100 protein-coding genes, 2 tRNA genes, 6 pseudogenes and 1 riboswitch (1 of these 109 running past the window's edge) are annotated in these 115,343 nt (G+C 40.7%); of the genes and pseudogenes, 70 read left to right on the top strand and 38 right to left on the bottom strand.

Annotated elements, in window-relative coordinates:
* Positions 1-130 precede the first annotated feature (130 nt).
* Together O0550_RS08585 and O0550_RS08590 are read right to left on the bottom strand one after the other, a co-directional pair.
* Positions 131-1,954 carry a sensor histidine kinase gene (locus O0550_RS08585; protein ID WP_258426043.1) on the bottom strand — a complete coding sequence of 608 codons (1,824 nt, stop codon included), beginning with the start codon at positions 1,952-1,954 and terminating at the stop codon, positions 131-133.
* Positions 1,951-2,676: a response regulator transcription factor gene (locus tag O0550_RS08590; RefSeq protein ID WP_003340083.1), complete on the bottom strand. Its 726-nt coding sequence runs from the start codon at positions 2,674-2,676 to the stop codon at positions 1,951-1,953. Before O0550_RS08590 ends, O0550_RS08585 begins: the two co-directional genes overlap by 4 nt.
* Before the next feature lie 227 nt (positions 2,677-2,903).
* Here O0550_RS08590 and O0550_RS08595 point away from each other — a divergent pair, with 227 nt between their 5' ends.
* Positions 2,904-3,905, top strand: a complete 1,002-nt coding sequence (locus tag O0550_RS08595; protein WP_258426044.1) for a M23 family metallopeptidase — start codon at positions 2,904-2,906, stop codon at positions 3,903-3,905.
* 105 nt (positions 3,906-4,010) lie between these two features.
* Here the strand turns inward: O0550_RS08595 and O0550_RS08600 are convergent, their stop codons facing one another.
* Positions 4,011-5,393: a peptidase gene (locus tag O0550_RS08600; protein ID WP_258426045.1), complete on the bottom strand. Its 1,383-nt coding sequence runs from the start codon at positions 5,391-5,393 to the stop codon at positions 4,011-4,013.
* Between the two features lie 237 nt (positions 5,394-5,630).
* Between O0550_RS08600 and O0550_RS08605 the strand changes: the two genes are divergently transcribed.
* From O0550_RS08605 to O0550_RS08675, 15 genes are all read left to right on the top strand, one after another.
* On the top strand, positions 5,631-6,482 hold the full coding sequence (locus tag O0550_RS08605) for a MurR/RpiR family transcriptional regulator (protein ID WP_003340077.1): 852 nt from the start codon (positions 5,631-5,633) through the stop codon (positions 6,480-6,482).
* 173 nt (positions 6,483-6,655) lie between these two features.
* Complete coding sequence (gene murQ, locus O0550_RS08610; RefSeq protein ID WP_258420087.1) at positions 6,656-7,555, top strand: N-acetylmuramic acid 6-phosphate etherase; 900 nt, start codon at positions 6,656-6,658, stop codon at positions 7,553-7,555.
* 229 nt (positions 7,556-7,784) lie between these two features.
* Positions 7,785-8,090, top strand: a complete 306-nt coding sequence (locus tag O0550_RS08615; RefSeq protein ID WP_003338738.1) for a PTS sugar transporter subunit IIB — start codon at positions 7,785-7,787, stop codon at positions 8,088-8,090.
* A 63-nt stretch (positions 8,091-8,153) separates the two neighbouring features.
* Positions 8,154-9,431: a PTS sugar transporter subunit IIC gene (locus O0550_RS08620; protein ID WP_003340071.1), complete on the top strand. Its 1,278-nt coding sequence runs from the start codon at positions 8,154-8,156 to the stop codon at positions 9,429-9,431.
* A gap of 170 nt (positions 9,432-9,601) precedes the next feature.
* Positions 9,602-9,889: a hypothetical protein gene (locus O0550_RS08625; RefSeq protein WP_050816477.1), complete on the top strand. Its 288-nt coding sequence runs from the start codon at positions 9,602-9,604 to the stop codon at positions 9,887-9,889.
* Positions 9,890-9,966: 77 nt separating this feature from the next.
* On the top strand, positions 9,967-11,298 hold the full coding sequence (locus O0550_RS08630; RefSeq protein ID WP_003338741.1) for a 6-phospho-beta-glucosidase: 1,332 nt from the start codon (positions 9,967-9,969) through the stop codon (positions 11,296-11,298).
* Positions 11,299-11,300: 2 nt separating this feature from the next.
* A complete protein-coding gene (gene anmK, locus O0550_RS08635; protein WP_258426046.1) occupies positions 11,301-12,455 on the top strand; it encodes an anhydro-N-acetylmuramic acid kinase AnmK in 1,155 nt (384 codons plus the stop codon).
* A gap of 37 nt (positions 12,456-12,492) precedes the next feature.
* Positions 12,493-12,840 (top strand): PTS lactose/cellobiose transporter subunit IIA, encoded by a 348-nt coding sequence (locus tag O0550_RS08640; protein ID WP_003340064.1) that lies wholly within the window; start codon positions 12,493-12,495, stop codon positions 12,838-12,840.
* A 17-nt stretch (positions 12,841-12,857) separates the two neighbouring features.
* Positions 12,858-13,946 carry a DUF871 domain-containing protein gene (locus tag O0550_RS08645; protein WP_258426047.1) on the top strand — a complete coding sequence of 363 codons (1,089 nt, stop codon included), beginning with the start codon at positions 12,858-12,860 and terminating at the stop codon, positions 13,944-13,946.
* Positions 13,947-13,965: 19 nt separating this feature from the next.
* Positions 13,966-14,877: a BadF/BadG/BcrA/BcrD ATPase family protein gene (locus O0550_RS08650; RefSeq protein ID WP_258426048.1), complete on the top strand. Its 912-nt coding sequence runs from the start codon at positions 13,966-13,968 to the stop codon at positions 14,875-14,877.
* Positions 14,878-15,554: 677 nt separating this feature from the next.
* The gene (locus O0550_RS08655; protein ID WP_258426049.1) at positions 15,555-17,066 is read left to right on the top strand and encodes a hypothetical protein; all 1,512 of its coding nucleotides are present in this window, start codon (positions 15,555-15,557) and stop codon (positions 17,064-17,066) included.
* Between the two features lie 121 nt (positions 17,067-17,187).
* Positions 17,188-17,856 carry an MgtC/SapB family protein gene (locus tag O0550_RS08660; RefSeq protein WP_176489488.1) on the top strand — a complete coding sequence of 223 codons (669 nt, stop codon included), beginning with the start codon at positions 17,188-17,190 and terminating at the stop codon, positions 17,854-17,856.
* 627 nt (positions 17,857-18,483) lie between these two features.
* Positions 18,484-18,780 (top strand): hypothetical protein, encoded by a 297-nt coding sequence (locus O0550_RS08665; RefSeq protein ID WP_003340054.1) that lies wholly within the window; start codon positions 18,484-18,486, stop codon positions 18,778-18,780.
* A gap of 254 nt (positions 18,781-19,034) precedes the next feature.
* Entirely contained in the window at positions 19,035-19,883 is an 849-nt protein-coding gene (locus O0550_RS08670) for a YtnP family quorum-quenching lactonase (RefSeq protein WP_003340052.1), read from the top strand.
* Between the two features lie 62 nt (positions 19,884-19,945).
* Positions 19,946-20,641, top strand: coding sequence for an SdpI family protein (locus O0550_RS08675; RefSeq protein ID WP_003338751.1), 696 nt, complete (start codon positions 19,946-19,948; stop codon positions 20,639-20,641).
* A 42-nt stretch (positions 20,642-20,683) separates the two neighbouring features.
* Here the strand turns inward: O0550_RS08675 and O0550_RS08680 are convergent, their stop codons facing one another.
* Positions 20,684-21,739, bottom strand: coding sequence for a ketoacyl-ACP synthase III (locus tag O0550_RS08680; RefSeq protein ID WP_003340049.1), 1,056 nt, complete (start codon positions 21,737-21,739; stop codon positions 20,684-20,686).
* Positions 21,740-21,958: 219 nt separating this feature from the next.
* Here O0550_RS08680 and O0550_RS08685 point away from each other — a divergent pair, with 219 nt between their 5' ends.
* Positions 21,959-23,182, top strand: coding sequence for an MDR family MFS transporter (locus O0550_RS08685; protein ID WP_022586434.1), 1,224 nt, complete (start codon positions 21,959-21,961; stop codon positions 23,180-23,182).
* An 84-nt stretch (positions 23,183-23,266) separates the two neighbouring features.
* On the opposite strand, the gene O0550_RS08690 is transcribed toward O0550_RS08685, so the two are convergent.
* Positions 23,267-24,079 (bottom strand): GDSL-type esterase/lipase family protein, encoded by an 813-nt coding sequence (locus O0550_RS08690; RefSeq protein ID WP_003338754.1) that lies wholly within the window; start codon positions 24,077-24,079, stop codon positions 23,267-23,269.
* 174 nt (positions 24,080-24,253) lie between these two features.
* On the opposite strand from O0550_RS08690, the gene O0550_RS08695 reads away from it, so the two are divergent.
* Positions 24,254-25,201, top strand: coding sequence for an ABC transporter ATP-binding protein (locus O0550_RS08695; RefSeq protein ID WP_003338755.1), 948 nt, complete (start codon positions 24,254-24,256; stop codon positions 25,199-25,201).
* A complete protein-coding gene (locus tag O0550_RS08700) occupies positions 25,194-26,174 on the top strand; it encodes an ABC transporter permease (protein WP_003338756.1) in 981 nt (326 codons plus the stop codon). The genes O0550_RS08695 and O0550_RS08700 overlap by 8 nt, the downstream gene beginning before the upstream one ends.
* An 84-nt stretch (positions 26,175-26,258) precedes the next feature.
* On the opposite strand, the gene O0550_RS08705 is transcribed toward O0550_RS08700, so the two are convergent.
* The 3 genes from O0550_RS08705 to O0550_RS08715 all read right to left on the bottom strand — a co-directional run bounded on the left by O0550_RS08705 (position 26,259) and on the right by O0550_RS08715 (position 30,270).
* Positions 26,259-27,800, bottom strand: coding sequence for a hypothetical protein (locus tag O0550_RS08705; RefSeq protein WP_258426050.1), 1,542 nt, complete (start codon positions 27,798-27,800; stop codon positions 26,259-26,261).
* Positions 27,781-28,350: an RNA polymerase sigma factor gene (locus tag O0550_RS08710; protein ID WP_003338758.1), complete on the bottom strand. Its 570-nt coding sequence runs from the start codon at positions 28,348-28,350 to the stop codon at positions 27,781-27,783. Before O0550_RS08710 ends, O0550_RS08705 begins: the two co-directional genes overlap by 20 nt.
* 228 nt (positions 28,351-28,578) lie before the next feature.
* On the bottom strand, positions 28,579-30,270 hold the full coding sequence (locus tag O0550_RS08715) for a DNA repair helicase XPB (RefSeq protein ID WP_003340044.1): 1,692 nt from the start codon (positions 30,268-30,270) through the stop codon (positions 28,579-28,581).
* Between the two features lie 147 nt (positions 30,271-30,417).
* On the opposite strand from O0550_RS08715, the gene O0550_RS08720 reads away from it, so the two are divergent.
* The 8 genes from O0550_RS08720 (at position 30,418) to O0550_RS08755 (ending at position 38,019) form a co-directional block, all read left to right on the top strand.
* Positions 30,418-31,758 carry a hemolysin family protein gene (locus tag O0550_RS08720; RefSeq protein WP_101669015.1) on the top strand — a complete coding sequence of 447 codons (1,341 nt, stop codon included), beginning with the start codon at positions 30,418-30,420 and terminating at the stop codon, positions 31,756-31,758.
* Positions 31,759-31,819: 61 nt separating this feature from the next.
* Positions 31,820-33,139 carry a S8 family peptidase gene (locus O0550_RS08725; protein WP_258426051.1) on the top strand — a complete coding sequence of 440 codons (1,320 nt, stop codon included), beginning with the start codon at positions 31,820-31,822 and terminating at the stop codon, positions 33,137-33,139.
* A gap of 27 nt (positions 33,140-33,166) precedes the next feature.
* The gene (locus tag O0550_RS08730) at positions 33,167-33,952 is read left to right on the top strand and encodes a class I SAM-dependent methyltransferase (RefSeq protein WP_003340039.1); all 786 of its coding nucleotides are present in this window, start codon (positions 33,167-33,169) and stop codon (positions 33,950-33,952) included.
* Positions 33,953-34,138: 186 nt separating this feature from the next.
* Positions 34,139-34,921: a 5'/3'-nucleotidase SurE gene (gene surE / locus O0550_RS08735; RefSeq protein WP_022586506.1), complete on the top strand. Its 783-nt coding sequence runs from the start codon at positions 34,139-34,141 to the stop codon at positions 34,919-34,921.
* Between the two features lie 19 nt (positions 34,922-34,940).
* On the top strand, positions 34,941-35,969 hold the full coding sequence (locus O0550_RS08740; RefSeq protein WP_258426052.1) for a hypothetical protein: 1,029 nt from the start codon (positions 34,941-34,943) through the stop codon (positions 35,967-35,969).
* Between the two features lie 91 nt (positions 35,970-36,060).
* Positions 36,061-36,549, top strand: coding sequence for a hypothetical protein (locus O0550_RS08745; protein ID WP_003340034.1), 489 nt, complete (start codon positions 36,061-36,063; stop codon positions 36,547-36,549).
* 76 nt (positions 36,550-36,625) lie between these two features.
* A complete protein-coding gene (gene thpR / locus O0550_RS08750) occupies positions 36,626-37,213 on the top strand; it encodes an RNA 2',3'-cyclic phosphodiesterase (RefSeq protein ID WP_258426053.1) in 588 nt (195 codons plus the stop codon).
* Between the two features lie 125 nt (positions 37,214-37,338).
* Positions 37,339-38,019, top strand: a complete 681-nt coding sequence (locus O0550_RS08755) for a hypothetical protein (RefSeq protein ID WP_258426054.1) — start codon at positions 37,339-37,341, stop codon at positions 38,017-38,019.
* A gap of 157 nt (positions 38,020-38,176) precedes the next feature.
* Here the strand turns inward: O0550_RS08755 and O0550_RS08760 are convergent, their stop codons facing one another.
* Positions 38,177-38,674 (bottom strand): chemotaxis protein CheW, encoded by a 498-nt coding sequence (locus tag O0550_RS08760; protein ID WP_003340028.1) that lies wholly within the window; start codon positions 38,672-38,674, stop codon positions 38,177-38,179.
* Between the two features lie 655 nt (positions 38,675-39,329).
* On the opposite strand from O0550_RS08760, the gene O0550_RS08765 reads away from it, so the two are divergent.
* Positions 39,330-46,964: a non-ribosomal peptide synthetase gene (locus O0550_RS08765; RefSeq protein ID WP_258426055.1), complete on the top strand. Its 7,635-nt coding sequence runs from the start codon at positions 39,330-39,332 to the stop codon at positions 46,962-46,964.
* A gap of 183 nt (positions 46,965-47,147) precedes the next feature.
* On the opposite strand, the gene O0550_RS08770 is transcribed toward O0550_RS08765, so the two are convergent.
* On the bottom strand, positions 47,148-47,651 hold the full coding sequence (locus O0550_RS08770) for a hypothetical protein (protein ID WP_003338771.1): 504 nt from the start codon (positions 47,649-47,651) through the stop codon (positions 47,148-47,150).
* A 101-nt stretch (positions 47,652-47,752) separates the two neighbouring features.
* Positions 47,753-47,896: riboswitch (yybP-ykoY riboswitch) on the top strand.
* 94 nt (positions 47,897-47,990) lie between these two features.
* Here O0550_RS08770 and O0550_RS08775 point away from each other — a divergent pair.
* Entirely contained in the window at positions 47,991-48,719 is a 729-nt protein-coding gene (locus tag O0550_RS08775; protein ID WP_003338772.1) for a TerC family protein, read from the top strand.
* Positions 48,720-48,782: 63 nt separating this feature from the next.
* Here the strand turns inward: O0550_RS08775 and O0550_RS08780 are convergent, their stop codons facing one another.
* Together O0550_RS08780 and O0550_RS08785 are read right to left on the bottom strand one after the other, a co-directional pair.
* Positions 48,783-49,358, bottom strand: a complete 576-nt coding sequence (locus tag O0550_RS08780; protein ID WP_003338773.1) for a GNAT family N-acetyltransferase — start codon at positions 49,356-49,358, stop codon at positions 48,783-48,785.
* 137 nt (positions 49,359-49,495) lie between these two features.
* A complete protein-coding gene (locus O0550_RS08785; RefSeq protein ID WP_003338775.1) occupies positions 49,496-50,131 on the bottom strand; it encodes a hypothetical protein in 636 nt (211 codons plus the stop codon).
* Positions 50,132-50,452: 321 nt separating this feature from the next.
* On the opposite strand from O0550_RS08785, the gene O0550_RS08790 reads away from it, so the two are divergent.
* Both O0550_RS08790 and fabI read left to right on the top strand, forming a co-directional pair.
* Positions 50,453-51,175 carry a ZIP family metal transporter gene (locus O0550_RS08790; RefSeq protein WP_121472812.1) on the top strand — a complete coding sequence of 241 codons (723 nt, stop codon included), beginning with the start codon at positions 50,453-50,455 and terminating at the stop codon, positions 51,173-51,175.
* Positions 51,176-51,268: 93 nt separating this feature from the next.
* Positions 51,269-52,042: an enoyl-ACP reductase FabI gene (gene fabI, locus O0550_RS08795; RefSeq protein ID WP_003338777.1), complete on the top strand. Its 774-nt coding sequence runs from the start codon at positions 51,269-51,271 to the stop codon at positions 52,040-52,042.
* A gap of 115 nt (positions 52,043-52,157) precedes the next feature.
* Here fabI and O0550_RS08800 read toward each other — a convergent pair whose 3' ends face one another.
* The 3 genes from O0550_RS08800 to O0550_RS08810 all read right to left on the bottom strand — a co-directional run bounded on the left by O0550_RS08800 (position 52,158) and on the right by O0550_RS08810 (position 57,269).
* The gene (locus O0550_RS08800) at positions 52,158-54,557 is read right to left on the bottom strand and encodes a UvrD-helicase domain-containing protein (protein WP_258426057.1); all 2,400 of its coding nucleotides are present in this window, start codon (positions 54,555-54,557) and stop codon (positions 52,158-52,160) included.
* A 60-nt stretch (positions 54,558-54,617) separates the two neighbouring features.
* Positions 54,618-55,994 carry a hemolysin family protein gene (locus O0550_RS08805; RefSeq protein WP_003338779.1) on the bottom strand — a complete coding sequence of 459 codons (1,377 nt, stop codon included), beginning with the start codon at positions 55,992-55,994 and terminating at the stop codon, positions 54,618-54,620.
* A 909-nt stretch (positions 55,995-56,903) separates the two neighbouring features.
* Positions 56,904-57,269: a hypothetical protein gene (locus O0550_RS08810; RefSeq protein ID WP_258426058.1), complete on the bottom strand. Its 366-nt coding sequence runs from the start codon at positions 57,267-57,269 to the stop codon at positions 56,904-56,906.
* Positions 57,270-57,426: 157 nt separating this feature from the next.
* On the opposite strand from O0550_RS08810, the gene O0550_RS08815 reads away from it, so the two are divergent.
* Positions 57,427-58,278, top strand: a complete 852-nt coding sequence (locus O0550_RS08815) for a PHP domain-containing protein (protein ID WP_258426059.1) — start codon at positions 57,427-57,429, stop codon at positions 58,276-58,278.
* A gap of 76 nt (positions 58,279-58,354) precedes the next feature.
* Here the strand turns inward: O0550_RS08815 and O0550_RS08820 are convergent, their stop codons facing one another.
* Both O0550_RS08820 and O0550_RS08825 read right to left on the bottom strand, forming a co-directional pair.
* Positions 58,355-58,798 carry a GNAT family N-acetyltransferase gene (locus tag O0550_RS08820; protein ID WP_258426060.1) on the bottom strand — a complete coding sequence of 148 codons (444 nt, stop codon included), beginning with the start codon at positions 58,796-58,798 and terminating at the stop codon, positions 58,355-58,357.
* A gap of 145 nt (positions 58,799-58,943) precedes the next feature.
* Positions 58,944-59,450 (bottom strand): 2'-5' RNA ligase family protein, encoded by a 507-nt coding sequence (locus O0550_RS08825; RefSeq protein WP_258426061.1) that lies wholly within the window; start codon positions 59,448-59,450, stop codon positions 58,944-58,946.
* A 143-nt stretch (positions 59,451-59,593) separates the two neighbouring features.
* Here O0550_RS08825 and O0550_RS08830 point away from each other — a divergent pair, with 143 nt between their 5' ends.
* Positions 59,594-59,761, top strand: a complete 168-nt coding sequence (locus O0550_RS08830; RefSeq protein WP_003340005.1) for a hypothetical protein — start codon at positions 59,594-59,596, stop codon at positions 59,759-59,761.
* Between the two features lie 31 nt (positions 59,762-59,792).
* Here O0550_RS08830 and O0550_RS08835 read toward each other — a convergent pair whose 3' ends face one another.
* On the bottom strand, positions 59,793-60,521 hold the full coding sequence (locus O0550_RS08835) for an alpha/beta hydrolase (RefSeq protein ID WP_258426062.1): 729 nt from the start codon (positions 60,519-60,521) through the stop codon (positions 59,793-59,795).
* Positions 60,522-60,775: 254 nt separating this feature from the next.
* Between O0550_RS08835 and O0550_RS08840 the strand changes: the two genes are divergently transcribed.
* The 6 genes from O0550_RS08840 (at position 60,776) to O0550_RS08865 (ending at position 67,832) form a co-directional block, all read left to right on the top strand.
* Positions 60,776-61,375, top strand: coding sequence for a phosphatidylglycerophosphatase A family protein (locus O0550_RS08840; protein WP_003338788.1), 600 nt, complete (start codon positions 60,776-60,778; stop codon positions 61,373-61,375).
* A gap of 386 nt (positions 61,376-61,761) precedes the next feature.
* On the top strand, positions 61,762-63,408 hold the full coding sequence (locus O0550_RS08845; RefSeq protein WP_258426063.1) for an esterase/lipase family protein: 1,647 nt from the start codon (positions 61,762-61,764) through the stop codon (positions 63,406-63,408).
* Positions 63,409-63,733: 325 nt separating this feature from the next.
* Positions 63,734-64,843, top strand: a complete 1,110-nt coding sequence (locus O0550_RS08850) for a YdcF family protein (protein ID WP_258426064.1) — start codon at positions 63,734-63,736, stop codon at positions 64,841-64,843.
* Positions 64,844-65,250: 407 nt separating this feature from the next.
* A complete protein-coding gene (locus O0550_RS08855; RefSeq protein ID WP_003338792.1) occupies positions 65,251-67,251 on the top strand; it encodes a methyl-accepting chemotaxis protein in 2,001 nt (666 codons plus the stop codon).
* Positions 67,252-67,651: 400 nt separating this feature from the next.
* Positions 67,652-67,728 (top strand) — tRNA-Ile (locus tag O0550_RS08860).
* A gap of 28 nt (positions 67,729-67,756) precedes the next feature.
* A tRNA-Val gene (locus tag O0550_RS08865) sits at positions 67,757-67,832 on the top strand.
* 141 nt (positions 67,833-67,973) lie between these two features.
* Here the strand turns inward: O0550_RS08865 and O0550_RS24855 are convergent.
* Positions 67,974-69,097: pseudogene (locus O0550_RS24855) on the bottom strand (site-specific integrase).
* Position 69,098: 1 nt separating this feature from the next.
* Positions 69,099-69,356 (bottom strand): helix-turn-helix domain-containing protein, encoded by a 258-nt coding sequence (locus tag O0550_RS08875; protein ID WP_003339988.1) that lies wholly within the window; start codon positions 69,354-69,356, stop codon positions 69,099-69,101.
* A gap of 917 nt (positions 69,357-70,273) precedes the next feature.
* On the opposite strand from O0550_RS08875, the gene O0550_RS08880 reads away from it, so the two are divergent.
* From O0550_RS08880 to O0550_RS08930, 11 genes and pseudogenes are all read left to right on the top strand, one after another.
* Positions 70,274-70,603, top strand: a complete 330-nt coding sequence (locus O0550_RS08880; protein WP_003339983.1) for a hypothetical protein — start codon at positions 70,274-70,276, stop codon at positions 70,601-70,603.
* A 476-nt stretch (positions 70,604-71,079) separates the two neighbouring features.
* A complete protein-coding gene (locus tag O0550_RS08885; RefSeq protein ID WP_258426065.1) occupies positions 71,080-71,439 on the top strand; it encodes an HNH endonuclease signature motif containing protein in 360 nt (119 codons plus the stop codon).
* 175 nt (positions 71,440-71,614) lie between these two features.
* Positions 71,615-72,133 (top strand): DUF3231 family protein, encoded by a 519-nt coding sequence (locus tag O0550_RS08890; RefSeq protein WP_258426066.1) that lies wholly within the window; start codon positions 71,615-71,617, stop codon positions 72,131-72,133.
* Between the two features lie 358 nt (positions 72,134-72,491).
* Positions 72,492-72,968 (top strand): GNAT family N-acetyltransferase, encoded by a 477-nt coding sequence (locus O0550_RS08895; protein WP_096888397.1) that lies wholly within the window; start codon positions 72,492-72,494, stop codon positions 72,966-72,968.
* 93 nt (positions 72,969-73,061) lie between these two features.
* A pseudogene (locus O0550_RS08900) lies at positions 73,062-73,590 on the top strand (phage terminase small subunit P27 family).
* Positions 73,587-75,218: pseudogene (locus tag O0550_RS08905) on the top strand (terminase large subunit). The pseudogenes O0550_RS08900 and O0550_RS08905 overlap by 4 nt, the downstream one beginning before the upstream one ends.
* Positions 75,219-75,342: 124 nt before the next feature.
* Entirely contained in the window at positions 75,343-75,801 is a 459-nt protein-coding gene (locus tag O0550_RS08910; protein WP_181749667.1) for an SAM-dependent methyltransferase, read from the top strand.
* Positions 75,802-75,873: 72 nt separating this feature from the next.
* Complete coding sequence (locus O0550_RS08915; RefSeq protein ID WP_041751946.1) at positions 75,874-76,062, top strand: hypothetical protein; 189 nt, start codon at positions 75,874-75,876, stop codon at positions 76,060-76,062.
* Positions 76,063-76,067: 5 nt separating this feature from the next.
* The gene (locus tag O0550_RS08920) at positions 76,068-76,391 is read left to right on the top strand and encodes a phage portal protein (RefSeq protein WP_258426067.1); all 324 of its coding nucleotides are present in this window, start codon (positions 76,068-76,070) and stop codon (positions 76,389-76,391) included.
* A 108-nt stretch (positions 76,392-76,499) separates the two neighbouring features.
* Positions 76,500-76,652 (top strand): hypothetical protein, encoded by a 153-nt coding sequence (locus tag O0550_RS08925; protein WP_258426068.1) that lies wholly within the window; start codon positions 76,500-76,502, stop codon positions 76,650-76,652.
* Positions 76,652-77,425 (top strand): annotated as a pseudogene (locus O0550_RS08930) (glycoside hydrolase family 25 protein). Before O0550_RS08925 ends, O0550_RS08930 begins: the two are co-directional and overlap by 1 nt.
* A gap of 92 nt (positions 77,426-77,517) precedes the next feature.
* On the opposite strand, the gene O0550_RS08935 reads toward O0550_RS08930, so the two are convergent.
* From O0550_RS08935 to O0550_RS08955, 5 genes are all read right to left on the bottom strand, one after another.
* Positions 77,518-77,889: a hypothetical protein gene (locus O0550_RS08935; RefSeq protein WP_258426069.1), complete on the bottom strand. Its 372-nt coding sequence runs from the start codon at positions 77,887-77,889 to the stop codon at positions 77,518-77,520.
* Positions 77,890-77,967: 78 nt separating this feature from the next.
* The gene (locus tag O0550_RS08940) at positions 77,968-78,636 is read right to left on the bottom strand and encodes a lipoprotein BA_5634 family protein (RefSeq protein ID WP_258426070.1); all 669 of its coding nucleotides are present in this window, start codon (positions 78,634-78,636) and stop codon (positions 77,968-77,970) included.
* A gap of 348 nt (positions 78,637-78,984) precedes the next feature.
* Positions 78,985-79,170 (bottom strand): hypothetical protein, encoded by a 186-nt coding sequence (locus O0550_RS08945; protein ID WP_081476689.1) that lies wholly within the window; start codon positions 79,168-79,170, stop codon positions 78,985-78,987.
* A gap of 61 nt (positions 79,171-79,231) precedes the next feature.
* Positions 79,232-79,492 (bottom strand): hypothetical protein, encoded by a 261-nt coding sequence (locus O0550_RS08950; protein WP_003339961.1) that lies wholly within the window; start codon positions 79,490-79,492, stop codon positions 79,232-79,234.
* Between the two features lie 111 nt (positions 79,493-79,603).
* Positions 79,604-80,332 carry a geobacillin-26 family protein gene (locus O0550_RS08955; RefSeq protein ID WP_003339960.1) on the bottom strand — a complete coding sequence of 243 codons (729 nt, stop codon included), beginning with the start codon at positions 80,330-80,332 and terminating at the stop codon, positions 79,604-79,606.
* Positions 80,333-80,501: 169 nt separating this feature from the next.
* Here O0550_RS08955 and O0550_RS08960 point away from each other — a divergent pair, with 169 nt between their 5' ends.
* Together O0550_RS08960 and O0550_RS08965 are read left to right on the top strand one after the other, a co-directional pair.
* Positions 80,502-80,756: a helix-turn-helix transcriptional regulator gene (locus O0550_RS08960; RefSeq protein ID WP_035318190.1), complete on the top strand. Its 255-nt coding sequence runs from the start codon at positions 80,502-80,504 to the stop codon at positions 80,754-80,756.
* Between the two features lie 42 nt (positions 80,757-80,798).
* Positions 80,799-81,020 carry a DUF7667 family protein gene (locus O0550_RS08965; protein WP_003339956.1) on the top strand — a complete coding sequence of 74 codons (222 nt, stop codon included), beginning with the start codon at positions 80,799-80,801 and terminating at the stop codon, positions 81,018-81,020.
* A gap of 1,613 nt (positions 81,021-82,633) precedes the next feature.
* On the opposite strand, the gene O0550_RS08970 is transcribed toward O0550_RS08965, so the two are convergent.
* Positions 82,634-83,527, bottom strand: coding sequence for an IS3 family transposase (locus O0550_RS08970; protein ID WP_309304375.1), 894 nt, complete (start codon positions 83,525-83,527; stop codon positions 82,634-82,636).
* Positions 83,497-83,793 carry a helix-turn-helix domain-containing protein gene (locus O0550_RS08975; protein WP_003339952.1) on the bottom strand — a complete coding sequence of 99 codons (297 nt, stop codon included), beginning with the start codon at positions 83,791-83,793 and terminating at the stop codon, positions 83,497-83,499. The genes O0550_RS08970 and O0550_RS08975 overlap by 31 nt, the downstream gene beginning before the upstream one ends.
* A gap of 154 nt (positions 83,794-83,947) precedes the next feature.
* Between O0550_RS08975 and O0550_RS08980 the strand changes: the two genes are divergently transcribed.
* Positions 83,948-84,241, top strand: a complete 294-nt coding sequence (locus tag O0550_RS08980) for a hypothetical protein (protein WP_258426072.1) — start codon at positions 83,948-83,950, stop codon at positions 84,239-84,241.
* A gap of 310 nt (positions 84,242-84,551) precedes the next feature.
* Here the strand turns inward: O0550_RS08980 and O0550_RS08985 are convergent.
* Positions 84,552-84,940: pseudogene (locus O0550_RS08985) on the bottom strand (helix-turn-helix transcriptional regulator).
* A gap of 103 nt (positions 84,941-85,043) precedes the next feature.
* On the opposite strand from O0550_RS08985, the gene O0550_RS08990 reads away from it, so the two are divergent.
* Both O0550_RS08990 and O0550_RS08995 read left to right on the top strand, forming a co-directional pair.
* The gene (locus O0550_RS08990) at positions 85,044-85,577 is read left to right on the top strand and encodes a dihydrofolate reductase family protein (RefSeq protein WP_258426073.1); all 534 of its coding nucleotides are present in this window, start codon (positions 85,044-85,046) and stop codon (positions 85,575-85,577) included.
* A gap of 667 nt (positions 85,578-86,244) precedes the next feature.
* Positions 86,245-86,670 (top strand): ASCH domain-containing protein, encoded by a 426-nt coding sequence (locus O0550_RS08995; RefSeq protein ID WP_258426074.1) that lies wholly within the window; start codon positions 86,245-86,247, stop codon positions 86,668-86,670.
* Between the two features lie 297 nt (positions 86,671-86,967).
* Here O0550_RS08995 and O0550_RS09000 read toward each other — a convergent pair whose 3' ends face one another.
* Positions 86,968-87,879 (bottom strand): PIG-L family deacetylase, encoded by a 912-nt coding sequence (locus O0550_RS09000; protein WP_258426075.1) that lies wholly within the window; start codon positions 87,877-87,879, stop codon positions 86,968-86,970.
* A gap of 281 nt (positions 87,880-88,160) precedes the next feature.
* On the opposite strand from O0550_RS09000, the gene O0550_RS09005 reads away from it, so the two are divergent.
* The 7 genes and pseudogenes from O0550_RS09005 to O0550_RS09035 all read left to right on the top strand — a co-directional run bounded on the left by O0550_RS09005 (position 88,161) and on the right by O0550_RS09035 (position 94,936).
* Positions 88,161-88,733, top strand: a complete 573-nt coding sequence (locus tag O0550_RS09005) for an RNA polymerase sigma factor (protein ID WP_258426076.1) — start codon at positions 88,161-88,163, stop codon at positions 88,731-88,733.
* The gene (locus O0550_RS09010; protein WP_258426077.1) at positions 88,711-89,688 is read left to right on the top strand and encodes a DUF4367 domain-containing protein; all 978 of its coding nucleotides are present in this window, start codon (positions 88,711-88,713) and stop codon (positions 89,686-89,688) included. Before O0550_RS09005 ends, O0550_RS09010 begins: the two co-directional genes overlap by 23 nt.
* 235 nt (positions 89,689-89,923) lie before the next feature.
* Positions 89,924-91,705, top strand: a complete 1,782-nt coding sequence (gene spoIIP / locus O0550_RS09015; protein ID WP_258426078.1) for a stage II sporulation protein P — start codon at positions 89,924-89,926, stop codon at positions 91,703-91,705.
* A 267-nt stretch (positions 91,706-91,972) separates the two neighbouring features.
* On the top strand, positions 91,973-92,524 hold the full coding sequence (locus O0550_RS09020; RefSeq protein WP_121472750.1) for a sigma-70 family RNA polymerase sigma factor: 552 nt from the start codon (positions 91,973-91,975) through the stop codon (positions 92,522-92,524).
* Positions 92,503-93,882, top strand: a complete 1,380-nt coding sequence (locus tag O0550_RS09025) for a DUF4179 domain-containing protein (RefSeq protein ID WP_258426079.1) — start codon at positions 92,503-92,505, stop codon at positions 93,880-93,882. The genes O0550_RS09020 and O0550_RS09025 overlap by 22 nt, the downstream gene beginning before the upstream one ends.
* 120 nt (positions 93,883-94,002) lie before the next feature.
* Positions 94,003-94,208: pseudogene (locus tag O0550_RS09030) on the top strand (hypothetical protein).
* 284 nt (positions 94,209-94,492) lie between these two features.
* Positions 94,493-94,936: a hypothetical protein gene (locus tag O0550_RS09035; protein WP_096887505.1), complete on the top strand. Its 444-nt coding sequence runs from the start codon at positions 94,493-94,495 to the stop codon at positions 94,934-94,936.
* Positions 94,937-95,075: 139 nt separating this feature from the next.
* On the opposite strand, the gene O0550_RS09040 is transcribed toward O0550_RS09035, so the two are convergent.
* Together O0550_RS09040 and O0550_RS09045 are read right to left on the bottom strand one after the other, a co-directional pair.
* Positions 95,076-96,128: a DUF418 domain-containing protein gene (locus O0550_RS09040; RefSeq protein ID WP_258426080.1), complete on the bottom strand. Its 1,053-nt coding sequence runs from the start codon at positions 96,126-96,128 to the stop codon at positions 95,076-95,078.
* A 426-nt stretch (positions 96,129-96,554) separates the two neighbouring features.
* Positions 96,555-97,703, bottom strand: a complete 1,149-nt coding sequence (locus tag O0550_RS09045) for an MBL fold metallo-hydrolase (protein ID WP_258426081.1) — start codon at positions 97,701-97,703, stop codon at positions 96,555-96,557.
* Between the two features lie 497 nt (positions 97,704-98,200).
* On the opposite strand from O0550_RS09045, the gene O0550_RS09050 reads away from it, so the two are divergent.
* From O0550_RS09050 to O0550_RS09065, 4 genes are all read left to right on the top strand, one after another.
* A complete protein-coding gene (locus O0550_RS09050) occupies positions 98,201-99,016 on the top strand; it encodes a copper amine oxidase N-terminal domain-containing protein (RefSeq protein WP_258426082.1) in 816 nt (271 codons plus the stop codon).
* Between the two features lie 292 nt (positions 99,017-99,308).
* Positions 99,309-100,349, top strand: coding sequence for an MBL fold metallo-hydrolase (locus tag O0550_RS09055; RefSeq protein WP_258426083.1), 1,041 nt, complete (start codon positions 99,309-99,311; stop codon positions 100,347-100,349).
* 21 nt (positions 100,350-100,370) lie between these two features.
* Positions 100,371-100,520, top strand: a complete 150-nt coding sequence (locus O0550_RS09060; RefSeq protein ID WP_258426084.1) for a hypothetical protein — start codon at positions 100,371-100,373, stop codon at positions 100,518-100,520.
* Between the two features lie 67 nt (positions 100,521-100,587).
* Positions 100,588-100,797 (top strand): DUF3006 domain-containing protein, encoded by a 210-nt coding sequence (locus O0550_RS09065; protein WP_003336438.1) that lies wholly within the window; start codon positions 100,588-100,590, stop codon positions 100,795-100,797.
* 233 nt (positions 100,798-101,030) lie between these two features.
* On the opposite strand, the gene O0550_RS09070 is transcribed toward O0550_RS09065, so the two are convergent.
* Positions 101,031-102,455, bottom strand: a complete 1,425-nt coding sequence (locus O0550_RS09070) for an aromatic amino acid hydroxylase (RefSeq protein WP_096887500.1) — start codon at positions 102,453-102,455, stop codon at positions 101,031-101,033.
* Between the two features lie 403 nt (positions 102,456-102,858).
* Between O0550_RS09070 and O0550_RS09075 the strand changes: the two genes are divergently transcribed.
* The 3 genes from O0550_RS09075 (at position 102,859) to O0550_RS09085 (ending at position 105,964) form a co-directional block, all read left to right on the top strand.
* Complete coding sequence (locus tag O0550_RS09075; protein WP_003339912.1) at positions 102,859-104,058, top strand: oxalate decarboxylase family bicupin; 1,200 nt, start codon at positions 102,859-102,861, stop codon at positions 104,056-104,058.
* A 292-nt stretch (positions 104,059-104,350) separates the two neighbouring features.
* Positions 104,351-105,271, top strand: a complete 921-nt coding sequence (rarD, locus tag O0550_RS09080) for an EamA family transporter RarD (protein ID WP_258426085.1) — start codon at positions 104,351-104,353, stop codon at positions 105,269-105,271.
* Between the two features lie 87 nt (positions 105,272-105,358).
* Positions 105,359-105,964 carry a hypothetical protein gene (locus tag O0550_RS09085; protein WP_096887497.1) on the top strand — a complete coding sequence of 202 codons (606 nt, stop codon included), beginning with the start codon at positions 105,359-105,361 and terminating at the stop codon, positions 105,962-105,964.
* 721 nt (positions 105,965-106,685) lie between these two features.
* Here O0550_RS09085 and O0550_RS09090 read toward each other — a convergent pair.
* Positions 106,686-107,159 carry a hypothetical protein gene (locus O0550_RS09090; RefSeq protein ID WP_003336446.1) on the bottom strand — a complete coding sequence of 158 codons (474 nt, stop codon included), beginning with the start codon at positions 107,157-107,159 and terminating at the stop codon, positions 106,686-106,688.
* Between the two features lie 294 nt (positions 107,160-107,453).
* Here O0550_RS09090 and O0550_RS09095 point away from each other — a divergent pair, with 294 nt between their 5' ends.
* The gene (locus O0550_RS09095; RefSeq protein WP_258426086.1) at positions 107,454-109,196 is read left to right on the top strand and encodes a methyl-accepting chemotaxis protein; all 1,743 of its coding nucleotides are present in this window, start codon (positions 107,454-107,456) and stop codon (positions 109,194-109,196) included.
* A 211-nt stretch (positions 109,197-109,407) separates the two neighbouring features.
* On the opposite strand, the gene O0550_RS09100 is transcribed toward O0550_RS09095, so the two are convergent.
* The 5 genes in view from O0550_RS09100 to O0550_RS09120 are tightly spaced (each overlapping or abutting the next) and all read right to left on the bottom strand, a layout consistent with a single transcriptional unit that may run on beyond the window.
* Entirely contained in the window at positions 109,408-111,147 is a 1,740-nt protein-coding gene (locus O0550_RS09100; protein ID WP_258426173.1) for an ABC transporter ATP-binding protein, read from the bottom strand.
* The gene (locus tag O0550_RS09105; protein ID WP_258426087.1) at positions 111,147-112,958 is read right to left on the bottom strand and encodes an ABC transporter ATP-binding protein; all 1,812 of its coding nucleotides are present in this window, start codon (positions 112,956-112,958) and stop codon (positions 111,147-111,149) included. Before O0550_RS09105 ends, O0550_RS09100 begins: the two co-directional genes overlap by 1 nt.
* Positions 112,948-114,393, bottom strand: coding sequence for an ABC transporter ATP-binding protein (locus tag O0550_RS09110; RefSeq protein WP_258426088.1), 1,446 nt, complete (start codon positions 114,391-114,393; stop codon positions 112,948-112,950). Before O0550_RS09110 ends, O0550_RS09105 begins: the two co-directional genes overlap by 11 nt.
* Positions 114,390-115,070: an energy-coupling factor transporter transmembrane component T family protein gene (locus O0550_RS09115; RefSeq protein WP_258426174.1), complete on the bottom strand. Its 681-nt coding sequence runs from the start codon at positions 115,068-115,070 to the stop codon at positions 114,390-114,392. The genes O0550_RS09110 and O0550_RS09115 overlap by 4 nt, the downstream gene beginning before the upstream one ends.
* Positions 115,067-115,343 carry the 3' end of an MptD family putative ECF transporter S component gene (locus O0550_RS09120; protein WP_003339904.1) on the bottom strand. The gene runs 326 nt beyond the window's last position, so only the last 277 of its 603 coding nucleotides appear in the window; the start codon falls outside the window, past its right edge; its stop codon occupies positions 115,067-115,069. Before O0550_RS09120 ends, O0550_RS09115 begins: the two co-directional genes overlap by 4 nt.

Genomic DNA, 115,343 nt, shown 5'->3' on the forward strand with positions numbered 1-115,343 from the left:
ATTTCCATAGGGTAACTCACTCTCGTTGCCAAAGAAAAAACACCTCCAGGTTACTTCCATATCTTACGACATGGTTGCATTCTCTTGAAGGTGTTTTGATTTGTCTCACGTTATGGGGTCAGTCCCCGTATTAATTACTGTGAGTGAAGAGGTTTTTTAGATGATAAGAAGGCAATAAATCCTTCTCTTTTTGAAATGTAAACGCAATAGATGTTCCCTTCCCAAGCTCACTTGCCACTTGAATTTCTCCTCCATGTGCCAATGCTAATTCTTTGGCAATAGCCATACCTAATCCAGTTCCTTGAGTCAGACGGTCTGTATTGGTTCCCCGATAGTAGCGTTCGAATAATTGGTGGGCAACCTCGGGATTCATTCCTGTACCACCATCGCGAATTGTTAACGTGAAGCCCTCTACCTCTACATTTGGATCATCCGTTTCACAAGCTAGTAAGCAAATCTCTATAGGTGTACCGACAGGATTATGCAGGATGGCATTTGCAATCACATTATCAACCATACGCTGAAAGGCGTACGAGTCTACAGGATAATGAATCGTTGGTAAAGCCGGACGAAAGGTAAGGGCGGCCTCCTGAAATTGAGGATGATTCAAAAAGGAAATAATAGAACGCCGAACAAGCTCATTAATATCCTGAGAGGTAAAAGTAAGCGAATAAGCTCCGTTTTTTAAACGGTAGGTCATGCTCAAATCATTTATCAGGGCATCCATGTAAGCAGATTTTTCGCTCATAGTTGAGCCGAAGTCACGAATTTCCTCCGGTGTCCATTCATAGTTTTTATTCTCCAGCATTTTGGAATAACCCAGTATGGAGGAAAGAGGAGTCTTTAAATCATGCGAGACTCCGGCTATCCATTCCTCGCGAGTTTTTTCTAATTGATTTCGGATTTCGTTGTTACGTTGTAAGCATGCCACGAGATGATGCATGGAGAACATAACTTCCTGATAAATGCGATAGTTGCGTTTATAGTGACCGGACTTAGTGAGACTTTTAGGTAGACCATTTCTGTCTTGGGGCTCCTTATAGGTTCCTTTTGCAATCTGATTCAGCCATTCTAATAAGTGTAGCATTGGCGTGCCAAACCGATGTCCGTACCAAAGAGATAATAATAAAAATACCGTAATAATAGCAATCAGTAGGACAATGATGGTGACCCCAGCAATCTGACCTTCGGAGGAAAGAGAAAACAAGCTTGTAGTAGTACCCGAAGCAGTGGCAGGTGCATGGAGAATCCAGGTTTGTTTTGTTTGATCATCATAGGAGGTAAAAAGACGCTCTTGATAGCGTGCTGGATACTGTATCCTCAGCGTTAATTCTTGTACAGAATAGTGGTTCAGGGCATTAGGTGGTTTCAATAAGGAAGCTATTTCTGTTCCGTTTGCATCAAGGAGTTGAAGCCACATATTGCTTTGAAGCAGTTTCTGCTCCAAGGAGGCGGGAATAGCTACACTTTCTGATTGCAGGGTTGCAGCTTTGCTAATTTGTTTCAGCAGCTCTGCCTCCTTATATGTAACCCCATATAACAGTGTGTAGGTTACGCCATCTTTCGGCTCGATCCAGATGTACAGAGAGTATGGAAACTGCTTTTCCCCGTTCCAAATGGCATGAATTTCCCCAGGCCTATAGTGATTCGGCACATCAGGAGGGGTCAAATAGCTAGAGGTCACCATTCCATTTTCGTCAATGGTTTGCAGCCAGCCTCCCGACTTTTTCACCTGAGCAAGCATGTCGGGATCAAAAATAATATTTCCGTTCTCTAAGCGTAGGGTGGTTACTAAATTGGATAAACCTGCACGAGTAAAATCCCGGCTCATCTCTAGCTCATTGATTTTAGCGTTCATAAATGAAAAAGCCACCGTGACGAAGACAATCGAGATGAGGGAGGCGACCAATAATAAGGAAATAAATTGAAGAATGAGACGATTTTTCATATTCATACTGGTTTAGCTCCACGCTGGAGTAGCTTGTAACCAAGTCCTCTAATTGTAACTAGATAGATTGGATTACTTGGTATTGGTTCAATTCGCTCACGAATCCGATGAATATGCACCATTACTGTATTGTCATCAGAAAAGGAATTGTGCCCCCAGACATGCTCGTAAAGCTGTTGCTTACTAAAAATCCGATTCGGATTCTGGCATAAAAATAGCAAGAGCTGATAAACCTGAGCGGGGAAATCGACAACCTTATTAGCGACCCTCACTTCCCCAGCTTGTTCATCTAGTAGAAAGTGGCCAAAATCATAGACGGTGGTCGGATTTACTGCTAGGGGTTCGCGTTCCGTTGATTGTAGGTAACGACGTAGATGGGCTTTTATACGGGCTACCACCTCTAAGGGATGAAAGGGCTTGGTAATGTAATCGTCTGCACCCACCGCAAAGCCGGATAATTTGTCTAAATCGGTATTTTTCGCCGTTACAAACAGAATGGGAGCATTGGTATACACTCGCAGTAATGGACATATCTCTACGCCGCTTTTTCCAGGCAGCATGACGTCCAATAGGATAAGATCATAGGTTTTATTCTGACAGGCATTCAAGGCATCTTCGGCTGAGATTGCCACATCCACATGCTCAAATCCTTCTTTAGAAAGAACGGTTCTTAGCATTTTACCGATGGCTAGCTCATCGTCCACCACCAAAAGTTGTGCATGAAGCATGCACCATTCCTCCTTTATGTATAGATCCTCTTCGGACTGCTTCTAGGGTTTATCATACCATGGTTTTCTCGGGATTTTAGACACCCGATCTTAACTCAGTCTTAACGAATAAAGAAGAACAGGAAGAGGACAAGCGTACAAAGTAAGCTACTCGTAAGGAAGAGTTTCGAGAGGGGTAATGTTCTTCTGATAAGGTTAAAAAAGAAAATTTCGAGAGGGGTCTATTTATGAAACGATCTATTTACCCACCTATCCTTTTAGTAGCTGCGCTGGGAGTCAGTCTCACTGCTTGCGGGAAGCCGGTGGTTTATCAGCCTGAGAAAACAGAAGTAGTGCAAAAAAAGGAGACGGGAAGCATCATGCAGCCGATCGAGCCGAAGCAATTCGGTGAAGTATTTTTACACGAGGAGTATGAACGAATCCATGCACAAATGACCAAGGAATTTCAGCAGCAAGTAAGCTCAGAGGAATTGAAGCAACTCGCCCATCCTTTTCAGGAGGGAATAACAGGCTATACGTTACAGGCTGATGTACCAATAGGAAATGGTTATCAGCAATATCTATGGCTGGATCAAAGTGGCACAAAGGGATTAAGTGCTATATTTAACCAGCAACAAAAAATTAATGGACTAAAAATTATGCCACTAAAGGCTTTTCCACAAACGGATCAGGCCTTTACAAAAAATGTCTTCACTCCTCCTGTCAAACAGGATTGGTTTGTCTTTTGGGGAGGGACAAACGAATTATTTAACTACCATTATGAGCAAGAAAATCAGCGTTATGCTTACGATTTGGTTATCATGAAGGATAAAAAGACCTATCAGGGTGACCCGTCTAAGAATGAAAGCTACTATGCTTACGGGCAGGAGGTGAGTGCTGCGGCGGATGGCAAGGTAGTGAAGGTGGAAAATAAAATCCCTGATAACGTACCCGTTGGCACAACGAATAAAACAGAACTGCTTGGTAACCATGTGATTATAGACCATGGAAATGGCGAGTATAGTGTCACTGCACATTTAAAAACAGGCTCTCTTAAAGTAAAAGTAGGAGATAAGGTGAAACGAGGCGAGATCATTGGATTGTGCGGAAATTCAGGTAATTCTAGTGAAGCACATATTCATTTTCAAGTTTCTAACTCACCTGAGGTTATGAATAATAAGTCCATTCGAATTAAGTGGGAAGGGAATGCGAATCCGATTCGCGGCGAATACATGAAAAAAGGCTCGTAGATGTTAACGAAGTAGTAACGTTGATTGTAAGACAGAAGGAAAACGTAGCAAGAAGCATAAGTATATAGCTTCTTGCTACGTTTTTTATCTACATAGCTAGGAGAATTAGCTTCTATTATAAATCGAGTAAGCGAAGTGATAGACACTGTCTACATTAGAAGTTAGCTTGGTTGATCCACTAGCCACTACAAGCGGAATCACATCATAATAGTGTATAAACGAGTAGAGGTAGTGGGTGTTCTGACCGATAGCCGGGCCAATTCCGTTTACGGCGATACTAAAGTTTCCATTGGCATCGGCTGTTCCTGTGCCTGAATAGACCGTATTATTAAGACGTGTCACGACATACACCGTAATGGGAACATTATAAGCCGGGTAGCCATTGGCATCGTATGCTTTTCCATGAACGGTAATATTATTTTTAATTCTCCATTTTTTCCCCTGAGAATAATCGACTAAGCCTTCCACACCTCCATCTGAGTTAATGTTGTTGATTACTACAGAGCTCGCTACTGATTGGTCTTTAACACTTAACGTATAGGTCTGAGAATCACTATAGCCTGATGAAGAGAGAACGCGAATAAAGTAGTCACCTTTAGGGAAATTGACGAGATACTGCTTGTTTTGATCGAGGCTCAGGAGTACATTTGCTGCTGCATCTAATATATCTGCGCGATAAACGGTACCTGAGATCTGGTTGTCTAGGGTGACAGAGATTGATTTTGGTTCTAGTACGTGGAAATAACTCCAATCTTCATCGAATGGATTATCAATCGTTTGGGTATTGGTAAAGGTGGTGGAATCCTTTTCCTGAGCGAGCCATGCATTGTCATCGGGTTCAGATTTGTCGTAGGTAGTGGAGTGCTTGACTACGAGAGCAAAGGTATTAGCCGTATCAAAGCCTTTAACGGAATTTACGGCTATGTAGTAATAACCTTCAGGGGCGATGCGGGCAACCTGTTCGTTTTTTCCCGCTTGATAGGAGGAGATTAATTCTTCTTCAAGCTTCATCGTTTCCTCATTTAATTTAAAGAGATGCAGATCATAATTCACGTCAGTGGAGCGAACTGTTTGAAGGAAGACGGTTAATTTTCCAGGCTTAGTATTATAGAAGGCATACCATCTGATCTCGCCTTCCTTATTGATGGTGCCAGAGTGAATAGAGTCGATGGTCATTGGCTTAGCATTATTTGCGTCCGTATTTTCTGCCTCAGCTTCGGCAGTAGCGGATTTTTTCTTTTTGGGGGCAGAGAGAGAATCATCAATGTCCACTGTTTTTTCTTCAGGATCAAGTAGCTTTTCTGCCCCCTCCTCAACAACTAGCTTTTCTCCTAAAGGTTTTCCTAGCTTTTCTGAGCCTAACTCTACTTCTTTAATCTGGGGCTTGTCCGGCTTTTTCTCTTCAATGACTTCCTTGGCAAAGCCTACACTACTACTAAAAGCGGTTGTAAAGAGGAGAGCAACAGATAATAACACTTTTTTCACCATTTGAATAATAAGCCTCCCTTTGTGATGAAATTAATAACTTGAATACTATATTATCAATAAATGTAATATTATTCCATATATTATTTCTTACAATTTTTTGAATGTAAGATAAAAATTTAATGGTGATTTCTTCGAAGAGATTTTATGTGATGTGCGAAAAACGAAAATCTTACGGGTTTCTACTATTACAAACTAGGTAAGATGTGGTAAAACTAGAGAAGAACGGAGGCGAATGAGATGCATTCCATGATTATAAGCAAGATTGAAAGCCAATTAAATAGCTTTACGCAGGCAGAGAGAAAAGTAGCAAGCTATATTGTGAATCATGCCGAATTAATTCCAACCATGACAACAAAACAAATTTCCAAGCAATCAGGCGCAAGCGAAGCTAGTGTCGTTCGGTTTTGTAAATCAATTGGGATGAGTAGTTTTCAGGCGTTTAAGCTGGCGCTAGTTCGAGATTTAACTCGCTCAGATATGAATATGAGCGACTTCTCCATCATTAAAAAGCAGGACGAGCCCTATGAATTATTTCAAAAAGTCCAGTATCACAATAAGACTGCTATTGAGGAAATATCCACTTCTCTTGACAGACGGGAATTAGAAAAAGCGGTAGAGGCTATTTTACAGACGAAGAGTGTCATCTTTTACGGTGTAGGTGGCTCCTCGGTAGTGTCCTTGGATGGTTGTCATAAATTTAGAAAAATTGGCTATTACTCCGAGATGACCACCGATTTTCATATGATGCTTCCTGTGGTGTCCAATATGAAAAAAGGAGGGGTACTGATCGCTATTTCTGTAAGCGGGAATACCAAAGAGGTGCTGGAAATCGTACGTTTCGCTAAAAAGAAGCAGGTGACGGTTATCGCTATTACCAATTTAACGAAATCTCCTTTGTATAAAGAAGCTGACATTAAGCTGTGTACGCCAAATATTGAGCAGGATTTTCGTGTAGGTAGTTTTGCTTCCAGAATTATGCACTTAACGATTGTGGATGCCTTATATGTAAGTGTGTTTAATCGAATAGGGGAAACGGTTATTGAGAACTTTAATGAAATTCGTGAAGAGGTATTAAGGTCTAGCAGGTAGGAAAGGAGATAGGTGCGCGGATGCTTGCCTTTATGCTGCATCCTTGCTCTCTTACTACCTATTTTTTTATTGTGCATTGAAATGTTGATTCATAAAATAAATAAAATAATTGACGTTTTATTTCAAAGTGGTAAAATGAAAGCGGAAACAAAATAGGAGCAGAAGGTGAGCGCATGCTGGAGAAATTGGTAACAGAGACACGTAATGATAGAACGATGAATTTGGACCAGATGACGATCCTAAACGTGTTGCAAATCATGAATGAGGAAGATCAAAAGGTACCACGTGCCATTGCTGCTGAGCTGGAGCAGATTGAAAGAGCCATTCAGCTAGTGATTCGCTCTTTTAAACAAGGCGGAAGACTTATTTATATAGGGGCCGGTACCAGCGGACGATTAGGAATCCTGGATGCAGTGGAATGCCCTCCTACTTTTGGTACTGATTTTGAGATGGTACAAGGATTGATTGCTGGGGGAAAAGAGGCTTTTGTCGTTGCGGTGGAAGGTGCCGAGGATAATGCTGAGCTTGCTAAAAGTGACCTGCAAGCCATTGGACTAACAGACAAAGACACCGTTATCGGGATTGCAGCCAGCGGACGTACACCTTATGTTATCGGCGCTCTCCAGTATGCGAGCAGTGTAGGAGCCAGCACAGCCAGCCTTGCTTGTAATAAGGGTGCGGAGATTAGTCGATTTGCTCATGTAGCTATCGAGGTAGTTCCAGGTCCTGAAATTTTGACGGGCTCCACTCGATTAAAGGCGGGAACAGCACAGAAGCTAGTATTAAATATGATCTCCACCTGCTCGATGATTGGCGTTGGCAAAGTGTATAAAAACCTGATGGTAGATGTTCAGCCAACTAATCTAAAGCTAGTGGAGCGTTCCAAGCGAATTATTATGCAAGCAACAGAGGTTAGCTACGAGCAAGCTACTGAATTCTATGAAAAGGCTAACAAGAATGTAAAAGCAGCAATCGTGATGATATTAGCTGCATGTGAATATGAAGAGGCGCTGGAGCGTTTGCAAAAGTATGAAGGATTTGTTCAGCACGCCCTCCAACAATCATCAGAATAGTGTCGCAAGTAAAAATACAACCATTATAAACAAATAGATTCGACAACATGCATAGTGGGGTGTAACACTAAAGGCAGGTACAAAGCAGGTATCGAAAAGCATTTCGTTCATCATGCTTGTATAAAACCTACCTGCTGATGTCCAAGGGCTTCCCCCGCTCTTGAAAGCTAGTGCTTTATTTTAGTAAAGGTTACAAAAAACTTTCATACATGCAAAAGGAGGAATCGTAATGAAGGTATTATTCGTATGTTCCGCAGGGATGTCCAGTGCTATTGTGGTAAACGCTCTAAAAAAAGAAGCAGATAAGCATGGGGTCGAAATGGAAGTGAAGGCTGTCAGTACACAAGAATTTGCTGAGGAAGTGAAAAATGGCTGGAATGTAGCCATGGTAGCTCCTCAGGTACGTCATCGTTTTGAACAGTTAAAACAAGAAGCGGATGCAGCAGGAGTGCCGTGCGAACTGATTCCACCTCAGGGCTACACACCACTTGGTGGAGCAACCTTATTTAAAAAAGTACAGGAAGTAGCAAAGTAATCAGACACCTAGAACATTTCTTGTAAAGAGGATGTCCGCAGGGCGTAAAGGGGGAAGTAAGACATGGACGCTTTTGTACAATTTCTAGATAAACACTTGTCAGGTCCTATTGCTCGTATCGCTGAACAACGACATTTACGTGCAATCCGCGACGGGGTTATCTCCGCTTTACCGTTTATTATCGTAGGAAGTTTCTTCTTAATTATTGCTTTCCCACCGTTGCCCCAAGATTGGGCAATCACAATGTGGGCAAAGGAAAATGCGGGTCAAATTCTTATTCCATACCGAATGACGATGTTTATCATGTCACTCTACATTTCCTTTGGGATAGGCCATAATCTGGCGAAGAGCTACAATCTTGATCCTTTGGCAGGTTCACAATTAGCAATCATGGCATTTCTCATGACGATTGCACCTAAAGTGATGGATGGAGCAGGCTTTGTTCTTCCAATGACCAATCTAGGTGGACACGGCTTGTTCGTAGCGATGCTTGCTTCTATTTTTGCTGTAGAGGTATTGCGCTTTTGTAAACAGCGCAATTTGATGATCAAGCTTCCAGATCAGGTGCCGCCTTCCCTGCTGCGTTCCTTTGAAGCATTGATCCCGGTAGCAATCGTGCTTCTGATCATGACAATCATTACGGTTGTCTTTAAAATTGATTTACATGGACTTGTTGATAAAATTATTGCACCGTTAGTAAAAGCAGGAGATAGCCTGCCTGGTATACTAATTCCGGTTATTTTAATTACGTTCTTCTGGGCATTTGGTATCCATGGGGTTTCCATTGTAGGTACGATTGCCCGTCCACTATGGGAAGTGTATTTGGCTAAAAATGCGGAGGCAGTAGCCGCTGGTCAAGCGATTCCACATGTGGCACCTGAAACATTCTTCCAATGGTTTGTTTGGGTTGGAGGATCAGGTGCGACTCTTGGTCTTGTCCTATGCATGCTGTTATTTGCCAAATCAAACTATCACAAGACATTGGGAAAAACTGTCATTGTACCGGGGATCTTCAATATTAATGAACCCGTGATTTTCGGGATGCCGATTGTGTTAAATCCGGTGCTGATTATACCTTTCGTTATCGTTCCTGTCATTACGGCTTCCTTGTCGTATTATGCCACTGTGCTTGGCTTGGTGAATCCGACTTACATTATGGTACCGTGGACACTGCCAGCACCGATTGGAGCGTATCTGGCTACGGGCGGGGATTGGAGAGCCATTATTCTGGTCGTAATCAATATCCTGATTTCCTTCCTGATCTACATTCCATTCTTTAAAATGTATGACAAAAAAGTAGTGGACCAAGAAAGAGAAGCTGAGGAAACAGCGACAATGTAAACATGATGTAAGATAAAGAAAGGGGGGACGTGGAACAAAGGGAGCTTATGGCATTCTTTGTCCACGTCTCTTTTGTTAAAGAAGCATACATGGTAGATGAGTAGCATTCTACTCACATTACGTTCTTGTTATCTGATAGTGTCGTTTTGCATAGAGGGGAGGAATGGACAATGGAGGAGAGCAACAAGCTTATTCGATTTCGTTGGAAAAGCGCTTTTTTCTTTTTTACGTTTTTGGTGGGCTTAAATTTGCTGCTTACCCCGTTTCTGATGTGGTTGGGACTATCCCAGCAAGCGAGTCTATTTCTAGTAAATAGCTTGGCTGGAGGCACAGGCGTCAGTATCGTTATGCTTTACTTTGAAGGCAAATATAAAAATCATATGCAGGCTATCACATTTATTATCGGTTCATTAGTGGTTTGTACGGCGGCTAGTTATTATCTCGTGTACTTGTACTAAGCTTGCCATTATTTCCTCAAAAGACTAGAAATCTGCGGACAAGTATAGGAGAAATGGGACAGAGAGGAGAAAGCAAGATGAGTAAAAAAGGGATTAAGATTGTAACGATCGGAGGAGGCTCTAGCTATACTCCGGAGCTGGTGGAAGGATTTCTTAAGAGATACAATGAGATGCCAATCCGTGAATTATGGCTGGTAGATATCGAGGAAGGGCGAGAGAAGCTACACATTGTTGGTGAATTAGCTAAACGTATGGTCAAAAAAGCGGGTGTACCGATGGAGATTCATCTAACATTGGATCGCAGGGAGGCTTTACGGGACGCCGATTTTGTTACGACACAAATGCGGGTTGGATTATTGGAAGCGCGGATTAAGGATGAACGGATTCCATTAATGCATGGAATGATTGGTCAGGAAACCAATGGAGCAGGTGGATTATTTAAGGGACTGCGTACGATACCTGTCCTGCTGCAAATTGCCGAGGATATGCAAGAGCTATGCCCGAATGCATGGCTGATTAACTTTACCAATCCGGCTGGCATGGTAACTGAAGCGCTATTGCGTTATGGTAAGCATTCTAAGGTCATTGGCATTTGTAACGTACCGATTACCACAAAGATGACGATAGCAAAGATGCTTGATATTGATGTAGGACGACTTCACATTGATTTTGCCGGACTTAACCATCTTGTATATGGACTTCGCGCTACAGTTGATGGGGAGGATGTAACCAAGCAGGTCCTGCACATGCTGGCTGACCCAGAGAAACAATTATCTATGCGCAATATCGCTCCAATGCCTTGGGAGCCAACTTTCCTGCAAGCATTAGGCGTAATCCCATGCCCATATCATCGGTACTACTATAAGACACAGGATATTTTAGCTGAGGAATTAAAAGCATTCGAATCAGGAACCACGCGAGCAGAGGTGGTAAAACGATTGGAAGACGATCTCTTTGAACTATACCGGGATGAACAGCTACAAATCAAACCTCCACAGTTGGAAAAACGCGGCGGTGCGTATTATAGTGATGCCGCATGTAGTCTTATCTCCTCTCTGTATAATGGAACAAATGATATTCAGACTTTAAATGTTAGAAACAATGGAACCATTCAGGGGATTCCTCATGATTCAGCAATCGAAGTAAATTGCATGGTTACGAAGGAAGGGCCAAAACCAATCACAGTAGGCGAGTTACCTACAGCTATTAATGGACTTGTTCAACAGATCAAATCGTTTGAGCGGGTAGGTGCAGAGGCGGCGGTGACTGGTTCTTATGAGAAAGCCTTGCTGGCATTGACGATTAATCCTTTAGTGCCAAGTGATGAAAAAGCTAAGGCTGTGTTGGATGATTTGTTAGAGGCACATCGTGATTATCTGCCTCAATTTTTTAAAGAGGAGCAAGCTTAATTATGGCTTATGCAATCGGACTTATGTCAGGTACCTCTTTGGATGGCATTGATGTAGCACTGGTCGATATTCAGGGAATGGGCTATGATTCACAGGTTAAGCTACTTGATTTTATGACGCTTCCATTTCCTCAGTCTGTGCGCGACGAAATTATGGACAGCTTGTCACTTGAACGCTCGAACGTACAGGTCATTTGTAGCCTGAACTTTAAACTCGGAGAATTATTTGCTGACGCTGTAGAAGCCATTTGTAAACAAAATCAGCTTGATTTTGCCAATATTTCTGTCATTGGTTCTCATGGTCAAACGATTTATCATCAGCCTCAGTCAGAGGGAGCGTATGTCGCATCCACTTTGCAGATCGGGGAGCCAGCAGTAATTGCCTATCGTACCAACACAACGGTCATTTCCAATTTTCGCACCATGGACATGGCTGCAGGAGGACAGGGAGCTCCTCTGGTTCCCTACACCGAGCTGATCATGTACCGAGAACAGGAAAAGTCACGGCTGTTGCAAAACATTGGTGGGATCGGCAATGTAACCGTCATTCCTAAAGCCGCTCAGTTACAGGATGTGTATGCCTTTGATACAGGTCCTGGTAACATGATAATCGACGAGCTGTGCAGAGTTCTATTCGATACAGCTTATGATCAGGATGGAAAATGGGCGGCTCAAGGAGTAGTAGATGAGGCTTTGCTTACACAATGCATGAGCATCGAATATATGCAGCTACAACCGCCTAAATCCACGGGTAGGGAGCTATTTGGTAAGCAGTTTGTTGAGAAAATCATACGTGAAAATACTCATCTATCCCCATACGATTTACTTGCTACCATGACGATGTTTACAGCTTGCTCGATTGCTTATCATTACAAAAATTATATTTTTCCCACATTGCAGGTGGATGAGGTGATCATTGGGGGTGGCGGTAGCTATAACAAGACGCTACTCTCTATGCTACAACAACAGTTGGGGAATACATGCAGGGTTATCACACAGGAAGATGTCGGATTGTCGTCCGAAGCTAAGGAAGCAGTTGCATTTGCTTTATTGGCCCATGAAACGTTGCACCGTCTGCCAAGTAATGTGCCAACTGCTACAGGAGCTCGGGAGCCTGTTATTTTGGGGAATGTAACGTATCCTCCTAGAGGTGTGTAAAGAAGAGGAATCATGATATGAATGGGAGTGGATCAGCATGCAAAACGAAACGAACAACGAAGTCAATAACAATGAAACGGTCATTTTTGAAATTATTGTCCATAGTGGAAATGCTCGTGGTCTTGCTTTTGAAGCCTTGTCAGCAGCCGAAGAGTATAACTTTGAAAAAGCTGCTGAGCTGATGAAGCAGGCGCAGGAAGAATTGACACTTGCTCACCACACACAAACGGATTTAATTCAAGCTGAACTAAACGGCACCCCTGCGGAGAAAACACTGCTAATGATTCATGCACAAGACCATCTTATGACCTCAATGAGTGAGCAAAAGCTGATTGAGCATATGATTCGTATTTTACAAAAAATAAAAGCAGAAACCTCAAAATAGACAAAGGAGGGTTTGATATGCATCAGCTAGGTATCTCTATTTACCCAGAGCATAGTACAGTCGAGAAGGACAAAGCGTATATTGCATTAGCGCATCAATATGGCTTTACACGGATTTTTACTTGCCTATTGTCTGTTGAAGGGGATGCTGAGACAATTGTGCAGGAATTTAAAGAAACCATTGATTTTGCCAATAGCCTAGGTATGCAAGTCATCGTGGATATAGCACCGCGTGTTTTTGGTAAACTGGGCATTTCCTATGATGATCTATCCTTTTTCCATCGTCTAGGGGCTTATGGCATTCGTCTTGATATGGGATTTACCGGTCATGAGGAAGCGATGATGACCTATAATCCGTATGGGTTAAAAATTGAATTAAATATGAGCAGCGGAACAAAGTATATTGACAATATTATGACGTACCAGCCTCAAGTAGATCATATACTTGGCTCACATAATTTTTATCCGCATCGCTATTCAGGCTTGTCATTGAAGCATTTTGAAGCTTGTAGCCGCCAATTTAAAGAAAAAGGAATTCGAACAGCAGCGTTTGTTACCTCGATGGCAGCTACATTTGGTCCATGGCCAGTCACTGAGGGGCTTTGCTCACTGGAAATGCACCGTACGCTTCCTATCGCTACACAGGTAAAGCACCTGTATTCAATGGGGCTGATTGACGATATCATTATCGCAAATGCTTATGCGTCAGAATTAGAGCTACGTGAAGTAAGCGAAGTGAATCCTCATAAATTAACATTTAGGGTCCAGTTGCATGACAGCATTACGCCTCTTGAGAAAAAGATTGTAGTAGAAGAGCCACATTTCTATCGCGGAGACGTGTCCGATTACCTAATTCGTTCCACACAATCTCGCGTGAAATACAAGCAGGAGGATTTTCCGCCATCCAATACACCGCATATCCGCCGTGGAGATATTTTAATTGAAAACAATCTATATGGGCAGTACAAAGGAGAATTGCAACTAGCTTTGCAGGATATGGAGAATTCAGGGAAGACCAATGTGGTTGGTCGTATTGCGGAAGAAGAAATTTTCTTATTGGATCAATTACAGCCATGGGGAAAATTTGCGTTTGTTGAAAAAGCGTAAGTAAGGTGAGTGAAGAAAAGTGGCCTATATCATTGGAGTTGATGGCGGAGGAACGAAAACAATAGCGGTAGCCTACAATTTTCAAGGAGCAGAGCTTGCTAGGGCAGAAAGCGAATATGGTAATGTTCTAGTGCATAGAGAGACAGCTATCGCACATATCATAAAAGCCATTGAACAATGTCAGAGTGCAATCGTAGACGATTGTGAATGTGCCTATTTATTTTTGGGGCTAGCCGGTATTCAGAGCGGAACACATCGAGAAGTAGTGGAAACGAGTCTACAAGAGCGTTTTGGAATACCTCTCATGATCACAAATGACGCCCGAATTGCTCATGCGGCTTGCTTGCAAGGGCAAGATGGCATTTTGACCATCGCAGGTACGGGAGCGGTAGCGCTTGGAGTACATCAAGGTCAAAGCTTAATGACGGGAGGATGGGGGCATCTACTAGGTGACGAAGGTAGTGGATATTGGATTGGAATCGAAGCTCTGCGTCAATTAATCCTAGAGGAAGAGTGTGGACTTGAATCCAGCTCATTGGGCCAGAGGCTAGTCGAATATTTGAAAATCCAAAAGACAGCACAGATCAAAGACTTTGTCTATTCTTCTTCAAAGGATAAAATAGCAGCCCTAACCCCCTTAGTTGTGAAAGAAGCGGAAGCTGGTGAACCAAATGCTCAACGAATTCTACAAAGGGCGGGAGAGCATCTGGCTCAAATAACGATCCGTTTGTACCATAAATTCAGGTTTGAACCACCTGTTTCCATTGCTTTAAAGGGCAGTGTCTTGACCAAAATTGCGCTTGTGCAAGAGGCGTTTTACGAAGAGGTAAAAAACGCGATATCAGACCCCGTATTTGTTATAGACGAGACTTGTTCTTCAAAAGGGGCTTATTATTTGGCCCTGCAAGCGATGAATGAACAAAAACGGTAGAGCATGAGGAGCAAAACTGCCGGGTAAGGCATCCTATAGACAAAAACGCAAGTAAAAAGCATGATAAGCCGGAGTAGTAGACAGGAATTTGTCCTTCTATCGCTCCGTTTTTATTTTCATTGGCCTATTTCCATGCTTATTTATATGTAATAGCTGTTCTCGAAACATTTCCATACCTTCGTCTCTATATGTTACTCGATGTAATTCGTCTGCCAAAGCTAGTATAATATAAAAAAAATGTAATATTATTGAAATGTTCAGAATTATCCATCATAATATCTATATTGATAGTTATCACTCCTATCATATAAATCTGGTTATAAGGAGGATGAAATAATGAAAAAAGTAGTAAAAGTAGAACTCTCGGATAACAAGAATGTAAAGCAAATGAAAGAGTTAATGTGGCGTGTAGTTGTTGATGTTTGCTTGTAAAGTAGTACTTTTTTTAAAGTAAAATGAACTTTCAACGTAAAGGAGGGTTTTGCTGTGAAAAAAGTTGTTAAAATTACGGTCAACAATGAAAAGGTAGCTGAACTTAAAGGGATGGCACATCCAATTATTACCGGAGTTTGTAAGCTTTAATGTGTAAGGCAAGAGCACGTATGGTTTTGACGCGTGCTCTTGTTTTGTTATCGGACGAAAGCATTTCTATCAAATTGAAGAAGGGATAGGATAAAATGAATTCCCCTCACATGCTACAGCGTTATGAGGAATTACGTAAGCTAGCACATCAGACGGATGAATGGTTGGAGTCGAAAATAGGATCAGACTTCTGGGTAGATGGAATTAATGTATTTTTGACGATTGAACACGAGGATTTTGTAGAGGGCCTTGAACAGTTTCAACAACAATATACATATGAAGCAGAAGGTGTCACGAATTGCCTTAGACAGTTACAGCTTTATGCGAGACATTCGGTTGCGCAGGGTGAATTTGCGTTGTACCAGGCTTTGGCAGTAGGGATGACGTGGTTATCCTTACAGGAAGAGACGAATGGTCTTCACTTTAATCTACCTGTACAAATTACCAACCATTCTATAGCCCTCCTGCTAAGTCCAACTTACCTTGCTATATGGGCTAATAGCTATAATGCGGGTATTGAACTCTTTTTAGATGTAGATTCCACCTTACCTACACTGTTTCGTCCTGAGCACGGGAAAATCTATCAGAATGCAGGCTCCTATCTCCGGGGGGAAAATCTCAAGTTTCCGTTTCAAAATTATTTTCATGAAATTGCTCATATCCTCTTATTTCATGATGTCTATCAAAGGGTATTGGGTTCAGAGGCGGAATGTAGAAGCTATTGGACTCACATCGAGGGATGTATCTACGCATTAGAAGAGCAGGTACTAAGTGAGCTAATGGAAGTTCAGGCAGATTTGCATGTTATTGATGATGGATACGGGAATCTACAGGGCTTTGAAGAATTTGCCGCCTTCCGTATCCAGCTTTATCAAGGAAATGAGGATTCCTCTTTGACAGGTGATACATTGCGGACTTATGTGAAGAGGGGAATGCAATTGGGGGAAGGACATTCTCAGATACCAGATAACACCGTCAAACAAACAATTTTGTCTACTCATGAGGTAAGCGAGCGAGAACTGGAATTAGTAGATCCACATTGTTTTTCTTTTGTGAAAGCCCTGCAAGCTCATAGCGATTGGGGAGTGAAAAGCTATGCGCGAAATACCCTACCTGCCTTCAGAGAAACGGTAGAACTGCTTCCTGCTGATGCGTATTGCATGAAAAAGCTGGAGGAATCACTTCAGAAAAAGCCGTGGCCAGACTTGCAAGCCCTACTATCCAGCGATCCGTTCCCACTTTTAGATTCAAAGCAACGAAAGCAGCATAAGCAACTATGGAAATTAAGAGAATTACTGTCTCGCTTGGCGGAGATTCGTGGATATTTGGAACAGCGCTCTGAACAGCTTTTCGAACAAAATCAGCACCAATTATCAATGAGCTATACGAAAATTCAGAAGGCCCTTTTCCCTGTAGCAAAGCAAGTAGCAGGTTGGATAATGGAGTATGAAACGAATGCGGAATCAGAGCAGCAACATGAACTTCGGTATGAGTCTGTCCAAAAGGAGATCAGCGAAATTCTTCAAATGGTTCAGGAGGAAGAGGGGCAAAATCGTTTACTTTCCTTTTTACATGTGCCGTATTCCTATGTTTTAGAACCGAATTAGAGGAAGGGTAGCTGCATATCGTCTGATTCTCTACACGAGAGTCAGATTTTTTGCTGTTTTTCGATGACACTGATCTGGTTTTAACGGACTACATATAAGGGTATAGAGAAGAGAGGAGGGGATGGCGATGGAATGGGAGTTACTCTTGCGTTTATTTGTTGGGGGCTTATGTGGGGCACTTATCGGATTTGAGCGTAAAAGTAGACAGAAAGCAGCGGGATTGCGTACGCATTTCCTTGTAGCAGTAGGCAGTTCATTGATCATGATCGTTTCTAAATATGCTTTTTTTGATGTTTTGGGGGATTCTGTCAAGTTAGACCCAAGTCGGATTGCAGCCAATGTGGTGAGCGGAATCGGCTTTCTGGGAGCGGGGACTATTTTAGTGCAAAAACAATCGATTCGTGGTTTAACAACAGCAGCAGGCTTGTGGGCAACAGCAGGTATTGGACTTGCTATTGGTTCAGGTATGTATGGCATCGGATTTTGTGCTACTATCCTCGTATTGATTGGATTGGAAATTCTAGATCGCAGCTTGCAATTGCTATTTCCAAAAACAATGCGTCTCGTGGTTCATTTGCAAGGACAAAATCACGTACGGGATGTGATTGATAAATTAGCAAATAATGGTGTGAAAATAACGTCCTATCAGGTGGAAATGCCTGATGAAGAAGAGAACTCAAAAACAATGCTTGATTTGCAGATTCAAGCACAACTCTCTACAGAAATCAATCACATGCTACTAGAAATTCAAGATATGAACGGGGTTACATTTGTACGTATGGATAAATAAACCTAGGAATAAAAAAATGCCCGCCGATCTGCATATTTTGGGCGGGCAAATACTTGCGGATATCAGACTATCCATGATTTAGTTTACTTGGTTATTCGTATTTTCTCAAACGTAATAATTGGATTTTTTGAGAAAGTTATCAATAATCCTATGGTAGATATGTCACGGAAGGAAGTAAGAAGAAGTGACGCCGGAAAAATATAATAGCAAAAAATTGATAATGAAAAAATGCTCGAAATGAGAGGAAAATGTCGAACGATAAAGAAAAAAATTGGTTAGAAAAAAGAAATACAAAAATGAATTTTCAGTAAATAAAAACAAGCTTTCCTATAATTCCCCCTTCCAGATGATTATGTATAGGAGATCATAAAAAAAACTCTTGCATAAATTTTGGAAGTAGATACATAAGATAGGTTTTACACTCCTACAAGTAACAGATTCGAGGAGCCTAGTAAGGAGTGATTGTTCATTTATTTCGTAAATTTAGCTGTAAATGTAAAGGATTTACAGTGTTTTACTTATGCTGTCGCTTTATTGGAGTTTTTGTCGAAGCACTTCCTTTTCTAACGATTTCATTGCACAATAAAAATAACTTTAATAGCCCTTTAGGGTGAAGGTGGCGTGGAAATGGGCGAGCACATGATATTATTAGGGAAGCGTCATTTTCTTCATGCACAACAGCAGAATATTCAAGTAAAAGGTTGGAGATTCTGTTTGCCTGCAGGTTGTCGATTCATAGCAACGAGGGATGGCTATCCAGAAAATGACCATGCTATCAGTTTGTTTAAGAAGTCAGAAAAAATAGCACAAATGATCTTGCGCAGATCAAATGGAGAATTTCAATTTATTATGGAAGCAGTATCTAGTGATTATGCAGTAGAAATAATTGGGTTATCAAAAACAGTTGTTTTTCAAGAAAAGTAGGTACAATAGTCTATATGTAACATAGGCACCCCCTCATCGGGTGCCTTTCTTTTCGTGGATGTATAACAGCTAGGAATAATTTGTTGGTTGTGTCATAGATTTTAATTTATCAGGCTTTCCTTACCTACAAAATTTTTCAGGTTTATCCACAAATCCATCAATCTAATCAAGGAAGTTTTCTTTACCAGAAAGCTGTCTTGGTGTAACGTAGAGATAAGAGTTTCGCGTGAGAAATGGGTTAGAGGAGGAGTAGCATGAATACACTGCAAATTGGTGATTGTAGGCTAACGTGGATGAGAGGTGGAATGACCCAGTTAGACGGTGGAGCGATGTTTGGAGTTGTCCCAAAGGCTTTGTGGAGTAAACGCTACCCTTCTAATGAACAGAATCAAATTCCACTCCGTTCTGATCCAATTCTTGTACAAGTTCACGGAAAAAATATACTGATCGAATCGGGAATGGGGACAAATCGCTTAAATGAGAAACAAAAACGTAACTTTGGACTAGTTGAAGAATCGGAATTGTCGGAATCTCTTCAAGAAGTCGGGTTACAATGTAAAGACATTGATTTGGTCCTAATGACCCACATGCACTATGATCATGCGAACGGATTAGTAAGTGTGGCAGAGGATGGCAGTCTCTATTCCACATTTTTGAATGCTACTATTTATATCAACGAAATTGAATGGAATGAAATGCGATCTCCGAATATCAGGTCTAAAAACACGTATTGGGAGGACAATTGGCGCCCCATCGAGAAGCAGGTTTGCACGTATGCCGACCAGAAAGAGGTTGTTCCAGGCATCAAAATGGTGCATACGGGTGGTCACAGTGATGGACATGCTATTATTTTGTTCGAAAGTAAAGGTGAGAAGGCTTGCCATATGGCAGATATTATGCCTACGCACGCTCATCAGAACCCGCTATGGGTCATGGCCTATGATGATTATCCAATGACCTCTATCTATGCGAAGGAAAAGTGGTTGAAGGAAATGATAGCTCAACAAGCGTGGTTTACCTTTTACCATGATGCCAAGTATCGAGCAGTGAAATGGAATGACCAAGGTGAGATGCTTCAATCCATACCCATCCATAATCACTAGTTTTTCCCCCCTCTAAAAGAATAGAGGCAGGTTTTTAATAGGAAGAATGGCGGTGAAACAACATGCAATTGCATCGTACGCAAAGAGTGTGGTATTGGCTTGACTTTATGCTAGTGCTGATCACTTTGTCTCCAATTATTGCGGCGATCGGTTTTTACACCCAAATGCCCGATAAGCTGTTAGTAGCGATGAGGATAGGGGATGAGACCGGATACTATCAGGATAAGCTGCTGTTTCTCCTTGTTTTTAGTCTTGTCAATATCGTTGCCCCCATTTTGTTACGAGCATTTATTACGATTTCTCGCCAACGTGAGCGACAGACGAGACAGATGGAGATTTGCTTTGATTTATTACGAATAGCTCAAGCAGTACTATTTAGTACAATGTATTGCTTATTGATATTGCAAAATTTATTTATTCCGATAGGCCTCGAAATGTATAGCATGATTATAGTAGGTATTATTTTGTTAGTTTATGGCTATTTGTTGCCGTGGATATCGTATTTGCATCCATTGGGTATGCGTACGTCATGGACTAAAACGGAGCAGGAGGTTTGGGTTCATACTCATCGTAAACTGTCCGTATTCTGGATGCTGACAGGTGTAGTCTATCTGTTATGTCCGTATTTGCCAGGATGGTTGGGCTTATTGTTAATCGTTTCTTCCGTATGCCTAACAATTCTATCTACCTATATATACTCCTACTTATATTTCCGACGTGGAAAAGGAAAACAGAATAAGCCATCCCTAGAAGCTTAGGCTTCGATGGGGATGGCTTTTTTACATCTCGTTACAAGTGGCCTAGGCCTGACGTTTATCTAAAGACAGACGCACAAGCGAAGCCGCTTGAACTAAACCGCCGCCAAAACCGTAAAGAATAGCTGTGTCGTTTTGTTTTATTTGCTCGTTTGATAAAGCCATATCTAAAGCAAGCGGGATGGTAGCACAGGAGGTATTTCCGAAATATTCCAAACTGTGCAGCGTTCGCTCTAACGGAAATCCGCTTTTTTCGCATATCGACTCAATCATGCGTAAATTAGCGCTGTGTGGCACGAACCAATCTACATCCAATAATGAGAAATTACTTGCCGCAACCAGTTGGTGCATTCCCTGAGGCAATTGAGAGACTACCCACTTATATAATTCCCGACCATTTTGATAGATATTTCCCTTTCCAAGCAGTTCTACATCTCCCATTTGATTAGAGAGACCTGAACGGTATAAATGAATCCCGCCATTACCATGACTGCTCATAAAGGAATGCAGGAAGCTAGGATTCTGTTCATCACGTTCAACAAGTACTGCACCAGCGCCATCCCCAAACAAAACACAGGTATTACGGTCGGAGTAATCAGTCACTTTTGATAATGTCTCTCCGGCTACCACAAGAATTTTTTTATGCAGACCACTGCTTATCAGAGAATTAGCTAGATGTAGTCCATAGACAAAACCAGCACATGTGGCATTTACATCAAGCGCTCCAGCAAAACGAATTGATAGCTTAGCCTGTAGTTGGCTAGCTACACTGGGAAAAGGATAGTCTGGGGTGGTCGTACATACAAGAATGAAATCAACATCCTCTATTTCTTTATCATATGCTTGCTGCAAATGCTGAACAGCTCGTAGGCAAAGATCGCTTGTAAATTGATCGGGTTCAGCTATGCGTCGCTCTCGCATGCCAGTTCTTCTCACAATCCATTCATCGCTAGTCTCTACTAATTTTTCTAAATCAAAATTAGTGAGCCGCTTGTCTGGAACGTAAGAGCCTATAGCTGTGATACGGGCTTTAGACGACAAAGCAGGCGACCCAAAATCAGGTGAAGGAGAATTGGAAAAAGGATTCGAGTAAGCCGACATCAATATGACCCCATTTCTTACTTAAATTATTTCAGTATCTGATAATAGTATCAGGTACTAAAACGGGAAAGTCAATAGTTTATCCCCATTACATATTTAGATAATCCTAATCAAATTTTTCATATAGAAGAATAGGGAGCAGTCATTGACTTTTCATTTGAATATTCCTACAATTTGGTTTATCACAAAGAGATAAAGATAGATAAAGGGGAGTAAAAAATGAACAGACTACGAGCATACTGGCAAGAATTTCACCCTATAATACACTCCTTACTTATCGGTACGATTTTTGTGCGAGCTGCTAGTTCTATGAGTATGCCATTTTTGGCTATTCATTTATCCAAGACAACTGATCTGAGTCCGGTCATGATTGGAATTACTATTGGGGCTGGTCCTCTGGCATCTACAGTGGGAGGATTTATTGCAGGAACGTTATCTGATTTATTTGGGCGAAGGAGAATTATGCTGTGGGCATTGTATACCTGGGTACTTGTTTTTTTAGGATTTGCGATTGGAAAAAGCGCAATCTTTTTTATTTTGCTTAACATTTTGGCGGGATTTTGCCGTTCCTTTTACGAGCCTGTATCGCAAGCACTCATGGCAGATTTAACAGAACCAGAGCGACGCTTTCGAGTTTTTTCCATGCGTTATCTGGCTATTAACATTGGTGTTTCCGTGGGTCCTTTGCTTGGGGCATATTTAGCATTACTAGGCGGGGCTCTCCCGTTTATTGTTACGGCCATGATCTATTTGCTCTATGTCATCAGCCTGCAATATTTGTTACATAAATTTGGCATAAAACAAATTGAGGGCCAAAAGAAAGAAAAAATTACATTTGCTTCGGCTTGGAATGTGGTACGTCAGGATGTCGCGTTACGCTACTTTATTGTCGGTGGCATTCTGGTATCAGTGGGCTATTCTCAAATGACTGTAACCCTATCCCAATTCGTTCAGGGAATGTTCGTTGACGGAGCCATCCTATTTTCATATCTGATGAGCTTAAATGCCATAGTGGTGGTTGCTTTGCAGCTTCCCTTATCCAGATGGGCCGAAAAAAGGACCCCGTTATTTAGTCTTGTAACGGGAACCATCATGTATGCGATGGGGTTGTTAGGCTTCGGGATTTCATCGAGTTGGCTAACTTTTATGATTTCCATGTGCATCTTTACCATTGGGGAGATTTTAACCTTCCCTGCTTCCACCGTTTTTATTGACTATTTAGCACCTGAGGGGATGCGAGGAACTTATTTTGGCACCCAAAGCTTTCATAATTTAGGACAATTTTTAGGGCCGGTGCTAGGAGGATATATACTGGGGGTATACAATGGAACAATTATGTTTACGGTTATCTCCTGTATCACGCTTTTCAGTATTTTGTTCTATACTCTGGGACGCAACTGCTATACTGCTCGTACAGGTCAAGCTATGACGATGACTCGGTAGGAAAATGAATACAAATAAAAAAACTGTCGGGGGAGCAAGAGGCCTCGACAGTTTTGTATATAAGTAGAATCGTCATCAATCGATTTATTTAATCGCCTGCATAATTCGATCGGCTATCCGTTCATATCCAGCATGATTCGGATGGAAATGGTCCGTGTATAGATAGGCCTTCTCCTTGTTCCAAAATAAGTCGTAGGAAGGGATCACCAGCACGTTAGGATAACGGGCTGAGATAGTGGTTGCTTCATTATTCCACTCCTGAACATGCGTACTTGATTCTTGTTTGAACTCTGTATCGCCAAAGGGATTATAGAGAGAGGTATAAAAAATGGGTGCTTCTGGATTTATAGATCGAATTTGTTTTACAATGGCTTCATAGTTGATAGTAAGCTGGGTTGAAGCGTCCAATAGTTTTTCAAGATCAAATTCAAATATACCGCCGCTTTGGCGAAACAAATCATTCCCCCCAATCGTAAACAATATGAGGTTAGCTTCAGAAATCAGGCGCTTAACATTCGTTTGTTTCAGTTGGTTCACTACATCTCCTGATTCACTGCCACTGATAGCTAGATTGCTTAGCTGAATGCTTTGATTGCGCGCTTTTTCAGCCTTTTGCTTCAAAATTCCAATATAGCCTAATCCGCTTGAATCTCCTAACCCGCGTGTCAAGGAGTCACCCAGCGCTACCACTTTTAATGTGCCTGTAGTGGGCAAGATAGCAGGGGAAGGAGCTTCTGGTGTTTGGTCTTCATTGGGGGTCTGAAGCTCAGATGTGCTTTTATCAGCTAAATGCACTGGCGTAAACGCAAAGCAGAAGCCGACTAATAGAGCAAAAAAAGATAAGCAAGCCAGTAGCAGAAGCCATTTCGTTAACGGATGTTTTTTAGAGCTAAGCACAGAGAACCTCCTTATTGAGCAGGTATTCTTGTTATACTGTACTTCTATTGTACCATTCTAATTGGCGATCAAACCAGAGAGGCTCATGTGGGAGAAAAAGCATGAGGAAGCTTTCCTTGTGAAAGAATAAGAAATCCTCTGCTTATAAATATAAGAGAGAAAGGTGGGAGACATGTGGCAGACGCAGTTCTTTCTGTTGCTCGTTTACAAAAATCAATAAAGAAAAAACGACTGATCCATGATATTACCTTTGATGTGCGAGCGGGGGAGGTATTTGGTTTTCTTGGACCTAATGGAGCTGGAAAAACAACCACGATTCGTATGTTGGTCGGGCTTACCAAACCTGATGGAGGAGAGATAAAAATCGGTGGGTATTCTTTACAAAACCATTTTTTGAAGGCAATTGATCAGGTCGGATGTATTGTGGAGAACCCTGAATTATACCCCTTTCTAACAGGACAAGAGAACTTAGAAATGCTTGCCCGAATGAGTAAAAAGGTAAGCTCTGATAGAATTCGTGAAGTTGTAGAGCAAGTGGAGCTGACGGAAGCGATTCACGAACAGGTAAAAACATATTCGTTAGGTATGCGTCAGCGTTTAGGAATTGCACAAGCATTGCTACATCGTCCCCGCTTACTTATCTTAGATGAACCTACCAACGGATTAGACCCGGCAGGTATTCGTGAATTGAGGCAGTTCATACGCCGCTTAGCGCTAGAAGAGAGGATCGGCGTCTTTATATCCAGTCATATGCTTAGTGAGATTGAGCTTATGTGTGATCGGGTAGCCATTATTAATAAGGGACGAGTTATATCAGTTGGCCACGTTAAAGAATTAATGGAGCAATTTGCGGATCAGGTGAATTGGAAATTTAGAGACAATAGTTTGCCGAAAGCTGTTGAGCTAATGCAGGCAAGCCCCTATGTATATGAACTTATAGCTTTGTCAGACGGCAGAGTGAAGTGTCGAATGGAAACGGACAAAATAGCTGAGGTTAACCGTTCTCTTATCCATGCAGGAGTAGATGTTATTGGCATTGAAGAAAAGGCTGTTACATTGGAAGACCTTTTCCTTACACTAACCCAAGATGAATCAGTAGATGAGGAGGGGAAGCATGCTTGATCTGGTATATAACGAGAGCTTAAAGCTAGTCAGACGCAAACGCTTCTATGTAGTCGTCCTCATATTGCTTATTTTGATTCCATTGTTTACATATGCGCAATACCAATCAGTAGAGGTGGCTCGGGCACAAATTGGTACCGATGACTGGCGCACCATTCTTCAACAAAAGATAGTAGATACCCAAAATAGATTGGCTTCCACTCGCATCCCTCCCGAATGGAAGGATTTTCTGAAAACCCAATTACAGCTGCAACAGTATTATTTAGATCATGATATTGATCCGTCAGCGCCAGGGGCCGTTACATTTGCACGTGGATTTATGGATCAAGCTGTTGGACTGTTTCTACCGATGATTATTGTGATTTTAGCAGTTGATCTCGTATCTTCAGAATTTAGTGAAGGGACAATTAAACTGTTGCTGACAAGGCCAGTCAAACGTTGGAAGATCCTAACGAGTAAATATATAACACTCCTTTTGTTCACTTCCTTGACCTTATTGTTATCTCTGGTACTAGCGTATCTTATCTCAGGAGTTGTCTTTGGTTATGGAGGGTGGACGATGCCTGTTTTAACCGGCTTTAAAGCGACAGGAGAAGTCTTACAAACCTCACAGGTATTTGTATTAGATCAATGGAAATATATTTTGATGCAATATGGATTAGGCTGGTTCGTTTGTGTAGTGGTAGGTACAATATCGTTAATGATCTCTGTCTTGGTGAGAAGCACAGCGGCTGGCATGGGGATTATGATGGCTGCTCTTATTAGTGGGGCTATTTTAACTCAAATGGCCTCTACGTGGGAACAAGCGAAGTACTTGTTTAATGTAAATTTACAGCTTACGACGTATTTAGCGGGGAGCTTGCCACCTATTAAAGGCATGAGCCTACCCTTTTCTCTTGGAGTATTATCTGTTTGGGGAGTTGCTTCTTTAGTGATTGCCTATGTAGTGTTTACTAGACAAGATGTTACGTAATGTAAGATATAATCAAAAACCCTCTAACCATCGTTTTATCTTTGGCTAGAGGGTTTTTGATTGTTTTGGGTAGACAGCATCAAGCTATGACCAATTCATAGTTTTTACAGTATCCATTAAATCCTGTAAGCTCATTCCTTTTGCTGTTGCAATTACATAGAGCTGTTGGGAGGATTTTGTGGTAATAAGGTGAACTGCATGCTGCATTGTATTTTTTTCTTGAGAGTCGAAAGTTACTCCGATTGCTTTATCAGTACCGACATAGAAAATTTGTGGAGATCCAGCAAAGGTTCCTGGAATGGACAAAGTACGTTTTTGCGTGTCATTGCGCAGTACCTCTAGCTTAAGCTGAGCATCACCATGTCGATAGATAGCTGTTTGAGAAGTGACATGTTTACTTGTTTCTGATTCGTAATGAATAGCAACAGAAGCAAGCTTAAAATCTGCTTTGACTATACCTGCGAGCGGCATATCCGAGGCTTGTTTTGCCTTTTCCAAGGAGGTAAAGCTGGAGAAGGTTTGAGGTTTCTCTTTTTCCTTCTCTGTCTCTTGGGTGAACATTTCGCTTGTTGCTTCACCAATTGACTCTACCTCGGATTCGTCTACGGATGGTGTTTCAGTCGCTGTTAAGGATTTATTTAGACTTGCTGCGCCTCCTTGATTTTCAGAGGGTGCCACTGCTATGTCATGTAATTTTTCGGATTGATCAGAGGATGTAGACTTTGAGCCTGAATCTTGATCAGCTTTGTTCTCTGTTGTCCCAGAAGCTGTTACCGTATGCTCCTTGGATGCTGCTTGCATTGGAGATAGCGAGCGTGAAGCGAGCAGAGAAGGCGAAGCTGGCTTATTATTTTGTGCTTGTTGAACGGGTTGTTTACCATTATCAAGCATAGCGATTGTTGAGTCTGCGGAAGGGGCTTGGGATTTCTTTGCTTGAGCTACCGCAGTATCTTTGTCGCTTCTAGCTGGCTTGGTGTCTTGTCTCTCAGGTGTTCCTTCGGCTTTTTTCATGCTAGGTGGAGTTGCTTGTAATTTTTCTTGAGATGCAGCTTTTGGCTCGGCTGCTTGTGCTTGAGTCTCAGGTGATCCGCTCTCGATAGGAGCTTGCTTAGCGTTACTTTGAGGTGTCTTTGCCATGTAGGAGGTTGACCCCTCAGACATTGGTGCATAAGCTACCTGTGGAGAAGGCAGTTGCTCCGTACCAGTATTATCAGCGCTACCTGTAAAACCTCCATTTAGAGCCTGAACGCCTACAAGTCCCATGACTAAAAGGACACTAGCGGCTCCCAAGACAGGATACGAAAAGAATCGAAAGCGTTTTGCTTTGGACGGTTTGCTACTTTCTGGTATTTCATTAGCTACTGCAAGCGGAATGATCCCCGGCTCTGTTTTTTCAGATTGACTAGAACCTCCATGGTGTTGGGGAGCGGCATATATTTTATTCATAATGTTATCTTCTAGGTCAATGGAAGGTTGTGGAATCTCTTTTAGGAACAGGTTTTCCTCTCTAGATGACCATTCATTCTCTAGCCAAGCCAAGCATTCATCACAGGTTTCTAAATGGGAAAGAGCGATATCGTCGTCAACAGTGTTAGTCCATTTTGCCTTAAATTCCTGGCAATTCATGTACGAGTCCTCCTTCCATTTTCGTTAACACTTTGGCAAATTCTTGCCTTGCTCGTAAATATCGAACCCGTGCTGTAGACTCTGCTACCCCAAGCAGGGAAGCTATTTTATCAAAGGGATATTCGTGCGTACAACGAAGCACAATAACTTCTTTATAGGAGTCAGATAGCTGTTCGAAAGCTTCGGCGATGGTCTTCTGTTGTTCTTTTCGCAAAAGCGATTCCTGTGGTAATTCATTCTGTACTCCTGAAGGGACGAAAGCCAATTGTTCATCCGTATCATGGAACTTCCGGCGCCGGAGAAAGTCAATGGTACGATTCCTTGCTAAAGTATGGAGCCATGTTGATAGTTGACTTTCACCTCGATAGGTGTTCAGCTTTTCGTAGGCTTTGATAAATACCTCTTGGGTCAGGTCTTCAGCGTCTGCCTTGTTGTTTACCATCTTATATATGAAGATATAGATCATATGCTGGTATTTTTGAATAATGTCACGAAAAGCTTCGACGTCCCCTTGCAAAACCTGTTGTACAATTTCACTGTCGGCTTGCATCGAAGTATTGCCTCCCTTCACTTCATCTGACGATACGTTGTTTTCAAACGTTTCAGTTAGTCTTTTTGAATTTTATCCATAAATATTTCCAGTGTTCTTCCATGATTAAACGGTATGGATAGTCATAGTAAAAAGCTGATGCATGTAAAGATTCCATCCCATTCTAACATTTTTTAAAGAAAAAAAACGTTACAAAAACTAGGAAAGGATTGGGACATATCTTACGCTTTACCCTCCAAGATTTTCAGGCTCTTCATCAGGTTCTATGATTTGATAGTGATAACCTTGTTCTAATAGAAACATTTGGCGTTTACTCGCAAATTCCTGTTCACGGGTATCCCGTGACACCAGTGTATAAAAATAGGCTTGGTTGGTTGCCTTAGGACGCAAGATACGACCCAATCGCTGAGCTTCCTCCTGTCTAGAACCAAATGTACCTGAGATTTGAATCGCAACATTAGCATCAGGTAAGTCTACAGCAAAGTTGGCGACTTTAGATATTACTAGCTGTTTAATTTCTCCACGCTTAAACATCTCATAATAGCGACCCCGGTCTTCCTCAGGTGTTTTACCTGTAATGAGCGGTAAGCCTAGCGTGTTGGCCACCAATTCTAATTGTTTGATGTACTGACCAATAATGAGGATATGATCGTCTTTATGCTGCCTCAGCAATTTTTGCACCCAGTTCACCTTAATCGGATTCTCTGCTGCTAGTCGATATTTCTCACGTGTGCCAGAAAAGGCGTAGGCCTCGCGATAAATTGAAGGAAGTGGTAGTCTGACTTCCTTACAGAAGGCCGTTGCGATCCAGCCCTGAGCTTCTAACGCTTTCCATGGCATTTCGTATTTTTTGGGACCGATCAGGGAAAAGACTTCATCTTCTTTTCCATCCTCACGTACTAGAGTAGCGGTTAATCCTAACCTCCGTTTGGCCTGAATGCTTGAGGTCATCTTGAAAATAGGAGCAGGGAGCATGTGAACCTCGTCGTAAATGATTAGTCCCCAGTTATAATCCGTAAATAAATTCATATGGGGAAACTCTTCTGAGCCACGCTGTCTTGAAGTCACCATTTGATAGGTGGTAACGGTAACAGGTCGCACCTCTTTTTGTTCACCAGTATATTCGCCTACCATGTCGGCGGTTAGAGTGGTTTTCGTTATGATTTCGTTGATCCATTGTCGGACAGATGTTGTACTTGTTGTTAAGATGAGAGTCGCCGTCTCAAAGCGTGACATGGTACCAATTCCAATAATGGTTTTCCCGGCTCCACAGGGCAAGCACAAAACACCACTGCCACCGTAAGCAGTACCATTGGCATAAAAGGCATCCACGGCAGCTAGCTGATAGTCTCGCAGGGAAAAAGGAGTTCCTGTGTTATCGCAGGGGACAAGCTCCATCGGGCACGGTTCGCCCTCCTGATAGCCGGCTAAATCCTGCACGGGATAGCCAAGCTTAATAAGGGCCTGTTTTACTAGTCCACGTGAGTACGGCTTCAGTATATACAGACTCTCCGAACGTTTTTCTTCTATATAAGGCTGCATAGATTGATAGCCCATAACTTCTGCCAGAATAAGAGGGTCTACACTTGTCAGTCCGATTTGATCCTCGTAGGTATGCATCTGGATCAATCCGTATCTTGAAAAGGCTCTTTTAACCTCATCTGCAACAGAAGGGGGCAGTCCATATTTACTGTAGCGGCTGAGTGTTTCAAGGATTTGCTCTGCTTGTAGCTGACTTGCCGCTGCATTCCACAAAGAAAGTGGAGTTAGACGGTAAGTATGTATATATTCTGGGCTTTTAATAAGCTCAGCAAAGCCACTAATCGCTTGTCTTGCTTCATCAAATAAGGGATTTTCCACTTCTACTAAAATGCTCCGATCACTTTGTACAATTAGTGGTAAATGGGGTTGAAAAGACACGGTCGTCACCTCATAGCGGTATCAATATTGCCAATGGTACCATATTTGGGGACGAAAGGGAAAAGCAGGGGAGAGCTATCATTTTGATTCAAAATCAGGGGCTCAGGTTACAATAGAAATACCTTTATAGAGAGAGGAGGGAAGAATGTGGCATCAAGTAGCATTCTTGGGACAAGCATTAATTTATTGTTTGTTCTATTTCTTGTTTTCCTAAATGGGTTCTTTGTAGCCACCGAATTCGCTCTGGTAAAAATACGTGAATCTCGAATTACTCAGCTTGTAGCAGAAGGCAATGTAAAGGCTAGATTAGTTGATACATTATTACATCAGCTAGATGCTTATTTATCCGCAACTCAATTGGGAATTACGCTTGCTTCTCTAGGATTAGGCTGGATTGGAGAGCCAGCGATCGCGCACTTATTGCATCCCGTTTTTTCATATGCAGGGATTACAGAGCCATGGAAGAGCTCGATTTCCGTTGTGATTGGATTTTTGATCATTACATTCTTACATATCGTATTAGGAGAGCTGGCACCTAAATCATTAGCTATACAACGACCTGAACAAATTTCTTTATTTGTAGCACGTCCCATGCAGTTGTTTTATAAGGTAATGTTTCCCTTTATTAAGCTGTTAAATGGAGCAGCCTCCAAAATTTTACGTTTGTTTGGTATTGAACCGGTATCTGAGCATGAAGCGGCACATACAGAAGAAGAAATTCGGATTTTAGTCAATGAAAGCCACAAAAGTGGGTTAATTGATAACACCGAATTAATGCTAGTAGACAATATCTTTGAATTCTCAGAAACAACAGCTCGCGAAATCATGGTACCTCGAACAGATATGGTTGTTCTCGATATTAGAGACAGCTTTGAGGATAATTTAGATATTGTGAGTACAGGGAGATTTACCCGTTATCCAGTGGTAAATGGGGATAAGGATCATGTGGTTGGAATTTTGCATATTAAAGACATTTTAACCTATGCTTTAAAGGAAATAGAGAAGGAGCGACATTTAAGTGATTTATTACGTCCTGTTTTATCTGTACCAGAGACCATTTCTATCAGTCATTTGTTAACCATGCTACAAAAACAACGGAGTCAAGTCGCCATCCTAATAGATGAATATGGTGGGACTGCTGGATTACTTACACTTGAAGACATTGTGGAGGAAATTGTTGGAGACATTCAGGATGAATTTGATGATGAGCGACCTGAGATCGAGCAATTTAAACAGAAGGAGGAAAGCATCGTTTCTTTTGATGGACGTATGTTGCTCGAAGAAGTAAACGCATATCTCAACATACAGCTAGATACCGCAGAAGTAGATACGATCGCTGGTTGGATTTACACAAAAATCACCCATCCTCCGACCTTAGGCATGAAAGTGATAGAGGAAGGGTATGAATTTGAAGTTGGAGAAGTGAATCATTTACGTATTACTCGTGTCTTTGTTAAAAAAATGATAAAAGATAACAAAGAAGCATAAGCCATCAAGCAGGTCCCTGCATAGGATATCAAATAGACATGATATTCGTGGAGGGGCTTTTGTGTATAAGATTATTTCATTTCCCAAAACGCTTGGTTATAGTATCTGTGCCAAAAAATTAAAAGAAAATCAATCCATCATGCCCTCAGTTAGGCATTGTGAATCTGTTGGTTGCTTCTTAGTGGCGCAGGACGAGTTTGAAAAATTAACCAAATTAATTGGCCGTGAAGGATATACCGTATCAAATGAAGTCCAGGTGCGCTTACACAGTAAGGAAAGTAAGAAAAGTAAGAAAAACAAGGAAAGTAAGGAAAGCAAGGAAAGCAAGGGAAGCAAGGGAAGTAAGGAAAGTAAGGAAAGTAATGGGGGCAAGGTAAGTAAGAAAAGTAAGGAGAATAAGGATCATAAGGAGAATAAGGATTATAAAGATCATAAAGATCATAAAGAAGAAATTCCATGGGGGGTAGAGCATATAGGGGCTCCTGCCCTGTGGCATGTAACAAAGGGTAAGGGAATTAAAGTTGCCGTGATTGATACTGGTATTTCATCGTCCCATCCAGATTTAAAGGGACAGATAAAAGGAAAAGTGTCAGTGATAGCTGGGGCGGGACGGTTTAATATGGGAGGACACGGTACGCATGTGGCGGGAACTATAGCAGCTGTAGCCAATAATCGGGGGATTGTTGGCATTGCTCCCGAGGTTGATCTTTATGATGTGCAAGCGTTTGGAGCGGAAGGAACAGCTAATATCAGTGACATCATAGCCGGGATCAATTGGGCTATCGAGCAGAAGGTGGATATTATTAACATGAGCTTTGGAACGAGTGAGGATCATCCTGCTTTCCATCAAGCCTTACGTGTAGCCTCCAGAAATGGAATCATACTCGTAGCGTCCGCAGGGAATAATGGTAGGGGCCTGGAATATCCCGCTGCCTATCGTGAAGTAATCGCGGTAGGTGCGATCAACCAACAAGCAAAGCTAGCTGAATTTAGCGCGAGAGGAAGAGGAATGAATACAGTTGCCCCTGGTGTTGGCATTAAATCTACTTGGCTCAATAAAGGATATCGTACGTTGGACGGTACTTCTATGGCGGCTGCTCATATTTCGGGACTATATGCTCTACGTCTAGCGCAACAACGTACCAGAGCCATGAATCGCTTCAACAAAAGAGCGAATAATCGTTCGTATAAGCAAATAACTTATCCGGGAGAAGGAATTGAAGAAAATCACGTAAAGAAACATAAAAAGAAACATGAAAAGAGCCTTGAAAAGAACCTTGAAAAAGACCATGAAAAGAACCAAGCACATACCTTCGAGAATACATCTGCACCCATCCGTCAAAACAGATTTGATCTTCTTTCTCTATTTAAGAGACGCTGATATGCAATGAAGGGATGGAAAAAATGAATGCATTATGCGCTTGATTATTATGTAAAAACAGCTCCTTCTTATCAAACAGCAACTTCTATTTTTAAAGATGAGTGGATTAGTATTTTTCCTGCACAATATCAGATTGAGGGGGGCTTTGCTCCTTTATTTGAAGATGCTCGTGCTATCTGGGCGATTGATAAATTAGGAGGAGTAGCAGGTAAATCGGTACTGGAGTTAGGACCGATGGAGGGGGCACATAGTTATCTGCTGGAAAAAAAGGGGGATGCCGCTAGCATTCTTGGAATTGAAGCCAATACGAAGTGCTTTTTACGTTGCTTGGTAACAAAAGAAGTAACTAATTTGCAACGTGTGCGTTACCTATGCGGAGATTTTGTTGAATTTTTAAAACAGACAGATCAGACTTTTGATGTTTGCTTTGCCTCTGGCGTCTTGTACCATATGGTCAATCCGATTATGGTGCTGGGACTATTAAAGGAACGATGCAAGAAAATGTACTTATGGACGCACTATTTTGATGAAAATATCTTACAGCATTCAGCTGATTATCGTCTGCGATTTAGCGGAAGCCAATCTGCTTCAGAATATGGCTTTGCTCACACATTATATCAACATAATTATTTGCAAGTACTCGATAGCAAACTGTTTATTGGGGGCACACTTCCTTTTAGCAACTGGCTCAGTAGACAGGATTTACTTGCAGGCTTAAACCATGTTGGTTTCCAGATAGACGCAATCAGCTTTGACGATCCGATCTATCCTAACGGTCCGGCTCTTGCCATAGTGGCAAGTGTTCGGGAGTAACGAAATGAATGAATAATTCAAATTAATAACCGGGGAAAATAGCATAACTCGTATGGTAGTAAGGCATCATACGAGAGGGCTGACTTCCTCGGTTTTTTATATGAATGAAAGCAGGGAGGGAGAGGTGAAACTTTCCAGTCGTTTTGTTACAATTACTAGATCAGATGGTTAAAGGAGATTGGTATCATGCGTATTCTACTTACAAATGACGATGGCATTGAAGCATTAGGTATACGAACCCTTGCGGAAGCCCTTCTTCCTTTACAGGACCTTGAAATTTATGTGGTTGCCCCAAGCGAAGAGAGAAGCGGAGTGGGTCACGGTGTTACATTTCGTGAAGCATTAGCTCCTGCACCGCATGATTTTTATGGGTTACCGGTAAAGGCCTGGAGCGTAAATGGCAATCCTGCCGATTGTGTAAAGGCGGCCTATTACCTCTTATTTAAAGATCAGGAGCGTCCTGATCTTGTGTTATCAGGAATTAATGTAGGGGCTAATCTAGGAAAAGATGTTTACTATTCAGGGACATGTAGTGCAGCTCGTGAGGCAGTAATTTTAGGCATCCCGGCTGTTGCTTTGTCCTATGATAATTATCATAACCCGACAAGCTTTGGAGAAGTGGGAAAGATTATTGAACCTCTGCTAAAGCAATTTATGGAGCAAACGAAGCAAAAACAAATGCCTCCAAAAGTGTTCTGGAATGTAAATGTACCTGATTTGCCTAAAAGCCAGATAAAAGGTATCACTCCCGCTGTGTTAGCCTTTGATTTTTATCACGACGTCTACAGTCCTTCAGATTCAGGTTATTTTCTAGGAAGAGAGTATCCCGAACGCTTGGAAAAACAAAGTACAGAAGAGGATTTTCAACTAGTAAAACAAGGATATACGACAGTTACTCCTATTCATATTGATTCCACGGATCGTAAATTATTGGAGCAAATGAAAGAGTGGCCACTTTTAAAAAAATAACCTAAGGGGAGAGTAAAACATGGCAGAAATGCAGATGCAATCCTTACTTTCTTTCCCTGGACCGTCTCCTGATGCTCAAACATCAGGGGAGGTTCTCTCTACAGATTTTTATGCTTCCCTATATCAAGTTGTTCATGAGGAAGGCTATCCCTGTTTCGGGCGATTAAATGATCAGGGGGTAGCAGAGCTTTATCTGGTGTTTGAAGATATTGACGCTTTTAGTCAAGCAGTGGAGGGACTTAGTACGGTCGAGTTTCGCACGTATAAGGAGCAATTGCTTCTGATCGTATGGACAAAATATGATGAAAGTACTCCACTAGGATTCCCGCTTTCGTTTCTTCCACATGTACCTGTTGAACGTACTTGGCTTCATGCATTGTTAGAGCAGCCCGATCTGGAGCTGTTTTTTTTAGCAAGGGAACAAGACCTGCTGGTTCACATCTTCACGGAAGTACTTACTCTTTCATCTACTGAAAGATCAGATGTGTATCAAATGCTACAGGAGCTAGATGCGCGCACTCACAACCCCCTTATATTAGAAGGAGCAGATGAACAAGAAGATAGGAATGAGATAATTTCAAAATCTGCACTAGAGTTACCAGATGACCTATTGCTACAACAGGGAGAAGCATATGATTTTCTTTATCAGATTCATCTGCAAAAGCATCAGGATCAAGCAGAGCATGTCTTAATGGAGAGCTTGTATAAGGCCCTGCATATGCTAAGTCGGCATCCTGTCAGTCATATTCGAGAAGCGGACCTTCTTGTTTGGGTCTATGGGAATGAGCAAACATTCTCGATCTATACAAGCCCTTCCTTACGTTCCATGTACCATACGCAGCAGGATGATCCGTTTTTGGAATTATTTCGTCGGTTTCCTGCTTTTCAAAGCATTCGGGAAATATCTCCATTAAAAGAAGGCGCGTTTCCGATTTTTCAACGAGAAGCGGGATGCTTTTACCATCTGGAATTAAATCATGAGATGCAAAATAAGCTTGCTCGACTTTTTTCTCATATAGATCAAACAGGCGTGAATCCATTTGTCTAAACATACAGAAAACTAGACATGTTTCAACAAAGGATTAGACAAGCCAAAATGCGAAAAAGAGTAAAGATAAAAAGCGATGGGGGTGTAGGTAGTGAATTCTTCCCAACAAGGTAGTATCGCACTTATTTCTCAATCCTTTCAGGGTCTACAAAAAGAGGTGGAGCAAATCGCTCAAGCTTTGTCTCTTCGCACAGAGGGAGGAGTACGACTTTCTATGCCAGGAGAGACGTTTGCAAATACCTTTTGTGCTGACTTTACTCTTTGGGATTTGGCTGGCGTCATTACGCTGAAAAGCAAGCCGGGTAGATATGGTTTCAATCGTGACAATAGGCAAGACATTCCGCTAATTATGAGATTTTCAATCTCTTACAATTCGCCTAGGGATGCAGAAACCATTAAACAGAGGATTAACGAATATTTCTCTTATGAAGCAGAGGTTCACTGGAATGTTGCTTCGACCGAGCAAACGAAGCAGATGGATTTAGCGGTTCATTTCGAGTATCAACCGCAACATGATATTATAGATGCATATATTCGTTATGTGTTGGGCATGATAACGGGACGAAATACGGCTGCCTAATTGTGGGCTGGAAAAAAGGGCGCTCTCTGAGAGGGTCCTCTTTTTTACGGATAGGAATAAGAAAGGACTGAATCTATTGGTAAAACGCCTATTTATTGCCTTGCATGTTCCGACCGATGTAATTTCATATATTGAGGCTGCTCAACAACAGGTGAAGCAGGAGCTTAAAGCTGAGCGATGGCAGCCTTTACATAATTTACATTTAACCTTGCACTTTCTCGGAGATGTTGATGAACAAAACATTCCGGAGCTTAAGAAGGATATCCAGATTGTTAGTTCCATTATCCGTCCTTTTTCCTTGTCTATTGATCATTTTGGTTCGTTCCCCAAGGGAGGAAAACCACGAGTATTGTGGCTAGGACTGCAAGGGGATATAGAATCCTTGCAACAGATGCATCTCCTGTTGGGAAAACGCCTAGATCGTCATGAAAGCCTTCCGTATGACAAACGACCATATGAGCCACATGTAACCATAGCCCGCAAGCCAAAGTTGCATGAAGAGCGCTCCCTTCCATTAGCAGATTGGTCACAACGTTTTTTACCTCATCCCAAGCCTAGCTGGAAGGTAGAGGGAATTACCCTATTTCAGTCGGAGTTACGCCCAGAAGGAGCTATTCATACTCCACTATTCACCAGTTTATTAGGCGAAACAACGAATTTATAGAAAAAAACGCCGTTTTGCCGTTCAAATTTTCTCACCATCTGAATAAACTTAATAAAAACAGAAGATCACGAATGTGTGCGATCACAATGAGATGTCAGATGCTGAGAAAGCGGTGGAAATTCAAAATGAGTGAGTTTACTACCGGGGTGTTATATCCAAGACGATACGAAAGCAAACTGATTAAACAACTACCTGAGTCAAAGCAACCGTATTTTCATAAGCGGCTAAACGATGAATGGAATGTATTTTTTCTGGAAGATGAGTGGGTACAGACGGCGGAAACCCTTCAATACCTATTGGATTTATCCAAGCTTGGAGTGGCTCTGCTGTGGTTTCATGATGCGGAGGACAGCGGTTGGGGCTTCCGATTATTTGAAGGCGGCTACGAGGTATCGTCTGCTACGATTAGCTATATTTTAGATATGGAATTAGCGGAGATAGAAATGAAGCGGAGATATCCAGATCTAATAGATCCAGATGATTATATGAAAGAAGAAGACCTACGCAAAGAGTACGATGAACTAATTGATACAATCATTACCTCACAGATATATCGCCAGGAGGTGCAGAAGGGATTATCTCGCTGTAAGCCACAGTTGTTCCGTTCCTTCTTGTCTCCCAAGCAAATTCAGCAACTCCATTCATTGTTTGACACAAACATTCTAGTCGAAATCGATTATGAAACGGGTAGCAGTCTACTGTATGATTCAGTGGATTTGTTTAAGGAAATCTTAGGGATTGAAGAAATGATGTGGGTTAATTATTCGTATTTAGCAAGCGGAGGAAGAGATAGTGGGTTGGCATGATGCTGTGTAAAAAAATAGGGATGAAGCTGATAATCTACCCAGTAAAAAGCAAGGAACAGAGGCTTTGCCGAGCAATGATGCAGGCAAGGTCTTTGTTGCGTTCACGTTTAACAACTACGGCGACCCATTGATGAACAAATGAGCCGCCGATAATCGTTTACGCCTCTGATGCAACAGGCTGAATCCATTGGGCAAAAATAGTAGGCAGATTAAGCAAGAGGAGTAAACGCTCTCCTTCTTGGGCAATTCCAGCTAAATTGGAACCATCTAATCCTGCAACTACTGGTGGAGCCGCTTTTATGGAGGAAGGTGCAATTTTGGCTACTTCTGATACACCATCCACAACGATACCTGCTTCAAAGCCGTCTATTTTAAGTACGATAAAACGACTATCTTCAGTAAGCTGAATGGATGGTAGTCCAAACATTTTACGGATTTGTAAGATAGCAAGGATATTCCCGCGTAGATTAATGACACCTTCTACATACTCTGGTGATTTAGGAACCTTTGTAATAGGCATTGGCTTAACAATTTCCAGGACATTCTCCAATGGAAAACCGAACGTTTCATTACCCATGGTAAATAAGATATAAGAAAGGGCCTCGACATCGCTCTGAGATTGGTTGAGGCCTAGTTGATCTTGATTTAATTCCATGAGGCTTCCCCCTTTCTATTTTTCCTTCTAAAAGTATGTTTATTATATCATCTCAGATGGAATCTGGAATCGTTGCTTTTAGAAAAGCACAGTTTCATGGGCCGTGTATGATGTTCGATTCCATTAGAATTAATATTTGTAGGATTGATTAAATAAATAATAATAAATATATATAAATGTTTTTTGGTGCGATGAAAAAGTCGGTTTTCCGGTCTACGAAAAGATTGTCGTGAAATAGCCAAATCCAATGTTTTTGTGGATCTCAGATAGAGAAATTACCGAAAAATACATTATTTTCCTAATCCATTGAAAATGGCATGGAGTTTTTTTACAAGCATCAAAAGTTGCGAGATTCTGGCTGAAAAAGATACTAGTACCTATTTTTCGCTGATCATTATTGTCGAAATATTTAAATATAAATAAAAGTTAATAAAGAATAAGCAAATACCATTTTTTTGAATTACAATATATGTATAATTAAATTATAAGATGATTGAAAAGTTAAAAGTGTTAGTTTTATTCTAGCGTAAAAAAGGAGGTGAGTAATGAGCGGAAATTGCAGTATTTTGTCTATTTTGCAAACAATGAATTGGAAAGCCCCGAACAAACAATCATGAGTGAAACGTTCAAAATTGATTTAGGAGGGACTACTAGAATGTTTACAAAAATGAGTCTCGTGCGAGGAGAGAGGGAGCAACATTCACCTGACCAACAAGCCCTTGAGCTAACGAATGCAGAAAAATCTCTTTGGATCGCACATCAGATGAATCCAGCGTCATGCAATGAACCGCTTGGAGTTAAATTGAAAGGGGAAGTTTCTCTAATCCTCTTGCAGGAAGCTTTAGATCGAATTGTTCAACGCCATCCGGCTTTGCGAATGATCTTTATTTGTCAGGATGGAGAGAATCCACAAAAACTAATTTTACCTCAAGTGAATGTTCCAATCACTCCGCACGATTTTACAGCGATTTCACCGATAGAGAAAGAAAATATGATTCAGGACACGTTAGAGCTTTTACGTATAGAGCCATTTTCGTTGGAGGAAGGACCATTATTACGCCCTCATTTACTTAAAATAAGTGATGAAGAATATCTATTTTATGTTGTTTTCCACCATATCATTTATGATGGCTGGAGCTCTGGTATTTTCTTACGGGAAATATCCGCCTTCTATACAGCTTTAAAAAAGAAGGAGCAAATTGTTCAAGACAAGCAGGAAGATACAGTAATTGCTAAACTTATACAAGCTACTGAAATAGGAGCATTAGCTCATCATGAATCCGATACATACTGGGCAAATAAGATGCAAGGCTCTATTCCTTACGTGGGATTTTCCTCAGATCAATCTCCTGCTAAAGGCTTGACCTATCAAGGAGATTACATAAGCTGTATCATTGACTCGGCATTGATGCGGAAGGTTGAAAAATTTTCAACAGACATGCAGATAAGTGTGTATCGTGTTATGCTAACGGCTTATTTTATCCTTTTGCATCAAATGACTTTGGAAGAAGATATCGTGGTTGGTATGCCTGTGAATCTGAGACCGAGAAAAGGCTTTGAGGAAATTTTTGGCTATTATATTAATACTCTTCCTATCCGTCTTTCTTTAGCTGATGTACAAGGTTATAATCAATTGCTCAAGCAAGTTGATCAACATGTTAGAGAGGCCTTGCAGCATCAACATTATCGAAGTGAATCTCTGATCGAAAACACCGATTCAACTGAAAAGGGAGATAGACCAATCGTCTCTACGGTATTTAATATGGTAGGTCTTCCTACAATCGAATTTGAAGGACTTGAAGCAGAGGTAACTTATCAATTTAAACGTACCACTCTTTTTGATATTGTATGGCGAGTAGTTAAAAGCGAAGAGAAGCAATATATGATAGAGATAGATTTTAATACGGATTTATATCATTCGAATACAATTGAAAACTTACTTCAACGCTATATTCATGTATTAGAAACCTTGCTTCAAAATCCCGAAGCATCACTACATACATTGCCATTTCTTATTGAAGAGGATTATGAAATTTATAAGAAGATAAATCGCAATAATTTGGATTTTCCAACTACAAAAACGTTGGATCAGCTTATCGATGATCAAGCTTCTCAATTCCCAGACCGCCTAGCCATTACTATGGGAGAGGAAGCTATTACTTATAAACAATTGCAGGATCGGACTAATCAGCTTGCTCATTATCTTCTTCAACATCATCTGAAGAAAAGTGAGCGGGTTGCGTTATTAATGGATCGTCATATTGATACTATTATCGCCATGATAGCGATCTTAAAGGCAGGTGGAGCCTATGTTCCTATTGATCCAGATTTTCCTGCCGAGCGTATACAGTATATGGTTGCGGATAGCGAAGCAACCCATCTCATTACTAGAAAGAAATGGGCTCATAAGCTTCCGAATGATTTTGGATGCTGTTTATTGTGGGAAGAGATTCCAACAGATCTTCCTGTTGATTCAGTTGAAGCGTGCCATACTCCCGAGGATATTGCTTATATGATCTATACCTCAGGCTCAACCGGTAATCCAAAGGGTGTATTATTGTCCCATATTGGGGTTGTAAACTTAATTTATTCCTTAAAGGATAAGTACAAATATACAGAAAAAGATGTTTATTTACAGTTTGCTTCCCTTATTTTTGATGCCTCTGTGTGGGAAATTTACTCTAGCCTATTATGTGGTGGAAGACTTCACCTGCTTTCAGACCTAGATCGAACATCTCCAGAAAATTTTGTCCAGACCGTAAACAGGACCAAAGCAAATTATTGTGTTCTTCCTGTCATTTACTTTAAACAGCTATCGCAACTGCCTGAGGAGACATTAGAGCAATTACATTCGCTTAAGGCTATTTTTATTGGTGGTGAAACCTTATCCCCAGAAGCAGTACGTATGTGGCAGCGTAAGGTAGGAACGAGAATTCTAATAGCTAACGCTTATGGACCTACAGAGGCTACCGTTTGTAAAACAATCTATGATATTACAGAAATGTTGCCAGAGGAGCAACAAAGCATCCCGATAGGTAAGCCTTTGGCAAACAGTGAAATCTTTATTTTGAATAAACATGACATACTCTGTCCGCTAAATGTCCCAGGAGAAATCATTCTTGGAGGTGTAGGACTAGCAAAAGGGTATTTAAATCAAGCCGAACAAACAAAGACGGCTTTTGTTTCACTTGCTCTTCCTAACCAACCTGAGAAAAGGTTTTATCGCACCGGGGATATAGGGCGTATTCTACCAGATGGTAACTTGGAATTTATGGGGCGCATGGATCATCAGGTAAAAATTAGAGGCTATCGAATAGAGCTAGACGAAATTGAAACCGTATTATTACAGCATCCTAAGGTAAAGGATTCGGCTATTGTTGTCTACAAGGATGTTCATGATCGTTCCAGATTAGTAGCCTTTTATATGACTGCTGATTCTGATGGAGACGTACCAGTGGATGAATTAGTAACCTATCTGAATCAAAGGTTACCTGTATATATGGTACCGGAGCATTTCTATACTCTGTCATCAATGCCTCTCTCACCTAGTGGAAAAGTGGATCGTAAGTCATTAGCTCAACAAGCTAGATCACTTATGACCACGGAGAGTAGAATATATATCTCACCCAATACGTCTACAGAAAAAGCTGTAGTAAAAATATGGGCGAAAGTGCTTCAAATAGAAGAAGCGAAAATCAGCATTAATGATGACTTTTTTGCACTGGGAGGTCACTCATTAATAGCTATTAAAGTAATTAATCAGGTACAAAAGCAATTAGAAGCCAAAATCGAGCTTAAGGATTTATTCCAGTATCGTACGGTAGAACGTCTGGCAGTATTTATCGACGAGCAGGCTACTACAAATACTGCTTATCAAGTAAGTAAGGATATAGATAAATTGCCGCACGTTATTGAACAGGAGCATTATACATTATCGAATGCTCAGAAAAGGCTATGGTTCTTGGAAAAATGGAATAATAGTGTAGGCGTGTACCATGTTCCGTTACAGATGAAAATCAAACCAGGCCTTGATCCTGATTTATTCAGACAAGCTCTAGAAATATTGATCAATCGACATGAGATTCTGCGTACTACATTTGTGGAATTCCAGGGTGAACCTAGACAGGTTATACACAATTCTTTTGAGTTAGCACTTTATCATAAGGACTTGTCTCATTTACACGAAGAACAACAGAAAGCCGTAATCGAAGAAGAGATAAGAAATGATATGAAAGAGTCATTTGATTTGTCTAATGGACCTTTATTTAGAATCTCGTTATATTCGCTTTCGGATGAGCTAAGCCATCTCTATTTAAATTTTCATCACCTCATCACGGATGAATGGAGTATACAGCTACTCCTGCAAGAGTGCATGGAGGTTTATCAGGCTCAGGAACAAGGGAAGAAACCAAGCTTACAGCCTATTGAGCGTCGATATATTGATTATGCAGAATGGCAGGAACAAAAGCTTAGAGAGGGCTATTGGAAAGCGGAAGAGGCATACTGGCTTGAACAGCTAAAAGGACCTTTGCCGGTTCTAGAACTGCCTTTGGATTTCATTCGACCTAAGGAACAGACCTTTGAGGGCGAAACCGTTGATTTTCCTCTTACTAAAAAGCTCACTCAGCAGTTAAAAGAAGTAGGGAAAGCTGAAAGTGTTACGATGAATATGCTATTATTGTCTGCTTATTTCAAACTATTAAGCCATTTCTCTGGACAAGAGGATATTATTGTAGGGACCCCTATCGCTGGGCGAATACATGAAGCGGTAGAGCATATTCAAGGCTTTTTTGTAAATACATTAGCTATCCGGATGAATTTCCAAGGTGTGGATACTTTACACCAGCTTATCCAAAAGGTAAAGGAGACCACCTTAGCGGCTTATCATCACCAGGCGTATCCTTTTGATAGTCTAATAGAGCTAATCAATCCTGATCGAATGGAAAATCAAACACCTATCTTTTCAACGATGTTTACCTACGAAAATGATCTGAATCTACAGCAGGGTGATTATCAATTAGAAGTGCTCCCATGCGATATCAATACGAGTAAATTTGATCTTTCTCTAGCCGTATATGAGAAGAATCAGCAATTACATCTAGCGTTTGAATATAACAAGGATTTATTTACACAAGATACCATTTCTCGATTTGCTGATAGCTTGGAAAAAATCCTAGAAGCATTCATCAACCAGCGTCTGTCTGCTCCACATCTGCTGGATTTATTGACAGATGAGGAGAAACAACTGTATCAGGAAGTAAACGGTACAAAAGCTGCATACCCTTTTGAGCAAACGATTCAGGAACGTTTTTATGAACAAGCAAGCAAGTATCCTAGTAAAATCGCAATTTCAATGGGAGAGCAGTCTCTCACTTATGAAGAGGTAAACCACGCATCCAATCAGGTAGCTCATTATTTACGTTTTACCGGGATGAGACCGCAAGAGAAGGTAGCTATATTACTTGATAGAAGCATCGAGAGCATTATTGCTATGTTAGGTATCTTAAAGGCAGGAGGAGCTTATGTTCCAATTGATACGGGCTATCCAAAGGATCGTATTGAATATATCTTAGAGGATAGTCAAACCTCATACATGATTACAAGAGATGCTCACATGAAGGGATTATCACGTTATACAGGTGTCATCGTGCGCATGGAAGATGTGTATGAGCTTGGACAAACCAATCATGTGGAACCCTTAAATACTGCAGAGGATATAGCTTACGTCATTTATACATCTGGCTCGACAGGGAAACCAAAGGGCACATTACTGCGTCATCGTGGGGTTCTTAATCTGATTCAATGGAGGAAGGATCAATTTCAGGTAAATTGCGAGGATACTTTTGTTCAGTTTGCTTCCTTTAGCTTTGACACCTCTGTTTCTGAGATCTTTTCAGCCTTGTTGCATGGAGCTAGATTACACATTTTATCTGAAGATGAGAGATATTCTGTCAGTGCCTATGCTCTTGCAGTTCAAAAGGTTCAGGCTACAATCACGGATGTGCCAATTGTATTTTTCCATAACGTAATTGCTTCCCTGAGTAATACAGAAGTAGAAATGGTAAAAACGCTACGTATGATGATGGTTGGAGGAGAAGCTCTGCCTGCTGAATCTGTACGAGCATGGCATAATAGATTTGGTCAGCAGACGTTGATTATCAATGAGTACGGCCCGACTGAGGCTACTGTTTCTGCAACGTTTTATCCAATTCATCGGATCGAGCCTGAGCAAAAAAATGTTCCGATTGGAAAGCCGCTTGCCAATACCAAGATTCACATTCTCCATTCTCAAAAAACGCCGTGCCCGATTGGAGCAATTGGTGAGATTTATATCGAGAGTGTTGGACTTTCACCAGGGTATTGGAATCAAGAGAAGAAAAATGAAGAAGTATTTATCTCAAATCCATTTACTCATGAGTTTGCAGATAGACTATATCGCACAGGTGATTTAGCTAGATGGTTACCTGACGGCAATATTGAATTCGTGGGTAGAAGAGATGATCAAATTAAAATTAGAGGTTACCGTGTAGAATTAGGTGAAATAGAAGAAACGCTTTTACAGCATCCATTGATCCATCAATCTGTTGTGCTGGCAGTAGATTCTGGAGCAGAGAAAGTTCTTGTTTCCTATTACACTACGAATAGTCAACAAGAAATCCAAGCCAGCGAGTTAAATTCCTATTTATCTGGAACGCTTCCAGAATATATGCTTCCAAGGCATTATCTTCATCTGGAGGAACTACCGTTAACTCCAAATGGTAAAGTCGATCGAAAAAGCTTGATGCAGAACTCCCCGCATTTCGTGAAAAAAGAAAGAAGCTTTACTAAGCCTGAGACGCAGTTGCAAATAGAAATTGCGCAAATTTGGGAGCAGGTATTGGATGTGAAGCCTGTTGGACTAGAGGATGATTTTTTTGAGTTAGGTGGACACTCCTTAAAAATCATGCCAGTTCTGGTACAATTAAAGCCTAAATATCCGATGATTCGAATTCAGGATTTTTTCAAATTCCGTACAGTTGCTAAGCTTGCTCAGTATTTAGAAGAAAAGCAAGAACAAAGCACCAAAAGCACACAAAGCATAGAACAATCTCCAATAGCTACCAAACCTGTAACGAATCAGATACAGAAGAAACGCGAAAAAGTGTCTAACATCACTGTAAATGTACCAAAAGGAGTTTTCCTTACAGGTGCTACTGGTTTCTTAGGTGCCTATATTCTAAAGGAATTGCTTGAAATACCTTCAATTCCTATCCACTGTCTCGTACGTAAAACGGGCGATGCCTCGATTGATAGAAAACTAGAGGACAAAATGGTGTTCTATTTTGGACAAGACGTTCTATCGCAAATGAAGGGTAGAGTTTTCACGGTGGAAGGTGACTTAAGTAGCAAGGGCCTAGGGATGGATTCTTTGGTATGGGATCATTTAGCCGGAAAGATTGATTCGGTTATTCACTGTGGAGGAGAGGTAAGACATTATGGAGATCGTGAGCATTTTCATAAAGTAAATCTTGAGTCTACAAATGAACTAATTCAACTATCGAAAAAATTAAAAGCGCGGTTCCAGTATATTTCCACATTAAGCGTGGTTGGGCATTCTATCCACGATCCAGCAGAATTTATGTTTTATGAAACAGATTTTGACCGTGGTCAAGAGATAGAAAATGTCTATGTCGAAAGTAAGTTTTTATCAGAGAAAAGTGTAAGACAAGCGATGGAAGAAGGATTGGATGCAACCATTTACCGAGTAGGTAATCTGGTTGGACATTCTGTGACAGGTAAGTTTCAATATAACATTCATGAAAATGCATTTTACCGCTTGCTGAAAGCCATCTTCTTATTACGAGTTGCGCCTTCAATACCTGGCTATATGGATTTAACGCCTATTGATTATGGAAGCAAGGCTATTGTACAACTTTCGTGCCAGTTAGAGACAATCGGTGAGACGCTGCACATATGTAATCCGGCTCAAATTACCTGGGAGGATTTTATCCGTAACATACAACAAGCTGGATATCCGGTTTCTCTCATTCAGGCGGAGGAGTATATTCAGACTCTTTATCAGGGAGATCTTTCTGACGAGCAACAGCAGGCATTAGAGTTGATTCTGCCTTCCTTGGAAGCTAGTGAAGGCATGTCTATTTCGATACCTGACTGTGCGCTTGTACAAGAATTTTTACAAAATACCGCCGTTTTTTGTCCAAAACCGACAGAACAACTTATAAGAGGTATGATCGAATATGCTGTAGAAGTAGACTTTTTTCCTGCAATACAGGAGACTATCTTAAAGTAGCAGTAGCAGTAGCAGTAGCAGTAGCAGTAGCAGTAGCAGTAGCAGTAGCAGTAGCAACAGTAACAGTAACAGTAACATAGTCACTTTTTGGCCAATAAAAAGCGTGTAGACCTTTGTCCTGAGGGTGTCTACACGCTAAAGGCTTATCCATTTTTAGAAAAAGGATAAGCCTTTTCTTTTTCTCTATAAATAGAGATTAGGCTCCACGGCAAAATCGAAGTCCTCAATATCATAAAATTGAATCGGAATCACATATTCCAGCAAACGATCCTGCCATTCGGTTTGATCAGTAATCAGAGGAACGTCCCATTTCATTGCTGTTAAAATTAATTCTGTTTCAATGGGGTCAAAAATCTCTCCCCACATGGCGGTATCCTCCGCTTTTACAACGGTAAAGTGAACAGTATCACTATGTTCAAAGGTAACAGTAGACCATGGTGCTACCAATGATTTTTCCATCATTTTACGTCGAAACGGATTGCTGAAATATTGGAGCATGTCACCAATAATTTCCCTTACCCGTTGCTCTTCTTCTGGGTCATGCATGATGGGACTAGAATTTCCGATAAATTCGTCCAGTTCACGGAGAGTAGAAGAAGGGATGAGGTATTCGACAGGCTCGCTTGGCACTAGTAAATTGCCATATATAGCTAGCATGATGGCTTCAATCACAAATGGTTTCTTCACTTTTGTCTCCTCCTCCTTACTCATCCATCATACTGAAAAGGATGCTTGACAACAAGTGGAGTTACTCGTATGATGACAATATAAAACTTAAAAGAACGCAACTCTCAGTCAAAGGGGAGTAGCTTTTACAGCAAAGTCGTCATTACAGGATGTATATCCTCGGCTTTGTTGGCAACTGATCGTTGTTAGCAAGACCTTTGCCTATGTACAGGATATGTACGTAGGTAAAGGTCTTTTTTGTTGTCAATCATGACGTTTTCATGAAGAACCAGCAAAAGATCAAAGTAAGGCGTTCAAGGGTAAGATGAGCCCACGTGAAGGGCAGGGAGGGAAGAAATTATGTTTGAGACAGAATTTATTATTCAGTTACTGATGATCATTGCTATTGACATTTTGCTTGGTGGAGACAATGCAGTAGTCATTGCCATGGCAAGCCGAAACCTGCCGTTGGAGCAAAAGAAAAAGGCGATTTTTTGGGGAACAGGGTTAGCTGTAGTTGTTCGTGTAATCGCAACGATTGCAGCAGCTTATTTGTTACAAATTCCATTCTTATTTGTTATCGGAGGTCTCTTGCTGGTTTGGATTTCTTATAATCTATTGGTGGAAGATGGGCATGAAAAGGATATCAAAGCTGGAAATTCGTTAATGGCAGCGATTCGAACGATTGTGATCGCTGATGTAACAATGGGAATTGATAACGTTGTAGCAATTGCCGGCACTGCTCATGGTAATATGTTGCTCATTATTATTGGCTTACTAATTAGTGTACCAATCATGGTATGGGGAAGCACATTAATCCTCAAGGCGATGGATCGCTATGCATGGATTCCTTATGTAGGGGCAGGAATTCTAGCCTTAGCAGCAGCTAAAATGATTACGCATGAGGCTCATCTACAACCGTTCTTCGATGCGAATCCTTGGATAAGCTATCTACTGAAAGGCGTAATTATTGTAGGGGTAATCGTAGCTGGTTACTGGCAACGTAATCGGATGGCGAAAAAAGCCAGGGCCAACCAAATTATGCATGAAGAAAAGAGTTCTCATCATGAAGTAAATATCGGATCGTAAAAAGTAGCCACAGGAGCAGTCATGCTCCGTGGCTCTTTTATTTTTTGAAAAAGGGAGTGTTGTCTAGGGGGTCCGAGCCTGCCATTCACTGCGTAACATCCCCATTTTGATAGAATCATAATATGCACCACGGACGATTCTTGCTTGTCGTATTCGCCCTTCCTCTTGCATCCCGCATTTTTGGGCTAGACGCATCATCCGTTCGTTGCCTGACCATGTCGAGATTCCGAGACGAACCACATCCATTTCGGTAAACAAATAATCAATCCACGATTGAAAAGCAACGGTTCCGTAACCGCCAGACCAATAAGATGAATCATAAATGACAATGCCTATCTCGCACCAATTAGTCGCTTTGTCTACCCAGTAACGACCTACCGTACCTTTTAGCTCTCCATTGATTTCAATCACTAGATTCCTGCGGGGAATTGTTGTGTTTACTAGGAGTAAATCCTCATGATACCGTTTTTCGTATTCCTCTACAGGTACATAGTCAACAGGCTGATAAGGCCCATTCCAATTTTGAAACTCCCGGTCAATAGCCGCGTAGTTATAGTGCCAGATGAGGGGGATATCCTCTGGTTGAAGATCGCGAAGAATCATATTTTGGAGGGCAGGATTTTTTATTTGTACATACATGTTTGTTCCTCCTATCCAGATTCGGAAAAATATTTTTGCAAAAGTGATAATCTTTTATCATTATAAGATAGAGAGCTAATAGAGCAAAGTCAAAAAAAATACCGGCTTATGCCGGACCTGAATAAAGACAAGGGTCTCTACTCTGAAATGACACTATGGTTGTTACTGCGGGTAAACCAGCGAAAAGGATTAAGTGACCATCTGCTTTCATAGCGGTTGGAGCGTTGCTTACGACGTGTCAGGCGCTGATGCATGAGATCCATTTCAAACGTCACACGGCGCATTTCCAAACGAAGAGCCTCTTGTTTCTCTTCAATTTCAGCGATTTTTTCTAATATAGAAGCCTGCAGCTGTGGCAGCGTGGATAGTTGACTTATTTCTTTTTGGAATTGAAGAAGTGTATCCTGTACGGTTATTTCAACCTCTCGAAGGGCATTTGTAAGAGGCTGACTAGGTAATGCTTTCGATCCGCTAACCTGTGTCTCCCCGTTTGCTGCTACTTCATTATCTAAGATTTCAACAGGAAGGATGCCTTCCTCCAGCATGTCCCGCTGAATCTCTTTTAGGGAGCTGTTCCCGGAATCTTTGCGTTTTTTTGCTTCTTGCAACAGCGTGAAACCATCTGTGCTAATTAAATAATGTCCCTGTGGATTTTTTTGTCGTTGGCTTGTCGGTACGAATAAGTCTAGCCAATTACGCAAGGTGCGAACATGCAGGTCTAACTTTTCCGCTACTTCTTTAGAAGCCATCCAAGTATGCAGCATTTGCTTCATGTGATCACTCTCCAATCGTAATTCCTCAAAGCAGATTTTAGACATTTGTGACCAGCCAAAATACAACAGGACAAAGACAAAGACGTGCTGAATAGATGTTGGTTCCATTTTCTACAGGTATTATAGCACCTATTTTTCCCGGAAAAAGGCAATCGACAAAGGTTCTAAAAACTAGTGATCTTTCGGCGAATTTGGACAAGTATAGGGATGGATGTCTAGCTTTGACAAGAACAGAGGAGCATAACTATCTATCAGTAAGCGTAAAATGAATCAGATCAACAGTTTGTCCGATTGTGGATAAGGAAGGCAGGGCATGAAATAATGTGGCATCCTCCAATATCAATTCTGTTGTTACTGGTTTGCGTTGCTAGTTTGCTTGGCAGTTTTACCATCTGTTTTCGCAAACAGTGGTCTGAGCAGGCATTATTTGTGATGATTAGCCTAGGAGGCGGCATTTTACTTAGTTTAACCGTTTTGGATCTTCTGCCACATGCAATGGTAGAAGATGCACATCAATTTCTGCCACTGGTATTGGTAGGCTTTATGCTACTATTCCTACTAGAAAGCATTCGACACGACCAAGGAAGGCCACATACGAATAACCTGATCGGCATAAGCTTTGGATTTTTTATGCATGCCTTTTTTGAAGGTTTTTCGATCGCAGCAGGATTGGATAAGGATGCAGGTCTTGCTTTTCCATTACTCATAGCGCTTATCCTACACCGATTGCCTGATGGAATTACGGTATCCTCACTATTGCTAGCAGCTACAGGTAAACGTGGAATGGCCTTGCTTGGGGGACTTGGTTTATGTGGGGCTACCATTCTTGGAGCTATGACCTTGCGTCTGGCCGGACATTGGATTTCCGAAGCATGGACGAGTGCGGGACTAGCTTTGTCAGCTGGGGTATTTTTATATGTAGCAGCGAGTCACCTAGTCCCTCTTATACAAAACCGAAATTATCCTAAATTAAGCCTTTATTTTTGTGTATCTATGCTACTTTACATGGTTTTTTCACTTTTTTTTCATACACATCCTCACTAAATGACGAATCAAACTACTAGCGAGAACTCGTAGAACAAGCTAATATAAGTTATAATGTTTGGAGTATGTTGGGAAAGAAAGGGGTTTTTACATATGAATTTATTGCAAGGTAAAAATATTTTGGTTATGGGTGTAGCGAATCATCGCAGTATCGCGTGGGGAATTGCCCAGTCCTTGTCGAAAGCGGGAGCGAACCTGATTTTCACATATCAGGGAGAGCGATTGAAAAAGAATGTAGAGGATTTGGCTGCAACGTTGGATCAGCCTGAGCAACTATTGTACAACTGCGATGTGACCAAGGATGAAGAGGTAGCAGCATTATTCCAATCTATTAAAGAAAAAGTAGGAGTATTGCATGGCATCGCTCACTGTATCGCATTTGCTAAAGGGGAAGATCTAAGCGGTGAATTCGTTGATACCTCCCGTGACGGATTTGCGTTAGCACATGACATCAGTGCGTATTCTCTGGTAGCGGTAGCTCGCGAAGCTCGTCCGTTAATGACAGAGGGCGGTAGTATTGTTACGTTGACATATCTTGGCGGTGAGCGTGTAATCTCCAATTACAACGTGATGGGTGTAGCTAAAGCAGCTCTCGATATGAGTGTACGTTATTTGGCAAGTGATCTTGGCAAAGATAACATTCGCGTAAATGCGATCTCTGCCGGTCCAATCCGTACATTAGCTGCAAAAGGTATTAGCGGCTTTAATGCGATCATCAAAGAAATTGAAGAAAAGGCTCCTTTACGTCGTACGATTGATCAAACAGATGTAGGCGACACTGCTTTATTCTTAATGAGCCATATGTCTCGTGGTATTACTGGTGAAGTACTACATGTTGACGCTGGCTACAATATCATCGGTCGTTAAGCTAGACTACTAAAAGAACCCCCTATGGATTGCCGTGAAAGTAAAGTTCAGTTCTGCCTTAGAACGGAACCTTATGCCGGCTAGCATAGGGGGTATTCTTTATCGTAACATGGTTCTATTCTGGTTCTTTTTTTCCTCGCCCCATCTCCGAAACAAAGCGGGACATACGTGTTTTACGACCGAATCTCTCAGTAGGTACACCAATAAATAAATCATGTCTTGCACGTGTAACAGCTACGTACATGAGGCGACGCTCTTCCTCGATAGCGTCCTTGTTCCCTTGGCGTGCTTGATCCATAGCAAAATCATGAGGGATTGCCCCTTCTACCACATCCACTAAGAAGACAGTATCGAATTCTAAGCCCTTTGCTCGATGAATACTTAGCATCTGTACGGCATTGTGATTGTTTTGTGGCTGCTTGCGCCATTCAGCTTCCTTTTTTATCATCTCATCAATATAAATGAGGAAATCTTGAATGCTAGTATGACGTTTCGCTGACACCAATAACTGACGCAATTCATCTGTGGAGCGTTCCTGATCCCGTTCTGGACGATCTTTATCACGCTTTTTTACGTAATCACGTAGCTTAAGGTCCTCATAAATCGTTTCAAGTGCATGAACGGGAGTAGCGTTATATAAGCTATGTAGCGTATCTATTACTTTACGCATTTGCGCCCGTTGAAAGGTTTTTAGATGGGTTAATTCGGGAAGCACGGTTAACTGCGAACAATTATTTAAGATCGATTGACTTCGAATATCGTTCCAAACGGTTGGTGATAGATAAAGCGTAGGCAATATTTCTCGCAGCGCTGATTCATTTTCACGATCTACCACCAGTCGCAGGTAACCGAGTGCCCAGCGAACCACTTGTTTGTTATAGAAAGGCTCATCCTCTCGTGTAAAGGAGAATGGAATATCTGCCTCGCTCAGACGTTCTAGTAAAGGGCGTGTAGACTCGTAGGTACGAAACAACAGCGCAAATTGGTGAGGCTCTGCTCCATTTTCTATGCGCAGCTTAATTTCATCCACGATCCGGGATGCTTGTTCCTCTTCATCCGCTGGCTGGAAGAGGTAGCAAGAGCCTTCTTCCCGGTGAAATGACTTTAGTTCCTTTTTCCAGCGAGTACGATTGTTCCCGATCAGGGAGTAGCCAAGACCCACGATAGAAGAGCGAGAACGATAGTTTACTTCTAATGAAATGGTCTTTGCATTAGGATAGTCAGCGGTAAAACCAAGAATATAGCGTGGATCACTGCCCCGAAAGCCATAAATAGACTGATCATCGTCTCCGATTACGCAGAGATTGTTTTCAGGAGCAGCCAGTAACTTTACTGTTTCATATTGAACGCGGTTAATATCTTGGAACTCATCAATCATAATGTATCGGATGCGTCCCTGATACAACGACAAGATATGCGGATTGTCTTTTAGCATTTCATAACAGCCAATTAGCATATCATCAAAGTCAAACCAACCGTGCTGTTTTTTTAACTTTTCGTAGAGAGGATATAGTTCCTGTGCTTGCTTTTCTTCTGGACTATCCGCTGACAATAGCTGGGCATCGGAAGTGGTGATATATTCATTTTTCCAACGGCTTATGATACTCAAGACTGCCTCAAAATCCGACTCCTTGACTATCGGATTCTCCATCTGTGCAATAGCGCCAGTTTCACGTAAAAATTTACGCTTTTGCCATTCTTGCTTTAACAAACGTTGCTGATCCCAGCGTTCAGGCTGATGAAATAATAGCATTCGGTAAAATAAGCTATGGAAGGTACCTGCAATCAAAGCTGATGCCTGATGGGAAGGCAAAGATTTCATTAAACGATGTTTAATTTCTCCGGCTGCTTTGGTAGTAAAGGTGACCACCATGATAGAGCGTGGGTCAATATTCAGCTTTGTAATTAAATGGGCAGTACGGGCAGTCATAACACGAGTTTTGCCACTGCCAGCACCTGCGAGAATTAATAAGGGCCCCTCGGTACAAGTAACAGCCTGCTCTTGTGCAGGATGTAGATCTGAATGATAACGTTCTTCCAATACCTGTGTGCGTTGTTTTGGTGCAATCAGGGTACGGAAGCTTTTAACAGGTGTAGTGGGCGCCTGTGTCACAGCCGTTGCTGGAGGTGTAATGCTGCGTCCTTTAGGTAAGCGAAAACCACCGACTATTGAATCATTGGATTGATCATGATTAGCAGAGGCTTGTACAGATTCCAGACCTGATGCTGATGTAGACTGTTTTGCTTTAGCTGTACTATTGCTGCTCGCAGATGCTAATTCTGTCGTGACCAACGCTTGTTGTAAGTAGCTATCCAATTCGTCTAGTGAACAGGGAGCAGTATGTACATGAGTAAAAAATGGCTTACGGCTTATGCCAGCAACGATCTGAACAGGTTGTCCACAAACAGGGCATGAGAGTTCCCCTTGCTTCGCATACATGCGCCAAGTGGGAATTTTTGCATAGTTGTCTTTGCGTAACAAAAGCAACTCATCATTGTACTTGGCAATATTCAATATAGATTCACTCCTATACAAACGGAAATGTCCCTCAATGATAGAGGGACATTCCAGTTATCAGGCTTGCAATAGGATATCGCCAGACGAATCTTCTTGTGCTGGCTCTACTTCAAGCTGTTCAATGGCAATTCTATTTATTCGGTGGTTATCGAATTCTGTAATCGTAAACTTAAAGTTATTATAGAGAACAGACTTTCCAGCCGTCACTTCTTCACTTAATTGGCTGTATACCCAACCTGCAATTGTATCCACATCATCGGAAACCAGCTCGATCGGCAAGATATCATTCAAGTCGGTGAGCAATGTTTTACCAGATACCGATAAAATATTTTCCGCTTTGGTTTCGATTTCAGGACGCTCAAATGCATCAAATTCATCCTGAATTTCGCCTACGATCTCTTCTAGGATATCTTCCATGGTAATGAATCCGGCAGTACCACCATATTCATCAATGACGATCGCGATCTGTGAACGGCGCTTTTGCATCAGTCGCAGAACGTGGCTCACTTCCATGGACTCTGGTACCGTTAAGATAGGACGCAAAAAGTCATGCAAATTAGCTTTTCCTTCTGTGAGAGCTGCTAGATAGAAGTCTGAAGTATGCACAAAACCAATGATTCTGTCTTTGTCGTTATGAGCGACAGGAAAACGCGTATGACGTTGATCACGAATCATTTGCAGGTTTTCCTCAAAGGTATTGTCATCATATAAGCAGATCATGTCAATTCGTGGAATCATGATTTCACGTGCAAGACGTTCGGAGAAATCAAAAACATTATCCACAAGCTCCATTTCTTCGACATCAATGTGACCGCTTTTGTGACTTTCATTTACCAACAAACGAATTTCTTCTTCTGTATGGGCCGTCTCATTTTCAGAAACTGGCTGAATGCCCAAACGGCGCAATAAAAAAGTTGCTGCACCATTCAGTACCCAAATGATTGGATAACTGATTTTGTAGAAGAACATGAGCGGAGCAGCCACCAGTAGTGAGGTTGATTCCGCTTTTTGGATGGCGACCGACTTTGGTGCCAATTCTCCAAGAACGATGTGCAAAAAGGTAATAATACCGAATGCAATCGCAATGGAAATAGAGTGTAAAAGAGCCTCAGACGCAATCCAGTGACCAAGGAGAGGTTTGACAATCAGATTTCCAATCACTGGTTCCCCGACCCAGCCAAGTGCCAAGGATGCGAGTGTAATCCCCAATTGGCAAGCGGATAAATAAGCGTCTAGTTGTTGTGTTACCTTTTGCGCGTAAACGGCGCTTTTGCTACCTTCGTTAACCAATTGGGTTAAGCGCGTTTGACGCACTTTTACCAAGGAAAACTCGGCTGCAACGAAAAATCCGTTTAAAAGAACCAACAGGATAGCTACAAATACTTGGCCTGCTATTAACAGTAGGTTCGACGGATCTATCGGTATACTGTCCAAATGGTTTCTCCACCTTCTAGCTTGTAGAAAGGGAGAACTCACCTCCATCTTTCGTTGAATTTATATATGATGTTGTAGATTATGAACGTTTGGACAAAAGATGACATATTTAAATGCCAAGGAAAATAGAAAGTTTATATAAATTGTTTACACATTAGTATACCAGCAGGTGAATTGGATAGTCAAAACCAGATATCTCTAATCTTGGCAGGAAAAAGCTGCAAGCATCGCTGTGGCTCCTTTTTTCTGGAAATCATGCATGTATTCATTCATTCTGCCCCATTTTTATGCATGGAAAGCAAATGCTCCAGCTATGGTGAGCAAACACCCTAAATGCTTGTAGAGTGTATTAGCATTGGCATTGTGATAGCAGGGAACAGATCAGGACTGACTGATGTAGTCTTGGATATACTACGGTAAAAAAGCAAAGAAAGGGTTGGACGAATTGTCGCAGCCCTTGTATGGCATTATACAAACATATTCTCATGCAGCTCAATTTGGGGTAAGCATGATTGGCAGCAATGCCCTCATTTAATATTGTCGACTTCAGCTTTATAAAGGAGCTATTATTCGAAAACGAACGGTTAGAATCTATTTACCTACAAATAAGGTCAATTGCATACCTGAACTGTGTAAGAAATGAAAGAGGTTACCTACAGATTTGTGAAAAGGAAGATTACCATACAAAATAAGTCTAGCTAGGTACTTCGTATGACTTTCTGGAGATTGGACGGGTCTTTTATCCACAGGGAAGGCTTGAGTATTCTTTCGTAGGAAATCAATTTGGTATATTACTTCAAAATGGATACATATTTGCTTGCTAAAATAGATGTGAAATGTGCTAAAAATCACCCCGCCTATGTAGAGTGAAATTCGTTTATGTTATGATAAAAGAGCTGGTTTAATGCCTTATTTACCAGTTTGTTGATGAGGTTTGCTTAAATAATCGGCGATTTCAGCTAATTTATGTTCCGCTGCCGCCTTTATTGCCCGGGGAATCAAGAGATATTCTTGGGATGTTCGTAAGGCCGTCTTCAATTTTAAATAGGGGGAACCAATTTTTATCGTTTCCTCGTTTTCACATTCCTTGGGGACTGTATGACGGGTGGGAATCTGGAGATTATAGGTCATCCCTGTTGATGAATCGTAGATCATTGCGTTATAGGTGGGTGAATCTTGGCTCTTGCTCCGATGAAAACCTTGCTCTAAAAGCGTCTTTTCTACATACCACAATGGCTGGATCATACCTACTAGAGTGTTACATTCAAGTTGCACGAAGACTCCCTCCTTGCTTACTTTCCGGTTATAACTTCAGTTATATGTAAGCGCTCATTTTTTCAGACTGCTTTTTCTATAGATTAGGAGCCATTTGGGATTTTATCTATAGAAGTAAGTAAAACCAAGTTTAAGTTTTCTAAAATTGGGGTGATTGATGATGGAGATTTCATGTGATTTACATACCCATACGTTGGCATCTGATGGAACAACGACACCAGCAGAAAATGTTCAGCTCGCGAAAGAGGCAGGCCTTAACGCCGTTGCTATTACAGACCACGATACAATAGCAGGAATAGCAGAAGCGATTCAAAAAGGGATGGAGCTAGGAGTAGAAGTGGTGCCCGGTGTTGAAATTAGTACTGCCCACGAGGGAAAGGACATTCATATCCTTGGCTATTTTATTCCGTTTGAAGACCCAGCTTTTCATGAAGCATTAGCACAGCTACGTGATGTGCGTCATCTGCGTAATCTGAAATTGATTGCGCGTCTTCATGAGATTGGAGTAGATATTACGGTAGAGGATGTCTATCGGCGCAAAACCTCTGATGATAAAAATATAGGTCGTCCACACATTGCAGAGGAATTGGTCATAAAAGGGCTTGCTACATCCATTGATGATGCATTTCGGAAGTATTTGGGAGAAGGTGGCGCCGCTTATGTAAATGTAGAGCGGATCGAACCATTGGAAGCAATCAACATGATTAAGAAAGTTGGTGGTGTGGCAGTTATTGCTCATCCTGGCTTATATCAGAACAACGATTTGGTAGAAGAGCTAATTGTGTATGGGCTAGATGGCATCGAGATCAACCACCCTGACAATTCAGAAGAAGATAAGGCAGTGTATCGACAATTTGCAGAAGAATATGGATTGATTGTGACGGGTGGCTCTGATTTTCATGGATACCGTGGGAATCAGACATTTCATGCACCACTAGGAGCCTATGGCACATCTAGTGATGCTGTTGATAAAATGCGAAGACTAGCAGCGTTACGACAACAAAAATAAATCATATCCGCTATGAAAATAAAAACACGCAGGAGAACAGAGGATTGTCCCGCGTGTTTTTTGTTTGGATAGTTCACTATCTATTCAACTGTTTCTTCATCATGATATGATCGATGCCGGCGTCATCAAAAATTTCACCGTAACCCTCATACCCCAATTTCTCATAAAATGGCTGGGCTTGTAACTGAGCCGAAAGCTTGAGCGTTGAGTTCCCTTGCTGGACAGCGATTTTTTCCAGGTGAAGCATTAGTTCACGACCCAGGCCTGTCCCGCGGGTATCTTGTTTGACAGCAACACGTTCAATTTTTCCCACTCCTTGTTCAGGAGAACGAAGGCGTCCGGTAGCTGCCGGTTCGATATCTCGGTAGGCTATAACGTGTATGGTTGGATCAGAGAGCTGGTCGTGCTCATCAATTTCCAGATCCTCTGGTACCTGTTGTTCTTCTATAAAAACAACACGGCGCACATGCAATGCATCTTGCAATTCTTTGTCTGTGGTTACTTGGCGAATGGTAAACATTGACTTTCCTCCAAAATATAGTAAGAATAATCTATTGTCTATAGATGAGTAGATGATGTCAAGACATCTCAAATCTGTTTATAAAAGCAAACAAGGCCATAACGAGCAAGGCCTTGTTTATCCAATTTCATTTGAAAATAACAAGTTAGGCTAATGGAAAGCTTCTTACAATCGACCACTTACCATCAACTTCTTCTTTTAGTACATGTAGATCTGTTATTTCAGAAGGAAGATCGAATTTCATCATGCCCAACTGATCGACAACATCCTTTAATTCAGACTCACTTAAATCACGTCCTATGGTCAGATGAGGGACGAAGGTAAACTCTTCCTGATGATCACCGAAGTATCTCATAATGCTGGCATGCAAGTTTTCAACAGCTTCTTTGTTCTGAAAGGATAGAAAAATAACGTTGGTAGTAGGATGGAACGTAGAAGCCCTGTGGAAATTAATAGAAAAAGATGAGGTTGATTTTGCGATGTCTTCCAATTGAGCGGACAAGGCAGCAATCTGCATATCATCCGCTTCAAATGCCTCTTTTAACCGGATATATGGCTGAACCAAGGCATAGGCAGGGTCGTACCGTTTACGGTATGAGTTAGCGACTTCTTGCACTTCTTTTGATGGGAAAAGTACGATACTATATTTCATGGAAAACCCTCCTCCTCATATAAAATGCCCATTAAACGCTTTTCTCTATTTTAACAGAAAATTCTTTCGGTGTATAATGTTGCGGTTGTCTTGTATATACTTGCCTTTTTCAGGAAACCCTACTGGAAAAGGGGGTGATACATATGAAAAGTGCTGTTTTGATGACGTATGCTTTTTTAGGAATTGCCATGCTACTTGTACTGCTCTTTACGATGCTTTGGGTTATTCTTAAAAGTGATAAAACCGTTATAACCAATGGATCTGCCCGCTCTCAATTACGTGACCCGACAGATCCTGCCACTAGAGAATAGAGCTATCATTTGGGCTTATCTATCTTCTTTGCTACGAGTAAAAATAACGAATAATCTGGGGCAGATGGGCTTGCCAATGCTCCCATGTATGGTCGCCTTCGCTTATTTCTAAGTGAAAGGTGGCCTTTTTTTGTTGCAATAATTCTATAAAGCGTTGGTGTGGGGTAAATAGATCAATCGTTCCGTAGCTTGTAGAGACAGCCGTTTCTTTGGTACCAATCTCCAGATAAAGAGATAATTGCTCAAAGGACTGGCTATTTGCCGCTAAGTTATAAAAGGATTCATACAGGGCTCCTGACTGAGAGGCTACATTACCAAATGTATGAGGATAACGGATAGCGGCCGCTAAGGAAACCGTACCACCTAGTGAGTCACCGATCAGTGTCCGTCCACCACTTAATGGCTCTGTAGCAAAATGCTGATCCATATACGGCGCTACTTCTTCTGCCATGAAGCGTATATAGGCATCAAATTCCTCGCCATCAGGATGATAGCGTGAGCGTCTTTTTTCCTTTTCAACGGGAATAAACACAACGATGAGATTCTGAATCTCCCTTTTATCCAGCATACGGTCAAGCAAACCTGGCAGGCGTCCCAAGCTCAAGTAATCCCGTCCGTCCTGAGCGTATAAGACTGGATAAGAATACAGCGGTGAATAAAAGGGTGGTGTATAAATAAGTAGCGTTTCCGTAGTGCCCAGATATTGACTAGCGAGAGTCACTTCTGACAAGCTACCTTTTGGAGTCTGAGAAGTAGACATGGGATAACCTCCTTTGCTAGATAATCGTATTTTACTGTATAGGGGAGGGGGACGGCAAAAGGGAAATGGGCTTATACTTTTAGAAAAGCATGCTGTATGAAGCAAAAAAAACAGCGATTCGCTTGAACCGGGTAACCAATGAGGGCAATACGGTCTGATCGAACAGTGCAGAGAGTCGCAACCCACACAGAATGTGATACTATATAAGATGTATTCATTATTTTGCCACTCATGTGTGTAAGGAGGTTGGCTGTATGAAAATCAAAAGGGTACACAGTAAACAAGTTAGAGATGCAGCTTTAGCCAGCTTGACAGAACGAGGAGTATCCATTGAGGCTATTGCGGAAATCGTACACGCGATGCAATCGCCCTATTACCCTACTCTGGCCATGGAGGCTTGCATAGAAAGCGTTCAGGCTGTTTTAGAAAAACGTGAAATCCAACACGCCATTTTAGTGGGCATCGAACTGGATAAATTGGCTGAAAAAGGTTTGCTTTCTGAACCTTTGCAATCCATAATCGCAGGTGACGAGGGTCTTTTTGGTTGTGATGAAACATTGGCACTTGGTTCCGTTTTTGGCTATGGCAGTATTGCTGTAACAACGTTTGGGCATCTAGATAAACAAAAAATTGGCATTATTAAACAACTGGATAATAAAACAGAAGGGAAAGTAAATACCTTTCTGGACGACATGGTGTGTAGCATAGCCGCTAATGCATCAAGTCGAATGGCGCACCGCCTGCGCGATGAAGAAGAAACAGAGGCAGCGAGAAAGCAAGAAGAAGAATCCGATCAATTGCGGATCAACATTGGAATGGCAGGTCAGCAAGCAACTTCCGATCAGGCTGGATAAGCCATACGTATTATTTTTTGAAGAGCTTAGAGATTATGAAATTTCTCCCATGAAGGATAAAAGTAGGAAGCACCTGAGCCAGTTTTTTGGCAGGGTGCTTTTTTTGTGAGGGCTGGCTTATTTGTTATTTCTAAGGAAAGCAGCATGGAGGTGGAAAAGGAAGATGTAAAATGATTCTTAGAAGGTAAAGCAGGATGTTTTATTTACGCAAAGCTTGTAAACATAATATTTTTTCTATGAAAGAAAAAAGAGGTTGTACGAGAAAACATGAATAAAAAATAAAGAGCATGAATTTTTGATTAAATATTCAAAAAATAATTGACAATTGCACGTAGAAGGGAGAATATGTAAATTAAGGTGATATTATGAATGAGGAGTGAAAATTAATGCGCATATCTAAGCTGTATCATGCTGTAATTTGTATTACTCTAACTTCTAGTTTACTACTACCTATCCCTATGTTTTCTACCAAAGCCTTAGCCGCCGCCCCTGCTCCTACTCTACATGATGAGAATCCCCATGGTGCTTTTGGTGATTGGTATACGGGAGCTATTCCGCCTAACGCTTCGCTGGACAAGCCTGTCATTTTATTTGTTCAAGGACTTCACGCTACCTACAAAAAGTTTTATCGAGACGGCGGCTTATATGAAGCAGCCTACAACTCGGGGTACCGCACTGCTTTTGTGCAATTAAGAGATGCTGATGGTGATGGCGGCAACATGTATACCAATGGAGAAAAGCTGGCTGAAGTGATTAAAAAAGTAGCCGATTATTACAACGTAAAACAAATCGCAATTGTAGCTCATTCTAAAGGCGGCGTTGATACACAAGCAGCCCTCATTCATTATGGTGCAGCCCCTTATGTTCATACGGTTCATCAGCTTGCTACTCCTAATAAAGGCTCTGAGCTGGCAGACTTAGCCTATTCCTCGTGGTTCTCCTGGCTCGCCGAAATTTTAGGCAAAAAAGATGATGCCGTATACTCCTTACAAACCTCCTACATGGCTAATTTCCGCAAGCAAACAGATAATCATAGGGATATCAACAAAACCAGAACCTATATGGCAGCAGGTACAGGGGATGATGGCATATTTACAAAGTATTGGTTTGCCCATGCTGTTTTACCAGGTGAAGACGATGGAGCCGTTACCGTTGATTCTGCTTTTGGCTTACCCTATGGAATTAAAACCTTTAAGAAAAATATCTCTCATACTGCTATTACCGATGCTAAACACGTATGGTCAGAGGTAGAATCCAATATACGTAAAAGCTCGAAAGAATTACAACCCAATTTTGCGCCGGAATTAGACAGAGAATATCAATTGGACGAGGAAGAAAACACTCCAGCCTCAATCGTGAGCAATACAATTGTAAGAGGCGGTAAAATTAAAGGAAAAACGCAGGATACCTTCTTGCTGGAAAGCGGAGTTAGTCAGATGATGGTAGATGTTATGACAGCGAATGAAAAGACAAAAGTTAAGCTGATTAGCCCATCAGGCAAGGAGTATACGCCAAAGAGACTAGGAGACAGTGACTTTGACTCTGAGACTGACGTGGATGGGGACGAGACTCAGGAACTGTTTGCAAGTGCGATCCATCATGGATTTAAAATTGATGATCCAGAAAAAGGGAAATGGAAGCTTGTTGCGTCTGGGAAAAACGATGCCTACTTTATGTTTGCTCAGGTAGAAAGTGACCAACCAATGGAAGTAGTAAGTGAGAAAAAAATCTATGAACCAGGTGAGCGAGGAGAAATCCGAGTCGAATTACCTGAAGCTACTATTAAGAAACAGGCAATTGCTAATGTTAGCATGGTTGAAACAAAGAACCGACAGCTTTTGGCTGCGGAAGATTATCTGAAAATTAAGGAAAAAGACGATGAGATTCAAGGAACTTTTAAAGCTCCACGGGAACCAGGGGTTTACAACATTTGCTTAGAAATCACTGGGGTAAATGAATTTGGGGAAGAGTTTTCACGGTCGGTCTGGTATAATTTTGCGGTCATCGATGAGGATGCAGAGGAAGAGCTATAGGTATATTTTGTAATACATTTTTCATATTACATTGCAAAAATAGATGAATGGCACAATTATGATATTATTATTAAAAAATTAAATTCTTTATTGTATGCGTTTACATTGTGTGATATCATTCATTATACAAAAATGAAAATCAGTTATACGGCGTGTTACTAGTACGACTAGGCATGAGCTAAAGGGTGAGTAGAGAATTCTTTCTGCTACCTTTTTAGTTCATGCTTTTTTGCTAGCCATTTTCCTTATGCATGAGGAGGATCGTGCAAAGCCGTGCTTCTGATTAACCTAACAACATAGAGCTGCTCATAAGGAGGAATTTTTTATGATGTTACGCAACAAAAAATTACTAGCTAGTGTAATTCTAGCAGCATCCCTGGTAACAACGTCTAGTGTATTCGCGAACCCAAGTACGACTACTGTAAAAAATGATGAGCCTACAAGCTACCGTATTAACCAGCTAAAAGAAACAGCGATGTACTATTACTGGCACGGTGGTGATTTAAAGAAAGCAGAAGCGGAGATTTTTAAGGGGATTACCTTAAAAGGAAAATACGATGTTGTTGAAAACGCTTACCTAGAAGCAACTATGCTTGACCCTTTTGATAATGACCTGAAATTCGGACTAGCTTCTACTCAAATCATTCAAAAGAAGCTTCCGGAAGCATTAGAGACCTATAAGCAAATTCTGAATCTTGACCCTACTAATTTTAATGCTAATTTGTTATACGGTGTTTATTCCAAGGTTAATGGTGATACAAAAACGTATGATGCTCAAATGGCCAAATTAAAGAAAGTAGATGAGAAAAAAGCAAACGAGTACGCAGCAAAGCTTGCCTCTGCTGAAGCTTATATGCAGACTGTTTTTAACAAGGACGTACCAAAAGGCTTGCCACAAAAAGATCATGCCATCGTCATTCTAGGCTATGCGCTAGCAGAGGATGGAACCATGCGAGAGCCATTAATTGAACGTCTAAAAGCAGGACTTGCTCTAGCAAAGCAGTATCCAAATTCTAAAATCATCGTAAGCGGTGGTGTACCGAAAAAAAGGGTAACGGAAGCGGACGCTATGAGCAAATGGCTCATGGAGCAAGGGATTGATAAGAACCGTATTCTATTAGATAACAAAGCAACCGATACCGTTGAAAATGCGCTTTTTTCCATTGCAATCATGGAGCGTGAAGGCTTAAAGGATATGACACTGGTATCCAGTGCGAGTCATATGCGTCGTGGATTAAGTGTGTTTAAAGAAGCGAGTGAGCATTATGCGAAGCAATTGGGTAAAAAGAACGATCGCAACATCACTAATATGGTATATCTAGATTATAAATCCATGGAAGAAGCCCATAAAGTAACAAAGGATGAGCAGTTAGTTATTTACCGTGATTTATTGAGAACAAGCGGAATTTGGGCGTACCCTGGTATGCAGCGCTAGGCGTTATTTTTTACTTATTGTAAGCTATTCAGTATGATCTGAGGCTTTTGTTAGTAGAATAATGCTGATGTTACAAAACAGAATTGGACATTAAGATAGATGTAACTAGCAGAGAGCGCACGCTGTTATTTTATTTCTTCAAGTAAAAAAGTCAAAAGGCTGTGGAGCCGTCTTGTCTGTAGGTTTATCTGTGGATGAGACGGTTCTTTTTACGTGTATTTTTTAGTGGGATTTCATATAATTAACTTTAATTACATACAGAGGTATATACTCACAATAATGTTTTTTAAAAGAATTTTCCTAAATAGTTACATAAAGGCTGAAAAAAACCGATGTAAGTAATAGATATAAAGTCCTAGTCAGCTATACTGTCAGGCTGATTTACTATCAAGGGAGGGCATAGGCTAATGAAATGGCTAGACATACGAAATAGTATATTTAATCGAAAGACCTTGCGGAGTAGGCTGATGTTCCTGATTATTGTTGTCCTAATATTACAGGGAATCCTCATCGGCTATTCCTCCTACTACATTTCGAAATGGCAATTGGAACAAAAATTAGAGGAAACAGCTAAATCGAATGTAAGCTTATTGAACCAAGCAATTGACCAGATTATCCAATTAGAGATTGCTAATCTCGATACTCTGGTCCTACAAATTACCTCTAGTCAAATCGACACGCAGAGTCCTGAACTTCGAAAAATAATGGAGGACTTTGCAAAACAACATCCTGAGATCGAAATCGTAACAGTTGGGAATCAAAATGGTGCATGGATGAAAGCTCCTAATCCAGGTAAACAAGACTATGATCCACGAACGCGAGATTGGTATAAACAGGTCATGAAGGATCCGAGCGCCATCGCTATCCATAATCCTGTCATTTCGATGACAACAAAAAATTATGTATTGAATATCGGTAAAGCGCTTCCAGATGGACAGGGTGCCGTAAGTATTAGTTTAAGCATTAATAAACTTCACGAACTAGTGGGAAGTGTAAAATTTGGTTCTGAAGGATATGCGTATCTGCTAGATCGTACGAACAAATTCATGTCCCATCCTACACAAGCCATGGGACATCAGGTAGATGGTGAGCAATACACATACATACAACAAAACGATAAGGGCTCGATCGGCTATGATTCCCCTGAGAACGGTAAAAAATTAAAAGCGGTATTTGAGACCAACCCTTTAACAGGCTGGAAGATCGCAGGGGTCCTTTCAAATGAAGAATATGCAAAGGCTTCTGCCCCGATTCTGAACCAAACGGCCTTCATTTTAGTTGTCTTTCTCGTAGCCGCTTCGATCTTAATATTTATCTGGACAAGTAAAATTACAAAACCAGTAGAACTACTGGCTGTCGCTGCTAAACGAGTAAGCGATGGTTATTTAGACGAAAAGGTGAATATTAATCAGAACGATGAGATTGGTCAATTAGCCACCAACTTCAATGAAATGGTAGGTTCTCTGAGAGGGATTGTCACAGAGATGAAGGAAACATCTAATCAATTGGCGGCGTCAAGTCAACAAATGACAGCTAGTACACTCCAAAATTCTAAAGCGGTTGAATATGTAACTGAGCTAATAGAGGAGTCGGCAAACGGATCAAAAGCACAAGCAGTAGCTACATCTGAAAGCGCTCGGACCATGGAAGAAATGTCATCGGGTATTTTTAAAATCGCCGAATCAGCAAATGCCATTGTAGATTCATCGGCAAAAACCTCAGAGGATGTACAGAATGGTAATCAAAAAGTAATAGTAGTGACAGAACAAATGGAAGCGATTCGTCAATCTGTAGAAGAATCCGCAGGTATTATGGAACAATTGCAAAAGCATAGCGGACAAATCGCTGAGATGAGTACAGCTATCGTTGATATTGCGGAGCAGACGAACTTGCTATCGTTAAATGCAGCGATTGAAGCAGCACGGGCAGGAGAGCAGGGAAGAGGCTTTGCTGTTGTTGCGAATGAAGTCAGAAAGCTTGCAGATCAATCTAAACAAACGGCAGATCGCATCCAAGAGATTATCATACAGGTAACGAGCTTGACCCAGAATGCATCAGAAGTCATGAAAAAGAAAGTTCATGCAGATGTCCAAAAGGGTATTGTGGTGACAACAGAAGCTAGAGAGGCTTTTACTAACATTCAAGCATCGACACAGCATATCGTTGAACAAATTCATGACGTATCAGCCATTACAGAACAAATGTCGGCAAGTGCACAAGAAGTCTCTGCCTCCATGCGCGAGATTGCCCAGATTGCCCAAGGCATGGCGACCTCTTCACAGAGTGTTACCGGAGCATCTGAGGAACAACTCGCATCAATGGAGGAGATTACTTCATCTGCAACTGCACTGACTAAAATGGCAGAAGGAATGCGGCGTGCTGTTGAAAGATTTAAGATAAACGAATAAGAGAAGAGTAGAAAAGATAGAGGAGCAATCTGGAGTGCCTACCTAGCAGGAAAGTCCTGTTAGGTAGGCACTATTCATGTGGGGATACCTTTTATTACCAAAAATAGACCTAGAGTATAATGTAAGAATGAACAGAACCAGCAGAACCAGCAGAACCAGCAGAACCAGCAAAACCCAAAGTGCTGGTAGAATTGGCGGATCTTGGTGGGAAAAAGCTTAGCTTAGTAAAGAAAATTGATGTGCGTAAATATTCCGATAGAAAATAAGCTATTGGGGAAAATTCACAAAAAAAAGCAGAAAAAGTTTTATTTAACTATTGAATCTTAAATGAAAATGAGTTATACTTATTTTTGTCAACAAGCAATGCTTATATATGTTATACATAACCTTTTAAGCATAAGGGCCCTTAGCTCAGTTGGTCAGAGCGGTCGGCTCATAACCGATTGGTCGTAGGTTCGAGTCCTACAGGGCCCACCAAATACATATTTCATTCCCAGAAAAATTTGATCCGGTAGCTCAGCTGGGAGAGCACCATCTTGACAGGGTGGGGGTCGCTGGTTCGAACCCAGTCCGGATCACCATATATAAGACGGTTAAACCCCTTGGTAATCAAGGGGTTTTTGTTATTTTGCGTTTAATTGGGTATGTATAAAATTGATACGAAAACCATTTTTGATACGAATTTGATACGAATCGTTTTTTGATACCAATTGATACGATTATTAATTTGCTTGTGGTTTATAAAAAATCTTTCCAAATTCATCTACTGTTTCTTTTTGAAGATTAGGCAAAAGATGGCTGTATGTGTCTAGAGTAATTCGTACATTGGCATGTCCCAGACGTTCCGATACGATTTTGGGGTTAACGCCTTGCTTTAGTAGAAGACTGGCGTGAGTGTGTCGCATATCGTGAAACCGAATTTTTCTGACGTTCCCTTTTTTGATAATACTATCAAACGAACGATTTAAATTACGTGGTGATAGGGGTGTGCCAACAGACGTACAAATAACTAAATCGTGATCTTTATAAAGTGGACGGTTTTCTAGCATTTCAACCTTGTATCTATGTTTTAATTTCAAGATTTGGTTTAAAGTCTGTTCATCAATGGAGATACGTCGATTTCCTGAATCAGATTTTGCGCCTACGTTGAATTCCTTACCATCATGCGAAAGGGTTTGAACGATTGAAAAAGTACGGTTATCCTCATCAATGTCCTTCCAGCGTAGTCCTAGAATTTCCCCTTGTCTCATTCCAGTTGTTAGAGCAATTAGAAAAGCAACATAGTAACGAGATTCTTTTGCGGTAGCTAAAAACTGTTGTATCTCATTTTCATCCCAAACCACAATTTCTTTTCTTGATACCTTTGGTGAATCAACCAAGAAAGCGGGATTTTTAGCGATCATTTCCCAACGAAAAGCTTTATCCAACGAGTCGTTTATGATCGTATGCACCTTCCGAATATTTTCATCTGATAGGTTCCCTGCCTCTTTTAGACTGTTATACAAAGATTAATATCACGCGGAGTTATTCTGGATAATTCCAACCCACCGATTGTAGGTAAAATGTGACGTTCAACTAGAAATGAGTAAAATTCCAACGTGCGTGCTTTTACGGTTGTCTTTTTATCCTCCAACCAGTTATGCATGAAATCTATATAGGTCATTTTAGATGGTTCAATGTATGTTCCTTTATTCAAGGCATTTTGTGCTTCCACCATAGCTGACTCTGCTTCTTTTTTTGTCTTAAATCCCCGTCGGAGCATTTTTTTATATTTCCCATTCTCCTTATAGTTGATAGTAAAATACCAAGGATTCTTTTTTGCGTTAAGGTCTTTATATACTGGCATCTTACTTATCCTCCTCACTGATATCTGAATCGTAAGCAATAATATCCTCGATTGTAACCTCACGTTCGCCACGTTCTTTTGCTACTCTGTTTAATTCATCCAAAATACTGATTAACGTTGCAAATTCTATTCTCTTTGTTTTGCCACTGGCTAAATCAGAGATAGTATTAGGCCTTATTTTGGCTTCTACAGCAAGCCTATTTCTGGTGATATTCAAGCGTTCCAGTGTTTTTTCTAAAGTGAACTTAATTCCACCCATTTCCTCACCTCAGTTAGATTAATTGGTTCTTATTTAATTATACACGATTAACCTCAGTCGTTACACTTCTGACCTGAATAAATCTTGACGTTTAACTCCAGGAGTTATATATTATCTACTGTAGATTAACTTCAATAGTTAAATATCTTTAGGCGGAATGACCTAACACGCTTTAAACTCGAACAGGTTAAGCTGTAGCCAACGTCAAAAAATGCAGCGCGTCAGTACATATGTACTTCCTTGTTTATACATTCTGACGGTCAAAGGTGAGCGCAACCATAAAAGGCGCGGTGGTAAACAGTACAGCTAAGGTTGTAGTGGCTGCCGATAGAAACCAGCATGTAGGGGCTGTTTAATACGTGTAGAAAGTCGGCTGTAATCGAAAGATTAGTGTTTAAACAAGGCGTAGCGAAACCTCGACTACCGTAAACCGGTGACACCCACTCTTGCACTTGTAAATTTTTTTATTTACGGGTGCAGGTAGGTGTTTTCTGTCTGCTGTTCCTGACAAAGCCGTTCCCAGTGACTCAAATTGGAGCGTGGCAGTCAATAGCTATTTTTAAACAAGTGATTGCAGAAACACTATCTATAATAAGGAAAGAGAATTAGGAAGGAGGGATGAGGAACCAAAGTAACATAGGTTATAGAAGTTCACAGAAGGAAAAACCAATAAAATATAACAGGAAATAATATGAAAAAAATAAGTTTTAATCGTGTGGTATTAGGTTTTAGATGGTGTAAATTTATATCATGAGATTTAAAGGTTAATCACCTACGGATGGCTATTTTAATTTCTTAATACAGAAAGAGGATTAGAAAATTGAAATAATTACCAAAAGTCAGTTTACTTATAAATAAAAGGATGGTAATATGAATTCATGGTAAATATTACCAAATAAAATTTGGGGTGATTTGTTGTGAAGAAACTGTTAGCATCTTTATCTACTTTCGCGGTTCTTACTGGTGCTTTAGCTGTTCCTACTTTTGCAGCTACTGAGGTTAATACTGCAAAAGAAACAAATTCTCAAGTATTAAAGATTCAACCAAATGTTAGTGTAACTGGTGGCGGGAAGGAACCATTGTATACTTCACCAGCAACTCATTATACGGTTGAAGGTGATGGTTTAAAGGTTAAGAAAGTTAACGGAACATGGTATTTGTTTGCCACAAAGAGTGCTACGCGTGGATACCTAAGTGAATATAAAAATGGAAAACTTGAAAGAGTACATGATGTTTGGGTAAAATAACTTAAAATTTCTGCTGACTACCTAAGATGATGACTCTATAAGAATAAAAATTAACCTAAAGATATCCCGTCCCACTTCAAATAATTGTGGAACGGGATGTTTATTTTAAATGATTAAATTACTTTTACTTTTTACATTAAAAAAGCACCTTAATTGGTGTTTTTTTATGCTTATCATACAGGAAAAAAAGTTGAAAAAAGCAGTGTACATATTGTTTACATCATGTCGCAATAACTCTATTTGAACTGTAGTTTCTGCAACATTAATAGGGGTTTTTGTTTACAATAACTAATTCTGCCGAAATGGGTATTTTAACCAGTTGAGTTTCTGTAAGCAATAACCTTTATTTCTGTAACAGTAACTCTAGTTTTTGCTGCATGATGTATGCAATAAGTACACAAAAGAAAAGAAAAGAAATAAATATATATAGGTCATTTTGACAAATATTTTCTTTACTAAACAAGGAAGGTGAAACAATGCCTAGCAAACCATTAATGACCTGTCTGCATTCCAGATGCCCAACACTAACAAGAGAAGCATATTGCCCTTTGCATCAAAAGAAACAAGTCCAGCAGTATGATAGGGAACGTGGATCATCTACGCAACGTGGCTACGATGCCAAGTGGAGAAAAGCAAGAATAGGATTTTTAAGAAAGCATCCACTCTGCAAACATTGTTTTGATAAAGGATTACTCAATGGTGCTACAGTAGTAGACCATATTGTTGCACATAAGGGAGATAAGACGCTGTTTTGGGATCGGAACAACTGGCAGCCATTATGTGAGCAGTGTCATAACCGGAAGACTGCTAGAGAAGATAGAGGAACTTGGGGATGATGTATCAATTACCATAGACAAAAGATGTCCAGTAAAAACAAAAAATATTCCACTAGGTTAAAATGACCATATTCCTTTTATCATGATGAATAGGGTTATTGTTTTTAGGAACTATAAGGATGTGACCAATCGTTAAGGTCACTCAATGGATATTTTTCAACTAGGGAGGGCAATCATGGGAATTTTAAGTGGTAATCCACAAAATGAACCAATGCACTACGGTGAAGTGTTTGGAGTTTGGAGTTATCTATCTGTTACAAAGGGCTTATTAGCTGGTTACCAACTATTCATTAACCATACTGGCGATACTGATCTTAAAAAATTTCTTGAAGATACTATCCAAACCATGAAGCAAGAAATTGAACAAGTCGAAAATTTGTTAAAAGTTAATGGTATTGTTCTACCCCCTTCTCCACCAGAAAGACCATCAGCATCATTAGAAAGTATTCCTGGTGGTGCTAGGTTTACTGATCCTGAAATTGCTGCGTCTGTAACTAAGGATATAGCGACTGGACTAGTTTCATGTAGTCAAGTTATGGGCCAGTCGATTAGAGAAGACATTGGCGTGATGTTTGGACAATTCCATATTACAAAAGCACAATATGGGGTAAGATTACTACGTATAAACAAAGAAAAAGGATGGTTAATTCCTCCACCCCTTCACGTAGAAATACCTGAACCTGCACACGTATAGATTGTTTTCGTTTAGTCTCCTTTCTCTCAGGGGACTTTTTTATTTAAAAGTAGGGTGATTATCACAGACGTTCACAGAGCCACAGAAACGAGGTAAGATGAGCTTTTAAAGTTGTATGAAAGTATTTGAAGAAGGAGGGGGGTATCAAAAACCTGCACAGTGCCGTCTTTAGACCGCGTGTCAGTCTTCCATAAAAAAATTCCCTAAATGGAATTTCAGAAATGAAAGGTGTACACAGAAAATAAAGTGTCAGACTCATTGTAAATTATTGAACTAACGGGCAGAAATGCTCAGTAAAACTATTTTGGTTAAAGAGTAAGCGTGGTAAAATACGTTAACTGATTGGGGAGGGAGAAATATGGATATATCTATCCGAGACGCTCATCAAGATGACTACGAATCTTTGTTGCTCTTGTTCAGGCAGGTTCATGATCTACACGTTTTTGAAAGACCAGATTTGTATAAAGAAAACCCAACTCCAGTCGGGAAAGAATTCTTCGAAAGCCAGCTAATTGATGTCAAACAGCATATTTTTGTGGCTACCATAGGCTTAGAGATAATCGGAGTAGTTGTGATGAAGGAAGAAGACATAACTGAAAATTCATTTGTGAATGCGAGAAAAATATTATTTGTAAATAGTTTGTGTGTTTCCGAAACGTACAGAAATAAGGGCGTTGGAAAGAGACTTATGCAATATGTTATTGATTTCGGGGGAAGTCTGAAGGTTAATAGTATTGAATTAGGGGTATCGGAGAATAATGCTTCTGCAATTTTATTTTATGAATCAATCGGAATGACAACGAAGAGTAGAAAAATGGAGCTTAGATTGAACTAACGGAGATCGGTAGCTTCCATAAATAAATGCCAGTCTAGCACTTTGTTTGCACAGTCTAATACATTATTTTCAAGACATAAAGGGGGGGAGGGAATGTCTAGACCAAGGCAACCAGTTGACTTGCTGCTCTACAAGGGAAAGAAAAACCTAACAAAGGCTGAAATAGAACAGCCGTAAAGCCCAAGAAATAAAGGCGGCAAATGACAAAGTTAAGCCCCCTAACTACCTACCGAAAGACCTGAAAAAAGAATTTAAAAAGATTGCAAGCGAGCTGCTGCAAATCGGCATCATGACTAATCTTGATGTAGATGCACTGGCTCGCTTTTTATATGCCCGAAAGATGTATATAAAAGTCACAGATGCTTTACTAGAAACGGAATTGACAGTGCAGCGCAAACAAGCAATTCATGATGGTGACGGGGCTGTAATTGACATGAACGAATGGGAGGAAGCAAACGCAGCTTATTCAGATTTATTGATTAACCAGGATAAATTATTTAAACAATGTAGATCAGCAGCAAGTGACCTGGGCCTTACTATTGCTTCTCGATGCAAACTTGTAATACCGAAACAGGAGAAGCAGGAGCCTAGCGAGGTCGAAAAGACGTTTGGTGATTTATGATCAAACAATATCTAATTGACTATAGCCTTGATGTCGTAGCTGGTGAGATAGTTGCTTGTGATAAACATAAATGGGCGTGCAGCCGTTTCCTGGATGATATCAAGAATGAGGGTACGGAACATTTTCCTTATATTTTTGATGAGGAAAAAGCACATCGTTTTTTATATTGGATGTCTTTATTTCGGCACACAAAAGGGAAACTTGCTGGTAAACGAATAACCCCTCATGAAATCCAGATATTTGTCTTTGGGAACATTTATGGATGGGTGCATAAGGATACAGGTCTACGGCGTTTTCGCAAAGCGTATTGGCAGGTAGGAAGGAAAAATGCTAAATCACAATCTTTGGGAGCTGTGGCAAGCTATGAATCCTCTGCTTTCGGTGAAAACATGTCAGAGGTCTACATCGGAGCTACCAAAGCCGAGCAAAGTAAAATTGTATGGAATGAATCACGAACACAAATTGATGGTTGCCCCGATCTAAAAGGTAAGTTCAAAGTAGCCTACGGAAAAATACAGCATCTCAAAAGTGAATCTTTTATCGCTGCTCTATCAAAGGATGCAGGAAAAACGGGTGACGGTTTTAACGTACAAGCTGGCATCATTGACGAGTATCACGCCCACCCTACTTCCGAAATTTATGACGTGCTTGTGTCGGGTATGGGCGCACGTAGTCAACCGTTAATGATGATTATTACAACAGCAGGATTCAACCTGCACCACCCTTGCTATAGTGTGGAATACAAGTATATTTCGAATATCCTTGATCCTCATTCATCCATAGAAAATGAGGAATATTTCGTAATGGTCAACGAGCTTGACAAGGACGATGATATCAAAGATGAATCTGTCTGGATAAAAGCCAACCCGATCCTATGTTCATATGAAGAGGGTATGGCTTATTTACGTGGCGAGCTTAAAGCAGCTTTAGACGTACCGGAGAAGATGAGAAACTACTTAACCAAAAATATGAATCGGTGGGTAGATCAAAAAGAAAACGGGTATATGTCTTTGGCAGCCTGAGCAAAATGTGGCGTTGATGAACTCCCTAATCTTGCTGAATTTGATTTAAAAAATGACCACATTGCTATCTTAAATCATTCCTTTATACCTGAGGATACGTTAGCAGTAAAACGAAAAACAGATAGATTCCCCTACGATCTATATATCCAGCAAGGGTGGGTAACGGCTACTCCTGGGGCTGTTGTGGATTACACGTTTATTAAGGCGTATATTCAGCGCATGGAGCGCGAAAAGGAATGGAAAATCAAAGAAATTTGTTACGATCCATACAATGCAACTCAATTCGCTGCTGATATGGAGGCAGAAGGCTATACCATGATTGAAATTAGGCAAGGGGTACGTACTCTATCAGAACCAACAAAGAATTTTAGAGAAATGGTTTTGGAAAAGAAGGTTCTACACGACAAGAACCCTGTTCTAGAATGGTCAATTGGAAACACAGTAACCAAGATGGACGCCCAGGAAAATATTATGCTGGACAAGTCTAAATCTACGGATCGGATTGACCCGATAGCGTCAGCGATAAATGCACATGTAAGGGTAATGTGTAGAGACTATAAAGCGGATTTAAACGCCCATATCTTATCGGGTAATTTCAGTTTCTAAAATCTTTAGTAAGTTTTTTCTTAATTTAGCCAATCCTTTTGAAAACTATTTTTAAAGATTGATTGTAAAATAATATACAAATATATTGAATTTAATTTATAGGTCAAAAGGAGATGAGATTTCAATGTTTCAAGTTAAACCAATTGGTTTTGTTGAGAATAAAAGAGAAGATTTGTCTCATGATTTTTGGGGGGAAGAGATTTCTACTATTACATTAGCTGATCATATGAAAGATAGTAGCTTGGATGGTATTGACGAGTACTCACATATAGAAATTATTTTTTATTTTGATCAAGTCCGAGACGATGAAATTGAATATGGTTCTAAGATTCCAAGAAATAATCCTAATTATCCTAAAGTAGGGATTCTTGCTCAACGAAGTAAATATAGACCCAATAAATTAGGGTTAACAACTGTAAAACTATTAAAAAGGGAGAATAGAGTTTTATATGTACAAGGTTTAGATGCTGTTAAAGGTACTCCAATACTTGATATTAAACCTGTTTTAAAGGAATATCTTCCTAGAGAAGAGGTAAGGCAGCCTCAATGGTTTAGTGATTTAATGAAAAACTATTGGTTGTGATAATAAGATAATGAAAAAATCATCGTTATATATGCGGTGATTTTTTATTATGCAATTTAAAGGAGGGAGAAAGTGAAGTACTTACGGTTCCTGCTATTATTTATCGAGGATATTCTCATTCTCTCTGGATGTGCTTGTATTACGACAGCCACCTACTTACTAAATGGTATCGCCGGACTTTATGTATCCGGTGTTTTTTTATGTCTTTTAGGCTTTTTAATCAGCAAGAAACTCTCCAAAGTGCCTGAACGCAGGAGGTGAAACCAATGATATTCAGGAGCTTATTTCAAAATGAATCAGACTTACAGAACCCGAAAGACTGGCTCATTAATCTACTTGGTGGATCAACGACGTACAGTGGGGAACGCGTAACAGGTGACACAGCTCTACTAAACAGTAATGTCTACACATGCGCGAGTATCTTAGGTGGTGATATCGGCAAGCTACCGATCCAGATTTTCACTCGCAAGGGAAACAGAATTGAACGAGATCGAAACCATTCTGTCACGAGTCTGCTAGGCATTCGGCCTAATCCGTATATGAACGCCTACACGTTTAAAGAGTTGCTACAAGTACATGTAATGCTATAGGGAAATGCCTACGCTCTTATTGATTGGGGATGGAATGGCAGACCGGAGGCATTATGGCCCTTAAATCCATCTGTGACGGAAGTAACCACCGATCCGAACACAGGTGAAGTGTGGTATACAACGACTTTACCAAATGGGGAGCAACGTAAAATCCCGTGGTTTGATGTACTTCACTTGAAGGCTATTAGTAAGACCGGATTAAAGGCATTTCCCCTTAAACGAGCTGTAGAGGTCTTAAAAGATAAAGGAGATGGTAAGTAATGCAAGCAAAGAATACAACCAATATCAAGGGTATAGACGTGTCTAAATGGCAAGGGGAAATTAATTGGAGTCAGGTTGCGTCTGACGGTGTGAAGTACGCTTTTATTAAGGCAACAGAAGGGATTAGCCTAGTAGATAGGAAGCTAAAAGAAAATGCCCAGGAAGCCAATAGAGCCGGAATCAAGGTGGGGTATTATCACTTTGCCCACCCTGATTTATCTGCCTAGGCACAAGCGGAACATTTTGTTCAAACGGTCAAAGGACTACCATATGATATGCTGCTAGTGCTTGATATTGAGACGGAGAAGGGATTAACACCTGCACAGATTACAGAGTTTTGCCTCGCGTTTCTTACCCATATTAAGGGCCATACAGGACAACCGCCTATGATCTATACAGGAGCTTATTTTGCTAAACGTAACCTTGATAAAGCTCTCGCTTGCTATCCATTATGGGTAGCCCATTACAATACAAACCAACCTATGTTAAATCCTACATGGGGCCGCTGGGCGGTCTTTCAGTATTCTGATTGTGGGAAAGTAGCTGGTATTAAAGGCAACGTAGATATGAACTGCATGGAAAAAGACTTTTGGGATGCAATTATGAAGGAGGAAACAACTATGGATAGAAGGCTTGCAGATGAAATCATTTTAGTATTGAAAACACAATGGAAAGTTAGTGACGCAATGGGATTGAAAGAACAGGCTAAATACCTTGGAGAACTGGCTGATCGGGTAAGGCTTGCTAGTGGGCAAATACCTCAAAATAAATAACACCTAACGTATGTGCAAGACAAAGATAATGCAAAAGCCCTCTGACGGACAAAAATCTCCGTTTGAGGGCTTTTTATTTGTTGTCTAACTTATCATATATATATCCATCCGTTTATAGCGATTAAATCCATGAGAACATGTAATTCAGTACCTACTAAAGCGGAAAGAAAAATTACTTTGAATGAAATACTTTGTTTATAAGTAAATAAAAACATTAATTTAGGCACTATTTTAAGACAACCCATAACCAATGCAGTTAAGAATATGGCACAAGCCAAACCACCCAAATAAGTTTCATCCAGAACGCTTGGATTTAAACCTGGAATAAATGGTACGTAATAAAACACGTGAGTTAGAATATCCGGTAGCGCCATCCCGCAAAATAAAGTTGTAATGTTTAATTGTTTTCTGTATACCAATGCGGCAGTTGTAGTAACCATTGTATGTCCTATAATACCAGCCATATGAACCTCCATAAATCTTTTTTATCTAGTGATATTTTTAACCCCTTGAAACATTTTGCATGCTTTTTGTTTTACCAATTATTCTAAAATGGATAATCCTTTTATAAAATGAACGTTATCCATCCGACTCTCAGTAAGTTTCATAAATTCTTTCTCTGTTTGTACTTGTTTTGCATCATTTGTGTCTACGACTCCATTATTTTTCCCATACACTTTATTGAGTGTAAAAATCCCCATATATGTTTCTTTGGAAGGAATTTGATTAAATGTAGAATTGTCTACAATTAAGATGAACTCATCATACTCCGAAAAACGATCATGACCAAACCAAGTATTACTATCGTATCTTACAGGTATTTCTTTCCCATCAAACGCTATTTTTTTTAGATTTTCATTCTTTTTATCTGTAAATAACACTGCCTCGCCATTTGTTATTTTAGGTAAAGATTGAATTGGATCAGAGGCCGCAAAACCTTGCTTACTTTCCTTTCGTAATATTCCTTTTTTTATCACATCTTCAGCTGTTTTTTGATCCATAATGAATACTGAATTCTTATCACTTTTTGTTGTTTTGACTTTATATAAATCTACTGACTTGATTTCACTATTGTGTTCATTTTTAATATCCTGTAATGCCTGTTTATCACCAAACATTAGGATTCCGTTTCTTGGTTCTTTATATATAAAGGTTAAATAAACACCAAATAAAACAGCAGCAATTACACATATATTTATTATTTTCCTCATTTTTTCTCCTTTGAATCAGTAATTTAATTTGATATTTTAAATAATCACTGTAAATTTCTCTCTCGGACTTCATCTAAATTTTTTATGTTCTGCATGATACAGAGTTTAATTAATTTACACGATAGTTCATATTGGATAACCTTACATTTACATGACATATTTGTAAGATACCTTTGGTCAATCCCTTGGGGAACTGGCTGATCGGGTAAGGGTTGCTAGTGGACAGGAACCGCAGAATGAATAACGATAAAACCCTCCTTAATCAGGAGGGTTTTCATTCTTTTTCTTGACAATCATCTCTGCAACCATTTTGCTTATTTTGGTGAAATTTTGCAACCAAAGCATTAGTTATTTAAACAACTTACCAATTACCTTAAATATATCAAACGTAGTCCTGTTGTAAACTTTATTATAAGCATACTTCTTAGGGTTCCTCAGCCATCCCCAGCCTTTTGGCATCTTCAACCCAGTTCGATGCACTAGCTGTCTTTTTAAGCTTGTCCTAGCAAAATGCTCCTCCTTGTAAGGAAACAGTTATATTATTTCAACTGTCTACCACAAGGGGAGCATATCATAATTGCAAGGCTTAATGTTTTTATAGTAGCTCAATATAATGCTTTGCTTCCTGAGTTGTTAATTTAAGTTTATCTTGGACTAGCTTTATTGCCCCAGCCTTTTCCCCACGCTCAATCAACGATCGAACTTCTAAATCTAGTTGATTTTCAATAGATAATTTTTGGGAAATTTCTTTTAATCTTATATTGGTTATTTTTATTGAAACGTACAGATTTTTAAACAAAATCAAAGTCACTATAAAAAGTGTAGTCGTCCAAATAATGATAAAAATACTATCCATTCCATACCTCCTTAAAAAATAAAAGTGAATCATTTACGATTCACTTTACTATAACCTGGAAATAGACTCCAGTCCTTAATTATATATGTGAAAAATCGGAATTTTTTCCTTTTAATTTGTTATGGACTCGAATCTATAGTCACAATCCTGCCTAGCTTTATAAGCTTGCCACACTTTGTACCCTGCTGTTGCTGAACCGCCAAGACCAGTGACGATTGCGATAACTGCAGTAGATCCGAGGGTTGCGGGAGCTGCTACAATCTCGGCTATCACAGCGGCTGTCGTAGCACCAAGTACAGCGTATGCTTCTTTTTGATAAGATTCCATTGTATCCACAGCATTTCTAAAGTCGACTAACTCGGATTTATTAGAGGATTTTTCCTTTAATATGGAACTTCTATCAGGAGTATATACTTTCCACTTAAAGGTTTTTTCGAATCTGGTGATTTTATAACCGTACCCCCACCAATCGTCTTCAGCTTCTGCAATAACCTTATCTTTAGCTGCTACGTCTAATTTATATTCATTTTTACTGGACTTAAAATGCTTTAAAGGTTGTATTTTAACAGCTTTATTTCCTTCTTCTTCTAATGTTATCTCATTGTTGACTTTATTATATGTTGCAATTGTAGTTTCGTCTCCAGATGTTACTTTGACTTTACGAACCTTTTCACTATCTTCTAAAATCTCAGAAGTAATTTTTTTACCGTCTATGACGATTGTTTCAACTGATTGGGTTTGTTGTATTTGCTTAACGTTATTGGTTTCAGATGCATGTGACATATTCTGAGAGAACAGCATTGCAGTACATAACACGGTTGGGATCAAAATTTTTTTCAAAAGGAAAACCTCCTAAATATTTGAAATTGTAGCTACTGATTCTATTATATTACATTATTACATATATTTACAAATTAATTACAAAATAAGTATTTATAGTCAAAACCTCCATATACTCGTCAAAGGATTCGACAAGCTCTGTAGTGAAGTGAGCAATGGGGTGATTTTTATGATCTGCTATCTGAAAGCTATCCTGGTCATGTTGGACATGTCACAGCAGGAGTTGGCTGACACACTTGAAGTAAGTCGAAATACTATCACAAGCCTTGCAAGGAATAAGTCAGTGCCTAATCTAGCGTTGGCTTACGATATAGTAGATGTATTGAATGCACGAGCTGCTGAACAGGGATTACAAAAGCGATGGACAGTTGAACAAATTTGGGATAGAAAAAAATCACAGTTGGACATGCAAAATCAAAGTTAACTGTGCATACACTGTACCATCAAGATTAAGGAGCTGGTGCAGATGTGGATCGTCCACCAACGTATGGCAGAGCTTTGGTTTATCAATAAGACAAGGGAGCTTACTGACTCGGAAATGACAGAAATGAGCCATTGCCTGAGTGCAAACGCTCAAAGAGCTTGGGAGATTGCAAAACTCAAAAACTTATCTTTTATCGCCAGTATGACGAACGACGCGGATTGGCAGCATGAGTTATGTTCAAGGATAGAGAAGATAGAGGGGTGACTTTCTTGGTCACCCCTATAGAAAGGGACTGACAACGCAATGAAGTAAATGACAAGCAAAAAAGCTAAAAATAATCATTGTTAATCGCAATAAAATAGCGTAGTTGCGCTTCATTCATCTTATGTGTAAAGTAATAATTAAACTCATGATTTATTTATATAAATTTGCTCATATATTCATTTATAGTTGACCCATAAAAGTCATATAGTTATAATAGTCATACAGTTATGATAATTGTGAATAAATAGAGAAAGTAGGTTAACTATGAAAAAAATGATAGCAATTTCTTTTTTGTCTTTGGCGGTAGTTGGATTATCCTTTTTCCCAACTAACACTCAGGCAGCTGGTTATCCGTACTACCCAAAAGATCCGACTAATGGTTATGGTAGTGTTAGTGGTGACCAAGAATGCCACAACCCATATGATTGCTGAAAATAGATACTACCTGTGAAAACTATGAAGACCTGAGTTGTTCTATATAAGTTGAACGAAAGAATGCAGGCGGAATGGGTTCTCAGCAAAGATATCCCATATCCTACATGCAAAGCATTCGTTCAGCTATTATAGTAAAAAGAGCTTCTTCGACGTTTCAAATATTCCAGGCGTAAATACTGGAAATACATAAAAAGCAGCTGATTATTCAGCGGCTTTTTATTTTGGTGGATTGCATATCACATATATGATATGGTGTCGGAATAGGTAGATGATAATCAGGTATAGAGGTGCTATTCCGGGCTTGGTAAGTAGTATGCGTTGGCCGAATAGAGATGGAAAGCAGTACGCAAGGCGGTACATCTACCCAAAGCAATAAAACGAGGCGTTCAGTCCACGCCTACCCTATATCATGCAAGGAGCAAATCCTTGCCCACATCGTTATTATGTTTTTTCTAACCTTTTGCATAGGCCGAATTCTTAACTGAGTGTGGTCATTTTTATTTCCACTATTCCACCTATGATACAATATATCCAAATGAAATAAAGAGGATGTGTGACCTGGTGACAGAGCATTGGGAATTTTGATAGTTTCTTTTGAAATATCTTGTTCACTCCTGTTTGATCTATTTGACAGCATTGACAACCAAATTGACAACGCACTTAAGTAAATCAGGTAAATTTAAATCATCTTAATTACACATAAACCGCACTAAAGTAAGGTTAATGCACTTAAATTAACTAGCGTAAAGGCGTTTGACCAAATTGACAGGGTGGGGGTCGCTGGTTCGAACCCAGTCCGGATCACCATAACAGAAACGTTAAAAGCCTTGATTATCAAGGCTTTTTTTGATGTAACAGGGTTTTTAAATTTACTAGTACAGGCTTTTAAATGCTAACTTGGGGACGGATTGGGGACGAAACTTTTTTTGTCCTCTAAAATCGAATTATGCATTTTTGAGGACTGATATATTTTGTAGTTTATATCCCGATCCGAAGGCATACGTTTCAACATCGGTGGGATGAACCTTTACTTATTTATAAGCACAGAATCCCTCTAGGAAGTCCTAGAGGGTTATTTTTATTTCAACAATTTACTAATCACCTTAAAAAACAGGAAACACCCCCTCCACATAGTGGTCAAGCCCCCGTTTAGTAGACAGTAAGAAAACCCCCGGCCGTTAGGCCGCTAACTGACGCCTAAGTTCACTAGGCGTCAGTTTATTTAACTTCAGTTGAAGACGTTCTTCGTTGTAAAAATAAATGTAATTTTCAATTCTCCTTTGAGCATCTTGAAGATCTCGTATATCATAGGGATATAGGGCTTCGGTTTTCAAATGAGAAAAGGAGCTTTCTATCGAGGCATTGTCTAGGCAATTGCCCTGTCGGGACATGCTGATTTGGGCACCAACCGTAGGCAGCATGTCGTGGTATGCATGGGACGTGTACTGGGAACCTTGGTCGCTGTGAACGATCAAACCAGTCACGTCTTTTTGCATTTCGAATGCTTTCCTAAAAGTCTCTAGAACAAGCTCATTGTCATTTCGAGTACTGATATGATAAGCGATAATCTCATGCGTACATAAATCTTTGATTGCAGAAAGGTAGATACGTTCTTCACCGATGCGATATTGGGTAACGTCAGTTACCCATTTTTGATTAGGCTCTTGAGCGGTAAAATCACGTTTGAGTAAATTATCTGTAATACGTCCATCCGATACTTTTGCTTGATGGGCAGTCATATAGGAACGTTTACGGCGAATGATGGATTTGAGTCCCAGATTTTGCATGATGCGTAATACTTTCTTATGATTAACCCTACAACCAAATTGGCGTAACAGTTCGGCCTGAATTCGGCGATATCCATATATTCCTTTTCTTTGTTCATAGATCGTTCTGATCCGTTTTTTCATCGATTTATCCCTAAACAAGTTTCTAGTAGAGAGGTACTTGTAATAGCCACTTCTCGAAACTCCTAACACCTTACAAACCTGAGTAATTGGATATATTGTAGACAAACTCTCCACAATCCGATACTTCTTCCTTACACCTCCCGCATCCAGATTTCCAAACACTTTTTTAGGATTTCATTCTCGCGCTTCAGTTTTTGGACATATCTATCCTGATCAATATAGGCCTCACGACGTCCGCGTCGATCTAGAAGTCCAAACTCACCCTGTTGTCTGTACTTTCTCATCCACTTTTTTATGCGATCTTTGTCCTGAATTTCCAAATGCTCTACAATTTGTTTATACGTCCACTTTTCCTCAATGTGTAAACGAATAGCTTCCATTTTCAATGATTCTGGATAACTTTTAAATTTTTGTCCTTTAACCGCCATTAAAAATTCCATTTGTATGTAGTAGAAACACACTTATAAATGATAATTTGCAATCGCTTCATTCAGTCATTTTTTGAAAAAATATATTGTTACCTAATTTGATGTATTATATTCTATAAATGTATTTAATTGTAAAATATAGAAGGGCATGAAAATGAAAAAAAGAGTGTTCAAAGGCTTGATAGCCGCAATGATGGTATTCGCATTAGTTCCTTCTGCACAAGCAGCGCCTAGTAAATCAGTTGAGGCTGGTCAACAACAAAAAGTGCAGCCATTCGAAAATTATTTGTTTAATTTTTGGCATAATGGCTTAGAAGCTAATAGCTATTGGAAAGATGCACCGATAAGGGCGACAGTTGGTTTTACTTTTGTGGGACGCTCAATGTTAATCAAACTCCATCCGATCCTCAAAGAAGTGGCTCTTTTAACACCTCTGTTAATATATTAGGGGACAATGGACAGATCTATTTTTTTGATGGGATATATTCAATGGGAACCACCTCAAAACAATTTTGTCTGCAACCTGGAACATACACTGTAAAGTATATAAATAACGCAGGTTTTCCAATCAATCTTCTTGGATATTTTACCTATTGAGAATCTGATCTTTTGGCTCTGATAGGCACCTCAAAAAGTGATTCAAATAATGAGGAAAGTCCCTTTTTGAGGGCTTTTTCTTTGTTTCGAGGCTAGACACCTATCCTTGGGAGAGAAAATGGTTATTCTCCTAGCAAATTGAAATATTCTCTATCTAAGCTCTATTCTTCACCCGCATAAATACGCAAAATTTCCCGTGCCTGCAATCGCAATTTGTCTATTAAATCCCTTGGTTCTTTTATTTGTGCATGGCCCCCCAATCTATAAAATAACGGAGCAATATAAGAGATTTCACTTTCCTCTATCAATGAATCAATATATCCAGTTCCGTCTTCCTGTGTTGTTACATAGCCTTCTAGCTCAGGGGCACTTTTACATTGACGTACTCCTTCTCTGCATAGATTGATAGCCCCATATCACTTAAATCTAACAAATACCTATGAATGGTTCGGACTGATATGTTAAATTCGTCAGCTAATTCTTGTGCTGTAAATTTTCTTTTCGTAGTTACAAACATAAGGATATCTAATAAACGCTTGGCTTTTGACATATATCTCACCCTTCTTGTTTTACGTGTCAGAAATTGTCATGTTTTAAGGTTAGTATAAAACGTGTTTTAAGGGTAAGGACATTTTGAAAAAAGGGGACTAACGATGCCAAGAGACATTATTTTGTTTATTGCAGCAAGCTTAGATGGGTTTATTGCTAAGGAAGATGATGATTTACAATGGTTATTCGAAACAGAGGGAGAAGGTGACAATGGTTATTTGGAAATGTATCAATCGATTGATACAACGATTATGGGGAAAAACACCTATGAGTATGTACGAAAAATAACGGAAGTGTTCCCATATTCGGATAAAAAGTGTTATGTGTTTTCAACTTCAGAACAAGGTTCAAATGAGTATGTCGAATTTGTAAACGAAAATGTGGTTGATTTCACTAAAAAGCTAAAGGAACAGGAAGGGGCTAACATATGGATGATCGGTGGAGCTGCAATTCTTGATACTTTTATGAAAGAAAATCTAATTGACGAGTACATGATTACAGTTACACCTCATATTTTGGGCTCTGGTATTCCTTTATTTACAGAAAAAAATCCACAAATAGATTTACTCTTACAGGGAACAAAACGCTATGGGCAATTTGTCCAGCTCCATTATAAGGTGAAACACAAAAAAAGCTAAAATAAACGATGCATCTGGGAAGAAAATGAAATACCAGCAAGGCCCTCTTTTGGCTAGTTGATGGTCGTCGGAGGGCTTTTTCTTAACTTCTTAAAGGCTTGGGGCTTTCTTGTTTTATTGAATCTTCCGAATGACAGGGGTAACAACTATGTTCAACGTATTAAACAATAGCTCCATCAGGATGCTGGACAGTCATGCTTTTTCCTGTAGGTACCTGTTTAGGCTTTCGAATAAATGGAAAACCGTTTTCTTTAAAATCGGCTGCAAATTCATCCAGAGAATCTACAACAAAGGTAGCTATTGTAGCTTTAAAAGGAGCAGGGATTTCTCCGATCCGGAAAGTAATAAAATAAAAAGTTCCCTACTGAAGCAATTTCCAAATTCATTTCGGGATATGTAAATCGGAGGTTACCCCTTTTACAAGAAGGATGAGTCAGCGAAGATATTGTTATTGTCCATGCCTGGGCTTTCAGATAAGAATGAAAATGGAATGAGCAAGTGGGTCATGAAATTTTTTGCCAAGAAATAGACAAACAGTGTGTAATAATGATACAAGAGGGATTAGAATTTTGTCCGTCGTGCAATGGGTTGTGAGAGACGGGCAAAGAGAGACATGATTGGTGAACGTGAGATTTGAGATTGATCGTTTTTTGAGGAGGTAGGAAGAGTGAAGGCAATTACGATACATCAACCATGGGCCACGCTTATTGCCCTAGGAGAAAAGGAATTCGAGACCCGGGGCTGGCGCACGAATTATCGGGGAGAATTAGCAATCCATGCTGGCAAGAAGGTGGATAAGGACGTATGTAAGCAGGAGCCATTTCGATCTGTTTTAGCCAAATATGGATTAACCGCGGATGACCTACCGACTGGAGCAATTGTTGGGACATGTCTGCTTACAGAGTGCTTGCAAGTGAAAGAACATACCGGCTTTTATGCTTTAGCTGGAGATTCAAAGCGCCGTATAGAGGGAAATGAATACGCTTTTGGATGGTATGAACTAGGGCGATTCGCTTGGAAATTAACGAATGTAAAGCAAATAGAACGAATCTCAGTGAGAGGAAGACAAGGATTGTGGAATTGGAATGAATAAAAAAGCTTCCTTCTAATACATACTCTTTAGCGGCAGTAAGATGTTAAGTTCTAGTTTTTGAAAAGTCATCAAGAGAGGTGTAGTAGGTGGTTTTTTCGTTTTTTATTTCGAAAGAACCAATTTTGAAGCTGGAGTGTAACAAAATCTGTTTTGCTGAATCAAATAGGGGGATAAAGACGGCACATTTTAAGTGAAAAATCCAACCGCTTACATGAGGGGAAAATGGAGTTTTACTTCTTATCATAATAGATGAAAACAAGAAAGCTCTCTTTACATGTAAGAGAGCTTTCTATCTGACTACTGATCATACTTAATATTTCTGGAATAACTCTTATTTCCCCACCAGTACCATTCATCCTCAAACAACTGTTGATCGACAGGATCACCGTTTGCCACCGTTTGACTGTAAACCTCATTTGCATAAGCATAGAAAAGATTTTTCTTATTCGTTAGAGCCGCTCCGCCTATGTTTGCCTTCTTATTTTTCACATCATACGTAACATATAAGGCTCGATTATAGTTCCCTTTTGCAAAAGTGCTTACTGCATCTGAAGTAGCTTTATGATCCATATGATCCCCAGGATTATACTTACTATCGTTATCCGCCACATTTACCCAAGGATACTTGGCTCCGACTGCATTTGATTCAAAGTCCATGATTTCCTTTAACGTAGAGGTAAAGTCTGACCAGCTAGTGTACGTGGTTGATTTATCCACTGCTGTTATTGATTTATTGCTGTCTCGTAGCTTACTTAACGATTCGTTATTATATTCTTTAGACCCAGACCCATCCATTCCATCTGGTAATCGTAAAAAGTAGCTTACGGAATTGCCGGATGTATAGCGGACGATAGGATGATCGTTAAATTGGGCGATATCTATTGTTAATGGAGTTGGCTTAAGTGCTTTTCTAATAGATGCGACTGCCCCGCGTTCACGGGTTTCCCACCAACCTTTTACAGAACCAGCGTCACCTGCTGTAGTATAAATAAATACTACTTTGGTTTGTGAGGCATGCAAATCGTTATAAGCATAATCACCGCGGAATAACTGCCAGTCATCAGGATGAGCTTGTAAATAAAAGGATATCGATTTGTAATCAGAGGCTGCAAAGGAAGCCTGATGTGGTAATACCGTACAGATAAGAGCGAACAAAAAGAAAACTTTTAAAACGAGCTTTGACTTAACAAATCTTTTTGAATTCCGCATATAGCAATTCCCCTCCCACTAACGATTGGTAAATAGATGTAATTTTTACCATTATTTTACTTTACATAATATCATTACTTATTTTATAGGACAACAAGTATTTATATCTAATGCTCCCAACTCAGTACGGAAGAAACACCTATCTATACCGATTGATACGCACAGGTCTAAATTTTTTGAGTGTAGGTCTATTGAGATTTTCAGTCTATGGTATTTTTTTTTATTGTAGTGTCACAAATCGACGGCCTCAGGGTTTATACATAGTGAGAGGAGGCAAACAAGTGGACAAAGTAGAGCTAGAGAATCTGATCGTAGAGATCAAAACCGGTTCTCTTGATAAATTCGAAATCATCATTGATCATTTTCAACAGCCCATTTTTACCTTCTGCTATCATATGCTTGGTCACAAACAGGAAGCAGAAGATGCTGTACAGGATGTTTTGTTCAGGGCATATAAGAATTTGGATCGGTATACATACTCCTTGTCCTTTTCTGCATGGCTGTACAAAATCGCCTATAACTATTGTGCGAAGCAATTGAGGCGCAGGAAGCTAAATCGCTTGCTACCTTTTTTCTACAACAGGGATCAGGAAGGCCGCAACTATGTGGAGGAAGAGATCGATCATCATTACCTTGGCGAACCATTATCTAGCATCTGGAGAAGGCTATCTACGGAAGAGCGAACCCTTCTGATTCTGAGGGTGTTGGAGGAAAAGGATTATAAGGAGATTGCGGAATTGATGAACAAGAATCCTGCAACCTTACGCAAGCAATTTGAGCGGGCGTTGAAGAAATGCAAGCATTACTTTGTCAAAAAAGGAGGGATGCTCGATGAAGGACAGAGATCCATATGAGCAAATACAGGAACTGCTTACATCGCAGCCAGTCCCCAAAATTGATGTTAAAAAGAAGCTAATGAAGGCGATATATGCAGATCAAAGACAGGAGGAAAAGAAAGTGAAAAAGAAATTAGGCTTATTATTGACTGTAGGATTGCTGGTAGGAGCATCATCTGTGTGGGCGGGCATCCAGACGATTGAGCTGAAAAACGAGAAGGGTGAAGTAGTGTCCCAAGTCACAAAACGAAGTGAATATCAGCAAGAACAAATGATGAAAAATTTGCAGCCAGAGGTTAAGGAAAAACTCCACAATAGATCTAAAGAGTTATATAGACAGCTTGACACTGGCAACGAGATTCTCACGAAAATGAAACCTGGATCGGCTGTTGCCATCTATTGGCCTATTACAGAACTTCAAAAGCAAAACGAGTTGAACCCACGTCCTTTTATTGACGTGAAGTCCAAACCATTCACCTTTACAACATGGGAGAACATGGAACAAAAAGTAGGGAATCTGTTCAAGCTACCCTCCGAGCTAGGTAATGGTTTTCTTTTCACAAAGGGGGAAGCAGTCTATGATCCGAGCGATAAATATGATCAAGCATGGATGAAAGCAGAACAAGAGAAAACGAAAAAAGAATATATCGCTCAAGAAATCCCAATAACAGATAAGCTTCGTAATGCAGAGGCGGAGTATAAAGGAGAAAAAGGGAGTGTATATGTACAAGTAGATATTAGAAAGGAAGGGAAATCTAAAGTCGGAACTTTTGCCAATACTTTGGAAAAAGGAAAGGTGGAGGATAATGAAGCGGTTTACTCCGTCTTTTCCTCGAAAAATGGGGACAGCAATCACAGCTTACATTGGGTAAAAAATGGAACAAAGGTGGAATACTCTCTTAGAGCTAAGATGAATCTAGTTACGAAAGAAGAGTTGTTCAAAATGGCAAAACAGGTGAATCAGGCGAAGTAATAAGAGCAAAGTTCATCATTATCTAGCTTTCCTCAGAGGGACTTACTTATCATGCAGGGTTTGCAACATTAGAAAAGTAGAAGAAAGGGCGAAACTTGTCGTTTCGTCTTTTTTCTTTACATTTTGTCAGCAAAAAATGTCGTAGGATGAAGGAATATGTAGATGGAACGAGAACTTCTATTCCATAGGCTGAATTTACCAGTCATAATGAATCAAATAGAGAGGAACGAGGTTCTTGTTTTTACGTGTACATACCATCTTGATAGCTGTTTGTTTCCTGCTTTTACTAATGCCTCAATTGCATGCTCAGGCGGCCACTCATGTGGAGGTAACTGTTGATAAACTAAATATTCGCAGTGCTCCAGGTACAACTAACCAGATAGTCGGAACCATCAACAGAGCTGCACGGCTACCGATCCTTACGCAGAAGAATGATTGGATACAGGTGAAGCTCGCCAATGGAAAACCAGGCTGGGTACTAAATAAATATGTGAAAAAGATTGAGATTCCGCAGGTGAAATATGTAAAAAGTAATGTAGATATGCTGAATGTTCGGGCTGAGCCGAATGCGACTGCCCAAATATTGCAGATCATCGATCAAAACGGTGTATTTTTACAAATGAAAAAACAAGGGGATTGGACTCAGATCAAGCTGTCTAATCAGGTTAGCGGCTGGGTAAATACACGTTTCTTGACGGAAACGGCTGCACCAACGGCCACAACGATTCCTGATCTAGTCCCTAATCCGATAGCTGTTTCAGCACCAGCCTCATCCTTAGCACCTTCTGAACCGGTTGTTCCTTTACAGCCTTCCGTTGCAGAGGTTGGACGAGTGGCAGGGACAATTGTGTTATCGGAAAGCTATGAGGTTTATGCTGAGCCAAATGTTTTAAGCACAGTCATTGGTCGGTTACCTGTCAATACAACAATTACCCATTATGGATATGAAAATGATTGGTACAAGATCAGCTTCAACGGCACAGACGGATTTATTTTTAAACCAGCTTCCCAGGAGAATGCGGTTCAGGTACAGCCTAGTGATATACCGTTTCAGGTACAACAGCTAACTGATATACCGGGGGCGCCTACTTCTAGTACAGGACAAGCTGCTGAAGCAATGATACGTGTACGAAATTCCGATACTAATCTGCGATCTGGGCCTGGAACCAATTACGCGGTTGTCGGAAATGTTCAGCCAGGGCAAATCTACCCGGTTGTCCAGAACGAAGGAGACTGGTATGTCATTCGATTGGCAGACAACTCGACCGCCTATATTGCTAGCTGGATAGTAGATCTCGTCCAGCCAGGCACCAATCAGCCAGTAAATGTACCTAATACCTCTGGAATAGAGTATAACACTGGCATGGTCGGGAATGAAAAAGTCTATATCTATCACACGCATAACCGTGAGTCGTGGCGAAATGTCGCCAGAAACACAAGCGGTAGCTCAGTAGATGATCCCGAAATCAATATTACATTGGTCGGAAAACGGCTAGGTGAGCTGTTGCAAGCACAAGGTATTCAGGCGATGGTGAATCAGGACGACTTTGCCAAAAGGCTAGTGGAGCAAAAGAAAAGCTATTCGCTTTCCTATGCGGAATCATACAAAGCAGTAAGCGCAGCGGCAGCAATGAATCCAAACCTACAATATATTTTTGATATCCATCGGGACAGTAACGAGCCTCGCAGTAAGGTAGCCTTGACCTTACATGACAAGTCGTATTCACGAATGTTGTTTGTCGTTGGTACAGCTCACCCGAACTATTTGCAGAACAAGAAGCTCGCGGAAAATCTGCATGCCCGTTTGGAAGCCGCGTATCCCGGCTTATCCCGGGGGATTATCCTGAAAGGTAAGAACCAAGGGAATGGCGTGTATAATCAGTCAATCTCTGAGGGAAGCCTGTTGCTTGAATTTGGCGGCACTAACAATACATTGGAGGAATGCTACAATACGGCAGAAGCATTTGCCAATGTGCTTGTGAATTATATGTTTGAATCGCAAATGGCAGTAAAGTAAAAGAATAATGCTTACAGGGCAATGGGTAAAGAAGCCTGTTTTATGAGATATGTTCCGATCAGCGGTATGATATACAGGAAGTAAGGGACTGTATCCTGTGAAAAGTTATTCATTGTCTCGTAGATATCAGAGAAATCACAAGAAAAAATCCTCCTTAGTGAGGATTTTTTCATTTTTTGTTCCCTGTTGCCAAAAAATTTTAAAAAAGGTGTGACACGAACCGTAGCTCATGGATCAATATAGGTGAGCGGACAGAGGAGTAACGCCATGGATTTGGAATTGCATGAAACCAACGAAGCCATCATGGAAAGAATTATGAACGAATATGGAAGGAGAGTCGTACATCTTGTTTATTTAATTGTAAAAAATCGGACATCTGCTGAGGATATTGCGCAGGAGGTATTCGTAAAAGTATATCGTCACCTGCCCTCTTTTCGAGGGGAATCAAGCATTCAAACATGGATTTATCGAATTGCCATAAACGAAGCCAAGAAGCATGTCCGATCCTGGTACGTTAGAAACATCTTCCCATCTTTGTTTGGGGAGTATCTGCATACACAAAAAGAGCAGGATGAGACAGAGCCATTGGTTATGAAGCAAGTGGAACGGAAGGAATTCGTACAGCTCGTACTGAAATTGCCGCTCTCCTACCGTCAAGTCATCATTCTTCATTATTATCAGGACTTATCCATTGAGGAAGTAGCTCATGTTCTGGAAACCTCTCAAGGTGCAGTGCGAAACAAGCTTTACCGGGGACGAAAAAAACTAAAACAAATGCTTGAGCGGGAGGGATTGTCATGGACATCGATCAAGAATTAAAGGAATTTCAATATAGTGATAAAGGTCCGATCCTTTCCGAGCTAACATTTACCCATGAAATGAAAAATCATGTACGGGAGAAAATGATCATGACATCAAAACCAAAGCGTAGAATCTGGTACTGGACGTCCTCCTTTGCTGGATTATTGATTATCCTGTTGGCACTAACGGGAATGCCTAGTGCGGACACCATAAAAAATCTGTTTCCCACACTTGCCAATACTCCGCGTATCAGTGCCTTTGTGGCATACGGTGATGAAGAACTGAAAGCCTTTCATGAAAAAGGGTTGACTGTTCCTTATCATGTAAGCAAAACCGATCAAGGAGTGACCGTCACAATAACCGATTTATTTTTTGACGGACACCAGTTGGCTATTGGGTATCTGGTTCAAATGCCACCGGAGAAAGATCTCAATAGGGGTTTGTTTTCTGATTATCTTGCTGATTTTAAGGAACTTACTTTGAATGGAAATGGAGAATCTTTTTTAAACGGTGGAAGTACAGACGTAACACGAATCGGGGATCATTTGTATGCAGGGATTAACTCTGCTTATTTAAAAGAAGGGGTACCAAATGATTTTAAACTCCACGCACAGATAGAACGAGTGGGTTTAGTAGGAGGAAGCGGGAAATGGCAGTGGGATCTTGAATTTAAAATGCCCGATTCTCTAAAAGCCTTGCAACGAACAGTTCCTCCACATTTTGAAAAGGATCGGAATGGATTACAATTCACAGTTAAAAACATCAGGAGAAATGCTACAGGAACAACCTCACGAATTATAGTCAATGGTCCTGGAGAGAAGCTGAAGAATCTTCGTATCACCTTCTATGACCAATATATGAATAGACGACCGAGTTCTTTCACGGAACACTTTTTAAATAACAATACCAAAGAATACGAACTTATACTTTCACTAAATGGAGAAGAACCATTTATTTACATGGAGCCCCGTGTGTTAGTGGAGAAAGAGACAGAGCTAGAGAAGTCAAAAACAAAAGAAAATCCTCCAAAAAATACAGAGATTGATCTATCACAGCCATTACCTTATGTATTGTCCGAACAACAAGGAGACTTTATTCTAAAAAAGGTAGATTTCCTTTCAACAAAAACGGTTATTCATTATGAGATTAAAAATCCCTTTAATCAATCCCGTTTTTTAAAAATAAAGGATGAAAAGAATAACGAATATTACAGTTCACCTAAAATTAGAGAGTTTACTGACACCTATTCGTTCATGGAAGAATTTCCACCCTTTCCATCTTCAAAAAATTTGAAGCTAGTCGTTCCTACAGATGTTATGAACAAAGAAGAGCAAAAGATTCGTGAACAGAATTTAATCAAGATTCCTTTGCTTTAAATGGTACTAAGCATGGGGAATTGTCATTCTGATTGAGCGTAATAACCTAGCTGTTGTATATAAGTGTTGAAGGAATTTATTACACGCTTGGGTTATTTCCTTTTATGAGGAGGAAAAAATATGAGAAAAGCAGATGAAATGGAAAAATCACATAATGAGAAATCAGCAAGAAATACCTTTATGTTTTAACGGTAGCTTTATTAATTTGGTCTTTATATGATCTTGTTAAGACTGGAAGTACTGGAATCCAATTTACAATTTTACTTATTGGAACGGCCATATTTTATTGGACAAGAGTGTACTTAAATCGTAAAGTTCAAGAGTAGAACAGGTCATTATTGCAAATAACCTTTCAATGTTTACGTCTATCGTCTGACCGTAAGGATGCTGTAGCATCTTACGGTCTTTTTTGTTAGAGCTATAAGAAAAACTCGGTACGGAAAGGCATCAAGATGCGGCTACTTATGATAGGTAGTGATTATATAAGGGAAATATTTACTTTAAATGTAAAAATTTATATAATTCAAATTGTAAGCTATGTATAGGAATAATGAGACACTATATATTTCTTTTCAGAGCTTACACATACAATGGTAAAGGGGTAGTTAGCGTGAGTAGAGCACTATTATGCAAAGCTTTCATGGCAGCAGTATTAACAATTCCACTTGCATCTTCTGTACAAGCAGCACCAGTAGAGCCTGTGAAGCAAGTAAAGCAACAAGATTTGAGATATATCGGATGGTTTAAATTTGAGAAACTCACGAGTATTATAGGATTGGAGGACTATTTAAAATTTTCAGTCGGTCCTGGTCAAACAGTCAGAATTGTACTCAACCAAACGAACCATTCTTCAAACGAGCCACTTGTTGAGTATAGATTTTACGAAATAAACGCTCAGGTTTCACCAGACAAGATTTTTGAGATATCCGGTAATGGAAGTCATCAACGATCTATTACTTTGCAACCTGGTACGTATAGCATCGCAGCTAAATTGCATCCTCTTGACCCTTCTCGAAACCCAGTTGATATCTCAGGGTCGATTTATTTTGAATAATTAAATAAATACAAATAGAAACAAGTCTAACATCTGCAAGTAAGTGTTAGACTTGTTTCTTGTTTTATTTTATCTTATCTGACCTAATGGTAGCTTACTAGGATACGTGTAATTGTTAGCTAAACACTGTCTGATTAGATTATAAACTGACATGGTAGCTCTTTTTATTTTTTCGAAGCTGGGGAACTTGCCAATACGTAACGATACGCCATACCCATTCCATCGGTCCCATTGTAAAGAAGTTCATCCAAATTACACTAAAGAAAATTTGAATGACATAGACAAGGACACAGAGGTACAAGGTTTGTATATAGGTAATCTGCGCAAATAAATGACATAGATGTCCAATAGCCAAAAGTATAAAGGTTTGCCCCAGATAGTTTGTTAATGCCATACGTCCATAAAGCTTCAGGGGATGAAGCAAAACCTGAGCGAATTTACTTTGTAGCGATAAGATTAGGACACCGACATAGACACTGGAGATAATTGGTCCAATCATAATGCCTATCTGTAAGAAATGATTTGTTTGTTCGATATCAGGATCTCCTGTACCACCTAAAATTATAGGGGGAAAAGGGAGGGCGGGTACCTGTGAGTATTGATACAGAATGCCAGCTATACTAATAAGCAACAAAATACCTGTACCTATAGCGATTTGCTTCGTTTTTTCTGTAAGGCGTTCAAAAAAGCGGTATTGACCGGCTGCCAAACCCAGTAGCATAAGTGGCAGTGTGATCAATGCTTTTATAGCAAAAAAACAGGAAATAGCCAATCCTATCAGCCCGATAACGATGTTTATCTGTTTCTTTACCTTGAAGCATAATAATAAAATGAATCCGTAGATGGCATATTCTCTTAATACTTCTCCACCTAGAAACAGTCCATGAACATATCCAATAGCAAATAAGGCTAGAAGTCGTCGGAAAAATAAGAGATATCCATTGTTACCTTTAGCATTTGCCCTTGTCATAAACAGATAAAAGCCAACACCAAATAAAAATGAGAAGATGGTAAAAAATCTACCTTCTACAAATAAGAATAGAAATCGTTGGTAGGAAGCATCTTTTGTGTTTGCAATCGGATCGCCAATCGTAAGTACAGCAATAATGTTAATAAGCAAAATACCTACTAAAGCAAACCCACGTACATAATCTAAAGTATTAATTCTCTTGTAGCTTTGCAGTTGCTTCATTTCTCTGTCTTTCTCCTTTGTACATAATGATCTTTATTAGCGTACAAAAAATATGCAGGGCTTAGTATCACATTACCTAACAAAAAGCTTACAGTATTGTAAGATTCCCCAACATACCAAGAGAAGCACGAATCCACTGAATGAGTAAAAATGAATAATGATGAAAATTGTTGTGGGAAAATTATTCTTATCTTTGGTATCAAACAAAGATTTGGACTTTATTTGCCGGATAGAATGCGATCAGAACTTATGGTAATTCTAGGACTATGTAGAGTCTAATTTGTTTCTGTTCTGGAAAAAGAATTTTTACAAATAAAAGGCTACATAAAATTTCCAGAGACAGATGTGCAATCGGATGGATAAAGCCCGCTCAAAGTAGGAAGAGCGGGCATAGATTTTGCTTTTGCAATTATTTTGTTTCAATGTCTAGCGATACGAAAACATCCATTCAGCTAACATCTCGGCATTAGGCGGTGTAGAATATTCAAAGCCATAATATTTTCCATATTTCGGACGTAGGTTGTCGGTGGCTTGTTTAGAAACAGCGTTTAACCAGGCTGGTAAGAAGGCAGAATGAGCACCTTTTTTCGGGTCAACAAAATCGCCAAATTTCTGGGTTTGTATAGCATCTCCTACGGCTTTCTTAAGATCTTTGATAAAGGCTAGATCAAAGTCAAAGTCTTTCTTTTCTCCAACGTTTCCATGTCCCCCATTAACCCATTTCCATGGTAGCTTACGTGCATCTTGAAGATTTTGCTCATGGTAAAGGAAGGTATCTGAGCCTGCAAATCTCCAAAATGGAGGTTGATCTGGGTTTATTAAGTCAGGTGCGTGAAGCACACCCTCGTCCTTAAGCAGCCAAACCGAATGATCATCCGAATGACCTGCTCGCTGGAATCCATGTAATTGAACAGTTAGATCCTCGAATTTAAATGACCCCTGTGGCCAAGAGATGACCTCTGTCGGACGAGGAAGCTTACTCTTTAAATAGACTTGTTTGTCGAATGTAGCCTTACTTGCAATAATGCGCGGTTTTACGCCTGATTTCTTTAAGGCAGCAAGCATCTTAGAAGCATCACCTATGTGATCCGCATGGTCATGAGAATAAACAACGCTGGTAATAGGTAATTTGGTCACCTTGCGAACAGCAGCTAAGAGTTGATCTGTACGATCTTCTAATGGATCGAACAGTAATACTCCCTTTTTACCAACAAAGAAGGTTGTACTGTAAAAATTACTCTGAACCCAATACGTACGAGAAGTAAGCCGCTGCAAGATATACTTATCTTTTAAATTTCGATTATATAGCCGATTTATTTTCTCACCAGAATGCAGTACTTTTTTAGCCGATGGCTCCACGTAACGTGCATTTACTGTTGAAGGAGCTTCCTTAATGGTTGTAGCCTTGGTAGCTCCCTTGCTCATTTGACGTACATTCGAGTGGGGATTCACTATTTTTTTGTTTTGGGTTGTCTGGTTACGTCCTACACCCTGATTTGTACCTGCGTTGTTAGAACAAGCTGTTGCAAATAAAGCGATACTAATTCCTATACTCAAGATCTGAAATTTGTTCATGGTGCACCTCCTGTGGTTAGTATAGCCACTAGAAATTTCTATTATGTAGAGGCAGAGGTATGTGGTAGGGGAGTGAGCATGGAGGATGTTATGTATGGATTTTTTTATCGTTTAGTAACTTTTTTTAAATACTTGGAATAAGATAACCACGCATAAAGCGAATGAACAATGGTGCTGTCGATATGAAAGATCGACGTGATTTTGCTTATGCCAAATAAAGAATGCCAGGCTTTATTTGTAAAACAAAAAGTTCTTCAGCAGTTCATCTGTTGGGGGCTTTTTGTTATGTCATTCGTTGTCTTTTTTATGTATCCTAAAGTAGATTTTTTATGCATATCATCTTTTAAAGCATAAGATTTATTCTTTTATTCTGACGAAATGACAAGGTACGAAAATTGTGTAATACAATAATTAGCGTCCCTCTGCAACCTTGAATAATTGTTCCTCGTCAAGAAATCGCAAGCGTATATTCATACATCTTGGGAGGAGAATGAACAATGAAAAAATTGATGTCTACATCCTTGGCTATTGCTCTTATGGTATCCGCAGTACCCGCAGTACTAGCGAAAGAGGAAGATAACGGAAATGTAAAGGGGAAGGGCAAGGTAGCAGTTGAAGTTTCAGTAGATAGCAAAAAGAATGAAGAGAAAGAAAAAAAAGAGAAAAAGGAAAAGACAGAAGAAACAAAGCAGAATGGCTCTCCAGCTAAGCCAGTACTGGAAAACGTCAAGCTAAAAAAAGAATTGATCGAGTTACGTCAGGAATTGAAGCATTCTACGGAGATTAGCGACGAACAAAAAACTAAATATGAAACACTGGTATCCGAATTAGAAAAGCAAGCGGAAATTTCCCAAGCAGTAGAGGTTCAACTGGAACTAGTGGAGCGTTACTATAACAAAGCGGACCGCTCTTCTGTTGAAAAGCTGGGTAAACTTTTAAAGAAAAACGGCAGAGATGAAATTACTACTCTTGTAGATGGTAAGCTTATTACGTCAGATGTAAAGCCATTCATGCAGGGAGGACGAGCTCTAGTTCCGATTCGCGTTATCAGTGCGGCACTAAAAGCAGACGTGAAATGGGATGAAAAAACACGTTCGGTAGTAATTACTCGTGGCAGTCAGTCAATTACTTTATATTTGGATAAAAAAGAAGCAACTGTAAACGGAAAAGTCATCACGTTAGAAACTGCACCTGTCCTAAAAAATGGACGCCTGTTCCTGCCGCTACGTTTTGTTAGTGAACAGTTAAAAACGAGCGTAGATTGGAAGGAAGAGGGGAAAATTGTCTTGATTGACGATTTGCAGGCTAAGTAGATTAGATAAACGAATAAAATTCCTATATGATGTGGGTAATTAATATGCATTCCTCGCTAAGGCGGGGGATTTTTTTATATGGGGGTTGGCTAATTTTTAGCATTAACAAACATACGGGACTAGGATTGTTCAATAGCAGATAAACGTGTTAAGAAAAAAATTCACTCTTTTAAAGGAAACATTGGAAAAAGCCTTGAGGTTAGCCGATGAACTTTAGAGGGTGTATTTTTTATGACAGCATACAAGGTAAAGCTTTAGCTAGTATTTTTCGAATCATTTGGAGGTGTACGTGTTGAAAAGAAACATCTTGCTAGTCATTATCATGGCTATGTTTATTCTACCCATGGGCTTGTCTGAAGCACATCCTGGTAAGACAGATGCCAATGGTGGGCATATTTGCAAAACGAACTGCAATAAATGGGGATTAAAGGATGGAGAGTATCATATTCATCGGGATGGTAAGGTAATCCGTCCAAGTCAATCGAAGCAAGCTCCAGTGTCACAAATCAAAAAACAAGCTGTCCCTGCCGGTAAGCAAGCACCTGCTTCGATCGTTCCAGTATCATCAGCTACAAATGATCTAAAAGTCTACTTCCTCGATGTCGGTCAAGGCGATGCTACTTACATAAAAACACCAAAAGGTGACGATATTCTAATTGATGGTGGGAATACGGACAAGGGCGATTTAATGGTCAAATACTTAAAGGACCTCAAGGTCGATGACATCGAGGTTCTCATCATGACTCATCCAGATGCAGATCATATTGGTGGCTTGCACAAGGTCATGCAGAACTTTAAGGTTAAATCTGTATATGCACCCAAAGTAGCTCATACAACCGAGACATACGTAACCCTGTTGAAGCAAATCAAAGGACAAGGCTTATCCATTAAACCAGCAACAGCAGGCACAACGATACCCCTACAGGGCGTTTCTGCTAAATTCGTTGCTCCGGTTGGTACATACGAGAAGGAGTTAAATGAATGGAGTGCTGTTTTCCACCTTACTTATGGAGCAACCTCATTTTTATTTACTGGCGATGCTGAGCACAAATCAGAGGCAGATATGCTTAAGAGCAAGCAAGTTCTCAAGGCAGACGTGTTAAAGGTTGGTCATCATGGATCAAATTCCTCTACATCACCTGCTTTTCTGAAAGCCGTAGCCCCTAAATACGCAGTGATCAGCTCCGGGAAGCACAATAAATACGGGCATCCAACCCAAGGCACGCTACAAAAATTACAACAATCAAAAATCATTACATACCGTACAGATCAAAAAGGAACAATTTTAGCTATCAGTAACGGAAAGACGATCACATGTAAAACGGCGATGTAGAGAGGGGGAAAAATCGGCAGAATGCTAATCTATTGTTCTGCTGATTTTGTAGGAGATTATCTATTGCTTTTTGCAAGTGCTAGAGTTAAAGACCTTACACCAATCGCCCTTTTTAAAAATCCATATCATTACATTCGGCGTTTCTATGGTTTTGCTACGATTGACTTATAATCAATGCAAAGTCTTACTGTTACACCCCATAGTAAGACTAGTATATAAAGACTGAGAGGTAGCGAGTATGAAAACAACAAAAGGAATTATCGATCGCTTTGAGGAGAGCATGGTTGTTGTGGAGATTGATGGTCAGACGTATGATCTTCCTAGAGCTATTTTTCAGGCCGATGTGCAGGTTGGTCAAGTGATACATATTTCTACTGAAGTAGATCAAGCAGAAACGGAGGCTAGAGAAAAAGAAGCTACTGATTTGATGGATGATTTGTTTGAATAAGATATACAGGCAATATGAAGAAATACTAGGCTATAGAGCTATATTTCAGAAATTCCTTACCAAGAATGATTGAATTTAAAAAAATGTAGCAGAGGATAGTTTATAACCTAGAAGCCTTAGCACCCATTTGCGGTGCTTTTTTTCTTGTCCAAATTACATATCAAAATAGGGAGTGGAAAGTCATAAAAAAAATGTCCCAACAGCAGTCGGGACATTCGCGTACTAATCTGGTTTTACTCGAAGAATCTTTCAGGATCGGCCGCACCTGCGAATGCGGATACAATTCGCTCGCCCACAGCCATATCGTATGTGCCTTGATCAGATTGGAATAAGGTACGTCCATGATGACTAATCTTGCATTGATGAAAGGACAGAAGCAATATCTTGCCTTCTTGACGAACGATTTCTTCCAATCTTCCTTCTACTGTGATTCCGCCTTCAAGCGTCAGCTTCACGAGTTCATTCATTCTGATGCCATGTGCTTCTAAGTCTCCATCTGTAAACAGCTCCAGTGGAAGTGACACACCTTGCAGGCGACCAATTGGAGAAGAAAAACCATCAGCATGTGTAGATTTTCCATGTCCGTTCAATTCCTGATTATTCCAGGCAAGAGCAGTCGGACCCTCCATGCGGAAGAAAACAATCTCACTATTTTCAGCGTATACCATTGACTCTAAGGTTCCTGTTACCTGTAAACCAGAGCTGTACACTACTGTGGAGGTAGCACCTGAACGAAGGGCTTTTTCCATAGCAACCCTCCCACCTGTATGAAAGGCCATGCGATGCTTGAAACGTTCAACAGAATCAAGCAACTGGTCAAAGCTTTCACAAACAAATAGCTGCGGCTGCATTTTGGTTATGTCAAATGCTGTGTGGATGGTTTCCTCTAAAGAGAATGGGCGCTTGATTACAGCATCGGTTAAACAGTGTCTGCTCTCCTCAATAGAAGAAAGTAATCCAGCACCGTATAGCAATGGCTGTTCTAGTTTGCCGAATAATCCGTATTCTACAGTCCACCAGTATAATCGAGCAATCTCTTCTGCTTCTGATACACCTGTTACTGCGCTCTGCTTGGCATCGAGGATTTCTTTGGCTAGCTGAACCTCTTCTTGTGTCGCCAGTGGGTCCTCCATTAATTTGGAGTACGCACGAATCGCTTCAAAAACCTCATGCTCTTCTCTAGTAGCAAATGCTTTAGCGCCAATTTGGCCAAAACGTTTAACATAATCGGCATACCACTTATCGCTTAGGATAGGAGCATGACCGGCCGCCTCATGGATAATGTCAGGTGCCGGAGTATAGTCGATATGCTCAGGCTTACGGATATCAGTAGCGATCGGAAGAATCCCACGCGATTGAAAATCAAAGAAAACCACGGCAGGTATAAATCCGTCTATCGTAACAGCCCCCCAGCCAGATGGCTGTAAGCATTGGTTCATTTCTTCCACACGAGGAATATGATCTAGGCTTATCCCTGTTTTACGTAATCCATCTACATATGCAGGATGAGCCACATCCTTTAAAAAATTGTAATTCCGGTGCAAGACATGACGCCACACTTGTTGGTCAACTTCTGTATATTTATCATAATTTTGTTCAACGACGTAGGGTTGAAGATGTTTGGGGATAACGAAATTTGGTTTAGTAGTAGCTTGCATAATAATGTCCTCCTGTCCCATCCTAGCTCTTGTCAGCTTAAGAGTGGGTTGCTTCACTTTTTCGCTTTTAAGCTGTTATGCTTTTAAGCTTTTAAACTGTTATGCTTTTAAGTGATAAAGTATAGGGATAAGTATATGCTGGGAAAATAAGATCGTCAATATGGCTGGAAATATTCATGCAATTTAGTTAATTTGTGGTTTGTACATGCATTCGTTTGTAAAAGGCTAACGAAGGTAACCATTGCGTGGGAATTTACCGCCGATTGTGGGGAATGATATTTCGTTACATCAAGGCATGAATGACATTAATGATGGGAAGTCATAATGCGCAAATTTATGTCATACATTATTTGATGAAAAAAGTCCCATGCTTGTAGCAGCTAAGTGAGAGGAGCGAGTGTTTATGGTAAACAGACATTTAGATGCGGATCAAGGCTCATGTGAAGGTATACCGCAGCCCATCAGAAAAGATGGTGCTGGAGCGACTGATCCCGGTCCTCGTGACATTATGCGCGATATTGAAAATCCCGATTTGCTTGTCCCGCCAATTACAGATGCAGGATTAATTCCCAATTTAAAATTTTCTTTCTCCGATACACATATGCAATTAAATCATGGTGGCTGGTCGAGAGAGGTGACTGTTAGGGAACTCCCGATTGCAACAACACTTGCTGGGGTAAATATGCGGTTAACGCCTGGCGGAGTGCGTGAGTTACATTGGCATCAGCAGGCAGAATGGTCTTATATGATAGTAGGGAGAGCGCGGATAACCTCAGTCGATCAAGATGGAAGAAACTTTATCGCCGATGTTGGACCGGGTGATCTTTGGTATTTTCCCCCAGGAATTCCTCATTCCATTCAGGGGCTAGAAGAGGGCTGTGAGTTTTTGCTTGTATTTGATGACGGAAGCTTCTCTGATCTGAATACTTTATCCATCACGGATTGGTTTGCGCATACTCCCAAGGATGTTTTATCAGCCAATTTTGGTGTACCAGAGGATGCCTTTGCTAACATTCCTTCTGATCAGGTTTATATCTATCAGGATAAGGTTCCAGGTCCACTAGACAGTCAAAAAGTCCGCTCCCCTTATGGGACCGTTCCTAAAAGCTTTACATATCGGTTGCTAGCTCAAAAGCCAATTCGTACACCTGGGGGAAGCGTTAGAATTGTGGATTCCTCTAATTTTCCGGCTTCAAAAACAGTTGCTGCTGCTTTGGTTGAAATTAAACCAGGAGCAATGAGAGAATTGCATTGGCATCCGAATAATGACGAGTGGCAGTATTATTTATCCGGTGAAGGAAGAATGACTGTGTTTGCAGGAGACGGTGCAGCACGTACATTTGATTACAGAGCTGGGGATGTTGGTTACGTGCCATTTGCCTACGGACATTATGTTCAGAATACTGGTGACCAAACATTGTGGTTCTTAGAAATGTTTAAAAGTGATCGATTTGCCGATATGTCTTTAAATCAATGGATGGCACTTACTCCCCGTGATCTGGTGAAGGATAATTTACAGGCTGATTCTGAGCTATTGAATGTATTACGCAAGGAAAAATGGCCGGTTGTTTCGTATCCGGGCTTTACTTATAATCCTAAATGATAACCTGATGCAAAATTGTAAAATTGATAAATAGATAGGTAAATAGGTAAATAGGCAAAGGTTTCCAACCGGGTGTAAACGTAACGCGGTTGGAAGCTTTTTTTTGTGTAAAGGGTAAAAACGAATTAGGGGTTTGATTTACTGTGTAAGAATGGTAAACATACACGTACAGACCTTTCAACCTTTTGAGAGCGCAAACAAATAAGTGTAATTTCCTCCAAAACTTCTTTGATATAAAATGTGAATTCTTGTATGATTAAGAACAATTCGAGAAAGAAAGAGATGGAGAAATATGCAGAAAGAACAGAGAGCAGGAATCCTTTATGCTATAGTGGCGTATGCCATGTGGGGATTCCTGCCGATTTATTGGAAAAGTGTCAGTTTTATACCACCAGGAGAGATTTTAGCTCATCGTATTTTGTGGTCACTGATTTTTTCAATTGTGTTAGTAGGACTAAGTAAGAAGTGGAGCCGAGTTTTGGAATTTATGAAAAAGCCCAAGAGTCTACTGCTATTTTTACTGGCTTCCGTCTTAATTAGTGCGAACTGGATGATTTACATATGGGCTGTCAACGCCGGTCATATTGTAGAGACGAGTCTAGGCTATTATATTAATCCTCTGCTTAATGTCGCGTTAGGTATGCTATTTTTTCGAGAACGGTTAGATTTCTGGCAACTTATCTCCTTACTTTTTGCGGCAGTAGGCGTATGCTGGATGGCGATTAATTTTGGACAGCTTCCGTGGATTTCCCTTTCTTTAGCCTTGTCATTTGGGATTTATGGGGTTGTAAAAAAACTGATTCAAACAGACTCGATTACCTCATTAACATTAGAGACGGTTCCGGTTGCCTTGATTTCGTTTGTCTATATCTGCTGGTTGCAAAGCCAAGGTGTTGGGTCGTTTGGAGCGACGGACTGGGGAACAGATTTATTGCTGATTGGATCGGGAGTAGCTACCGCAATGTCGCTTCTTGCATTTGCTTCAGCAGCGCAACGCATTTCTCTTTCTACATTAGGCTTTATCCAATACCTAGCTCCTACGATACAATTGGCGATCGCTGTATTTTTGTATAAAGAATCGTTTACAGATAGCCATCTTTTAAGCTTCGTTTGCATTTGGGTAGCGCTTATCCTATACACACTGTCCCGAACTCCGATCATGCAAGCCTGGCAACCAGCGTTTTTTAAACAGCGGATTGAAAAACGGACATAAAAATTGTTCGCTTTCTCTACTTCCCTACTATTTATGAAGATAACAATGCAATATGACGAATCATGTAAAATATAAGGAGGGGTATTTTTGAAAAAGTATATAGCTTTGTTGGCAGTATTGTTTGGCGTAATTGGACTAGCGGTTTTCGGAAATAACGAAGAGACCAATGCTTCCACTGAAAAAAAGAATCTGTCGCTTTCTACTAGTCCGCAGTCAAATTTGAAGCAAGAGGAAAGAAAAGAAGCGGGTACATTTACACATATGACCACAGACGAGTACCTCAGTCGTTATAACAAATTGAAAACAGAGTTAGCCAGTCAAAACATTGATATTTTGCCATTTACTCTCGAAGTAGAAAAGAAGACGAATTTTTATCGATTCTATTATCCCAAACAAGAGAAGTACACAAAGGACGAAGCTAAATGGGTAAGTGTAATGCTACAGAGTGATGGAAAAACGATAGATGGGTTGATGTTTCAGGGGACTCCCGATTTACATACCACCAAGGCGATGATTCAAGCCACTGGCATCGTCTGGTCAAATCAGCTAGATCAATTGCTTACAGGTGGAAGCACTGCTAAGGCTTTTGAAGAAATAAAGGTTGGAGGAGTGAAAATTTCGATAAAAAGAAATTCTAGTGATATCACTGTGATGATTGATCCAGTTAGATTAGACCCTCCCAAAAAATTGTAGAACCAGCTAGGTCAGTTTGGAAGCTTAATAGGAGCTATTCCTATGGGGGGCTGTTAAATGAATAGACTCTCTAAGAAGATGCGGAAGGTAGAGGTACTTATTTCTTAAGACGTGTAGAAGGACAATATCCCATTCACGTTAATCTGCCTGATAGGACAGCAATTTGTCAGCATGAACATCTGCAATGGGGGTAGCTCATTACGGCTGATATATGTATTTCACCACTTTTAATTTAGTTAGGATTGAAATTTTTAACATAATGTAAAATTAAGTCATAATTACAGTTTAGTTAACTTTTTTGTAGTAGATCGGGAACGGTTATTATATAATATCTTTCGATCAGAAACTTCGATAAGGGGTGTGGTACATATTAACATTTACACCGAACCTCCTAAAAGATGCTCCATATGTAGAAACCAAAAGTTTCACAAAACAGAATCCCGCATACAGATATTCGATGATATTATAGACGGTGAACCAAGAAAAATAGAGGTAAAGCGTCAACGATATAGATGCCCGAATTGTCTGGCTAAGATATGGGATAAGGTTCAAGGAGCGTGTTCATATCGAAGGAAATCTTATGTCTTTATGGAAATGGAAAGGGAGCAATTGTCCCAAATAAGCGCAGAAAAATCGTAAATAAAGAGAGATTGTTGCGTTTATAACCCTCTAAATGATATTTAGAGGGTTTCGTTTTTTATTTGCTGCATGTTTCATTTTCTTATGCTGGAATTTGTTCCAAAACAAAATCGACATGGATTGGGAATTCATCATTGACTAGAATATGTACACTTAAGCTTTGCTCTTGCTGAGGTAAGGTATCGCCCGAATAAATATTTTTAAGTAGGCCAACATTCGTAAACTCAACTTGAGCATCGATTGCTTGATAGCTGGTAATGGCATGTCCTCGTACCATATCTGCGAATTCTTCAAGTACACTTCTTCTCATTTCATCATCAACCATGTCTAGCGGGATACTGAAGGATTGAAGTAAAACACGAAGAGCATCCTCTTCCATGCCAATAATAATGTCCCCTGTAACATCACCCGTTATTTGGGAAACAACTCGATGGGACTGACTGTAGGTATAAGGTGATTTTTGTAGCTGCACATCTTGGCGCTGTATATTAATTCCTAATGAACCTAGTACAGTTGTCAGTCCTTTGAGATACGCATTTAATATTTTTACATCCACAATTCTCATCCTTTTCCGGTTTGTGAGTTCTTCCTTTATATATCGGTATTTTTGTGAAAAGATTAACAGCTACTTACCAAACAAAATTGCTGACCCATTTCCCAATCTTCAATTTCGCCTTCTCCTTTTTCTCTGAAGCAAGTAAGCTAGTTTTCAGATTTTTCTACGGGGTAATTTTTTCCACTAATTAGATAGCTCCGTTTCTACGATATTTATAAGGATAGAGTGAATGGCGATTGTAGGAAAAAAACATCCATTTTGTCATATGAGAAAGTCCCTAAAGGAGGAGAGACTGTGAAAATTCAAATCGCTTCTTTAAGAGCCAAGCTTACGATTTTATGCTTAGCCATCTTACTAGTACCTACCTTGCTTATTGGAATCACTACCTATGGGTCTACAAAGCAGGAGCTAGATCAGGCAGGTCAGGTAGCTCTACAAAAAAATGTAAAAATGGTAATTGGTATGATTGACCTAATGAATGAGAGAGTTGAGGCAGGACAGCTAACCTTAGAAGAAGCTCAGGAAAAGGTACGTCAGGAGCTACTAGGTACAAAAAATTCTGAGAACAAGCGTCCGACTAAAAAGGAGTACACGACAGGCGAAACCGGCTATGTCTGGGCAATCAATGAGAAAGCTGTGTCTGTCATGAATCCAGCCAATGAAGGTCAAGATCTTTCCGATGTCATCACACAGGACGGTGTTTTGTTGGCGAAAGAGTTAGTTGAAAAGGGAACTTCCGGCGGCGGATTTGTGAGGTACAAATGGCAGATCGCCAATTCTGATGAGGTTGAGACTAAAGTGTCTTATGTCGAGTTAGAGCCGCATTGGGGATGGATTGTGGGGTCGGGAGCCTATCTTACCGAGTTTAATAAAGGAGCTAATAACATTTTGACCTTGGTAGCTCTGATTGGTTCCGTTTCTACGGTTGTTGGGATAATTATGGTTAACTTTTTCTCAAGGCTATTTACGAAACCAATTGTTTTGGTGGCCCAGCAGTTGAACAGGGTAGCCGATGGTGATCTTACAATAGAAGAATTGAAGATTACCTCCAAGGATGAAATAGGCAATTTGGCAAAAGATTTTAATTACATGATCAATAATATACGCCATCTGATTAGTGAAGTGGACTTATCAGCACAACGAGTAGCTGGTTCCGCAAAGGAATTAACAGCTAGTGCAGAAGAGACAAGCAAGGCAAATGAACAAATTACGCTTGCTATTCAGGAAGCAGCGAGTGGTGCTGAGGAGCAACAAAATGCTCTTTATAAAACAACAAGCTCCATTGAGGAAATCTCAGTTGGTATGCAACGGATAGCAGAAAGCTCGTCCTCTATTGCAGAAACGTCTACAGAAACGAGAGAAACGGCAGAGGATGGTGGACTAGCTGTACAAAAAACAGTTCAGCAGATGAATTCCATCCATAAATCGGTTAATGAATCAGATGCTGTGATTAAGCTTCTTGATAAGCGTACAAATGATATTTCCGGAATGTTAAGTGTCATTACAGATATATCTGCTCAAACCAATCTACTAGCCTTAAATGCTGCGATTGAGGCTGCAAGAGCTGGCGAACATGGTAGAGGCTTTGCAGTAGTTGCCGAAGAGGTCAGAAAGCTGGCGGATCAGTCCACGCAGTCCTCGAACCAAATTACGCAGCTACTAGAAGAGATACAGCAAGATATGAATCAATCCATTCAGACTATGAGCAAGGTCAAAGAGGAAGTTCAGACGGGGATTGAAATTGCAAACGATACGGATCAGAAGTTTAAGAACATTCTTTCTTCAACGGGCTATATTTCTCAGCAGATCGAAGAATTAGCTAGCATTAGTCAACAGATATCAGCGAGCTTGCACGAAATTTCAGCAAGTGGAGAAAATGTGTCTCATATTGCCCAACAAGCAACGGATCATTCGCAAAATATTGCTTCTTCAGCAGAGGAACAGCTTGCTTCGATGGAAGAGGTCACTGCATTGGCAAACTCTCTGTCTACCATGGCTGAAGAGCTGCAAAAGCTTACGCGTACTTTTACGTATTAACGCTAGGTATTCAAAATAAAAAAACACCTTCACAGTTGTGGAGGTGTCGGGCTGCCGAGAAACCTCGGCGGCTTATTTTGTTATCAGATTGATGTGCTGGCGGGTGCTACATTGCCACTATCTTGCTAAAAAGGAACAGAGAAGGTTAGCAAAGAGAGTGCTTTCTTTCCTTTTTCAATAAAGCGATCTCACTGGCTCAAGGGGTAATCTGTTAGGCCGTAATTCTCCAGCCATTCGTTTTGGTCTGAAGCTCCCACAGCTTCGCATATAACCCCGCGTTTTGGATAAGCTCCTCATGCTGCCCTTCTTCGACGATTTTGCCTTTGTCCAGCACGATAATTTTGTCTGCGTTGACCACGGTTTTCAATCGGTGAGCGATCATGATGACGGTACGTTTTTTAATCAGGCGATTGATTGCTCTTTGCATTTCCACCTCGTTTTCTGGATCGAGCGAGGAGGTGGCCTCATCAAGCAGGATCACGGGGGCATTTTTGAGTATGGCTCTGGCGATGGAAATGCGTTGACGTTCGCCACCAGAGAGCGTAGAACCACCTTCCCCGATCATGGTGTCATAACCCTGAGGCAGCTTCATGATAAAATCATGGCAGCAAGCTTCTTTAGCAGCTTCCTCAATTTCTGCTTGCGTAGCGTTCTCGCGTCCATAACGGATATTGTTGCCGATTGTGTCCTGGAACAAGTAAACGTCCTGAAATACCATGGAGATTTTTTTCATAAGCTTTTCTGGGTCCATTTCACTTACATCGCTACCGCCAAACAGCACTCTCCCTTGCTGAGGGTCGTAAAATCGTGCAATCAGGCGCAGCAGTGTGCTTTTTCCACTTCCTGAAGGGCCAACGATCGCGGTAAGCGTCCCTTCCTTCATTTCCATAGAAACATTGTCTAGTACGATGTGCTTGTCGTAGCCAAAGGTCACGCTGTCAAAGCGGATATCATGAGCTTCGGGAGGTTCGTTTTCACCCTTCATGACAGGCTCATTTAATAGACTAACGATGCGTTCTCCAGCCATGGCATCATATTTGAACGCTGGCAGGCGCATGATAGCAACCGATAGTGGATCAAAAACACGAGTACCCACTAACAAGAATGTAGCAAACAGAGGAACTGAAATTTCTCCGCCCAATATGAGATAAACTCCCACGATGGTCATTAAGGACACGCCAGTTTGCATAAAGGCCATGGCAACTAAAAAGAATGGCCCTAGCGCCCCCTCCAGCTTAATGCTTTCCTTCATATAACGATAAAAAGACTGTTTTAATCTTGTAAAGTTCTCACCGCGCAGATTGTATGCCTTGATTACTTTCATCCCTAACAGGTATTCCTGCAAACAATTTGCCAAAACGATCTTGGCAGCGGAGTGACTCTTGCCAAGTTTTCGTTCTAAACCGGAAATACTCCATAGCAACAGCACAGCTATGGGTAACCCTGCAAGCATAGCTACAGCCATTCGCCAGTCTATAAACAGCAGACCAAAGAAGGTCAAAATGGGGATAATCGCACCGCTTACAAGCTGAGGTAGAATATTTGTCGCGGCATTTTCTAGATGAGTAAAATCATTCATCATCATATGGCCAAGTTCTCCGGGGTCCTTTTTCATGAGGAATCCTAAAGGGAGCTTGCGCATATGCTCTGCTAGCTGTGTCCGTCCATCAGCAGAAGATTCGTACGCACTGCGGTAGGTGGAACGGTAAGACATCCGCTCACATAGAAACACAAGGACAAGGAAAAATAGCATGCCTCCCCATATGAGCCAGAGAGTTTGCATGTTCAAAGAGGATTGTCCTGTCGCATAGTAGGCATAAATCATACTTACTGCTGCGGCCAGGCATCCGAACGGAAATATATTGACTAGGTTGGCCAAAACAGCCCAAAGGATGGGCTTCCATATTTTCTTTGGTTCACCCGCAGTAATGTTGTAAAGCTGTTCCCTTATCACACGAATTCCCCCTCCTTCTGCGAAATGTCGATTTTCCATTCTGCTGAGGATGTATAGGCGTCCCACATGCTTTTGTATAAACCATTATGAGCAAGAAGCTCGCTATGGGTTCCGAGATCGTCGATTTGCCCCTCCTTTAGGACAATGATCTGATCTGCTTCGCATATAGTTGTCAAACGATGGGCAATGATCAATACCGTTTTGTCCTTGATAAGCTCGCGTAGCGCAAGCTGCATCTGGTATTCATTTTCCGGATCTGCATAAGCGGTAGCTTCATCGAGTACAAGAATAGGGGAATTCTTCAGGATGGCTCTTGCCACAGATACTCGCTGTTCCTCGCCGCCTGACAGATAAACCCCGCCCTCGCCAATTAGCGTATCGTAACCATTTGGCAAACGCTCAATAAATTCATGACATTGCGCTGCCCTCGCTGCTTCATAAACCTCATCCTGCGTTGCAGTTGGCCTGCCCGCCAAAATATTATTGTAGAGTGTATCGGAAAACAGAAACGTATCCTGAAAGACAAAGGACAGGGTGTCCATTAGCTCATTCATTTTCATGTCGCGGATATCCACGCCGCCAATGGTGATGCTTCCTTTTTGCACGTCCCAAAACCGTGGGATTAACTGGGCGACAGTGGATTTTCCCGAACCGGATGGGCCGACCAGCGCAGTGATTTTGCCCTGGGGCGCCATCAAACTGATTCCCTGCAAAACCTCTGGGCTGCCTTCATCTCCGTATGAAAAGGAAACCTCATGGAAGCCGATGTCATAAGACGATGGCTTTTTGCCGATTTCAGGCTCTTTGATGGTTGTTTCCTTGAACATACCGTCAATGCGGTTAACCCCTTCAACAATCGTGTTAAGGGTGGAGGCAAAGCTGTTTAATTTGAAAATCGGCGTGGAAATACCTGGTGACAAAACGAGAAAAAACAGCAATGTTGCGGCAAAGGCGATGTTATGTGGATCTGTGCTGATAAAAAACAGTCCGACAGGTAAAAAGAAAGTTGCTAATGATAAAAGGATGACTTTAAAGGAAACATAGCCGTTTTGAAAATTATCTGTATAAGTCACACTAAAATTACGGTAATGCAGCATGTCTTCATGGAATTTTCGAAAAGAGTGAACGGTTTGCCCAAAGATTTTGATAGAGGGCATCCCCCGTACGTACTGGATGGATGAAGTATTAATGTTTTCTAGTGCGTCAAAATACTCCTTCAATCCCTGCTTTGCTTTTTTGCCGGCCATCATGGAGAATTGGGCGGCAAATCCAATCAGCATGGGGATGATGCAAGCCAGTGCAAGCCAAATATTAAGTGAAAACATCGTGACAATAATTGCTATGATCATGACGATCGTGTTAATCAAATCGGGTAGCTGATGGGCGATGAACAGTTCGATTTTTTCTACATCCAGCTCAACGATTTTTTTGATTTTACCTGTAGCATTTTTAGTAAAGTAGCCAAGAGGGAGCGCCCCGATATGATCTGACAGCTTGACTCTAATGCCATAGAGGATGCGAAAAGCGGCAATGTGCGAAAGCATTCCGCCGACATACATGAAGAAATAACCCAGTAGCATACCTACAATGCCCCAAATAGCCCACTGTAGGATGTACGCAGCGTTCACAGAGGAAATATCAGAGGCATGTGTTAAAAGCTCAGTCATCACATAGTAGACTGAGAGATACGGAACCAGCATCAAAAACACGCTTACGGTAGACAGAATTGCTGACCACACCATAAGTGACTTTTTTTCACCGGCAAGCTCGATTAGCCTTGAAATTCCCTTTTTTTCCTTAGCTTTCAACAGTTATCACTTCTTTCTGCCGATTCTTCAGTTCAATGACTTGATCGCAGGCTAATTCGGAAAGGATGTTGTCGTGCGTAATGATGAGGACGATTTTGCCAGCCTGCGCTAATTTTTTTACCCATGCAACAACCTTGAGTACGCTGTCGCCGTCAAGTCCGCTGGTCGGCTCGTCGAGTATGATTAATTCCGCATCTGAACAATAAGCCGCGGCCATGGTTACTCGCTGCTTTTCTCCGCCGGAAAGGGAGGCAGGGTGCCGATCTCGAAGCTCTCCTAAGCCAAAGGCATCCAATGCCTCATAGGCCTTCAAACGAAGCGAATCATCCACACGTCTGCCTAAAACAATCTCATTGCCTACACTGTCTGCATAGAGCTGATAGTCGGCATCCTGCATGACAAGATAGCTGGAGGAGCGTCGTTGGCTTGCCGATAATCGGTTTCCTTGACTGAAAATCACCCCTTTTTGCTGGCGCAGAAGACCGCACAGAACTTTGCTTAGGGTGGTTTTTCCCGTTCCATTTTCCCCTGTCAGTGCGGTAACCTCTCCTCTCAAAAGCGTGATGTCAACGTCTATAATTCCATCGCCTTTTCTTTTGTATCGATAGGTAAGCTTCCGACCCTCCAGAGCAGGGAGGGACTTCGGCACTTCATTTGATTTGTGTTCCGATAGGCATGTAATCATATCAGGGTGGCGCAGACCATATGGATGTACGTCTTCATAGGAAAGCTGAGCAAATTCTTCTTTCGTCCATGTTCGTGCGATCTTTCCTTTATCCATGCAGACAAATAGATCGGCAACAGGCAAGAATGGGTGTAACCGATGCTCGCTGATGAAGAGGGTAGTGCCGTTTTTCTTAAGCCTACTCAGGATTTCAATCAGATTCTGCGTAGAGTGATGATCTAGATTGGCAGTAGGCTCGTCAAGCATCAGAAGCGGTGGTGAAAGAACAGACACTGCCGCAATGGCCACCCGTTGTTTCTGTCCACTAGATAGCATATGAAGAGGACGGTCGAGCAAATGAAAGATATCCAGCTCTTTCGCTTGTTTTTCTATTCGGTTCATAATCTCTTGTGGCGAAACGCCGAGGTTTTCGGCTGAAAACGCCAGCTCGTCCCGCACGGTTTCCATGAAAAACTGGCTACGAGGATCTTGAAACACAACACCCATGAGTCTGGTTCGTTCCTCTGGACTAAGAGAGGCAGGACTTCTTCCGCCAACATGTACCTGTCCAGTGAGGCTACCAGCATAAAAGCTGGGTGCAAGTCCGTTGATCAGGCGCATGATCGTACTTTTACCGCAGCCTGAACGGCCGCAAAGCACAACGCATTGCCCAGCCTTTACAGCTAAATTGATTTGCTTTACACCGTTTTCGTTCTCGGCTTCTCCGCCTTCATGTTCATAGCGGAAGGTGACGCCGTTTAACTCAATCACAAGTTCAGACCTCCTGTCCAATAAATCGCTGTCCCGGTCAGCGTATAAAGCCCCACCGCCATGCCGTCTATGGCCCGAAAGCCTACTGGATGGATAGAGGTTCTGGCGCAGCCGCACTCAATGCCCCGCAGCTCTGCGGACGAGGCTAATTCAGTCGATAGCTTGAGGCAACGGACGATCAACGGCATAAAAAAGCACTCGTAGGCCATGGCTGGATGTAAGAGAGCGCTATACCACTGGGGAAAAATGCCTCTGGCCCTGATGCCATTTCGAATTGCTTTCATTTCAAGCCAAACAACCGGGAAAAAGCGGTTCAGAATGCAGACCATGATAAGCACAGCTTTTGGGATGTGTAACCGTTCAAAGGCACACATGATACTGCTTGGAGTCGAAATCATCAGCATTGTCCCGATCATGACCATCGGAACCGTTCTGGCAAACGTATAGAGAATAATAATGATTGTTCCTGGACCTTCTGGCAGAATCGTTAAAATCGTCATTAGAGCGATATATGACAGCACAAAAAAAAGCGCTTTTCTGGGCTGTTTGTTGCAAATTAAATAAAGTGCGCAAGCAAGCACCATCAAATGTGCCTGCAATGAACTGCTCACAAGCGTGGAGAGGATGCTTGTTAAAATCAGCACCAATAAATGCGTTTTGGGACCAAGAATGCTCATACCAGCTTTGCCTTTTTCACATGTTTTTTCATCAGCAAATTCCCGATAAAGCAACCAACTAGCCCGCCGATAGCAGAGATTGTGCACATGATTAGAATCATGCTTGGCGTATCAAAATAATAAAGCATAGCTTCAAGCTGTTCTGGAGAGTAGCTTTTCTTCAAAATAGCTAAATATTGCTCGCGGAAGAAAATAAGCGGTACAACGCCGCAAAGAGACCAGCCAACATAAAAAATAGCGTATCCAATGGCATTGCGGACAGTGCTCTTATAG

The organism is Brevibacillus halotolerans, from assembly GCF_026891775.1.
GTDB lineage: Bacteria > Bacillota > Bacilli > Brevibacillales > Brevibacillaceae > Brevibacillus_B > Brevibacillus_B halotolerans.

Coding starts and splice junctions, on each gene's coding strand:
- O0550_RS09060 (WP_258426084.1), top strand. CDS start 100,371: ATGCTAATCTATTGTTCTGCTGATTTTGTAGGAGATTATCTATTGCTT.
- O0550_RS08660 (WP_176489488.1), top strand. CDS start 17,188: ATGGCGATGGAATGGGAGTTACTCTTGCGTTTATTTGTTGGGGGCTTA.
- O0550_RS08885 (WP_258426065.1), top strand. CDS start 71,080: ATGCCTAGCAAACCATTAATGACCTGTCTGCATTCCAGATGCCCAACA.
- O0550_RS08920 (WP_258426067.1), top strand. CDS start 76,068: ATGATATTCAGGAGCTTATTTCAAAATGAATCAGACTTACAGAACCCG.
- O0550_RS08850 (WP_258426064.1), top strand. CDS start 63,734: ATGATGTTACGCAACAAAAAATTACTAGCTAGTGTAATTCTAGCAGCA.
- O0550_RS08890 (WP_258426066.1), top strand. CDS start 71,615: ATGGGAATTTTAAGTGGTAATCCACAAAATGAACCAATGCACTACGGT.
- O0550_RS08740 (WP_258426052.1), top strand. CDS start 34,941: ATGGCAGAAATGCAGATGCAATCCTTACTTTCTTTCCCTGGACCGTCT.
- O0550_RS08940 (WP_258426070.1), bottom strand. CDS start 78,636: ATGAGGAAAATAATAAATATATGTGTAATTGCTGCTGTTTTATTTGGT.
- O0550_RS09075 (WP_003339912.1), top strand. CDS start 102,859: ATGGTAAACAGACATTTAGATGCGGATCAAGGCTCATGTGAAGGTATA.
- O0550_RS08630 (WP_003338741.1), top strand. CDS start 9,967: ATGAGTAAAAAAGGGATTAAGATTGTAACGATCGGAGGAGGCTCTAGC.
- O0550_RS08760 (WP_003340028.1), bottom strand. CDS start 38,674: ATGGAATTAAATCAAGATCAACTAGGCCTCAACCAATCTCAGAGCGAT.
- O0550_RS08790 (WP_121472812.1), top strand. CDS start 50,453: ATGTGGCATCCTCCAATATCAATTCTGTTGTTACTGGTTTGCGTTGCT.
- O0550_RS08665 (WP_003340054.1), top strand. CDS start 18,484: ATGGGCGAGCACATGATATTATTAGGGAAGCGTCATTTTCTTCATGCA.
- O0550_RS08950 (WP_003339961.1), bottom strand. CDS start 79,492: ATGGATAGTATTTTTATCATTATTTGGACGACTACACTTTTTATAGTG.
- O0550_RS08830 (WP_003340005.1), top strand. CDS start 59,594: ATGAAAAGTGCTGTTTTGATGACGTATGCTTTTTTAGGAATTGCCATG.
- O0550_RS09115 (WP_258426174.1), bottom strand. CDS start 115,070: ATGAGCATTCTTGGTCCCAAAACGCATTTATTGGTGCTGATTTTAACA.
- O0550_RS08615 (WP_003338738.1), top strand. CDS start 7,785: ATGAAGGTATTATTCGTATGTTCCGCAGGGATGTCCAGTGCTATTGTG.
- O0550_RS08825 (WP_258426061.1), bottom strand. CDS start 59,450: ATGAAATATAGTATCGTACTTTTCCCATCAAAAGAAGTGCAAGAAGTC.
- O0550_RS08700 (WP_003338756.1), top strand. CDS start 25,194: ATGCTTGATCTGGTATATAACGAGAGCTTAAAGCTAGTCAGACGCAAA.
- O0550_RS08935 (WP_258426069.1), bottom strand. CDS start 77,889: ATGGCTGGTATTATAGGACATACAATGGTTACTACAACTGCCGCATTG.
- O0550_RS08980 (WP_258426072.1), top strand. CDS start 83,948: ATGAAAAAAAGAGTGTTCAAAGGCTTGATAGCCGCAATGATGGTATTC.
- O0550_RS08685 (WP_022586434.1), top strand. CDS start 21,959: ATGAACAGACTACGAGCATACTGGCAAGAATTTCACCCTATAATACAC.
- O0550_RS08875 (WP_003339988.1), bottom strand. CDS start 69,356: ATGGGTGGAATTAAGTTCACTTTAGAAAAAACACTGGAACGCTTGAAT.
- rarD (WP_258426085.1), top strand. CDS start 104,351: ATGCAGAAAGAACAGAGAGCAGGAATCCTTTATGCTATAGTGGCGTAT.
- O0550_RS08840 (WP_003338788.1), top strand. CDS start 60,776: ATGAAAATCAAAAGGGTACACAGTAAACAAGTTAGAGATGCAGCTTTA.
- O0550_RS09000 (WP_258426075.1), bottom strand. CDS start 87,879: ATGCGGAATTCAAAAAGATTTGTTAAGTCAAAGCTCGTTTTAAAAGTT.
- O0550_RS08765 (WP_258426055.1), top strand. CDS start 39,330: ATGTTTACAAAAATGAGTCTCGTGCGAGGAGAGAGGGAGCAACATTCA.
- murQ (WP_258420087.1), top strand. CDS start 6,656: ATGCTGGAGAAATTGGTAACAGAGACACGTAATGATAGAACGATGAAT.
- O0550_RS08730 (WP_003340039.1), top strand. CDS start 33,167: ATGCATTATGCGCTTGATTATTATGTAAAAACAGCTCCTTCTTATCAA.
- O0550_RS08845 (WP_258426063.1), top strand. CDS start 61,762: ATGCGCATATCTAAGCTGTATCATGCTGTAATTTGTATTACTCTAACT.
- O0550_RS09020 (WP_121472750.1), top strand. CDS start 91,973: ATGGATTTGGAATTGCATGAAACCAACGAAGCCATCATGGAAAGAATT.
- O0550_RS09025 (WP_258426079.1), top strand. CDS start 92,503: ATGGACATCGATCAAGAATTAAAGGAATTTCAATATAGTGATAAAGGT.
- O0550_RS09065 (WP_003336438.1), top strand. CDS start 100,588: ATGAAAACAACAAAAGGAATTATCGATCGCTTTGAGGAGAGCATGGTT.
- O0550_RS08605 (WP_003340077.1), top strand. CDS start 5,631: ATGCATTCCATGATTATAAGCAAGATTGAAAGCCAATTAAATAGCTTT.
- O0550_RS09040 (WP_258426080.1), bottom strand. CDS start 96,128: ATGAAGCAACTGCAAAGCTACAAGAGAATTAATACTTTAGATTATGTA.
- O0550_RS09010 (WP_258426077.1), top strand. CDS start 88,711: ATGAAGGACAGAGATCCATATGAGCAAATACAGGAACTGCTTACATCG.
- O0550_RS08670 (WP_003340052.1), top strand. CDS start 19,035: ATGAATACACTGCAAATTGGTGATTGTAGGCTAACGTGGATGAGAGGT.
- O0550_RS08975 (WP_003339952.1), bottom strand. CDS start 83,793: ATGGCGGTTAAAGGACAAAAATTTAAAAGTTATCCAGAATCATTGAAA.
- O0550_RS08775 (WP_003338772.1), top strand. CDS start 47,991: ATGTTTGAGACAGAATTTATTATTCAGTTACTGATGATCATTGCTATT.
- surE (WP_022586506.1), top strand. CDS start 34,139: ATGCGTATTCTACTTACAAATGACGATGGCATTGAAGCATTAGGTATA.
- O0550_RS08585 (WP_258426043.1), bottom strand. CDS start 1,954: ATGAATATGAAAAATCGTCTCATTCTTCAATTTATTTCCTTATTATTG.
- O0550_RS08645 (WP_258426047.1), top strand. CDS start 12,858: ATGCATCAGCTAGGTATCTCTATTTACCCAGAGCATAGTACAGTCGAG.
- O0550_RS08785 (WP_003338775.1), bottom strand. CDS start 50,131: ATGAAGCAAATGCTGCATACTTGGATGGCTTCTAAAGAAGTAGCGGAA.
- O0550_RS08815 (WP_258426059.1), top strand. CDS start 57,427: ATGATGGAGATTTCATGTGATTTACATACCCATACGTTGGCATCTGAT.
- O0550_RS08655 (WP_258426049.1), top strand. CDS start 15,555: ATGAATTCCCCTCACATGCTACAGCGTTATGAGGAATTACGTAAGCTA.
- O0550_RS08755 (WP_258426054.1), top strand. CDS start 37,339: ATGAGTGAGTTTACTACCGGGGTGTTATATCCAAGACGATACGAAAGC.
- O0550_RS08990 (WP_258426073.1), top strand. CDS start 85,044: ATGCCAAGAGACATTATTTTGTTTATTGCAGCAAGCTTAGATGGGTTT.
- O0550_RS08590 (WP_003340083.1), bottom strand. CDS start 2,676: ATGCTTCATGCACAACTTTTGGTGGTGGACGATGAGCTAGCCATCGGT.
- O0550_RS08895 (WP_096888397.1), top strand. CDS start 72,492: ATGGATATATCTATCCGAGACGCTCATCAAGATGACTACGAATCTTTG.
- O0550_RS08675 (WP_003338751.1), top strand. CDS start 19,946: ATGCAATTGCATCGTACGCAAAGAGTGTGGTATTGGCTTGACTTTATG.
- O0550_RS08910 (WP_181749667.1), top strand. CDS start 75,343: ATGTTTCAAGTTAAACCAATTGGTTTTGTTGAGAATAAAAGAGAAGAT.
- O0550_RS08965 (WP_003339956.1), top strand. CDS start 80,799: ATGTGGATCGTCCACCAACGTATGGCAGAGCTTTGGTTTATCAATAAG.
- O0550_RS09050 (WP_258426082.1), top strand. CDS start 98,201: ATGAAAAAATTGATGTCTACATCCTTGGCTATTGCTCTTATGGTATCC.
- O0550_RS08620 (WP_003340071.1), top strand. CDS start 8,154: ATGGACGCTTTTGTACAATTTCTAGATAAACACTTGTCAGGTCCTATT.
- O0550_RS08855 (WP_003338792.1), top strand. CDS start 65,251: ATGAAATGGCTAGACATACGAAATAGTATATTTAATCGAAAGACCTTG.
- O0550_RS08595 (WP_258426044.1), top strand. CDS start 2,904: ATGAAACGATCTATTTACCCACCTATCCTTTTAGTAGCTGCGCTGGGA.
- fabI (WP_003338777.1), top strand. CDS start 51,269: ATGAATTTATTGCAAGGTAAAAATATTTTGGTTATGGGTGTAGCGAAT.
- O0550_RS08960 (WP_035318190.1), top strand. CDS start 80,502: ATGATCTGCTATCTGAAAGCTATCCTGGTCATGTTGGACATGTCACAG.
- O0550_RS08710 (WP_003338758.1), bottom strand. CDS start 28,350: ATGCAAGCCGACAGTGAAATTGTACAACAGGTTTTGCAAGGGGACGTC.
- O0550_RS08680 (WP_003340049.1), bottom strand. CDS start 21,739: ATGTCGGCTTACTCGAATCCTTTTTCCAATTCTCCTTCACCTGATTTT.
- anmK (WP_258426046.1), top strand. CDS start 11,301: ATGGCTTATGCAATCGGACTTATGTCAGGTACCTCTTTGGATGGCATT.
- O0550_RS08780 (WP_003338773.1), bottom strand. CDS start 49,358: ATGTATGTACAAATAAAAAATCCTGCCCTCCAAAATATGATTCTTCGC.
- O0550_RS08640 (WP_003340064.1), top strand. CDS start 12,493: ATGCAAAACGAAACGAACAACGAAGTCAATAACAATGAAACGGTCATT.
- O0550_RS08625 (WP_050816477.1), top strand. CDS start 9,602: ATGGAGGAGAGCAACAAGCTTATTCGATTTCGTTGGAAAAGCGCTTTT.
- O0550_RS09045 (WP_258426081.1), bottom strand. CDS start 97,703: ATGAACAAATTTCAGATCTTGAGTATAGGAATTAGTATCGCTTTATTT.
- O0550_RS09070 (WP_096887500.1), bottom strand. CDS start 102,455: ATGCAAGCTACTACTAAACCAAATTTCGTTATCCCCAAACATCTTCAA.
- O0550_RS08705 (WP_258426050.1), bottom strand. CDS start 27,800: ATGAATTGCCAGGAATTTAAGGCAAAATGGACTAACACTGTTGACGAC.
- O0550_RS08820 (WP_258426060.1), bottom strand. CDS start 58,798: ATGTTTACCATTCGCCAAGTAACCACAGACAAAGAATTGCAAGATGCA.
- O0550_RS08835 (WP_258426062.1), bottom strand. CDS start 60,521: ATGTCTACTTCTCAGACTCCAAAAGGTAGCTTGTCAGAAGTGACTCTC.
- O0550_RS08600 (WP_258426045.1), bottom strand. CDS start 5,393: ATGGTGAAAAAAGTGTTATTATCTGTTGCTCTCCTCTTTACAACCGCT.